100 protein-coding genes and 1 pseudogene (1 of these 101 running past the window's edge) are annotated in these 115343 nt (G+C 63.5%); 60 read left to right on the top strand and 41 right to left on the bottom strand.

Annotated features, from left to right (window positions below; all coding sequences use genetic code 11):
- From ACM42_RS17205 to ACM42_RS17195, 3 genes are all read left to right on the top strand, one after another.
- A protein-coding gene (locus ACM42_RS17205) for a DEAD/DEAH box helicase (RefSeq protein ID WP_271529068.1) crosses the window boundary here: on the top strand, nt 1–4939 show its 3' portion. The gene continues 1169 nt to the left of window position 1, outside the view; the window shows 4939 of its 6108 coding nt (coding positions 1170–6108); its start codon lies beyond the left edge, outside the window; it ends in the stop codon at nt 4937–4939.
- A 75-nt stretch (nt 4940–5014) separates the two neighbouring features.
- Nucleotides 5015–6178 (top strand): DNA cytosine methyltransferase, encoded by a 1164-nt coding sequence (locus ACM42_RS17200; protein ID WP_271529270.1) that lies wholly within the window; start codon nt 5015–5017, stop codon nt 6176–6178.
- Nucleotides 6175–6594 (top strand): very short patch repair endonuclease, encoded by a 420-nt coding sequence (locus ACM42_RS17195; protein ID WP_271529067.1) that lies wholly within the window; start codon nt 6175–6177, stop codon nt 6592–6594. The genes ACM42_RS17200 and ACM42_RS17195 overlap by 4 nt, the downstream gene beginning before the upstream one ends.
- Here ACM42_RS17195 and ACM42_RS17190 read toward each other — a convergent pair.
- From ACM42_RS17190 to ACM42_RS38705, 10 genes and pseudogenes are all read right to left on the bottom strand, one after another.
- On the bottom strand, nt 6553–7428 hold the full coding sequence (locus tag ACM42_RS17190) for a hypothetical protein (protein WP_271529065.1): 876 nt from the start codon (nt 7426–7428) through the stop codon (nt 6553–6555). The genes ACM42_RS17195 and ACM42_RS17190 overlap by 42 nt on opposite strands.
- A 445-nt stretch (nt 7429–7873) precedes the next feature.
- A complete protein-coding gene (locus ACM42_RS17185) occupies nt 7874–8878 on the bottom strand; it encodes a hypothetical protein (RefSeq protein WP_271529063.1) in 1005 nt (334 codons plus the stop codon).
- A 340-nt stretch (nt 8879–9218) separates the two neighbouring features.
- Nucleotides 9219–10517: a hypothetical protein gene (locus ACM42_RS17180; protein WP_271529062.1), complete on the bottom strand. Its 1299-nt coding sequence runs from the start codon at nt 10515–10517 to the stop codon at nt 9219–9221.
- Nucleotides 10514–10870, bottom strand: a complete 357-nt coding sequence (locus ACM42_RS17175; RefSeq protein ID WP_271529061.1) for a plasmid mobilization protein — start codon at nt 10868–10870, stop codon at nt 10514–10516. Before ACM42_RS17175 ends, ACM42_RS17180 begins: the two co-directional genes overlap by 4 nt.
- A gap of 104 nt (nt 10871–10974) precedes the next feature.
- Nucleotides 10975–11781: a hypothetical protein gene (locus ACM42_RS17170; protein WP_271529060.1), complete on the bottom strand. Its 807-nt coding sequence runs from the start codon at nt 11779–11781 to the stop codon at nt 10975–10977.
- Between the two features lie 1142 nt (nt 11782–12923).
- Nucleotides 12924–13802: a hypothetical protein gene (locus ACM42_RS17165; RefSeq protein ID WP_271529059.1), complete on the bottom strand. Its 879-nt coding sequence runs from the start codon at nt 13800–13802 to the stop codon at nt 12924–12926.
- Complete coding sequence (locus ACM42_RS17160) at nt 13799–14920, bottom strand: AAA family ATPase (protein ID WP_271529058.1); 1122 nt, start codon at nt 14918–14920, stop codon at nt 13799–13801. The genes ACM42_RS17165 and ACM42_RS17160 overlap by 4 nt, the downstream gene beginning before the upstream one ends.
- Complete coding sequence (locus ACM42_RS17155; RefSeq protein ID WP_271529057.1) at nt 14913–16088, bottom strand: DUF262 domain-containing protein; 1176 nt, start codon at nt 16086–16088, stop codon at nt 14913–14915. Before ACM42_RS17155 ends, ACM42_RS17160 begins: the two co-directional genes overlap by 8 nt.
- A 313-nt stretch (nt 16089–16401) precedes the next feature.
- Entirely contained in the window at nt 16402–18036 is a 1635-nt protein-coding gene (locus tag ACM42_RS17150) for a hypothetical protein (protein WP_271529056.1), read from the bottom strand.
- A gap of 12 nt (nt 18037–18048) precedes the next feature.
- A pseudogene (locus tag ACM42_RS38705) lies at nt 18049–18204 on the bottom strand (DUF6538 domain-containing protein); the annotation flags it as partial.
- Nucleotides 18205–18495: 291 nt separating this feature from the next.
- On the opposite strand from ACM42_RS38705, the gene ACM42_RS17145 reads away from it, so the two are divergent.
- On the top strand, nt 18496–18858 hold the full coding sequence (locus tag ACM42_RS17145) for a DUF1428 domain-containing protein (RefSeq protein ID WP_271529055.1): 363 nt from the start codon (nt 18496–18498) through the stop codon (nt 18856–18858).
- A 17-nt stretch (nt 18859–18875) separates the two neighbouring features.
- Here the strand turns inward: ACM42_RS17145 and ACM42_RS17140 are convergent, their stop codons facing one another.
- A complete protein-coding gene (locus ACM42_RS17140; RefSeq protein WP_271529054.1) occupies nt 18876–19547 on the bottom strand; it encodes a TetR/AcrR family transcriptional regulator in 672 nt (223 codons plus the stop codon).
- A 109-nt stretch (nt 19548–19656) separates the two neighbouring features.
- Between ACM42_RS17140 and ACM42_RS17135 the strand changes: the two genes are divergently transcribed.
- Entirely contained in the window at nt 19657–21945 is a 2289-nt protein-coding gene (locus ACM42_RS17135; RefSeq protein WP_271529053.1) for an arylsulfatase, read from the top strand.
- Between the two features lie 13 nt (nt 21946–21958).
- On the opposite strand, the gene ACM42_RS17130 is transcribed toward ACM42_RS17135, so the two are convergent.
- From ACM42_RS17130 to ACM42_RS17120, 3 genes are all read right to left on the bottom strand, one after another.
- Complete coding sequence (locus ACM42_RS17130) at nt 21959–22528, bottom strand: invasion associated locus B family protein (RefSeq protein ID WP_271529052.1); 570 nt, start codon at nt 22526–22528, stop codon at nt 21959–21961.
- A 63-nt stretch (nt 22529–22591) separates the two neighbouring features.
- The gene (locus tag ACM42_RS17125) at nt 22592–25744 is read right to left on the bottom strand and encodes a multidrug efflux RND transporter permease subunit (protein WP_271529051.1); all 3153 of its coding nucleotides are present in this window, start codon (nt 25742–25744) and stop codon (nt 22592–22594) included.
- A complete protein-coding gene (locus ACM42_RS17120) occupies nt 25741–26907 on the bottom strand; it encodes an efflux RND transporter periplasmic adaptor subunit (RefSeq protein ID WP_271529050.1) in 1167 nt (388 codons plus the stop codon). The genes ACM42_RS17125 and ACM42_RS17120 overlap by 4 nt, the downstream gene beginning before the upstream one ends.
- A 378-nt stretch (nt 26908–27285) precedes the next feature.
- Here ACM42_RS17120 and ACM42_RS17115 point away from each other — a divergent pair, with 378 nt between their 5' ends.
- The 6 genes from ACM42_RS17115 to ACM42_RS17090 all read left to right on the top strand — a co-directional run bounded on the left by ACM42_RS17115 (nt 27286) and on the right by ACM42_RS17090 (nt 33079).
- Entirely contained in the window at nt 27286–27525 is a 240-nt protein-coding gene (locus ACM42_RS17115) for a hypothetical protein (protein WP_025035676.1), read from the top strand.
- A 204-nt stretch (nt 27526–27729) separates the two neighbouring features.
- Nucleotides 27730–30132, top strand: coding sequence for a TonB-dependent receptor (locus ACM42_RS17110; protein ID WP_271529269.1), 2403 nt, complete (start codon nt 27730–27732; stop codon nt 30130–30132).
- Nucleotides 30133–30134: 2 nt separating this feature from the next.
- Nucleotides 30135–30824 (top strand): Fe2+-dependent dioxygenase, encoded by a 690-nt coding sequence (locus ACM42_RS17105; RefSeq protein WP_271529049.1) that lies wholly within the window; start codon nt 30135–30137, stop codon nt 30822–30824.
- Nucleotides 30821–31795, top strand: coding sequence for a tonB-system energizer ExbB (gene exbB, locus ACM42_RS17100; protein ID WP_271529048.1), 975 nt, complete (start codon nt 30821–30823; stop codon nt 31793–31795). The genes ACM42_RS17105 and exbB overlap by 4 nt, the downstream gene beginning before the upstream one ends.
- 3 nt (nt 31796–31798) lie before the next feature.
- Nucleotides 31799–32257 carry a TonB system transport protein ExbD gene (gene exbD / locus ACM42_RS17095; protein ID WP_271529047.1) on the top strand — a complete coding sequence of 153 codons (459 nt, stop codon included), beginning with the start codon at nt 31799–31801 and terminating at the stop codon, nt 32255–32257.
- A gap of 9 nt (nt 32258–32266) precedes the next feature.
- Nucleotides 32267–33079, top strand: a complete 813-nt coding sequence (locus ACM42_RS17090; RefSeq protein ID WP_271529046.1) for an energy transducer TonB family protein — start codon at nt 32267–32269, stop codon at nt 33077–33079.
- Here the strand turns inward: ACM42_RS17090 and ACM42_RS17085 are convergent.
- The 3 genes from ACM42_RS17085 to ACM42_RS17075 all read right to left on the bottom strand — a co-directional run bounded on the left by ACM42_RS17085 (nt 33067) and on the right by ACM42_RS17075 (nt 35170).
- The gene (locus tag ACM42_RS17085; RefSeq protein ID WP_271529268.1) at nt 33067–33489 is read right to left on the bottom strand and encodes a hypothetical protein; all 423 of its coding nucleotides are present in this window, start codon (nt 33487–33489) and stop codon (nt 33067–33069) included. The genes ACM42_RS17090 and ACM42_RS17085 overlap by 13 nt on opposite strands.
- Before the next feature lie 58 nt (nt 33490–33547).
- Nucleotides 33548–34228 (bottom strand): site-2 protease family protein, encoded by a 681-nt coding sequence (locus ACM42_RS17080; protein WP_271529045.1) that lies wholly within the window; start codon nt 34226–34228, stop codon nt 33548–33550.
- 75 nt (nt 34229–34303) lie between these two features.
- Nucleotides 34304–35170: a LysR family transcriptional regulator gene (locus ACM42_RS17075; protein WP_271529044.1), complete on the bottom strand. Its 867-nt coding sequence runs from the start codon at nt 35168–35170 to the stop codon at nt 34304–34306.
- 86 nt (nt 35171–35256) lie between these two features.
- Between ACM42_RS17075 and ACM42_RS17070 the strand changes: the two genes are divergently transcribed.
- Nucleotides 35257–36138 carry a DMT family transporter gene (locus ACM42_RS17070; RefSeq protein WP_271529043.1) on the top strand — a complete coding sequence of 294 codons (882 nt, stop codon included), beginning with the start codon at nt 35257–35259 and terminating at the stop codon, nt 36136–36138.
- A gap of 16 nt (nt 36139–36154) precedes the next feature.
- On the opposite strand, the gene ACM42_RS17065 is transcribed toward ACM42_RS17070, so the two are convergent.
- From ACM42_RS17065 to ACM42_RS17045, 5 genes are all read right to left on the bottom strand, one after another.
- Nucleotides 36155–36547, bottom strand: a complete 393-nt coding sequence (locus ACM42_RS17065; RefSeq protein ID WP_271529042.1) for a GFA family protein — start codon at nt 36545–36547, stop codon at nt 36155–36157.
- A complete protein-coding gene (locus tag ACM42_RS17060; RefSeq protein WP_271529041.1) occupies nt 36528–37274 on the bottom strand; it encodes an SDR family NAD(P)-dependent oxidoreductase in 747 nt (248 codons plus the stop codon). The genes ACM42_RS17065 and ACM42_RS17060 overlap by 20 nt, the downstream gene beginning before the upstream one ends.
- Nucleotides 37275–37292: 18 nt before the next feature.
- Complete coding sequence (locus tag ACM42_RS17055; RefSeq protein WP_271529040.1) at nt 37293–38024, bottom strand: SDR family oxidoreductase; 732 nt, start codon at nt 38022–38024, stop codon at nt 37293–37295.
- 132 nt (nt 38025–38156) lie between these two features.
- Nucleotides 38157–39986 carry an IlvD/Edd family dehydratase gene (locus tag ACM42_RS17050; RefSeq protein ID WP_271529039.1) on the bottom strand — a complete coding sequence of 610 codons (1830 nt, stop codon included), beginning with the start codon at nt 39984–39986 and terminating at the stop codon, nt 38157–38159.
- A gap of 124 nt (nt 39987–40110) precedes the next feature.
- Entirely contained in the window at nt 40111–41211 is a 1101-nt protein-coding gene (locus tag ACM42_RS17045) for a LacI family DNA-binding transcriptional regulator (protein WP_271529038.1), read from the bottom strand.
- Between the two features lie 202 nt (nt 41212–41413).
- Between ACM42_RS17045 and ACM42_RS17040 the strand changes: the two genes are divergently transcribed.
- From ACM42_RS17040 to ACM42_RS16975, 14 genes are all read left to right on the top strand, one after another.
- Nucleotides 41414–42481, top strand: a complete 1068-nt coding sequence (locus tag ACM42_RS17040) for an ABC transporter ATP-binding protein (RefSeq protein WP_028179109.1) — start codon at nt 41414–41416, stop codon at nt 42479–42481.
- Between the two features lie 54 nt (nt 42482–42535).
- Nucleotides 42536–43855 (top strand): ABC transporter substrate-binding protein, encoded by a 1320-nt coding sequence (locus ACM42_RS17035; RefSeq protein ID WP_028179110.1) that lies wholly within the window; start codon nt 42536–42538, stop codon nt 43853–43855.
- A 100-nt stretch (nt 43856–43955) separates the two neighbouring features.
- Complete coding sequence (locus ACM42_RS17030; RefSeq protein ID WP_370123550.1) at nt 43956–44873, top strand: carbohydrate ABC transporter permease; 918 nt, start codon at nt 43956–43958, stop codon at nt 44871–44873.
- Entirely contained in the window at nt 44866–45789 is a 924-nt protein-coding gene (locus ACM42_RS17025; protein WP_239623120.1) for a carbohydrate ABC transporter permease, read from the top strand. The genes ACM42_RS17030 and ACM42_RS17025 overlap by 8 nt, the downstream gene beginning before the upstream one ends.
- A gap of 64 nt (nt 45790–45853) precedes the next feature.
- The gene (gene denD, locus ACM42_RS17020) at nt 45854–46840 is read left to right on the top strand and encodes a D-erythronate dehydrogenase (protein WP_271529036.1); all 987 of its coding nucleotides are present in this window, start codon (nt 45854–45856) and stop codon (nt 46838–46840) included.
- A gap of 23 nt (nt 46841–46863) precedes the next feature.
- A complete protein-coding gene (locus ACM42_RS17015) occupies nt 46864–47832 on the top strand; it encodes a sugar kinase (RefSeq protein ID WP_271529035.1) in 969 nt (322 codons plus the stop codon).
- A 10-nt stretch (nt 47833–47842) separates the two neighbouring features.
- Nucleotides 47843–48493 (top strand): bifunctional 4-hydroxy-2-oxoglutarate aldolase/2-dehydro-3-deoxy-phosphogluconate aldolase, encoded by a 651-nt coding sequence (gene eda / locus ACM42_RS17010; RefSeq protein WP_271529034.1) that lies wholly within the window; start codon nt 47843–47845, stop codon nt 48491–48493.
- Between the two features lie 60 nt (nt 48494–48553).
- Nucleotides 48554–49723 carry an acetyl-CoA acetyltransferase gene (locus ACM42_RS17005; protein ID WP_271529033.1) on the top strand — a complete coding sequence of 390 codons (1170 nt, stop codon included), beginning with the start codon at nt 48554–48556 and terminating at the stop codon, nt 49721–49723.
- Nucleotides 49724–49860: 137 nt separating this feature from the next.
- On the top strand, nt 49861–50067 hold the full coding sequence (locus ACM42_RS17000; RefSeq protein ID WP_124158772.1) for a hypothetical protein: 207 nt from the start codon (nt 49861–49863) through the stop codon (nt 50065–50067).
- Nucleotides 50068–50196: 129 nt separating this feature from the next.
- Entirely contained in the window at nt 50197–51396 is a 1200-nt protein-coding gene (locus ACM42_RS16995) for a CaiB/BaiF CoA transferase family protein (RefSeq protein WP_271529032.1), read from the top strand.
- 146 nt (nt 51397–51542) lie between these two features.
- Nucleotides 51543–52679, top strand: coding sequence for a thiolase family protein (locus ACM42_RS16990; protein WP_271529031.1), 1137 nt, complete (start codon nt 51543–51545; stop codon nt 52677–52679).
- The gene (locus tag ACM42_RS16985; protein ID WP_271529030.1) at nt 52676–53035 is read left to right on the top strand and encodes a Zn-ribbon domain-containing OB-fold protein; all 360 of its coding nucleotides are present in this window, start codon (nt 52676–52678) and stop codon (nt 53033–53035) included. The genes ACM42_RS16990 and ACM42_RS16985 overlap by 4 nt, the downstream gene beginning before the upstream one ends.
- A gap of 547 nt (nt 53036–53582) precedes the next feature.
- Complete coding sequence (locus ACM42_RS16980) at nt 53583–54110, top strand: carboxymuconolactone decarboxylase family protein (protein WP_131871432.1); 528 nt, start codon at nt 53583–53585, stop codon at nt 54108–54110.
- A gap of 26 nt (nt 54111–54136) precedes the next feature.
- A complete protein-coding gene (locus ACM42_RS16975) occupies nt 54137–54439 on the top strand; it encodes a nucleoside triphosphate pyrophosphohydrolase family protein (protein ID WP_271529029.1) in 303 nt (100 codons plus the stop codon).
- 63 nt (nt 54440–54502) lie between these two features.
- On the opposite strand, the gene glsA is transcribed toward ACM42_RS16975, so the two are convergent.
- The 4 genes from glsA to ACM42_RS16955 all read right to left on the bottom strand — a co-directional run bounded on the left by glsA (nt 54503) and on the right by ACM42_RS16955 (nt 60230).
- Nucleotides 54503–56350 (bottom strand): glutaminase A, encoded by a 1848-nt coding sequence (gene glsA / locus ACM42_RS16970; protein ID WP_271529028.1) that lies wholly within the window; start codon nt 56348–56350, stop codon nt 54503–54505.
- 21 nt (nt 56351–56371) lie between these two features.
- A complete protein-coding gene (locus ACM42_RS16965; RefSeq protein ID WP_271529027.1) occupies nt 56372–58444 on the bottom strand; it encodes a TRAP transporter permease in 2073 nt (690 codons plus the stop codon).
- Between the two features lie 231 nt (nt 58445–58675).
- Nucleotides 58676–59842, bottom strand: a complete 1167-nt coding sequence (locus ACM42_RS16960; RefSeq protein ID WP_271529026.1) for a TAXI family TRAP transporter solute-binding subunit — start codon at nt 59840–59842, stop codon at nt 58676–58678.
- Nucleotides 59843–60008: 166 nt separating this feature from the next.
- Nucleotides 60009–60230 (bottom strand): acetyl-CoA carboxylase biotin carboxyl carrier protein subunit, encoded by a 222-nt coding sequence (locus tag ACM42_RS16955; protein ID WP_028181345.1) that lies wholly within the window; start codon nt 60228–60230, stop codon nt 60009–60011.
- A gap of 94 nt (nt 60231–60324) precedes the next feature.
- Between ACM42_RS16955 and ACM42_RS16950 the strand changes: the two genes are divergently transcribed.
- The 7 genes from ACM42_RS16950 to ACM42_RS16920 all read left to right on the top strand — a co-directional run bounded on the left by ACM42_RS16950 (nt 60325) and on the right by ACM42_RS16920 (nt 68681).
- A complete protein-coding gene (locus ACM42_RS16950) occupies nt 60325–61299 on the top strand; it encodes an IclR family transcriptional regulator (RefSeq protein WP_271529025.1) in 975 nt (324 codons plus the stop codon).
- Nucleotides 61229–62788, top strand: a complete 1560-nt coding sequence (locus ACM42_RS16945; protein ID WP_271529024.1) for an acyl-CoA carboxylase subunit beta — start codon at nt 61229–61231, stop codon at nt 62786–62788. The genes ACM42_RS16950 and ACM42_RS16945 overlap by 71 nt, the downstream gene beginning before the upstream one ends.
- Nucleotides 62789–62878: 90 nt before the next feature.
- A complete protein-coding gene (locus tag ACM42_RS16940; protein WP_271529023.1) occupies nt 62879–64576 on the top strand; it encodes a GMC family oxidoreductase in 1698 nt (565 codons plus the stop codon).
- 251 nt (nt 64577–64827) lie between these two features.
- Nucleotides 64828–65421 (top strand): hypothetical protein, encoded by a 594-nt coding sequence (locus ACM42_RS16935; protein WP_271529022.1) that lies wholly within the window; start codon nt 64828–64830, stop codon nt 65419–65421.
- A 626-nt stretch (nt 65422–66047) separates the two neighbouring features.
- On the top strand, nt 66048–67457 hold the full coding sequence (locus ACM42_RS16930; RefSeq protein WP_271529021.1) for a TadE/TadG family type IV pilus assembly protein: 1410 nt from the start codon (nt 66048–66050) through the stop codon (nt 67455–67457).
- 10 nt (nt 67458–67467) lie between these two features.
- Nucleotides 67468–68028: a TadE/TadG family type IV pilus assembly protein gene (locus tag ACM42_RS16925; RefSeq protein ID WP_370113768.1), complete on the top strand. Its 561-nt coding sequence runs from the start codon at nt 67468–67470 to the stop codon at nt 68026–68028.
- Nucleotides 68028–68681, top strand: a complete 654-nt coding sequence (locus tag ACM42_RS16920; RefSeq protein WP_271529019.1) for a TadE/TadG family type IV pilus assembly protein — start codon at nt 68028–68030, stop codon at nt 68679–68681. The genes ACM42_RS16925 and ACM42_RS16920 overlap by 1 nt, the downstream gene beginning before the upstream one ends.
- Before the next feature lie 7 nt (nt 68682–68688).
- On the opposite strand, the gene ACM42_RS16915 is transcribed toward ACM42_RS16920, so the two are convergent.
- Entirely contained in the window at nt 68689–70158 is a 1470-nt protein-coding gene (locus tag ACM42_RS16915; protein ID WP_271529018.1) for an FAD-binding oxidoreductase, read from the bottom strand.
- Nucleotides 70159–70340: 182 nt separating this feature from the next.
- Here ACM42_RS16915 and ACM42_RS16910 point away from each other — a divergent pair, with 182 nt between their 5' ends.
- Nucleotides 70341–70808 (top strand): hypothetical protein, encoded by a 468-nt coding sequence (locus tag ACM42_RS16910; protein ID WP_271529017.1) that lies wholly within the window; start codon nt 70341–70343, stop codon nt 70806–70808.
- 137 nt (nt 70809–70945) lie between these two features.
- Here ACM42_RS16910 and ACM42_RS16905 read toward each other — a convergent pair whose 3' ends face one another.
- The 3 genes from ACM42_RS16905 to ACM42_RS16895 all read right to left on the bottom strand — a co-directional run bounded on the left by ACM42_RS16905 (nt 70946) and on the right by ACM42_RS16895 (nt 74531).
- A complete protein-coding gene (locus ACM42_RS16905) occupies nt 70946–72235 on the bottom strand; it encodes an MFS transporter (protein WP_271529016.1) in 1290 nt (429 codons plus the stop codon).
- A 115-nt stretch (nt 72236–72350) separates the two neighbouring features.
- On the bottom strand, nt 72351–73547 hold the full coding sequence (locus ACM42_RS16900) for an acetyl-CoA C-acyltransferase (protein ID WP_271529015.1): 1197 nt from the start codon (nt 73545–73547) through the stop codon (nt 72351–72353).
- A gap of 213 nt (nt 73548–73760) precedes the next feature.
- Nucleotides 73761–74531, bottom strand: a complete 771-nt coding sequence (locus ACM42_RS16895; RefSeq protein WP_271529014.1) for an enoyl-CoA hydratase — start codon at nt 74529–74531, stop codon at nt 73761–73763.
- Nucleotides 74532–74688: 157 nt separating this feature from the next.
- On the opposite strand from ACM42_RS16895, the gene ACM42_RS16890 reads away from it, so the two are divergent.
- Both ACM42_RS16890 and ACM42_RS16885 read left to right on the top strand, forming a co-directional pair.
- The gene (locus ACM42_RS16890; RefSeq protein ID WP_271529013.1) at nt 74689–75216 is read left to right on the top strand and encodes a PaaI family thioesterase; all 528 of its coding nucleotides are present in this window, start codon (nt 74689–74691) and stop codon (nt 75214–75216) included.
- A gap of 69 nt (nt 75217–75285) precedes the next feature.
- Complete coding sequence (locus tag ACM42_RS16885; RefSeq protein WP_271529012.1) at nt 75286–75906, top strand: TetR/AcrR family transcriptional regulator; 621 nt, start codon at nt 75286–75288, stop codon at nt 75904–75906.
- Between the two features lie 19 nt (nt 75907–75925).
- Here the strand turns inward: ACM42_RS16885 and ACM42_RS16880 are convergent, their stop codons facing one another.
- Complete coding sequence (locus ACM42_RS16880) at nt 75926–76834, bottom strand: LysR family transcriptional regulator (protein ID WP_028178430.1); 909 nt, start codon at nt 76832–76834, stop codon at nt 75926–75928.
- A gap of 102 nt (nt 76835–76936) precedes the next feature.
- Here ACM42_RS16880 and ACM42_RS16875 point away from each other — a divergent pair, with 102 nt between their 5' ends.
- The 8 genes from ACM42_RS16875 (at nt 76937) to ACM42_RS16840 (ending at nt 86239) form a co-directional block, all read left to right on the top strand.
- Entirely contained in the window at nt 76937–78433 is a 1497-nt protein-coding gene (locus ACM42_RS16875; protein ID WP_271529011.1) for a CoA-acylating methylmalonate-semialdehyde dehydrogenase, read from the top strand.
- Between the two features lie 22 nt (nt 78434–78455).
- Complete coding sequence (locus ACM42_RS16870) at nt 78456–79601, top strand: isobutyryl-CoA dehydrogenase (RefSeq protein ID WP_271529010.1); 1146 nt, start codon at nt 78456–78458, stop codon at nt 79599–79601.
- Nucleotides 79598–80665 carry an enoyl-CoA hydratase/isomerase family protein gene (locus tag ACM42_RS16865; protein WP_271529009.1) on the top strand — a complete coding sequence of 356 codons (1068 nt, stop codon included), beginning with the start codon at nt 79598–79600 and terminating at the stop codon, nt 80663–80665. Before ACM42_RS16870 ends, ACM42_RS16865 begins: the two co-directional genes overlap by 4 nt.
- On the top strand, nt 80665–81582 hold the full coding sequence (gene mmsB, locus ACM42_RS16860; RefSeq protein WP_271529267.1) for a 3-hydroxyisobutyrate dehydrogenase: 918 nt from the start codon (nt 80665–80667) through the stop codon (nt 81580–81582). Before ACM42_RS16865 ends, mmsB begins: the two co-directional genes overlap by 1 nt.
- Entirely contained in the window at nt 81582–83300 is a 1719-nt protein-coding gene (locus ACM42_RS16855) for an AMP-binding protein (RefSeq protein ID WP_271529008.1), read from the top strand. The genes mmsB and ACM42_RS16855 overlap by 1 nt, the downstream gene beginning before the upstream one ends.
- Nucleotides 83301–83780 carry a MaoC family dehydratase gene (locus ACM42_RS16850; RefSeq protein ID WP_271529007.1) on the top strand — a complete coding sequence of 160 codons (480 nt, stop codon included), beginning with the start codon at nt 83301–83303 and terminating at the stop codon, nt 83778–83780.
- Nucleotides 83781–83899: 119 nt separating this feature from the next.
- Complete coding sequence (locus tag ACM42_RS16845; protein WP_271529006.1) at nt 83900–84817, top strand: SDR family NAD(P)-dependent oxidoreductase; 918 nt, start codon at nt 83900–83902, stop codon at nt 84815–84817.
- 180 nt (nt 84818–84997) lie between these two features.
- Nucleotides 84998–86239 carry an NAD(P)/FAD-dependent oxidoreductase gene (locus ACM42_RS16840; protein ID WP_271529005.1) on the top strand — a complete coding sequence of 414 codons (1242 nt, stop codon included), beginning with the start codon at nt 84998–85000 and terminating at the stop codon, nt 86237–86239.
- Between the two features lie 101 nt (nt 86240–86340).
- On the opposite strand, the gene ACM42_RS16835 is transcribed toward ACM42_RS16840, so the two are convergent.
- The 3 genes from ACM42_RS16835 to ACM42_RS16825 form a co-directional block, all read right to left on the bottom strand.
- Nucleotides 86341–87420: a D-TA family PLP-dependent enzyme gene (locus ACM42_RS16835; protein ID WP_271529004.1), complete on the bottom strand. Its 1080-nt coding sequence runs from the start codon at nt 87418–87420 to the stop codon at nt 86341–86343.
- Between the two features lie 64 nt (nt 87421–87484).
- Nucleotides 87485–89296, bottom strand: a complete 1812-nt coding sequence (locus ACM42_RS16830; protein ID WP_271529003.1) for an ABC-F family ATP-binding cassette domain-containing protein — start codon at nt 89294–89296, stop codon at nt 87485–87487.
- A gap of 2 nt (nt 89297–89298) precedes the next feature.
- Nucleotides 89299–89790, bottom strand: a complete 492-nt coding sequence (locus ACM42_RS16825) for a YaiI/YqxD family protein (protein ID WP_271529002.1) — start codon at nt 89788–89790, stop codon at nt 89299–89301.
- A 105-nt stretch (nt 89791–89895) separates the two neighbouring features.
- Between ACM42_RS16825 and ACM42_RS16820 the strand changes: the two genes are divergently transcribed.
- Nucleotides 89896–90696, top strand: coding sequence for a hypothetical protein (locus ACM42_RS16820; RefSeq protein WP_271529001.1), 801 nt, complete (start codon nt 89896–89898; stop codon nt 90694–90696).
- A gap of 135 nt (nt 90697–90831) precedes the next feature.
- On the opposite strand, the gene ACM42_RS16815 is transcribed toward ACM42_RS16820, so the two are convergent.
- The gene (locus tag ACM42_RS16815; RefSeq protein ID WP_271529000.1) at nt 90832–93204 is read right to left on the bottom strand and encodes a xanthine dehydrogenase family protein molybdopterin-binding subunit; all 2373 of its coding nucleotides are present in this window, start codon (nt 93202–93204) and stop codon (nt 90832–90834) included.
- A gap of 209 nt (nt 93205–93413) precedes the next feature.
- Here ACM42_RS16815 and ACM42_RS16810 point away from each other — a divergent pair, with 209 nt between their 5' ends.
- Both ACM42_RS16810 and ACM42_RS16805 read left to right on the top strand, forming a co-directional pair.
- The gene (locus tag ACM42_RS16810) at nt 93414–94487 is read left to right on the top strand and encodes a Ppx/GppA phosphatase family protein (protein ID WP_028178444.1); all 1074 of its coding nucleotides are present in this window, start codon (nt 93414–93416) and stop codon (nt 94485–94487) included.
- 1 nt (nt 94488) lies between these two features.
- A complete protein-coding gene (locus ACM42_RS16805; protein ID WP_271528999.1) occupies nt 94489–95169 on the top strand; it encodes an RlmE family RNA methyltransferase in 681 nt (226 codons plus the stop codon).
- Between the two features lie 207 nt (nt 95170–95376).
- Here ACM42_RS16805 and ACM42_RS16800 read toward each other — a convergent pair whose 3' ends face one another.
- Nucleotides 95377–96867: an MFS transporter gene (locus tag ACM42_RS16800; RefSeq protein WP_035675453.1), complete on the bottom strand. Its 1491-nt coding sequence runs from the start codon at nt 96865–96867 to the stop codon at nt 95377–95379.
- A 387-nt stretch (nt 96868–97254) separates the two neighbouring features.
- Between ACM42_RS16800 and guaB the strand changes: the two genes are divergently transcribed.
- The 3 genes from guaB to ACM42_RS16785 all read left to right on the top strand — a co-directional run bounded on the left by guaB (nt 97255) and on the right by ACM42_RS16785 (nt 100392).
- Nucleotides 97255–98748 (top strand): IMP dehydrogenase, encoded by a 1494-nt coding sequence (gene guaB, locus ACM42_RS16795; protein ID WP_028178447.1) that lies wholly within the window; start codon nt 97255–97257, stop codon nt 98746–98748.
- 170 nt (nt 98749–98918) lie between these two features.
- Entirely contained in the window at nt 98919–99941 is a 1023-nt protein-coding gene (locus ACM42_RS16790; protein ID WP_271528998.1) for an NADP-dependent oxidoreductase, read from the top strand.
- A 151-nt stretch (nt 99942–100092) separates the two neighbouring features.
- Nucleotides 100093–100392: a hypothetical protein gene (locus ACM42_RS16785; RefSeq protein WP_271528997.1), complete on the top strand. Its 300-nt coding sequence runs from the start codon at nt 100093–100095 to the stop codon at nt 100390–100392.
- Between the two features lie 14 nt (nt 100393–100406).
- Here the strand turns inward: ACM42_RS16785 and ACM42_RS16780 are convergent, their stop codons facing one another.
- Nucleotides 100407–101249 carry a metallophosphoesterase family protein gene (locus ACM42_RS16780; RefSeq protein WP_271528996.1) on the bottom strand — a complete coding sequence of 281 codons (843 nt, stop codon included), beginning with the start codon at nt 101247–101249 and terminating at the stop codon, nt 100407–100409.
- Between the two features lie 289 nt (nt 101250–101538).
- Here ACM42_RS16780 and ACM42_RS16775 point away from each other — a divergent pair, with 289 nt between their 5' ends.
- Nucleotides 101539–101961: an MAPEG family protein gene (locus tag ACM42_RS16775; RefSeq protein WP_271528995.1), complete on the top strand. Its 423-nt coding sequence runs from the start codon at nt 101539–101541 to the stop codon at nt 101959–101961.
- 67 nt (nt 101962–102028) lie between these two features.
- Nucleotides 102029–103330 carry an RsmB/NOP family class I SAM-dependent RNA methyltransferase gene (locus tag ACM42_RS16770; protein WP_271528994.1) on the top strand — a complete coding sequence of 434 codons (1302 nt, stop codon included), beginning with the start codon at nt 102029–102031 and terminating at the stop codon, nt 103328–103330.
- Between the two features lie 207 nt (nt 103331–103537).
- Here the strand turns inward: ACM42_RS16770 and ACM42_RS16765 are convergent, their stop codons facing one another.
- The 3 genes from ACM42_RS16765 to ACM42_RS16755 all read right to left on the bottom strand — a co-directional run bounded on the left by ACM42_RS16765 (nt 103538) and on the right by ACM42_RS16755 (nt 105670).
- On the bottom strand, nt 103538–103747 hold the full coding sequence (locus ACM42_RS16765; RefSeq protein ID WP_015686739.1) for a cold-shock protein: 210 nt from the start codon (nt 103745–103747) through the stop codon (nt 103538–103540).
- A gap of 259 nt (nt 103748–104006) precedes the next feature.
- Nucleotides 104007–104339: a DHCW motif cupin fold protein gene (locus ACM42_RS16760; protein ID WP_194387789.1), complete on the bottom strand. Its 333-nt coding sequence runs from the start codon at nt 104337–104339 to the stop codon at nt 104007–104009.
- A gap of 68 nt (nt 104340–104407) precedes the next feature.
- Complete coding sequence (locus tag ACM42_RS16755) at nt 104408–105670, bottom strand: MFS transporter (protein ID WP_442868932.1); 1263 nt, start codon at nt 105668–105670, stop codon at nt 104408–104410.
- A 97-nt stretch (nt 105671–105767) separates the two neighbouring features.
- Between ACM42_RS16755 and ACM42_RS16750 the strand changes: the two genes are divergently transcribed.
- The gene (locus ACM42_RS16750; RefSeq protein ID WP_271528993.1) at nt 105768–106220 is read left to right on the top strand and encodes a winged helix-turn-helix transcriptional regulator; all 453 of its coding nucleotides are present in this window, start codon (nt 105768–105770) and stop codon (nt 106218–106220) included.
- An 18-nt stretch (nt 106221–106238) separates the two neighbouring features.
- Here ACM42_RS16750 and ACM42_RS16745 read toward each other — a convergent pair whose 3' ends face one another.
- Complete coding sequence (locus ACM42_RS16745) at nt 106239–106610, bottom strand: nuclear transport factor 2 family protein (protein WP_271528992.1); 372 nt, start codon at nt 106608–106610, stop codon at nt 106239–106241.
- 147 nt (nt 106611–106757) lie between these two features.
- Between ACM42_RS16745 and guaA the strand changes: the two genes are divergently transcribed.
- The 7 genes from guaA (at nt 106758) to ACM42_RS16710 (ending at nt 115185) form a co-directional block, all read left to right on the top strand.
- Nucleotides 106758–108356, top strand: a complete 1599-nt coding sequence (gene guaA, locus ACM42_RS16740) for a glutamine-hydrolyzing GMP synthase (protein WP_271528991.1) — start codon at nt 106758–106760, stop codon at nt 108354–108356.
- Between the two features lie 346 nt (nt 108357–108702).
- Nucleotides 108703–109617 (top strand): LysR family transcriptional regulator, encoded by a 915-nt coding sequence (locus tag ACM42_RS16735; RefSeq protein ID WP_271528990.1) that lies wholly within the window; start codon nt 108703–108705, stop codon nt 109615–109617.
- A 165-nt stretch (nt 109618–109782) separates the two neighbouring features.
- Nucleotides 109783–111195, top strand: coding sequence for an MFS transporter (locus ACM42_RS16730; RefSeq protein ID WP_271528989.1), 1413 nt, complete (start codon nt 109783–109785; stop codon nt 111193–111195).
- Nucleotides 111196–111413: 218 nt separating this feature from the next.
- Nucleotides 111414–112118, top strand: coding sequence for a haloacid dehalogenase type II (locus tag ACM42_RS16725; protein WP_271528988.1), 705 nt, complete (start codon nt 111414–111416; stop codon nt 112116–112118).
- The gene (locus ACM42_RS16720; RefSeq protein ID WP_271528987.1) at nt 112105–113337 is read left to right on the top strand and encodes a CaiB/BaiF CoA transferase family protein; all 1233 of its coding nucleotides are present in this window, start codon (nt 112105–112107) and stop codon (nt 113335–113337) included. Before ACM42_RS16725 ends, ACM42_RS16720 begins: the two co-directional genes overlap by 14 nt.
- 13 nt (nt 113338–113350) lie before the next feature.
- On the top strand, nt 113351–113767 hold the full coding sequence (locus ACM42_RS16715) for a PaaI family thioesterase (protein ID WP_271528986.1): 417 nt from the start codon (nt 113351–113353) through the stop codon (nt 113765–113767).
- Nucleotides 113764–115185, top strand: a complete 1422-nt coding sequence (locus ACM42_RS16710; protein WP_271528985.1) for an FAD-binding oxidoreductase — start codon at nt 113764–113766, stop codon at nt 115183–115185. The genes ACM42_RS16715 and ACM42_RS16710 overlap by 4 nt, the downstream gene beginning before the upstream one ends.
- Nucleotides 115186–115343: the final 158 nt, after the last annotated feature.

The following is a 115343-nucleotide window of genomic DNA, read 5'->3' as shown; positions in this document are numbered from 1 at the left end:
GTTTCTTGTGGAAGCGGCCAGGGCGAGGGATCCCCAGGCCGACCCGGCGATGGCCGCCATCGGAGGAGATTCCATTCTACCAAACCGAGTTCACCTATTTCATCGGACGGTGAATGGGCTCTGGACGTGCATAAATCCCAACTGCTCAAAGAGTCCTGCACAGGGAGCGGACGGCTCTGATTGGAACTACGGAGCGATTTTCTCGGAGGCTCGCGAACATTGTCCGTATTGCGGGTCAATTGTGTTGGAGTGGGTCTGTTGCCAGCTGTGTGGCGACGGAGCGTTGAGAGCCGAGGAGCTTGATGGTGGCTCCAGAATTGCTGCATGGAGCGAAGGTGACGATGAGGATGAGTTCGAGCAGACGCTCGAGCGAGAGGACCCAAGCGAAGATTCAGAGGACGGTGATGGGGCAACGATAGATGCCCCCGCGCTTGTTTCACGCCGATATCTAACCTATCCCCCGAAACCTGGGTCACGTCGACTGGATCTGGATTTGAAAACGGGAAGATTGGACGGGAATGCAAATGTAACGTTCGCTGCAAGTCGGGACATCCTGGAATGCGCGTGTTGCACGCGCGCGCCAAATCGGTTCGATCCGAGTCGCGGTGCAATGCGCCCGGTGGTAGCAGGTGCGCCATTCCTGATGGCTCAAATCACCCCAGGCTTTCTCGCAGACTTGTCCCCGGAGCTCGATGCTTCCGAGCCACTTCCGTTCGATGGGCGTCGTCTCATCACGTTTACTGATGCCCGCCAGGGTACGGCGAGGCATGCGGCCAACGTCCAGGTCGCGTCTGAGCGGATGTTTGTACGATCATTCATTTATCAGTTCGTGCAAGAGGCCCCTCCGGTCAATCAACAAGAGCTCGAAGCGCTGAACGCAAGAATCGCGCGGCTCAGGGAGTTTCCGAACGATCCCGAGTTCGCCCGATTGGCAGATGACTTCGAGCGCCAGCGATCGGCGATGCTTGATGGCGGTGCGAAGCGGTGGCGTGAACTGGTGCAAAGGCTAGCTGCGCACACCACGGTCAATACTTTCCTGAGAGACCTTTGGACCACAACTAATCGAGACGATCGCTTTCAAGACCCAGAGGTACTCGCAGAATTTCTGCTGTACCGAGAAGCGATGAGACGGCCAGTCCGTGCGAACTCCGCGGAGACGCTCGGATTATTCCGATTTGAACTACCTGGGATTGACCGCGCGGAGCCGCGAGTGCCTCCGGCGGCGCAGCGCATTGGCATGACCGATGAGGATTGGCGCGATCTACTTCGCCTCTTGGTCACGCACTTCTTGCGGACGAACGTCGCGCTCGACTTTCCACGATGGTGGTTGAGTTGGATAGACCGACGCCAGAGCCATATCGAGGTCAAACCGTGGAGCCCTGGGGAAAAATCAAGCCGATATGTGCGTCTTTGGCCAAACGCGCAGGGCCCGCGACTAACGCGCGTAGTACGGCTTCTGTTTCAGGCCCTGCAACTCGATCCTGACAGTCGCACTGACAAGGACAGCGTGGACGAAGTACTCACGGCTGCTTGGCGAGCACTCTTTCGTTTTTTGACTACCTCGGACAACGGATTCCGTTTGCGGCTGGGAGATCTCGCTGTTGCTCGAGTCGACAGGGCATTCTGGTGTCCAACAACGAGAAGGGTGCTGGACACGACCATTCGAGGACGAAGCCCCTATGACATCGACGGGGTTCACCCCGTCGCGACACCCATTACAATGCCACGCCTGCCATACTCTTGGCGTCGGGATTCGGTCGGGCAGATCGTGACCGAAGACCGGATCGACAACTGGCTGGCAATTGATCCGACCGTTGTGTCGCTTCGAAGTCTTGGAAGATGGGGCGATCAACAGGACCGTGCGGCGAAATTCTCGCCTTGGATACGCGCGGCGGAACACTCCGCACAACAGCCGAGTACAGCACTCCGCCGGTATGAGAGAGAGTTCAAGGCCGGTAGGATCAATGTTCTTGGCTGTTCTACGACCATGGAAATGGGTGTCGATATCGGCAGCATCGAGGCGGTGCTGAATACGAATGCACCGCCAGAGATCGCGAATTATCGCCAGCGCGTTGGTCGGGCAGGGCGGCAGCGTCAGCCGATCGCAGTAGGACTTACGCTCTGCAAGAATCGTCCACTGGACCAAATGACGATTTCGAATCCAATGGAGTATCTCCAACGTCAGGTGCGAACGCCTCGGGTGAGTCTTGACAGCCCGACCATCGCAACGCGTCATGCCGCTGCACTTCTCTTGTCGGAGTATCTTTCAAGCCTTGGATCGGAATTGCATAAGCTGACCAATCAGGCATTTTTTGGTCTCGCGGCGGAGGCGAACGCACCGACTGATCCACCACCGGCCTCGGCCTTCATGGCTTGGCTCGATACCGTCCCTTCGACTCCGGCGCTGTTGGACGAGTTGACATCGTTGCTGGCCGGTACTCCCGTCCGGCCGGGTTGGGATCTCGTTGAAGTGCTGAGAGCTCGTGTGGATCGGATCCACTCCGAGATTCAGGCTGAATGGCAAGCGCTGGCGCCTGTCACCCCGGGTGGCTTGTCTGGAGATGCCGAACTCGCGGCAATCAACAGGGCGCGAGAAGTTCAGAGACTTCGTTTGGAGAGAGGGTATCTACTAGGTGAGTTGGCCGGCAGAGGCTTTCTTCCATCCTATGGCTTCCCAACCGACGTCGTTCAATTCGTAACCGAGACAGCCAGCGAGAGAGCGGCACGAGCGCGCCGAGTTGAGGAGGGGGAGGCGCCGCAAGAGCAGAGCTTCGGTCGGGGTTATCCGTCGCGGTCACGCGAAGTGGGTATCTATGAATACGCGCCAGGCCGTGGGATCGTTGTAGATGGTGTTGTTCGCGAGTCTGGAGGCGTCACTCTCAACTGGCAAAGGCCCATATCACAAGATGGCCTTCGCGAGATACAAAGCTTGAGAACGATGTGGTCCTGTAGAACCTGCGGCGCCCTGAGCTCGAAACCGTCCGCCGTTGGTCAAACGCCCTGCATCGAGTGCGGATCGAGTAGCTTCACGCCGATCCGGTATCTAAGTCCTGGAGGGTTTTCGGTCGATGTTCGGTTCAAAGTGCACGATGATCCATCTGATCTCGGCGGATCGAGGGTTATAGACCCGTGGGTTTCGGCGCGAGAGGCGCCGTGGCGCTCACTGCCAGACCCTGACATTGGCCGCGTGCGTGCAAGCGCGGACGGAACGGTTTTTTGGTTCAATCCCGGGGATCATGGACACGGGTATGCAGTCTGTCTTCATTGCGGCCGTTCTGAGGCCGAGACAGTGGCGTCTGGCGGGCCTGGCCTAACAGGCCACAGGCCGCTGAGAGGTGCGCCAATGGCGGCCGATGGTCAAACCTGTACTGGCGCTCCGGAATACTCGCCCTATGCGGTCGTAAGAAATCTCAATTTGGGGCACGAAATACGTACGGACGTCTGCGAAATCCAGCTCTATGACTGTCGTTCGAGGGACGTTGCGTTGACGATCGCTCTCGCGCTACGTGAAGCCGTAGCCAAGAAGCTGGGCATTGACGCCGACGAAATGGGCTTTGCGGCGCCAGCTGCGCCAAATAACCGCGGCGCGGATTCTTATAGCGCGGTGATATTCGACAGGGCCAGCGGAGGAGCGGGTTTCTCGACCGTGATTGCGCGTGACCCTGTGGCTTATTTGAGGGAGGCGCTTGCTTTCCTCGACTGCTCGGCAATAGGTCGATGTGGAGACCGAGATGCGGTGCGGGTTTGTCCGCGTTGCGTTCTCGCACCGGATGCGCAGCACACAGTAGAAGGCACGGATCGCTTGAGTGCCCATGCGTTGCTGGCGCAGTTACTCTCGCGCATTTCACTTCCTGAGCAGCATCGCCTGTTTGGGGTGGAGACGGTGTACGAGTCGGCTGCCCTTGCGGACGCGCTGAACGATTTGATCTCAACAAACCCAGCGGCCGACCTAACGCTGATATTGCATGGTGACCCAAGTGCGTGGGACTTTGAACGATGGCCGGCCGCCTCCGTCGTAGAGCGGTGGGGCGCCCGTGGGCGCAGTGCGTCGGTCGAAGTGAACGGGGCGATCTTGCAGCAAGCGGATGCAGTTACTCGCCGGAGAGTTGTTCTTTGGCTCGAAAGGGCGAGAGCTTCACTCCGGAATATGTCTCCGGGCAACGAGGACTTTCTTGCGGTGGTCACCGAGGCCGGACGAGAAATCACCGCGTGGCGATCGCTTGATCGGTCGGCTTATTCCATCGACCTGAATTGGGCGAGCACCACAGAGGCTCCCGTCGTCCGAGGCAACCTGGAAGCGGCGCCCGAAAGCACGGGGAATATCGATCCTCACACGTTGCTTGTCGAAAGAATACGTGAAGCTATCTTCGAAGTCGGCGCTGAACTTGATGGGCCTGTGGATGGCTTTGGAAAGCGGCTCAAGGCTATCATCGCGGGGCGGAACGATACTCTCGCGGCCGTGCTCTCAGAGCCCTGCATCGAACTGCGGTACTCAGATCGGTATCTTTTCAGTCCTCTCGTAGTAAGGCTTGTTTCCGAGCTGTTGAGAGGCTTTTCCGATCAGAACACTGAGATCGTCGTAGACACTCTGCTGCAACGCCGTGACCAACGTCGCCCAAAGATGGGAACGACGGTCAAAGATGATTGGGCAGACATGGATTCTCGTACAGTTGTTTTTGAACATCTGCTCAAGGGGGTGTCCGCTAGAGCAAGGCTGGGACTACACCAGGATCTCGCTCACCGTCGTCGGCTCAGTTTCCGTACCGCTCGAGGAGAAGGGACGATTTTCTTCGATCAGGGCGTCGGATCGTGGAGTCCCGTGGGGTCAGTTGCCTTCAATCCAATGGCCGCAATTGCGGACCAACTTCAGGCAGTTCAGGCACCATTTCTTGTTAAGAACGGAGGAAATGGCACATTTTTGGCGTGCAGGTTGGATTGACGGATTGGGAACGAAATGAGAACAGTGTTAACCTGACAAACGGGTGGTGCTCGATTCGCTGAGTTGGGGTTGGAAGTGAAGGTCGCGGGATTATTCGCCGGCGTTGGGGGATTGGAGCGGGGCCTTGCTGCGGCGGGGCATGAGCCAAGCCTGCTTTGCGAAATTTGGGAACCCGCTCGTGCCGTCCTCGCGGCGAGGATGCCTGACGTTCCTTGTAAGCGGGACGTTCGAGACCTCAAGACCCTGCCGAGGGAAGTCGACCTGATAGCAGGCGGATTTCCCTGCCAGGATCTTAGCCAGGCAGGCCAAACTCTGGGTATTGGAGGCTCTCGGTCTGGGCTAGTGGGTGAGATCTTCCGTCTGCTCGACCGACGGCGCGTGCCATGGGTCGTGCTTGAGAATGTTTCATTCATGTTGCAACTCGACAAAGGAAGCGGCATGCGCACCCTGGTCGAAGCATTTGAGGAGCGCGGCTATCGCTGGGCTTATCGCGTCGTGAATAGTCTCTCGTTCTTGCCACAACGGCGGGAGCGTGTGCTTTTCGTCGCGACTACGACTGACGTCGATCCTGCTTCGGTCATTCTGACGGACGAAGCTGAGCCAAATGTGCTCCCAACCAATCTCGATGCGTATGCTCACGGCTTCTATTGGACCGAAGGAATACGTGGTCTCGGGTGGGCCCCCGATTCGATTCCTACATTGAAGAATGGCTCGACCGTTGGGATCGCTTCTCCCCCCGCGATCTTGCTGCCATCAGGGGATGTCATTACACCTGACATTCGGGATGCAGAGCGCCTTCAAGGGTTTCCGGAGAATTGGACCCGTCCGGCAGAGCAGGTTTCTCGTGCTTCACTTCGCTGGTCGCTCATCGGGAACGCCGTCACAGTTCCGGTTGCAGCGTGGTTGGGCAAACGCCTAGCTCGACCCGGCAAGTATGACGCCGATCGAGATGGCGCACTACCTGCGAGTGGCAGGTGGCCAACAGCGGCACGCTATGACGGCAACGGCCGATATGCAGTTCGAATCAATTCCTATCCGAAATGGGAAGCGCGACCCGCCTTAACGCAGTTTCTCCGTCACGATGGAAAACCCCTTTCGGCGCGGGCTACGCGAGGATTTCTTTCGAGGACCGAGCGAGCAAAGCTGCGCTTTGCGGACGGCTTTCAAGATCGACTTCGCGAGCATCTCTTTCGGATGGACGCCCTTGAGAACCCGAAATTCGCTGTTGCTGCCGAATGAAGGCAGCGCGCCCCGATGCCGAAACATCCGCACGAATGGCGCGGATCAGGCAGAAGGGTACGAAGATTGAGACGATCGTCGCGACCGTGCTGCGCGATCTAGGGGTCCACTATCGCAAAAACGTAAAGAAGCTTCCCGGCAGTCCCGATTTTGCGAACCGCTCAAAACGCTGGGCTGTCTTCGTAAATGGGTGCTTCTGGCACCATCACAAGGGTTGCCTCAGAGCGACAATACCCAAGTCAAACCGGAATTTCTGGCTTGCCAAATTTCGTGACAATAGACGCAGAGACGCACGAAGCATAACACTTCTTAGGCGGGAAGGTTATCGCGTCATCATCATATGGGAGTGTGAAGAGAATCAAATCCGAGCCAAGCTAACTAAGATCCTTAAATCGCGTCGCGTAGATGCCGGATAGCCGAGCAATCATGTTTTCATAGTTGTATATATCACCTTTGGGCGGCGCCGGCGGTCCACTCACGAGCTTAACAGCGCTCCCGTCGTTGGCCATATCTATGACGACGATCGAGATCGCATCATAGCCAACGTCGCCTACCTTTGAGCGACGCGGGAGTTGCTTGATTTTGTCAATCGCTAGCTGGGCATCGCGCGGCTGTTTGTGCTTACTCCACTCTGGATCTGACGACTTGTTCTTCTTGTTCAAATCTGGACTAAGGTAATTCTCTGCGACATTCACCATGGTATACGCGACTGCGACTGCCTGATCACTCGCTCCGTGAACCGTGAGATGCGACGAGTTTAGTTCGTCGTACAGGCGAGGAAGTGCACGCTGATGCGCGGTCATGCAGGCTTTGGCCTCAAGCGCCATGATTACCGACCCGACAGGGGCACGAACGAGTTGCGGAAGCGTGTCAAAGGCGATCCGCTCTTCGTCGGTCAGTTCGATTTGATAGCTTCTCCCCATGCTTGCCAAGGTGTCCGCCGTGGTCGCGCCGCCAGGCGTACAGAGTACGAGATCAAGGTTCTTTTTCCGGTCGTGAACGAAGTCTCGCATTTCATGATTGATGCCGAAGCAAACCGCGCCAGCTTCTACGTGACGCCTCAGAAGCGGAGTCGAGACCATCAAATCGAAGATCACGCCCCAGCAGGCGATTTTCGAGTGATGGTCACTGCGCGAGTGATACTGCCAGTCATTATGATAACGATCTCGAATGTTGGCCGACGACAATGTTCGCGCCAGTATTGCAGGCCCATTCATCCGCACCTCGGTTTTTTCGGTCCAATTTCTCACGTTTATCTGATTCCCGTGGGCCGCGGCCTTCCCAATGGACTTCCAGCCAATGGGTCTCGCGATTTGCCTTTGGCTAGGTAGCGAGTCAGCATCAACTGACGGCCTCGGATTACGCCTATCGGTCCCATAGGCTTCAATGGCGTCGAGGGCCCCACCACAGGCGCTTGGTGACGGCGAGGGCGAGAAGCGTAAGCACGCCGATCGCCAGGGGGCCGTCAGCCGCGCCCCGTAGGATTCCTAGAACCTCAATCGATAAATGACCTGTCATAGGGCCTCCGCTGTACGAGGCCGTCCAATGTCATCACATTGGGATTGGCCGCAACGCAACCTCCGTGCGTTGAAGCCGCGCCCAATCGGCGGGGAGGCCAGCAACGCACCCGATGCGAATAGGATAGGGGTCGAAGCCCTGTTCGTCGGCCGAGAAGGGGCAGGAACGGTCGAAAACCTAGTTTTCGGCTTCGGATTCGCGCTTGATGGCGTCCATCAGTTTGCGGGCGCGGATTTTGATCGTGCTCTCGGCCGCGTCGTAGCCGTGCGCAACGATCCAATCCTGCATTGCTCGGATGATGTCAGCTTGAGTCTTCGGCTGGAGGTCGCCGCGAAAGTGCTGGAAGCAAAGATCAATGAGGCACTCCTCCCACCAGTCGGCTGGCGGCCGGCCGCCGGGCTGAGCTGCGGCCTGGTTCGACGCCGGAGGAGCGGGCGGGGGAGAGGGGGCGGGCGGGATCATCTTTTCAACATCCGAGCGCAGAAATGAGACGCCAAATGCCTCGAAGTGAATCTCACGTGTGGAGCGAAGCTCGCGGGGCAAGTTGTCGCCTTTCACCCAGGTGTCAAAGTCACCCGTCCGCCAATTTTGGTGTAGGGCCTCGTATCCCTCAGCCCACCAAAAGAAGGCGGGCAATTCCGCGTTGTCGCGCGGCCTGCCCGCGATAACGAGACGCTGCGCATGTGAGCGCACCAGTCCGGCGTGCGCACGCTTGCAAATGCTCCTTTGCGCCGTCATCTCACCGCCAAGGCTCGGCTTTAGAAGCCGAATGGCCTCGCCGGCGCTGATCCACTCTTCTTTGCTTTCCACCTTCTCGGCGCGCGCGAAGGCCGCTCTCTGCTGATGTCCAATCTCGCAATTGCGTAGCATGATATCGGTGCGCTGTTTGAACACGGTGCTATACTGGTTCGCCAGCTGCTTATGCTCTTGCGGAAAGCCATTAGGTGGCACCACGCCAAGAAGAGAGCTGTTCATATTGTCGAGGTGAGGGCGCGCCCAGGCGACAACCTCAGCCGGCGCGCGCTCCATTCGCTCGATGTAGTCGAGCACTATCGTGAGCGCCCTGTCGGACGCTGCCTTGTGTATGTCGTCTGCCTCTTTTATCGCCGCGACGATGACGCCACTGCTCTGAAGCGCTCCCGCCCTGATGGCATCGCTCTTGATCTGGTTGATTCGTTCCATCAGCTTATGCCGGCTATCGTGCATCAGCATCGATAGAGCTATGTCTAGGTCGTTTTTGGTCGGGCGCTCGAACATCCATCACCGGTTGATGTTGAAAGTGTATGCCTCTCACAAGGCTCACGCATTTTTCAGGTCGTTAGACTAGCGCGGTTGTCCGTAGCTGCGCGGTATGAGGCGTCGATTTCGATGGAATGCAAGATACCGCGTTCTTAGGCTTGTCAAGGGCGGCCGGTGGCCGCCGCTTCGCGGTGAAACCCTGGACAAGCCTAAGAACGCGGAAAGGGGGCATCCATGCGAAATGACGCCGGCCTGGACGCCCGGCTCGCGTCAGACTGACTGCCTAGGGGTGGTATTTCGGCGGCGGTATTGGAACGCCCCAGATATCCCAACGCTCTTCACGGATCTGAGGTGGCGGATCCTTTTTCATGAATTCAGCTATCGTTGTTGAGCGGGCAAGGCCGCGCCCGAGGCCTCTAAGCAGGATCATCGATCGCCAATACTCGAATTTGCGAGAAGGAATTCCAATTTCGAATCGATCTCCTGGAGCAAGTCGGTCTGGCGCTGCGAGTGATCCGCCAAGGCTTCGAGGAATTTCAATGTCCGAGAGATCGGGTCTTGATCCGCATTCGAAGCTTCGGGCTCCAACAGGCCCAAGAGTGGGCTCAATCGGTCTAGCTGATCGGCGATTGCTTTCGACTGATCGAACAGCTTCCTGCCGTGCGCGACCGTCAGCGGGCGCTGGTCCTGGTTGCGTTCGTTTTGCGGCTGGTTCATTCGGATTCTCCATGAGGTGACGGAATTCATGGCGCTTTATCCCTAACAGGCGGTCCGCAGCGCCGATCAGATGGCCTTCTCCATCGCGGACCACCCAAACGTTTCTCCGGTTGCCAGGCACCAGCTCAAACCCGTTACCCTGGAGCGCAGTCTGGAAGCTGGCCGCGTTCCCGGTCACCGACCAGAGGGCAGCGACGGTTGCCTTGGCGACCGGCAGGTTCACGCCCTGACGCTTGGCCCGCTGACGGGTTTGGGGCGACATGGCCGATCGCGGGCGCTCGGGGCCTTCGCCGAGCGCGTCCACTAACCACCTCCGAATGTGCGTGAGCCCGCGCTCGTCCAAGATTTTCAAGACCGATTTATGATGCCGGCCCAGCGTTGGCGGAAATTCGCCGAGCTCGTATTCGCAAATGCGAGCGATCGCCTCGGTGCGGATCTTGGATCGCCCGTCCTTTAGTGCTCGGCCCACGGCGGCGGAGTCGGTTGGTGCCAGGACGTTGGCGAGGACGAGATGGGCATGGGATGGTGCAGCATCTGGTGTTGCGCGTTTCTTGACGTGACGAATAATGACGTAGGCTCGTTCGCCTTCGGGGTCCAGCTCCAGCCTGGTTCGATTGGCACAAGCGCGAAGCTCATCCTTCGTGCAGTCGCGCCGCGGGCTGATGGACAGGTGATGGAATCCGGCGGTGGCCTTAGAACTATCCCTGAGGAGCTCCATGTCGCGAATGACGCCCTCGATGTCGGTAGCGGCGCAATTGCCGATCTCGAGCACCTCGATCGCTTCGTTCTCGGGCTTGAGAAGATGCTGGACCAATTGCGCGCCGTCCCGGCGCGTTCGCCCATGTTTGGAGATCGTTATGATCATCGGCTTTCGGGTCTGTGAAAATTCAGGACAGCTTCCCGCAGCTCGCGAAGCTCCTTCCGCACCTCCTCGACGTCGAGCCCCCAAACGTCAAATCCGACGTTGTGATCACGTGCAAGCTGATTGAGGGAATTTCCGATCTTGCCCAACTGGCCGGTCCATCTTGCGAGCGCGATCGCGTGTTCGTCGGGCCTGCGAGGGGCCGGCGCGGGCGTGCGACCGACCGCCTTCACCACGACCATGCGAGTGTAGCTGCAGATGCCGAGCCCGGCCGACGTCGCCGCGGCGAGGATCGCTGCGTGCTCTTCGTCCGTTAGCCGGACCCTCACGACGGAACTGCGCTTGGCTTTCTTCATAGGGGTTCCACAGGGGCCGCGGCCCCTTGGCCAGGAGGCGTGGTCATTTGGACCACACGCCCCCGCTGGCTATCCCAATCTGCCTTCACCATCTCTCCCTGCCTTCAGATCTTCGGCCTGGGTAAATTGAGCTGAAGATCTTCGCTGGGGGCTCCGGATTCATCCGGATTGCCCCGCTTCATCACGCGCTGTCCTCTCGTCAGCCATCCGTCGATCAGCCGCCAAGCGGAGAGCTTCAAGGTGTCCTGATGGAGGTACCCGCTACCCAAATCTAGAATCTCCACGCGACCGCCTTTGCCATGTTCAATCGCCCGACAGATCAAGGGTCGGTCGAAAGAATCCACGACATGGCACTCGCGCGCGCTGGCGGCGCTGTCCGACTTGTCCGGCTCCGGGATGCCGCGCGGAAAGAGCCTCTTTACGTAGCGGTTCAAGAGATCTGCCGTCTCTCGGCTCGCACAGAGCGGGATTTCCCGCCAGATGGCTTCGATGAATACCCTCGGGCTAGCCTTAGCCCTCTTGCGCAGTTTCTCATATTCGGCACCCTCGTCCTGATGCTCAAGAATCTCGGGCACCTTCCTACCCAGCCCGATCAGGGCCTTGACGAAGTCGCCTAGGGGGTGACCCAACTGTGCCCAGGCGACCACTAGATCATGGGCGGTCGGCTGCACAGGAAGAGCGGTGCCGGCGAACTGGCCCACCATCTTGGATAGCAGCCTCAGCGCCAGCCGTGGCCCGGAGACCGGCGAAAGTCGTACTCGGCGCCGCTGCTGCGTCCGCGGCTTGCGACGGGATTCTGGTCCTTTCTTCGCTGTCCGGATGGCCGGAGCACGAGCCGTTGTAGGCAAACCGAGAAGACGCCCAAGCGCGCTCCAGATGGCGGAAACGGGATTTACGATCAAGGCTTTCATTTGAGATGTCCTGTATGCGGGAGTCAGCGATTGACGACGTTCGCGAACAAATCCAACGGCACCGCCTGCCGATCTGCCGCGCATTGATGCTGACGACGCGGGTCGCGGCAGTCCTGCCGAAGGAGTTCGGGCAGGGGGTAAGCGAGCTCGCTCGGAATCGGGCGGGTCCGCGGGACCCCGCATCCGTCAATGATCGCCACGGAGTTCACGAGAGCCTCCCGTAGCCGTCGGATTCACGCGTCCCCTGGCGTGCAGTTCCTTCCATGCGTCTTTGGCAATACCGGTGCTGATGTTGCCGACGAGGTATTGCTTTCGGGCAGCCGAAGTCTTCTCCCAGCCGGGAAGCTGGCTCTTTGCTTAGAGAATTGATGAATTGCTCAACGTCGGAGCCTCGCAGCCGCATTTTCAGAAGCCTTACGTATCTGTTCCAGAATTTCCGGAACCCTTCCGGAAGCCTCTGACTTCCGCGGCACAAAGAACGGTGAGAATTACTTGGAAGAGAGACGGGCCCGGTGCCGACGGATTCGTCCCCGCGCCGTGGCGCTATCCAACTGGACACGAGCAGGGACTGCGCCGTCCAAGTGTGAGATTGGGGGGTACGGTGTCGTCGTTTCGACACCCCATCCGCGCGCTATCGGGACCGGGGATCCCCGCGCAGGCCAGGCTCCGTCAGCGTGCAAGCACCTGGTACACGCTGATGTCCCAAGCCTCGCGCCCGGGGGAGCTCGCCTTCAAGATCGGTCGCATCAGAGCGAAAGTCAAGGAAGTGCCACCCATCCACATCTCATTCGGTGGGCGCTTTGGCTAATTTCCAAAGTCAAAAAGGGACCGCCGATCCCTGTGCCATTGACGGCCGATATCGCGCTCGACCTTTCAAAGCCCGGCTGGGCCGGGCCGGCTCCACGCCAGCCGCTTTGCGGCTACGCGGCCCCGCCCTGCTGGTTCGGCCCTAGGGTAACGATCCCTTCTGTAATCCGATCTCCGACGTCAACCCCCATTCAAGGTGAGCTATTTCACTGAACGCTACCGAAAGTTCGGCTTTCCGCACCTATGTCGCCCGGCTTGAGGTCTACGTCCAAGCTCAGCGTGAAGCCATTCGCGAGCACTAACAAACGTTCCACGCGATCGTGTTAGTGTAGGATCTACGTCGAAAGATGCTCACAGAAAATTCCAACCAGTATTGGCCTCTGTGAAACTTTGTGCTGTCCGAAAAAGAAGTGAATTCTGTCTCTGTGCGGTTCAAGCTTGAGATGCCACTCACAACGTACTTTAATTTTGTCAAACAACACGTCGCGTTCGGCCATTGCGGCTCTATTTCGGTGTGTATTAGGTGACTCGGGGCTGATCTCGAACCCTGAAAGAGCCTGGAACGCGCGAGCCAACTCGTGGGAAGAGCGACCCTCTGCCAACAAACTTGGAAGATGGTCATTCAGCGAGCTTAACGCTGATGTGAGGACGCTGCGGAGGTCAGGGCCGAATGCTCTGCTGAAGCGAGATAGTTGGGGCTCAAGTTTGGGATGGAGATACAACTCTGGGAACGCTTTGATTGCATTTGATAAGAACTGCGCCTCAGAGAAATTTCCCAGGTTGGCGGCGTCGCGATAGAACGCAATCGCCTGTGCGGAGCTCCCCACCAAATAGACGCGGTGGCCATCCACATCCATGACGCCGTCAAATTGCGGCAATACTGCGCAACCTGTGGCCCTCTGTCGCGCGACTTCCTCGCAGACAAACTCAAAAGACGTCCGGAGCTCACCTTCAAGGAGATCCCAATCTGGCAAGGCATCGATTTCTCTGAGCAGCTGGCCGGCAATATCCCGGTCGAGACGTCCATTCTCAAACAGAATGTTGAATAAAGCCTGCTCGCCATTTACGTTGGCCACCCAAATGCTAGATCGCTTCTTGACGGCGACGCCTTCCTTTCGCCATTTCTCTAATAAGCCAGCGATCGTCAGGAATTCGCTCTCAAGACTTTCCTCAGAGGCGCGGAGGCGTTCTTCGTCGAGCACCAAAGTGATCATTTGAGTGATGGAAAGCGTGCTTTTACGATGGCAGCGATGTCTATCTCGGCTTGATCGAAGAATGCGGCTGGTCGGCTAGAGAGACTACCATGGTCGGTGATCTCAATTTCCTCTTTCGTTACGTTGCCGCCTTCTAACGTTAGGTGGTTCATGACCACATGCGTTGGCATGAGTGGATGATCTGGATCCACAACCGATCGTCTGATGCCGTTGAGAACGTGATCACTGTGGGTCTCGATAAACACCTGAATTCCAGAAGCTGCGATCCGAGCCAGAAATGCCCCCATGGACGATTGAGCAGACGCGTGAAGATGCGCTTCCGGGCTTTCCACCATAAGCAGGGATCCCGGCTTGGCAATCAGCCCTGCGACGACAATCGGGAGGCAATAGGATACGCCGAATCCTGTATTGCCTGGCCTCTCCCATTCAGACGATACGCCCCCACGTTTAAATCGAATTGTCGCGAGATCAACATCGAAGGCAGGATCGACCCTGATTTCTACTCCAGGAACGAAGGTCGACAGCCAAGCTTCGGCTTGTTTCAGCAGGCGCTGACCTTTGGCCGCTGGATGCTCTAGGTTGGGAAGAACCTCATCGCGCTCGCAACGATTAAGGACGTCTGCGACGTGTTCACCTCTGTAGCCAATTGCTAGTAGATCTTTTGGAACAGATTGGACTTCTGAAGAGATGCGTGGGCCAAAGCGGTCAGAGCATAGATATGTGAACTGGCCCAGTCCGCGTTTGCGTAGTGATGCCGGTGCGCTAGTGCTGAATTTGAAATCCACGTATCGAGCTGTTTCAACGTCCGCTGAAAGCAGAAGGCTATGCGTCGATTGCCCTTCGACAATTGAAATAGTGATCGTTGAGCTGGAACCTACGTCGACATCGTGTCTGAGAATGTCCGTAAACTCACCGAGGTTCAATCCATACGGTCCATTGAGGGGGATAGATGGAGAGGACTCGTTGGCGTGGAGGCTGGCCAATCGCAAAAGCAAGACAGATTGTAAGACGGACGATTTTCCAACGCTGTTTGTGCCAGTGAAAAGTGTTAACGCGCCACACCTGAATTCAAGGCCTGTCAGACACTTGAAATTGTCTACGGAAATGAGCTCAATCATTTTCGCATTCTCGCACTAGATCTAGGACGCGATCAAAGCGAGTAATGATTTTTTGCGGAGAGCTGGTCCCAGTTGAGATGGCAGAGATGAAATCTCCATCATTTGTCATTAGGCTTCTAGCGCCGTCGACCAAAGGACCTTTCATGCGCTCCAAACGATCGGGTGAAATGTCCGACAGCGCTACCGACCAAACGTCAAAAAGTGCGCGATTAATCGGGTAAAGGTATCCATAACCCTCTGGCCACTTCCGAAATGCGTGCTGGCCAAAAAGAAGGCGAGCATTCTCCATCGCGCGCACGAAGCCATCAGCAAGTGTGCGCAGCTGTCTCGCCGTTACTTCGTGCGAATTGTCAAGCAGTTGATTGATTTCCGTCAGGAATTCATCCATCGAGCCATAGCGCTTGAAGTTGGCGATATCCCCGATCAATTTGAACGCGGTGAAACGTAGCGCAAGCTCACGATCGACCATACGCACGTGATCGATTATTGAACTACCCATGGTTTCGCGAAATGCCGCAGTATCGCACAAGTCTCGGAGAAATTGCCGAGAACGATCCTTGCTCATGCAATGGCGGATTTCTTGAGAATTCAAGGGACTCCCGCCAGTGTTGATCCTTCTAAAGATGTCGAACTTCACAGCCACTGGCGTTTGAGGGTCAATGACATTGGCCGAGATCTGAGTGTTGAGGATTCGCCGGGACCAAATCGTTCCTTCGATGTCGTTGTATGTCTTTCCCTGAAGTTCGTCGCCGAGATATTCGAGATGATCGAGTGGTAAGTTTCTGTCGCGAACGAATTCATAGATCGTAGACAAACGTTGGACGCCATCGACTACCTGTAACCGGCCCTCCGCATCCGCGGAAAAGTAGAACGCGGGGAGAGGTATTCGGAGGAGGATGGACTCAATGAGCAATGATTTTTGTCTGACGCGCCAAACCCGTCGCCTTTGGAAGTCTGGAGCAAGATCGAGTTCTTGATCGTCGATCATGTCGATCACTTGCCGAACCGAATATACTTTCGGATCGACGCGAATAAGCCGGGGGTCATACGGGCTAACTACCGTCGCGGAGTCGTCTTCCGGATCAAGTTCGACGCCGGTGGGCTCGTTCTCGTCATACTCTTCGAGAACGTCAGAAGGTCTTGCAGGTTCGACAGGTCGGCGGGCCAAACTTGTATCTCCACGAAGACTTTGTCTGTGCGCAGGTAGGCTGGCTGTAAGCGATACCGTTGAGCGCAAAAAGCTTTATCGCTCAAAGGTGTAAACGTCGAGTGTCGCCTTCGGGTCACGTCGACCGATCGCTAGGAACAGTGCGGCTGGTCGATTGTCGCTTACCACTGCTCTAAGGCAACAGCGCAGCGTCCGCATTAAAAAGGTAGTACTTTCAACAAGCTAATATCAAGGCGACCTAGAGAGCTCTAAGCAGCACAATCCTTTAGGGTCTCCGGCAGGAGGAGAGCTCTAGTCAGCTTTCAGCAGCCATTCAACGTCGCTTCTTCTCCATCTCCCGCTCGGCAAGGGCGGTAAAAAGCCCAAGCTCCTGGTCACGCTCGGGCGCCGGAACGCCGCGTACGCCGTGGTATCGAAGCAAGCTCAGATCAGCGGCAATCGAAATCGAATTCACCAAGCGCTTCAAAATCGGCAAACGGATTTTCTTGGTGTAACGATCGCCTTCAGAACGACGAATAATGCTCTCATGGCCAATCAATTCGTCGATCCACGCGGTGTTTATGCCTGCCGTATTCTTCAAATCGGTTTCGACACATCCACGAAATGAATGAAAATCCACCCTGGGTCGATACACCTTGATCGCCCGACGATAATAGGCAAAGCGGTCGGAAAACGCGGCCGAGCGTCTTTTTCCCGGCCCTTGGGGGATCAATTCCGGAAACAACGGCGCGTCAGGATCGCGACCGATCACCCGCTGCTCCATAAAGCCCATGTCGAGAACGAGGTCTGCGAAAGGCACGTCGCGCGTGGAGCCGCTGTCCTTGCCGTCCAGAATTTCGAGGTAGGGGATCGATCCCTCATCTGTTTCTTCGATTTTCACGCTCCCGACCAACGCATCGCAGATCTCGTTTTCGCGGGTGCCCATCGTGCGGGCCAGAAGCGGCATCCAGAACAGCGCGTCGCGGTGGATTTCCTGCCCCTTTTTGGCGCGCCGGTGGATCGAGGCACAGCCGGTGTAAAGCGGAGACTCGAACAGTTGGCGCTCCAGCGATTGCGGCCAGTTGTGGCGTTCGTCCCTTGCCTTCTTCCCCTTGGCCTTCGGAATATGAAGACCGGCGAAGGGATTCTGCAATTCCGCCGACAGCTTCTTTTGGCTGACGAGATAGTCCCAGTACTCTTTGAGATTGGCCACATGCTTGTTGACCGTGCCCTTCTGCATGCGGTCCGCTGGCCGGAGACTGCCGCCTAGGGCGATCAAATGATCGATGGTCTTGGATGCGCGCTTCCCTCGCGAGTAGTTCCCAGGCAGCTGCATCATGGTCGCCTTGAAATTCGTGGCGATGGGCTCGCTCAGGAGGCGTGCGACCGCGAGGCCTGGATTGATCTTGTTGAAGAGATTGAGGCTGCCACGCGCGTTGGCCGCCGTATCCGTTTTCCACTCCTGGACGGCCAGTTTGTGCCTCTCGAAATCGTCCCAAAACGCCGTGAAGACAAACGACCCTTCTTTCACGGGCTTTTTGGCGATCGGGGGCGCTGGCTCGCGCGGGATCGGGACCGCTGTCTCGCGCAACTCGTCGCACAAGGTGGCGTAGCCCCGCAGGATGGTGCGCTCGAACAGACGCCCCGCAACGGTGGCGGGATCCGCGGACACGCCAATCTCGCGCGCCGCGCTTTCGACAATGGGACGATACCGGTCCATTGCAGGGTCGCCCCTCAGGGCCTGGCCTATCGCCGCCTTCTCACGCTCAGCAAACTGGTCCGACAAGCGCCGAAATAGGCAGTCGAGTTCGCGCGCGTCTTCCTCCGCCATCCGTTCAATTTCAGGGTGATCGAAATATTCGATACCGGTCGTTGCCAGCCGAACTTCGTGGCGCCAGACGCAATCGTCAATCCAGCCCCTAACCATGCCTTCCAGCTCGGCCCGGGTCGGTAACTTCTCAGAGGTCATGGTCTCAATACGCAGAACTAGGTTGAGCGCCCGCCGACGCGCGACCCTGAAATCGGTCGTTCGGAGGCTGCGGATAAGCTCCCCGGAGAAACCCGCTCGTGCAAGGCGCGCCGGCCATCTGTACCGAAAAAAGTATGTATAACCGCGGCGGCGGAGATAATGGGGCATGGGCGCTTGCGCTTCCGGTGGACCATGGTTGTGGACCACCATCTGCCGGCGTCAAAGGCGCCCGACCCAAGCCATTGATTAGATTCACCCATTTCCGAGTCTGGTTGGGACTCCAGGTTCCCCAGCCAGCTCCCGGTACTTCCCAAGGTGTGGTTCCAATCCCGAGCAGGATGGCACGTTGATCGGCTGTGTCGCCGCTCGCGACGCTTTGCCTCACTCGCATTCGCATGTCCGGGTCGGATCGCCGCGCGCAGTATCGTCCTTGGGCCGTACAACCCAAGGAGATCCCTGATGCCCTATGTCGATGGTTTCATTCTTGCCGTGCCGAAGGACAAGATCGAGGCCTACAAGGTGCTGGCGAAGACCGCCTGCGCGCTCTGGATGGAGCACGGCGCGCTCGATTATGTCGAATGCATCGGCGACGACGTTCCCTACGGAGAGCTCACCTCGTTTCCGCGTGCGGTGATGGCGAAAGAGGACGAGGTCGTGGTGTTCGCCTGGATCGTCTACCGCGACCGGGAGACCCGCGATGCCATCAACAAGAAGGTGATGGAGGACCCGCGGATGAAGTTCGAGGGCATGCCGTTCGACGGCAAGCGCATGATCTACGGCGGCTTCACGACGCTGCTCCGGGCGAACGACATCGTTGGCTGACAGCAGGGGCGGAAAGCCTATCTCGCGGCAGGTTGACCGACCTCCGCCTGGAGCAACAGCGACAGGCAGCCGGCAAGCCGCGTCTCCATCTCTTTCGATGCAAGCGACAGCGGGCCGGGATCGTTGAGGATCGCGTTCACCAGCGTGCCCAGCACGACCTGGAAGCCGAATGCGATGGCGCGGGTTTTCGCCGCTTTGCGGCCCTTGCCCATGGCCGGCAGCAGGAGAGGGGTGGCGCGCGTCGTGCTCGCCTGGGCGAGCGCCTTGAACGGCGTCCATTTGTCCGGGCGGGTATCGTCATGTTGGAGCGTGGCGCGCAGCACGCCCTCGTGGCTGCGCATCCAGGCCACTATGCCGCTGACGATGATCTGGCAGAGCTGGTCGAGGCTCGTATCCGGTGACGGGCGCCTGATGTCGCCCAGCCGCTGCTCGCCGTCGCGCGCGGCCAGCGCCATCAGGGCGTTGAAATAGGCCTCCTTGCTCTCGAAACGGCTGTAGAAGGCGCCGACGGTGGCGCCGACCTCGGCGCAGAGCGCCTCGATCGAGAGCTCGGCAAGGCTGCGCGTCCGCAGCATGTCGGCGCCGGCGCGCAGCAGCGCCAGCGTCGTCTCGCGGCTGCGCTTCTGCCGCGACGGGGCGACTCCGGGCAGGTCGAAATCGCGAAGCTCGGGCTCCGGACGTGGCCTCATCCGTGCTTGCATCCCGCCTAATTTCGTAATCATAATTCTGATTATAATTTTAAGCCCGGGCAGGCTGCGGGTCAACCGCGACCGCCAGGCATCGCACAGGGAGGAGCAGATGAGCGCAGGCAGCACCGCGCCGTTCCGCGGCACCGTCGGCAAGACCATAGCGGATTCACGGCCCTGGTGGCCGGAGGCCGTGAAGCCGCCCGAGGGCGCGCCGAACATCCTGGTGGTGTTGTTCGACGATGTCGGCTTCTCCGATTTCGGCTGCTACGGCTCGGCGATCAGGACGCCGACCATCGACAAGCTCGCCGCGGAAGGCCTGCGTTACAGCGGCTTCCACACCACGGCCATGTGCTCGACCACGCGCGCGGCGCTGCTCACCGGGCGCAACCATCATTCGGTCGGCGTCGGCTGTCTTGCCAATTTCGATTCCGGTTATCCCGGTTATCGCGGCAAGATCGCGCGCGAGGCGGGGACGCTCGCCGAGATGCTGCGCGTGCACGGCTACCGCAACTACATGGTCGGCAAATGGCATGTCACGCCGCTGACCGAGAGCGGCGCCACCGGTCCGTTCGACGGCTGGCCGCTCGGCCGCGGCTTCGACCGATTCTACGGCTTCCTCGATGCCGAGACCGACCAGTATGCGCCGGAACTCGTCTCCGACAACACCCATATCGATCCTCCCGGCAGCTATGCCGATGGTTATCATCTGACCGAGGATCTGATCGACCAGACCATCCGCTTCATCGGCGATCACCATGCCGACCGTCCGGATGTCCCCTGGCTCACGTGGGTCGCGCTCGGCGCCTGCCACGCGCCGCATCAGGCGCCGGCCGAGATCATCATGAGCTACGACGCGGCCTTCGCGCACGGCTGGGACGTCGAGCGCGAGCAGCGGCTGGCGCGCCAGAAAGCCATGGGGCTGGTGCCGGAGGCAACGCGGATGCCGGCGCGCAATGACGGCGTCAAGGCCTGGGAGGAGCATTCGGCTGACGAGCGCCGCGTCTTCACGCGGCTGCAGGCGGCCTTCGCCGGCATGCTCGACCATTCCGATCGGCATCTTGCCCGTCTCGTCTCGTTCCTGGAGACGGCCGGTATCCGCGACAACACCGTGATCATCGTGATGTCCGACAATGGCGCGAGCCAGGAGGGTGGGCCGCTCGGCTTCGTCAACGCAATGGGACCGTTCAACTTCAAGCCGGAGCCGGTCGCTGAGAAGCTCAGCCGCATCGACGACATCGGCGGGCCCGACACGCACAGCAATTTCCCGCATGGCTGGGCGATGGCCTCGAACACGCCGCTGCGCCGCTACAAGCAGAACACCCATGGCGGCGGCATCCGCGATCCCTTCGTGATCAACTGGCCGAAGAAGATCGCAGGCCGAGGCGAGTTGCGGCATCAGTTCGTCCACGCCTGCGATCTCACGCCGACGCTGCTGGAACTGGTCGGCATCGAGGCGCCCGCGACCATCGCGGGCTGCCAACAAATGCCGCTGGAAGGCGAGAGCTTTGCGCGCTCGATCACGGAGGCGTTGGCACCCTCGAAGAGCTCGCCGCAATATTTCGAGATGTTCGGCCATCGCGGGCTCTGGCACGGCGGATGGAAGGCCGTCGCCTTTCATCCCTCGGGCACGTCGTTCGAGAACGACAAATGGGAGCTGTTCCATCTCGACGCGGATTTCTCCGAGACCAACGACCTCGCGGCCAGGGAGCCGGAGCGCCTCGCCAGGATGGTCGCCGCATGGTGGGAGGAAGCCGAGAAGCACAAGGTCCTGCCGCTCGACGACCGCTTCGGACCGCGCTTTGCGGAGAATGCCGCGCGCTTCCACGGCGCGCGCCGCCACTTCGTCTTCCACGCCGGGATGGGGCATGTGCCGACGGACGTGGCGCCCGATGTGCGCAGCCGCAGCTACACGATCGAGGCGCATGTCGAGATCGGCGAGACAGGCGCAGACGGCGTGCTGATCTCACACGGCGATGCGACGTCGGGCTACAGCCTCTACGTCAAGGGCGGGCATCTCGTGCACGATCTCAACATCGGCGGCAGCCACCAGATCGTGCGTTCGGACCGCAAGGTGCCGCCGGGCGCGCGGCGTCTCGGCGTTCACGTCGAACGGCTCGTGCGCAAGGAGCCGCCCGCGAAGGGCGCGCGCACGGGTGTCTCGGAATACACGCTGCTGATCGACGGCGGGCCGGCAGGTTCGGTCCAGACCCAGCTCGGCTTCCACACCTTGATCTCGTGGTCCGGGCTCGACATCGGGCGCGACCGTGGCAGCCCCGTGTCGGATTACGAGGCGCCGTTCGAGTACGAGGGACGTCTGCTGCGCGTCGCGGTCACCATGCACGACGACCAGAAGCTCGATGGCGATGCTGTCGGCAACGCGCAGATGGCGCGGCAATAACGGAAAAAGCCCGTTACTTGATCTTGTCGTAGGCCGCCGCAAAATCGCCAAGCGGCATCGGGATCGCGATCGTCTCCTTGGCCATGTTCTGGAAGGAGACCTTCAGTTGCTTGCCCGACCGCAAAGTGGCGAGCAGGTCCGGCGCGACCGGGGTCGAGGCGTAGCAGCCGCGGTTCTCGCAGGTCTGGATCTGGAGATCGACCGTCTTGCCCTCGTCGACCTGGAGCTTGGCGCCGATGGGAAGGTTGAGGCCAAGCGGCAATTGCAGCAGCGCCACCGGCGTGCGGGTGTCGGGCGCGATGCGGATGTTGATCAGGAGCACGGTCTGGCCGGTCTTGGTCAGCACCGCGTTCTGCTCCATCGCGCATTCGAGCGGCGCATCGCGGCCGGCGCTGCTGCAGCGGACGATCCAGCCGGACTGCCCAGGAGTGCCGTCCGCCTGTGATTGCGTCGGGGCGGGCGCGGGCTGTGTGGCCGGGGCAGGGGGCGCGGTGTTCCTCTTGGCGCCCTGCTGGGCATGCGCGGCGCCAATTGACGACAAGACAGCTGCGGCAAGGGCGACAAGTCTGGATTGCAAGAGCATGGCGAAACCGCGTTGGCGTGAAACGGGGCCTCGCTGTAGCGTCGCGGAAGCCGCAGCGCAAGCTTACTCGGCGGCTTCCTTGACGCTGCCGTGCTCGGGGGCCTCGTCGCCTTCGCCTTCGCCGTCGCCCGAACGGCCCCAGGTGGCGAACCAGTTGTTGAGCTTGTCGAGATAGAGATAAACCACCGGCGTAGTGAACAGCGTCAGCGCCTGGCTGACGATCAGGCCGCCGACCATGGCGTAACCGAGCGGCTGACGGATCTCGGCGCCGGTGCCGTGACCGAGCATCAAGGGCACGCCACCCAGAAGCGCGGCCATCGTCGTCATCATGATCGGGCGGAAACGCAACAACGCGGCCTGGCGGATCGATTCCTCCGGCGTCTTGTGCTCGTCGCGCTCGGCGGCGATCGCGAAATCGACCATCATGATGCCGTTCTTCTTCACGATGCCGATCAGCAGGATGATGCCGATCAGCGCGATCAGGCTGAAGTCGAAACCCGCCGCCATCAGGATTGCGAGCGCGCCGACGCCGGCCGAGGGCAGCGTCGACAGGATCGTGATCGGGTGGATGTAGCTCTCGTAGAGAATGCCGAGGATCAGGTAGACCACGACGAGGGCGGCGAGGATCAAGAGCGGCACGGTGCCGAGCGACTGCTGGAACGCCTGCGCGGTGCCCTGGAAGCTGGAGTTCAGCGTCGGCGGTGCGCCGAGATCGGCCATTGCCCGCTGCACCGCCTCCGTGGCCTGGCCGAGCGCCACGCCTTGCGCCAGGTTGAAGCTGATCGTGATCGATGGGAACTGGCCTTGATGGCTGATCGAGAGCGGGCGGACCGGGTCGGTGGTCCAGGTTGCAAAGGTCGACAGCGGCACCTGGTCGCCGGTCAACGGCGATTTCAGATAGAGCTTGTTCAAGCTGTCGAGATTGCCCTGCATCTCCGGGAGGATTTCGAGAATGACCTTGTAGGTGTTGAGCTGGGTGAAATACTGCGTGACTTGCCGCTGTCCGAAGGCGTCATAGAGCGTGTCGTCGATCAGCTGCGGCTGGATGCCGTAGCGGGCGGCGGTGTCGCGGTTGATCTTGAGCTGCACCGTTGTGCCCTGCGTCTGCTGGTCGGTCGCGACGTCGCGCAGCTCCGGCAGGGTCTGCATTTTGGCGAGGATCTTGGGCGCCCATTCGTTGAGCTCGTCAAGATTGGCGTCCTGCAGCGTGAATTCGAACTGCGTGCGCGTCGGCCGGCCGCCGAGCCGCACGTCCTGGGCCGCCTGCATGTAAAGCCGGGCGCCCTCGACCTTGTCGAACTGCGGACGCAGCCGCGCGATGATCTGCTGAGCTGAGGCCTCGCGCTGATCGCGAGGTTTCAGCGTGATGAACAGGTTGCCGTTGTTGCCGGCGCGGCCGCTGCCGCCGATCGACATGGCAACGCTGGCAACGTCGGGATCGGCCATGATGATCTTGCCGAGCTCCTCCTGGCGCCGGGTCATCTCCTTGAACGAAATGTCCTGCGAGGCTTCCGAAGTGGCGGTGATCAGGCCGACGTCCTGCTGCGGGAAGAAGCCCTTCGGGATCAGGACGAACAGGTAGATCGACAGTCCGAGCGTGACGAAGAAAATCGCAAGCGTGGTGCGCCGCCAGGCGAGGGCGTGATCGAGCACATATTCGTAGCCGCGCAGCATCGCGTCGAAGGCGCGCTCGCTCCATTGATAGAAGCGGCCGTGCTGCACCTCGCCATGGGCGCGCAGGAAGCGCGAGGCCATCATCGGCGTCAGGGTCAGCGACACGAACATCGAAACGAAGATGGTCATCGCCAGCACCACGGCGAATTCGCGGAACAGGCGCCCGATGATGCCGCCCATCAGGAGCAGCGGGATCAGCACCGCGACCAGCGAGATGCTGATCGAGACGATGGTGAAGCCGATTTCCTTGGAGCCCTTGAAGGCGGCCTCCATCGGCGAGTCGCCTTCCTCGATGTAGCGGGTGATGTTCTCGAGCATCACGATGGCGTCGTCGACCACGAAACCGACCGCAATGGTGAGTGCCATCAGTGACAGATTGTCGAGCGAATAGCCGGCCGGCCACATCAGGGCGCACGCGCCCAGCAGCGCCAGCGGAACCGTGACGGTAGGAATGACCGTCGCCCAGAAGCTGCGCAGAAAAATGAAGATCACCATGACCACGAGCGCGATGGTCAGCAGCAGCGTGAATTGGACGTCCTCGACCGCGGCGCGGATGGTGGTGGTTCTGTCGCTGATGAGCTCGATCTTGATCGCGGGCGGGATCGCTGCAACGAGGCGCGGCAGGGTCGCCTTGATCCGGTCCACGGTCTCGATGACGTTGGCGCCCGGCTGCTTGAAGATCACCAGGAAGACGCCACGCTTGCCATTGGCCCAGGCCGCCTGCTTGGCGTCTTCAGCGGCGCTGACCGCTCGGCCGATGTCGCGAATTCGCAACGGACCGCCGTTGCGATAGGCGATGATGACGTCGTTCCAGTCCTTCGACTGGGTGAGCTGGTCGTTGGCGTAGATCGTGTAGGCGCGTTTTTCGCCGTCGATGTTGCCCTTGGGGCTGTCGACCGTGGTGATCGCAATCTGGCTGCGCACGTCCTCCAGCGACAGGCCCTTGGCGACGAGCTTAGCCGGGTCGACCTGGATGCGGATCGAGGGTTTCTGCTGGCCGCCGATGAAGACCTGGGCGACGCCCGACAGCTGGCTGATCTGCTGAGCAAGCTGGGCGTCGACTGCGTCGCTGACGCTGGTCAGCGGCAGCGTCTCTGATGTCGCCGACAATAACAGGATCGGCGCGTCGGCCGGGTTGACCTTGCGGTAGGTCGGTGGCGAAGGCAGGTTTTTGGGCAACTGGCCGCTGGCAGCGTTAATGGCGCCCTGCACGTCATTCGCGGCGCCGTCGATGTTGCGGTTGAGGTCGAACTGGATGGTGATCGACGCCGTGCCCAGATAGCTCGTCGAGGTCATCTGAGCGATGCCGGGGATCTGGGCGAACTGCCTCTCCAGCGGCTGCGCCACCGAGGAGGCCATCGTCTCGGGGCTGCCGCCAGGCAGGTTGGCGGTGATCTGGATGGTCGGAAAGTCCACCTGCGGCAGGGGCGCAACCGGAAGCAGCGGATAGGCGACGAGACCGACGAAGAGAATGCCGGCCATCAGCAGCGAGGTGCCGATGGGATAACGGATGAAAGGTGCCGAAATCCCGCCTTCGGTCATTCCTGTCGTACCTTGCTCTGGGCCGGATCGGAGCTTGCCACCGCCGTCGACACGAGGCTTCCGGGCTGGACCTTGAACTGACCGCCGACGATCACCTGCTGGCCCGGGCTCAAGCCTTCCTCGATGACCGAACGTCCGTCGATGCCATAGCTGACCTTGACCTTGTGAACCTCGGCCTTGTTGTCCTGATTGACCGTATAGGCGTAGAGGCCGTTGGTGGAGTGCTGGACCGCATCATCAGGAACAACGGTCGCATCCTTCAGCGTCCGCACCAGGAGCCGCGTCGAAACCGACTGGCCCGGCCACAGCGCGTGGTCCTTGTTGTCGAACACCGCCTTGAGACGGATCGTTCCGCTGGTCGTGTCGACCTGGTTGTTGATGACCGCGAGCTTGCCCTCGGCCAGCGTCTTCTTGCCGTCGGTCGTGAAGGCGATCACCTTCAGCGCGCCGTCCTTCTGGCCTTCGCTGATATAGGGGAGCTGGTCTTCCGGTGCGGTGAAGATCACGGCGATCGGTTCGACCTGCGAGATCGTGACGATGCCCGTCTGGGTCGAGGCGTTGACGATATTGCCGACGTCGACCTGACGGAGCCCCGCGACCCCGGTGATCGGCGCCTTGATCTGCGTGTAGTCGAGCTGGGTCTGGGCGTTGGCGATCGCGGCTTCGTCGGCGGCGATCTGCGCGGTGAGCTGGGCGACCGTGGAGCGCTGGGTATCCACCCGCTGTGTTGTTGCGAATTCGCCGAGCTTCACGGCGCGCTGGAGCTCTAGATTAGCGTTGGCGAGGTTTGCCTCGTCCTGCGCCTTCTTGGCCTTGGCTTGGTCAAGCGCGGCTTGATAGGGCCGGGGATCGATCGAGACCAGAAGGTCGCCCTGCTGGACGATCTGGCCTTCGCGGAAGGCGAGCTTGTTTATCTGACCATCCACCCGGCTGCGGACCTGGACGGTGTTGAAGCCCTGAACCGTGCCGAGACCGGTCAGGTAGACCGGGAAATCGGTCTTCTGGACCGGCGCGACGCTGACGGGAATAGCGGACGGGCGGGGCGACGCTTTCTGGGCTGTCTGGGTCTGTCCGGCCGAGCCGAACCTCTGCCATCCATAGTAACCTGCGGAGGCCACGGCCGCGACGATCAAAATCCAGAGGATCGGCCGGGACTTTTTCATATCGTCTCGTGTCGGCTCTTGTGCCCTACGCTTACGAATTATGGGGCAATCATACGGTTCCAGCGGGTTTGTATAATACACGCCAAGTTCCAGTGTAAACAGCACTATCGGTTCGGAAACCTAAACAATTGGAAAGCTTTGCACCCCCTGGGCAGTGCTCTGGCGCCGCGCTGTGCAGGGCTGCATTTTTCCGGGCGCGACCGATCGGCGTGCCCCCTCTTGCGCAGCTCCGATAGCGGTGTGCTCAGGCCGGATGGCGCCGCGCTGAGTCCTGGTTCGGATCAGTCACGAGAACGGTTCTAAATCGCGGGGAGGCCGTTTCGGTTGTCAGGGATTTCGGCATCGTTCATATCGGCGCCGCCATGAATGGAGCGCAGGATGGACGAGTTGAACGGCAAGCTGATCGCGTGTCAGATTCTGATCACGGGATTGATCGCGCGTGTCGCCAACGAGCAGCGCGATCCCTTGCGCTTCCTCACCGACTTTCGCGACGAGATCAAAGCTGTCGTGAACGGCGTCAACATCGCCGGCATGGACAACACCGATCGCGTGCGCGCCGTCGCGCAGAAGACGGTCGACGAATTGTTCTCGCTGATGAAGCCGCCGAGCAGCGACTGAGAACGAACGTCCATCTGCGCTGTCTTTAGAACGAGTCCAATCTCGTCTTGGAACGATTTCAAACCGCAGTTTAGAATCGTTTTGATCTGGATTGATTCAAGGGTTCTCGCGAGCGCCTCGCATTGACCCGCTATTTTGTGGCCGATACCAACAGCCATCGTTCGTCGAAGTGAATGAGCGAACAGGAAGATGGGGCGTTTGGTAATGGGGCAGGTGGTCGCACCGAAGTCGTTGCGTTCGGTCGCAGCATTCGATCCGGTGGATGAGAGGTTCGCGGGCGTTTCTGGCAAGAAGGTTTCGGCGGTTGCAAGCTTGATCGCGGTGGCGTCGGTGTCGGGCGGCGCGCAAGCGCAGCAGTCGAATCTGCCGCCGGTGACGGTCGATGCTCCGGTCGAGCGTCCGCGTCCGACTGCCTCGAAGCCCTCGCCTGAGCAGGTCCGTGCCCGCAACGCGCTTCGCCGCGCCGCGCAGCGGCAGCAGGCGCAGCAGACGGCCCCCGTTACACCGTCAGGCCCCGCCGACGCCAATCCCTATGCCGATCCGGAGGCGCCCTACAAAGTCGATCACGTGCAGGCCTCGGGCAAGTTTCCCGAGAAGATGCTGAATACGCCCAAGACCATCACGGTGCTCAGCAAGGAAGTTCTCGAGGACAAGAACGCCACGACGCTGAAGGAGATCGGACGCTCGACCGCGGGCGTGACGCTCGGCTCGGGCGAGGGCGGCAACGCGTTCGGCGACCGCTTCTTCATCCGCGGCTTCGACGCGCGCAACGACGTCTTCATCGACGGCATCCGCGATCCCGCCGTTTCCATCCGCGAGAACTTCTTCACCGAGCAGATCGAGATTCTGCGCGGCCCGGCGTCCTCCTATGCCGGCCGAGGCACCGCCGGCGGTGCCATCAACATCGTCACCAAGCAGGCGGGCGACGTCAACTTCAAGCGCATGGGCACCGAGTTCGGTACCGACATGACCAAGCGCGTCACGCTCGACGTGAACCAGGTCATCGATCCGACCTTCTCGGTGCGCACGGGTGGCCTGTTCCAGGACGCCAACGTCGCCGGGCGCAACTACGTCACCGACAATCGCTGGGGCAGCTTCATCTCGACCAAGTACACCCCGACCAACGACATCAAGATCACGACGAACTACGTCCATACCGATCTCAGCGGCTATCCCGATTTCGGCGTGCCCTATTACAAGCAGGGCAACGTGCCGGTGACCTCGGCGGGCATTCCGCGTGAAAACTGGTACGGCTTCCTCAACCGCGACTTCCAGACCGCGCGGCAGGATTTCGGCACCGGCACGATCGAGTACAAGGTCAACGAGGCCATCACTCTGACCAGCAAGGTCCGCGGTGAGCACTCGCTGCTCAACTACATCGGCACGCTGCCGCAGAACCCGAACACGACCAGTTCCAATCCGCTGCTCTGGACCACGACGGCGAGCGCGCAGAGCCGCTACCAGAACGTGGACGTGTGGGCCAACCAGAACGAGGCCACGTTCAAGCTCGACACCGGCGGGGTCAAGCACACCGCCGTGTTCGGCGTCGAATATTCGAACGAGAACATCTCGATCGACCGCTACACCGGCCTCTCGTCGGAACTGTTCGGCGGCGGTTCGACGAGCAACGGGGCCGTCACGGGAGTCAATCTGTACTCTCCGCAGTACACCAACATTCCCTTCAGCAACACGCCCTCGCTGGTTGGAAACCCGACGCGTTACGGCGTCAACACCAGCAGCGTCTACGTCATGGACACCGCGAACTGGCAGGACACGGTGATCGTCAATGGCGGCGTCCGCTACGACGGCTATAGCCAGAGCTCGTCCACCAATACGGCCTACCTCAAGCAAAGCGCCGATCTCGTCAACTACAACGTCGGCGTGGTCTACAAGCCGGTGTCGATCGGCAGCGTTTATGCGGCTTATGCTACCTCGGCCAATCCATTCGGTTCGGAGCTGGACGCGACGGGCACCGACTACGGCGGCGTTCCCGCCAACTCGACCATTCTGCTCGGGCCTGAGCGCAACAAGGCGGCGGAACTCGGCACCAAATGGGAGCTGGCGGATCGGCACCTGCTCGTCAGCGCCGCGCTGTTCCAGACGACGAAGGACAACGCGCGCGAGACCGTCAACGGCCTGCTCACCTCGGGCGCTGCCTACAGGATCCAGGGCATTGATATTGAGGCCGAAGGCAAGATCACCGACCGCTGGAGCATTTTTGGCGGTCTGGTGCTCATGCAGTCGAAGGTCACGCAGAGTGGCGTTGCCTCGAATCTCGGGCTGCAGCTCGCCAATATTGCCCACCAGTCGTTCAGCATGCTGACCAAGTACAAGTTCGACGGCGGCTGGGAGCTTGGCGGGCAGGCGGTGTACCGCTCGAAGGTCTATGGCGGCACCTTCGCGGCCAACACCGGCAACGAGCTGCCGAGCTACTGGCGCTTCGACGCGTTCGTCGAGAAGAAGATCGACCAGAACTGGACCATGAAGCTCTACGCCCAGAACCTCACCAACAAGCTGTACTACGATACGCTCTATCGCAGCGCAGTGCCTTTCGTGACGGTTGCGCCGGGACGGGCGTTCTACGTCGTGACGACAGCGAAGTTCTGATCATGTTGACATGCCTGCCTGGCGTTCTCAGCAAGGATGATGTGGCTGATTTCCGCCGCATCATGGACGTCAGCCACTGGGAGGACGGTCGCTCCACCGCCGGCGCGCAGTCGGCGATGGTCAAGCGCAACGAGCAATTGCCGCCGGACAGCGAGGTCGCGCGCAAGCTCGGCAACCGCATCATCTCGGCGCTGACCTCGAACCCGCGCTTCATCGCGGCGGCGATCCCGCTGCAGATCTTTCCGCCGCTGTTCAACCGCTATGCGGCGAGCAGCGGCCATCATTTCGGCCTGCACGTCGACAATGCGATCCGCGGCGATCGCCTGACCGGCCTTCGCATCCGCACCGACCTGTCGGTCACGCTGTTCCTCGCCGAACCGGAGGAATACGATGGTGGCGAACTTGTGATCGAGGACACCTATGGTTCACACGAGGTCAAGTTGCCAGCCGGGGACTGCGTGCTCTATCCCTCGACCAGCCTCCATCTGGTCACCCCCGTGACCAGGGGAACGCGGGTTGCGTCTTTCTTCTGGCTTCAGAGCATGATACGGGACGATCAAGCTCGGAGCATGATCTTTGACCTCGACACCGCGATACAGGCGCTGGTGGAACGGCTCGGGCGTGACGATCCCGAAACGGTCAAATTGACGGGTATCTATCACAACCTCATTCGCTACTGGGCCGAAGTATGAAGACCATGTCCTTCCAAGCAAGCCTTGCCGCAGCTTTGATGCTGGCGGCCGCCTGGCTCGCATCCCCCGTTTCTGCCCAGACACAAAGCTCCCCGGTACCGGCGCAATCGGTGGCTCAGCCGGCCCCGGCCGGCCCGACCTCGGTGGCACCAGGAGCCACCGCGCCTGCAGATCCGGCGCCTTCGGCTTCGACGGCAACCGCTCCCGCTGCTCCGGCGGCGCCTCCCGCGGCCGCCGCTTCGGTGACCGCAAAGTCCGATGCGGCCGCCGTCGCGCCGGCCATGAAGGAATTGTCGCCCTGGGTGATGTTCATGTCGGCGGACGTCATCGTGAAGGCGGTGATGATCGGGCTCGCCTTCGCCTCACTGGTGACCTGGACCGTCTTCATTGCCAAATCGATCGAACTGTCGGTCGCATCCACGAAACTTCGTTCGGCACTGAAGAAGATTGCGGAGGCGCGCTCGCTCGCCGAAGCGCAGATGGCCCTCGGCACCAAGCAGGGCATCCTGCCGTCCTTCCTGGCGGCGGCGCTGCGTGAGGCGCGGATGTCGGCCGGCTTGTCCAGCGATGCCGGCATCAAGGAGCGTGCGGCCTCCAGCTTTTCGGAGATCGTGCGCGCGGAACAGCGGCGCATCCGGATCGGCATGGGCGTGCTTGCGACCATCGGCTCGACCTCGCCCTTCGTCGGCCTGTTCGGCACGGTCTGGGGCATCATGAACAGCTTCATCGGAATCTCGAAGTCGCAGACCACGAACCTCGCCGTGGTCGCGCCCGGCATCGCCGAAGCGCTGCTCGCCACCGCGATCGGCCTCGTCGCCGCCATTCCCGCCGTCATCATCTACAATCATTTTTCGCGCGTGACGAAGGGCTATCTCGAGCTCGTCAGCCGCGCCTCAGGCGCGGCGGGACGGCTGCTCTCGCGCGATCTCGACCGCAGCCACGGCAGCGTGCATTCACGCGCAGCGGAGTGAACCATGGGCGTTTCGCTCGCAGACAACGACGGCGAAGACGACGATTTCTCGGAAACGCATGACATCAACGTCACGCCGTTCATCGACGTCATCCTGGTGCTGCTGATCATCTTCATGGTCGCAGCGCCGCTCTCCACGGTCGACCTGCCGATCGATCTGCCGACGTCGAGCGCGACGCCGCAGAAGAAGCCGGACAAGCCGACCTATCTGAGCATCAAGCCTGATCTGACGCTCGCGATCGGAGAGAACCCGGTTCACCGGGCCGAGTTGATCGGGACCCTCGACGGCCTGTCCGACATGAGCAAGGATAAGTATGTGTTCCTGCGCGCCGATCGTTCGGTGCCGTATGGCGAATTGATGGGAGTTATGGAGCTCTTGCGCTCAGGCGGCTATACGCGGGTGAAACTGGTCGCGCTGGAAGGCGCGCCGGGGGTGCCTGCGCCAGGCGCCGCTCAGCCTTAGAGGCCCGTCATGTCGGACGAACTCAGACCATCCCGGAGGCTCTGGATCTTGGCGGCAGTGGCGGCGCTCGCGCTCCATCTGGGTGGTGCTGCGCTCGCGCTGGCCCATTTGCGCACCGACGACGACGGCGACGGCCTTGGTGCCAATGGTGCAGAGTTCGCCGTGGAGATGGCATCGCCCAAGGCGCCCGAAACCGATCTGCCGCCCGGGCCTGACAGCGAAGCGATGCAGGAGCAGCAGGCGCTCCCCGAGCAGAAGGCCGAGACCAAGGAGACGGAGCTTCCAAAGGATCAGTCGCAGGAGGTCGAGGATCCCGACCGCGTCGTGACCGAGAACAACGCGAAGAAACCGACGGAGGACGATCCGAAGATTCAGGCGGTCGAGACTCCGGCCGCCGAAGCCTCGCCGAAATCGGTTGCGACCGCGCGGCAGACGCTCGAGGAGGATGTGCGCGAGGCCGAGAAGGCACTGGCGCCCGTCATCGGTATCGGCAAGGACATCCTGAAGCTGACGGCTGATTGGAACCGCAAGATCAGCGCGCATCTGGCGCTGCACAAGGTCAATCCGGACGGTAAAGTGCCCAATAACCAGAAGGTCAAGGTGAGCTTCGCCATCAACCGGAAGGGCAACGTGCTGTCGGTGGATGTCGTGGAGTCGTCGGGGGATGCGGCCTACGATGCGGCGGCGGTGTCGATCGTCCGCAAGTCCGATCCCATCCCGCAGCCGCCTGCCGGACTGACGGAGGACCGGTTCGAACGTACGGTCGACATCATCTTCACTCCGCCGGACGCGAAGAAGAAAAAGACGGCTCAGCGCCAGTAGAGCCTGATCCCGACATAGACCACGACCAGGCACGCGAAGATCAGCGCTACCGGGAGCGGCCGGCTCTGGCTTCCAGCGAATGCCGCCGCTCCGAAGGAGGCGGCCTTCTTCGGTTTCGGCGCCGGTCGGCGGAAGGCGGTAACATTGTCCGCCGCTGCTTCAGGCGGACGGACGCGGACGTCGGGCGGCGTTCCAGCACCGCCCATCTCGACATAATAGGCCTTGTAGATCGCGCCGATGGTGGCTTCGCTGGCCTCGTCCTCGCTCATCTGCGTCAGCAGGTTCTTGTAGCTGGCGAGGAACTCCTGGGCCTCCGGTGGTAGTGCGGACGACCCGTTGAGCTTGGCCATCATGTTCCAGGTGGCAAAATCGGCGCGGGCACGGGTGTCGGCGCGTCGCGCGATCAGCATATCGGCAGCTTTGACCAAGTCGGCCTCTGGCCCTTCGGCGTGGGAGTGTTCTGTTCAACTAAACGTTGCCGGTCAGGAACAGAACAGCCTGAATCACATAACCGGTCAACGTTCGCAGTATTGCTGAAATAACATCAAGATTTAGACCGAACTGCGAACCCGCAAGCGGCAGCAGGATCAACAGGCCGATCAGGATCAGCATACCGAACGGCTCGAGCCGCGCCAGCGGCGTGGCGAGGGGGCGGGGCAACAGCCCGACCGCAACGCGCCCGCCATCGAGCGGCGGGATCGGCATCATGTTGAACACGGCCAGGATCGCGTTGATCACGAGGGCGTTCTTGAGGTTGTCCGCAACCCATTTCGCCGAGCTCGCGGGTACCAGGGGCAGGGCATGGAAGGCGAGGGCCGCGGCCAGCGCCAGCAGGATGTTGGTGACGGGCCCGGCCAGCGCCACCCAGACCATGTCGAGCCTGGGGTTGTTCAGCTTGCGGAAGTTCACCGGCACCGGCTTGGCGTAGCCGAACAGGAATGGCGAATGCGCGAATAGCAGCATCGCGGGCAGAATCAGGGTGCCGAACGGGTCGATATGCCGAAGCGGGTTGAAGCTGACGCGGCCGAGCTGCGAGGCCGTATTGTCCCCGAGCCGGTCCGCGACGAAGGCGTGCGCGGCCTCATGAAAGGTGATTGCGAGCACCAGCGGCAGGACCCAGACGGAAAGATCATAGAAGGAGATGTTCACGGCTCGTCCGTCCCGGTTCGCACGCGCGCTTTGCAAAGCAAGCCGTATAGGGCCACAACCCTTTACGATCTACCGCTATATGGCGCCCAATTCCGAAATTGCCCGCTGCAAATGATCTGCCAGCAGTGCCGCCGGACGCGACAGGTTGCGCGCGCGGTGGAGGCGGATGTCCGCCGCTGGCAGCGGCGGCAGGCCGTCGCGCTCGCACAGAACGTGCAGGCGAGGGGGCAGAATGCCCGCCTTCACGACCGTGATCGCGAGGCCCTCTGCCGCGATCGCTTCCACCGCTGCAAGTGTCCGGCTGACGAAGGCGAGCCGCCACGGGCGGCCGGCGGCATCGAGGGCCTCTGTGGCCCACTGCCGGAACAGGCAGCCCGGCGGATAGAGTGCGACGGGCAGCGTGGGGCGCTGCGCCCCGGCTGAATATGACGCGGCTGCGGCCCAGACGGCCTGCTCGCGTCGCAGCAGCTCGCCATTGCCGTTTCCTTCCGGATGCATGGCGATGACGAGGTCATAGTCTTCGCCGAGCCGGGCCGGCATCGTCGCCGTCAACCCCGTCTCGATCTCGACGCGGATCTCCGGACGGCTTTCGGCAAAGTGCGCCAGCAATGGCGGAATGACGATCGTGCCGTAGTCGTCCATCACGCCGAGGCGGACCACGGCATCGCGCTTGCGCGGGCGGAGTGCATCGACCGCTTCTGCATTGAGGTCGAGAAGCCGCCTTGCATAGACGAGCAGCTCGTGACCGGCCGCGCTCAGTGCCACGCCCGACCTCGTGCGGTGAAACAGCCTGACGCTCAGCCGCTCTTCGAGGCGCCTGATCTGGACGCTCACCGCCGATTGGGTGCGGTTGAGGATCGCGGCCGCGCGCGTGAACGACCGATGATCGGCAACGGCGAGGAAGGCCCTCAGAAGGTCGGGGTCAAGATCGGACGCGGTCATGACGAAAACTTATCCTGGCATGACGGAAATTCCATTCCCCGTTTCGGCGCGTCTCCTATGCTGCCCGAAAGCCATCGGGAGGAATCGTGGGCGAGGTTCTTGGCGTTTTTGCCGCCGTGTTGTCGAGCGCGCTGGGCGGGACGTCCATTGGTGCCACGCGCTATCTCGTCGGGAGCATCGATCCGCTCGCGATCGGCTCGTTCCGCTTCGGCATCGGCTTTCTCCTGTTGCTGCCGCTGGCGCTGCTGCGCGGCGATCGCTGGCCGAAGCGAGGGGACTGGGCTGCCGCCGTCGCGCTCGGCATCCTGTTCTTCGCGCTGTTTCCGATCCTGTTCAACGCGTCGCTGATCTTCACGACCGCAGCGCGCGGCGCGCTGGCTCTGTCGACGCTTTCTTTGCTGTCGCTCGTGATCGGGGCTGCGCTCGGCGCCGAAGCCCTGACCTGGCGCAAATCGGTCGGTGTCGTGATCGCGACCCTTGGGGTTGCGGTGGCGCTTCTGTCCGACCTGACCTCAGCCCCGTCGGGCGCCTGGCGCGGCGATCTCCTGATGATGGCGGCTGCACTGTGCATGGCGCTGTACGGCATCTGGTCGAAGCCGCTGATCCGGCGCTCCAGTCCGATCGCCTTTACGACCATGAGCATGGCGGCCGGCGCGGCCTGCCTCATCCTGCTCTCGTCTATCCGCGGCAGTTTTGCGCCCGTCGCGGGCTTCGGGATGCCGCAGTGGCTGGGAGCCCTCTATTTGGGTGCCTTCGGCGCAGCGCTGACCTTCTATCTCTGGGCCTTCGCGCTGGAGCGGACGACGCCGACGCGCGTCGCGATCTCGGTGACGGTCAATCCGGTCACGGCATCGCTGGTCGGGGCCTGGCTGCTGAACGAGCCGCTGCGCTGGAATCTGGCGGCGGGCATCGTCGCGGTGTTTGCCGGGATCTGGATCGCGACGACCGCGGGCAAAGGCAGGCGATGAACAAGCTCGATGGTCATCATGAAGCTGATCGCTGAGGCTCCTCGATTGACCGCAGCGTGACCGACTTGATGCCATAGTGCATGTGACTGTAGCGCTTGACGTACTCCCAAGCGCTTTGCCTCGCTCCTATGAGACCCGTGAAGCGGAAATTGAGAGGACGACCATCGATCTTCACGAGCCAATACCAGTCCTCCTGCTCGACGGTGATAGGAGCCTGCTCTAGTGCCTCGACGGCGGGACGCAGGAACCACTTGTCGTCCTTGGCTTCCCAATAGAACTCCATCAAGCTCTCCTCATCGCAGTGGCAGGTGCGGACGTTGAGCGGCTCGCCCTCCGCCTTGAACCGCACCGCGCCGCACCGACAGCCGCCTTTCGGATCATGGCGCTCCTCAATAGGTTGCGCGTCCACCGGAGATGTCGAACACCGCGCCGGTCGAGAACGCGCAATCCTCGGATGCGAGCCAGGCCACCATCGCGGCGAGCTCCTCCACCAGCACGAAGCGCCCCTTCGGGATCTTCGACAGCATGAAGTCGATGTGCTGCTGCGTCATCTGGTCGAAGATCGCGGTCTTCGCCGCCGCCGGCGTCACCGCGTTGACGAGAATGTCGTGCGCGGCGAGCTCCTTGCCGAGCGATTTCGTCAGCGCGATCAGTCCGGCCTTGGACGCCGAATAGTGCGCCGCGTTCGGATTGCCTTCCTTTCCCGCAATGGAGGCGATGTTCACGATGCGCCCGTATTTCCGCTCGAGCATCGCGGGCACGATCGCCTTGCAGCAGATGAAGGGACCGTCGAGGTTGATGCGCAGCACCTTGCGCCATTCCTCGAGATCAGTCTCCCAGACCGGCTTGTTGACCCCGGCGATGCCGGCATTGTTGACGAGAATGTCGATCCTGCCGAAGGCGGCCAGCGTCGCATCGCGCGCCTGCTCGACGGCCGCGGTGTCGGTGACGTCGACCTTGAAGACTTTTGTTTCGCCGCCAATCTCCTTTGCCGTCTTCTCGGCGAGTGCCGCGTCGAAATCCCAGATCGCGACCTTGGCGCCGGAGGCGACGAAGCGCTCGGTAATGGCGCGGCCAAAGCCCTGCGCGCCGCCCGTGACGATGGCGACGCGGCCGTTGAGATCGATCTTGTTCATGAGATTTGCTCCCGAGCGTCAGAGCATGTAGCCGCCGTCGACCACGAGGTCGACGCCGGTGGTGAAGGCGCTCTCGTCGCTGCCGAGATAGACCGCCATGGACGCGATCTCCTCGGCGGTGCCGAGCCGGCCCATCTTCTGGCGGGAGATGAACATCTCCTTGCCCTGCGGTCCTTGCGCGGCGGCGCGGTCGAGCATCGAGGGCGTCTCGACGGTGCCGGGGCAGATCGAGTTGCAGCGGATGCCCTTGGTGATGAAGTCGAGTGCGACCGCACGCGTCAGCAGCGACACCGCCGCTTTCGACGCGCTGTAGACGTAGCGGTTGGCCGGCGGACGCAGCGCCGCGCAGGACGAGATGTTGACGATGCTGCCGCCGCCGCCCGCCAGCATGTCCGGCAGGAAGGCCTTGATGGTCCGGTGCATCGATTTGACGTTGAGGTCGAACGAAAAGTCGAAATCCTCTTCCGAGCACTCCAGGATGGTACCGTGGTGCACGAAGCCCGCCGCGTTGAGCAGGATGTCGATCCTGCCGACGCGCTTGGCAAAGGCGTTGACGTCGGCGGTGTTGCGGACGTCGAGCTTGGCGACCTCGGCGATGCCTTCCTTGGTCAGGCTCGCGATTCCGGCCTCGTTGATGTCGGTGGCGATCACAGTTGCGCCTTCACGCGCGAATGCGATGGCGCATGCGCGCCCGATGCCTGCCGCAGCAGCCGTGACGACGGCGCGCTTGCCCTTGAGGCGGTCTGCCATGTTGTTCTCCTTTGAATTGTCTCTCGTCATTCCGGGGCGCGACGCAGTCGCGAGCCCGGAATCCATAACCACGATCGGGAATATGGATTCCGGGCCTGCGCCTTGCGGCGCATCCCGGAACGACAATCTTTCCTAGTGGTTGTCCCGCGCCACGCCAAACGTGCCGGCGACGTTCTGATACCTCGTGGCAAGCTCCATGCAGGCGCCCGTCGACTGCTGGCCGACGGTGTTGCGGTAGATCTCCTGCCACGGCGTCTGGTTCGGCGGATGCTTGAAGCCGCCATTGGCCTTGAGCTCGGCATGGCGCTTCTTCAGCTCCTCGTCCGAGATCATGATGTTGGCGCTGCCCTTGTTGAGGTCGATACGCACCTTGTCGCCGGTCTTCAGGATCGCAAGACCGCCATTGGCGGCGGCTTCCGGCGAAGCATTGAGGATCGAGGGCGAGCCAGAGGTGCCGGACTGGCGGCCGTCGCCGATGCAGGGCAGGGACAGGATGCCGCGTTTGATCAGTGCTGCCGGCGGCTGCATGTTCACGACCTCGGCGCCGCCGGGGTAGCCGATCGGACCGGTGCCGCGGATGAACAGCACGCAGTGCTCGTCGATGTCGAGCGAGGAATCGTCGATCCGTTCGTGATAGTCCTCAGGTCCTTCGAACACGATGGCGCGGCCCTCGAAGGCGTTGGGGTCCTTCGGGTTGCTGAGATAGCGGTCGCGGAATTCCTTGGAGATCACGCTGGTCTTCATGATCGCGGAATCGAACAGGTTGCCCTTCAGCACCAGGAAGCCGGCATCCTTCACCAGCGGCTTGTCGTAAGCCCAGATCACGTCGTTGTCGGGCGCCGGTGCATTCCTGCAGTTCTCGCCGATGCCGCGGCCGTTGACCGTGACCGCATCCTCGTGGATGCGCTTGTGCTTCATCAGCTCGCGCACCACGGCCGGCACGCCGCCGGCGCGGTGGAATTCCTCGCCGAGATAGAAGCCGGCCGGCTGCATGTTGACGAGCAGCGGCACGTCGTGGCCGACCTTCTGCCAGTCCTCGATCGAGAGCTCGACGCCGATATGGCGGGCCAGCGCGTTGATATGGATCGGAGCATTGGTCGAGCCGCCGATGGCCGAATTGATCACGATGCAGTTCTCGAACGCCTTGCGGGTCAGGATGTCCGAGGGCTTCAGGTCCTCCCAAACCATCTCGACGATGCGTTTTCCCGTCTCGTAGGCGATCTGGCCGCGCTCGCGATAGGGGGCGGGGATCGCTGCGCAGCCCGGCAGCGAGAAGCCGAGCGCTTCGGCAAGCCCGTTCATGGTCGAGGCGGTGCCCATCGTGTTGCAATGGCCGACCGAGGGCGCCGAGGAGGCCACGATCTCCATGAACTCTTCATAGTCGATCTCGCCGGCCGCGAGCCGCTCGCGCGATTTCCATACAATGGTGCCGGAGCCGGTGCGCTCGCCATTGTGCCAGCCGTTCAGCATCGGTCCGCCCGACAGCACGATCGCGGGCAGGTTCACGGTGGCCGCCGCCATCATGCAGGCCGGCGTGGTCTTGTCGCAGCCGGTGGTGAGCACGACGCCGTCGAGCGGATAGCCGTAGAGGACCTCGACCAGGCCGAGATAGGCGAGGTTGCGGTCGAGCGCCGCGGTCGGGCGCTTGCCGGTCTCCTGGATCGGGTGGGTCGGGAATTCCATCGCGATGCCGCCGGCTTCGCGGATGCCCTCGCGGACGCGATGGGCGAGCTCGATGTGGTGACGGTTGCAGGGAGAGAGGTCGTTGCCGGTCTGGGCGATGCCGATGATCGGCTTGCCGGACTGTAACTCGGCACGGGTGAGGCCGTAATTCAGGTACCGCTCCATGTAGAGCGCGGTCATGCCCGGATTGTGCGGGTTGTTGAACCATTCCTGCGAGCGAAGGTGGCGGCGAGAACCGTTGCTGCCGGCGGCATGCCCATTGGTTGGTTTCTTTGTCATTGGTTTCTCCTGCAATGCAAACGCACTGGCGTCCGTCTCATGGTGTCGGCATGTGCGATGCCCAACGGCGCGAGCGATGATCTGCCTTCCCGGCTGGCGGGTCGTTTCCTCACGAGTCCGAATACTAGTCGTGGCTACTTGGTAACGCTATCATTTTGTTCACCGCACCCGCGCCGGAAACGGCTGGCCTGCTGTCCGAACGTCGTGCCAACGAGCTTTGACGCTCGATCACCTTGAAGCCGAGATCGAGCACCGGCTGCTCCGGGCGCCGCCCTTCGATCGCGTTGATCAGCATGGTGGCGGCCGTCTTTCCCATCTCGTAGCGGTTGGTGCGGATGCTGGTGAGGGTCGGGACGGCGGAGGCCATGAATTCGAGGTCGTTGAAGCCGACGATCGCGATCTGCCCGGGGACTGCGATCTCCCGGCGCCGGCATTCGAACAGCACGCCGAGCGCGAGGTCGTCATTGGCGCAGAACACCGCATCGATGTCGGGCTCCCGCGCCAGGAGATCAGTGAACAGGGCTCCGCCGAGCGTCACCGAAGTCGGCGTGGCCGTCGTGACGACGAGGCGCTGCTCGAACAGTCCGGCGTCCTTCATGGCCGAGACATATCCGTCCAGCCGCCGCTGCACCCGCGGGTCCATGCGCGCACCGACGAAGCCGATCTTGCGGTGACCTTGCTCGAACAGGTGCGCAACCGCCGCGCGGGCTGCATCATAGTGCGAAAAGCCGATCATCATGTCGACCGGATCCGGCCCGATCTCCATGATCTGCACGATCGGGCAGTCCGCGGCCTCCAGCATCGCGCGGGACTCGGCGGTCTGGTCGATGCCGGTGACGATCAGCCCGGCCGGCTTCTGCGCCAGAAACAGGCGCAGCAACTTCTCTTCCTGGAGAATGCTGTAGCGCGTGTTGGACAACTGGATCGAGTAACGGCTGCCCTCTGACGCGTCATAGATGCCGCGCAACACGTCCGAGAACACGTTATTGGTGAGGGAGGGGATCAATACACCGATGACTTCGGTGCGTTGCGAGGCCAGTGCGCGTGCGGCAAGGTTGGGCACATAGCCGAGCTCCTTGGCGGCGCTCTCGACCCGCGTCCGCTTGGCGACCGACAGGGCATCCGGATTGCGAAAGAAGCGGGACGCGGTAATCGGGCTGACGCCGGCGAGCTCGGCGACTTCGGCCAGCCGGATTTTGCCTGACTTGGTGCGTTTTCGACCCATTTGCTGCTCTTAACACAGTCAGTCCTGCAAACAAAGGAACGTTGACAGCGCTACCAGCAACGACTAACCAAAGACAAATTGCCAAAACCGCACAAACTACCGACAATGTCGCCCGCTAAGATCGGGCTTCGTTCGGTGAAGTCTGAAAAAACAAGACGGTCGCGGCGCGAGAGGCGTCGTGGACTTTCGAGGAGGGAGCTAGATGTCGTCTGTGCAAATCCGCGACGTGCGGAAATCGTTCGGCAATTTTGAAGTCCTGCACGGCGTGACGATTCCGATCGAGGATGGCCAGTTCGTCGTCCTGGTTGGCCCCTCCGGCTGCGGCAAGTCTACGCTTCTGCGCATGCTCGCCGGGCTCGAGAACATCACCTCCGGCACGATCTCGATCGGCGACCGCGTCGTGAACAATGTCCAGCCCAAGGAGCGGGACATTGCGATGGTGTTCCAGAACTACGCGCTCTATCCGCACATGACGGTGGCCGAGAACATGGGATTCTCGCTGAAGCTGCGCAATGCCAGCTCGGACGAGATCAACAAGCGCGTCAAGCGCGCCGCCGAGATCCTCGCGCTGTCGCCGCTGCTCGACCGCTATCCGCGCCAGCTTTCCGGCGGCCAGCGCCAGCGCGTCGCCATGGGCCGCGCCATTGTGCGCGATCCGCAGGTCTTCCTGTTCGACGAGCCGCTGTCGAACCTCGATGCCAAGCTGCGCGTCGCCATGCGCACCGAGATCAAGGAGCTGCACCAGCGGCTGAAGACCACGACCGTCTACGTCACCCACGACCAGATCGAGGCCATGACCATGGCCGACAAGATCGTCGTCATGCATGACGGCATCGTCGAGCAGATGGGCACGCCGCTCGAGCTCTACGACAAGCCCGACAACCAGTTCGTCGCCGGCTTCATCGGCTCGCCCGCGATGAACTTCCTCAAGGGTCATGTTCGCGTCAACGGCGTTGCCACCTTCGAGGGGCCGAACGGGGTCAAGCTGCCGCTCAAGACCGCACCGGCGGGCTCGGACGGCCGGCCCGCAGTCTACGGCGTGCGGCCGGAGCACTTCACCATCGCCGATGACGGCGCCGAGGCAGAGATCATCGTGGTCGAGCCGACCGGCTCGGAGACGCAGGTGTTCGCGAAGGTGGGCGGCGAACAGGTCGTCGCGGTCTTCCGCGAGCGTCACCAGTTCAACCCGGGCGACAAGGTGCGGCTGAAGCCCGACCCGTCACTGGTTCATCTGTTCGACGATGCGACAGGCAAGCGCATGAACGCGTAGCGCATCAGACGACAAAGTATAAGACGACAAAAAAAGCATCACAGGGAGGACAACATGCAAGACTTTACCCGCCGGACTCTGCTTCAAGGCGGAACGGCACTGGCTGCGACCGGCATGCTGACCGGGCCGGCACTGTTCGACTTCGCCAAGGCCTGGGCGCAGAGCGCGCCCTGGAAGGCCGAGCCCGGCGCCAAGCTGACCGTGATGCGCTGGAAGCGCTTCGTGCCGCAGGAGGACGAGGCGTTCAACGCGATGGTGGCGGCGTTCAAGACTGCCACCGGCACCGAGATGAACGTGTTCAGCGAATCCTTCGAGGACGTGCAGCCGAAGGCCTCGGTCGCGGCCAATACCGGCTCCGGGCTCGATCTCGCCTGGGGCCTGCACACGCTGCCGCAGCTGTTCCCCACCAAAGTGCTGAAGATGAACGACGTCGCCGATTATCTCGGCCAGAAATACGGCGGCTGGACCGATGCGGCCGCCAAGACCTGCAAGCAGGGCAACGACTGGCTCGGCATTCCCGTCGCGACCAACGGCGGCTACATGAACTACCGCAAGTCGGCGCTCGAGAAGGCTGGCTTCAAGGAATTCCCGAAGGATTTCCCCGGCTTCCTCGAAATGTGCAAGGCCCTGAAGGCCAACAACACGCCGGCCGGCTTCGCGCTCGGGCACGCATCGGGCGACGGCAATTCCTGGCTGCACTGGGTGCTGTGGGGGCACGGCGCCTACACGGTCGACCAGAACGACAAGATCATCATCAATTCGCCGGAGACGGCGAAGGCGCTGGAGTACTGCAAGGCGCTGTACGAGAGCTTCATCCCTGGCACGGCGTCCTGGAACGACTCCTCCAACAACAAGGCATTCCTCGCCGGAGAGCTCTATTGCACGGCGAACGGCATATCGATCTACGTCGCCGCCAAAACCGACGCGAGCAAGAAAGAGCTTGCCGCGGACACCTATCACGCGCTCTGGCCGGTCGGTCCGATCGGCAAGCCGACCGAGCTGCAGCTCGCGCTTCCGATCCTCGCCTTCAACTTCACCAAATATCCGAACGCGGCGAAGGCCTTCATTGCCTTCATGCTGGAGAAGGAGAATTACGAGAAGTGGCTGGATGGCGCGCAGGGATACCTGACTCAGACCTTGAACGCCTATGAGACGGCGCCGATCTGGACGGCGGATCCCAAGAACGCCGTGTTCTCGCAGGCCTCCAAGCGCACGCTGCCGGCGTCCGGTATCGGTACGGTCGGCGAGAAGGCGGCGACCGCAATCGCCGATTTCATCGTCGTCGACATGTTCGCCAACTACTGCACCGGCGCCAAGGATACGAAGGGCGCGATGGCGGATGCCGAGCGCCAGCTGAAGCGCATCTATCGCTGACGGTCACGGAGCGGGCGGCCTTCCGGCCGCCCGCTCGTCAACATTTCGATCAGGGATATCGGGCATGGCTGATGTCGCAATTCCCCGGGCCAAGCCTCAGATGAGCGAGGCGAGCGCCTGGACCCAGCTCAAATACAATCGCAACTGGCTCGGCTTCTGGTTCATGGTGCCGGCCATGGCGTTCCTGATCTTCTTCCTGGCCTATCCGCTCGGGCTCGGCATCTGGCTGTCGTTCACGGACACGCGCATCGGCAGGGTCGGGCAGTTCATCGCCACCGAGAACTACGAGTGGCTCTGGGACGACTCCATCTTCTGGCTGTCCGTATTCAACACGCTGCTCTACACCTTCGTCGCCAGTGTCTTCAAATTCGCGATCGGACTCTATCTCGCGCTGCTGCTCAACGAGCACATGCCCTTCAAGGCGATGCTGCGCGCGATGGTGCTCATCCCCTTCATCGTTCCGACCGTGCTCTCGGCACTCGCCTTCTGGTGGATCTTCGACTCGCAATTCTCGATCATCTCCTGGTCGCTGAAGCACCTCGGCCTGATCAGCCAGAACATCAACTTCCTGGGCGACACCACCTGGGCGCGGATCTGCGTGATCTTCGCCAATGTCTGGCGCGGCGTTCCGTTCGTGGCGATCACGCTGCTCGCGGGCCTGCAGACCGTCTCGCCCTCGCTCTATGAGGCGGCAACGCTCGACGGCGCCACGCGGTGGCAGAATTTCCGCTACATCACCTATCCGCTGCTGACGCCGATCATCGCCGTCGTGATGACCTTCTCGGTGCTCTTCACCTTCACCGACTTCCAGCTGATCTGGGCGATGACGCGTGGCGGCCCGGTCAATGCCACCCATTTGATGGCAACCCTGTCCTATCAGCGAGCGATCATCGCCGGGCAGCTCGGCGAGGGCGCGGCGATCTCCAGCGCCATGATTCCGTTCCTGCTCGCTGCGATCATGGTGTCCTGGTTCGGCCTGCAGCGCCGCAAGTGGCAGCAGGGAGAGAGCAATGACTGATCTTCCTGCCTCGAAAGTCGATCTCAAGGCCGTCATATCGGCGCCGTCGCGCGTCGACAACAGCGAGGGCATGAGCTACCTGCAGTCGGTGCCACGCAGGCTCGTGACGCTCTATCTGCCGCTCACGATCATCGTCGTCGTCCTGCTGTTCCCGTTCTACTGGATGGCGCTGACGTCGGTGAAGCCCGACGAGCAGCTGCTCGATCTCGACAAGTACAATCCGTTCTGGACCTGGAATCCGACGTTCAAGCACTTCCACAAGCTGCTGTTCGAGAGCTACTATCCGCATTGGCTCTGGAACACGATGTACGTGGCGATCTGCGCCACGGTGCTCTCGATCGTCGCATCGGTGTTCGCGGCCTACGCCATCGTGCGGTTGCGCTACAAGGGCGCCAATCTCGTCGGGGGGCTGATCTTCCTCGCCTATCTCGTGCCGCCGTCGATCCTGTTCATTCCGCTCGCCACCGTGGTGTATCAGTACGGTCTGTTCGACTCGCCGCTGGCGCTGATCCTGACCTATCCGACGATCCTGATCCCGTTCTCGACCTGGCTGTTGATGGGCTATTTCAAGACCATCCCCTTCGAGCTCGAGGAATGCGCGCTGATCGACGGGGCGAGCCGCTGGCAGATCCTGATCAAGATCGTGGTGCCGCTCGCGATTCCCGGCCTGATCTCGGCCTTCATCTTCTGCTTCACGCTATGCTGGAACGAGTTCATCTATGCGTTGACCTTCCTGCAGTCGACCAGCAACAAGACGGTGCCGGTCGCGATCGTCAACGAGTTCGTGGACGGTGACATCTACCGCTGGGGGTCGCTGATGGCCGGAGCCCTGGCCGGCTCGCTGCCGCTCGTGATCCTTTACGCCTTCTTCGTGGAGCATTATGTGTCGGCGATGACCGGCGCCGTGAAGGAATGATCGCGGGGCTTGCCGAGGGCGCATCAGGAGCGGTGCGCTCCTGCCAATAAGAAGGAGTAGGCTCTTGCACATTCTGGTTCTGGGCGCCGCCGGCATGGTCGGCCGCAAACTCTGTGAACGGCTGTTGCGCGACGGCCGGCTCGGCAAGAGCGACATCACGAGATTGACCATGCATGACGTGGTCGAGCCGAAGAAGCCGGAAAAGGCCGGTTTCCCGGTCGAGACCGTGTCGGGCGATTTCGCCGTGCCGGGCGCGGCCGAGAAGCTGATCGCCGGCCGCCCCGACGTGATCTTCCATCTCGCCGCGATCGTCTCGGGCGAGGCCGAGCTGGATTTCGACAAGGGCTACCGGATCAATCTCGACGGCACGCGGATGCTGCTCGATGCGATCAGGCTCGTCGGCAGTGGCTACAAGCCGCGCGTGGTCTTTACGTCCTCGATCGCGGTGTTCGGTGCCCCGTTTCCGGATGCGATCGGCGACGAGTTCTTCCACACGCCGCTGCTCAGCTACGGCACCCAGAAGGCGATCGGCGAACTCCTGCTCGCCGACTATTCGCGCCGCGGTTTTCTCGACGGCATCGGCATCCGCCTGCCGACCATCTGCATCCGGCCGGGCCTGCCCAACAGGGCGGCATCGGGCTTCTTCTCCAACATCCTGCGCGAGCCGCTCGCCGGCAAGGAAGCGATCCTGCCGGTGTCCGAGGACGTCCGCCACTGGCACGCCACGCCGCGCTCGGCCGTCGGCTTCCTGCTTCACGCCGGCACCATGGATCTTGCCACCGTCGGCCCGCGCCGCAACCTGACCATGCCGGGCCTGTCGGCGACGGTCGGCGAGCAGATCGCGGCCTTGAAGCGCGTCGCCGGCGAGAAGGTTGCCGCCCGCATCAAGCGCGAGCCGGATCCTTTCATCGTCGGCATCGTCGGCGGCTGGCCGCGCAATTTCGACCCGAAGCGTGCGCGCGAGCTCGGCTTCACCACGGCCGAGAAGACTTTCGACGACATTATCCGTATTCACATCGAAGACGAGCTCGGCGGCAATTTCGTCGCCTGATCTCTGACTAAGCGGGTCAAGTGATGGCGAGCGTTGCTTGCATCGGCGAATGCATGGTCGAGCTCAGGCAGGCGCAAGGAGGCGCGTCCGCCGGGCAGGGAGGCGGCCTGTACTCACGCGGCTTCGGCGGTGATACCCTCAATACCGCCGTCTATCTGGCGCGGCTCGACGTCAAGGTCGACTATCTCACCGCGCTCGGCGATGACGGTCTCAGCGATGAGATGATCGCGGCCTGGAATGCGGAGGGCGTCGGCACGCGGCGTGTCGTGCGGCTGGCGGGCAAGCTGCCCGGCCTCTACATGATCCAGCTGGATGCGAGGGGTGAGCGGCAGTTCTTCCACTGGCGTGACAGTGCGGCGGCGCGGCAGTTGATGAGCCTGCCGGAGACGGACGAGATCCTCAACTCGCTGATGAGCTACGACATCGTCTATCTCTCCGCGATCACGCTCTCGATCTACGATGCTCCCGGACGCGAGCGCCTGTTCGCGGCGATCAAGCGCGCGCGCCTGCTCGGTACCCGCTTCGTGTTCGATACCAATTTTCGCGCGCGGGGCTGGCCGGATCGCGACGTCGCCCGCGAGGTCTTTGCCGCAGCCTTCGCGGCCGCCGACATCGTGCTGACCTCGACCGAGGACCTGCTCGCGCTCTATCCCAGCGAAGGCCACGACCAGCTGATGGCGCGTATCCCGAGCCCGGAGCTGGTGTTCCGGCTCGCCGAGCCCGTCAGTCTGCTGCGCTTTCCCGGCGGGACCAGCGAGGTTCGCGCCGAACCGATGACGAAACCGGTCGTCGATACCACCGCCGCCGGCGACAGCTTCGCCGCGGCCTATATCGCGGCGCGGCTCGCCGGTTCCGGTCCGGTCGAGGCCGCCCAGGCCGGACATCGCCTCGCCAGCCTCGTGATCTGCTATCCCGGCGCCATCATTCCGGGCTATGCCATGCCGCCGAAGAAGCGGCACCGGCCAGCGGCCTCTCGCCAGGCGACCAAATGAATCGAGACCTATGACCACGACCGCCCAACAAAATCACCTCGTCGCGCTGTTCAAGGCGGCGACCGTCATTCCCGTCCTCACCATTGAGCGCATCCAGGATGCGGTGCCGCTGGCCCGTGCGCTGGTTGCCGGCGGCGTCCGCACGCTGGAGGTGACCCTGCGCACCCCCGTCGCGATCGAAGCCGCGAGGGCGATGATGGCCGAGGTGCCCGAGGCGATCGTCGGCATCGGCACGATTCTCAATCCGGCCGACTTCACTCGTGTCGAGAAGCTCGGCGTTGCGTTCGGCATCAGCCCGGGCCTGACACCCGATCTGCTCAAGGCCGCGACCCACAGCTCCTTGCCGTTCGCGCCGGGCATTGCCACGGCCTCCGAGCTGATGATGGCGCTGTCCTACGGCTTTGACGTCGCAAAATTCTTCCCGGCCGAGCAGGCCGGCGGCATCAAGGGCCTGCGCGCTCTCGGCGGGCCGTTCCCGAACGTGCGGTTCTGCCCCACCGGTGGCGTCGGCGAGGCCAATGCGGCGAGCTGGCTGGCGGAGCCCAACGTGGTTGCGGTCGGCGGCTCCTGGCTGTGCCCGACGGCGGAGATCCGGGCTGGGAACTGGGCGGGCATAACTGCCATCTGCCAGCGCACCGTCCAGGCCCTGAAAGCCGCGTGAAGTCTTGCCATCTCTGGGCTAAGACTTAGCTCAGGAACAGATCCCCAGGGAGAGAACATCATGACCGGCAGCATCGTCGGATGGGCGCATACGCCATTCGGCAAGTTCGACACCGAAACCGTGGAAAGCCTCGTCGTGCGGGTCGCCAACGAGGCGCTGGCGGATGCCGGCATTTCGGCTGGCGACGTCGACGAGATCGTGCTTGGCCATTTCAACGCCGGCTTCTCGCCGCAGGACTTTACCGCCTCGCTGGTGCTCCAGGCCGACCCGAAGCTGCGCTTCAAGCCGGCGACCCGGGTCGAGAACGCCTGCGCCACCGGCTCCGCCGCCGTGCACCAGGGCCTGCGCGCGATTGCCGCAGGGGCCGCCAAGATCGTCCTGGTCGTCGGCGTCGAGCAGATGACGCGTACCCCTGGCGCCGAGATCGGCAAGAACCTGCTCAAGGCGTCCTACCTGCCCGAGGACGGCGACACCGTCGGCGGCTTTGCCGGCGTGTTCGGCAAGATCGCCAGTTCCTATTTCCAGAAATACGGCGACCAGTCCGACGCGCTGGCGCTGATCGCGGCCAAGAACCACAAGAACGGCGTCGCCAATCCCTTCGCCCAGATGCGCAAGGACTTTGGCTTCGACTTCTGCCGCGCCGAGAGCGAGAAGAACCCTTACGTCGCGGGCCCCTTGAAGCGCACCGATTGCTCGCTGGTCTCCGATGGCGCTGCGGCGCTGGTGCTGGCCGATGCCGAGACCGCGAAGGGCATGAGCAAGTCGATCGGCTTCCGCGCCACCGCGCACGCCCAGGACTTCCTGCCAATGAGCAAGCGCGACATCCTCCAGTTCGAGGGCTGCACGGTCGCCTGGCAGCGTGCCCTGGAAAAGGCCGGTGTGACGCTGTCCGATCTCTCCTTCGTCGAGACCCATGACTGCTTCACGGTCGCCGAGCTGATCGAGTACGAAGCGATGGGCCTGACGCCGAAGGGGCAGGGCGCCCGCGCCATCAAGGAAGGCTGGACTCTCAAGGACGGCAAGCTGCCGGTCAATCCCTCCGGCGGCCTCAAAGCCAAGGGCCATCCGATCGGCGCCACCGGCGTCTCGATGCATGTGATGACCGCGATGCAGCTCGCAGGGCAGGCCCCCGAGGGCATGCAGCTCAAGAATGCCAAGCTCGGCGGCATCTTCAACATGGGCGGTGCGGCCGTCGCCAACTACGTTTCCGTGTTGGAGCCGCTGAAATAGGTCTTGTAGGATGGGTTGGCCGGCGGATGCGCGAAGCGCAGTCTGCCGGCGTAACCACCACTACGGCCTTTGCGCTAGATCATGGTGGGCTGATCTGGACACTTTAATGCTCCTGATTGATTGGCAGGGAATGCATCATGAGCAATGACTACGAAGACTCGCTGTCGATGGACGCGCTGAACGACCGCATCGCGATCCTCGAGGACAATATCCGCCAGCTCATCGAGCAGGCGGCTGCCGCCTCGGGCGAGCAGAACGAGTCGCGCATCGCCGACCGGATCAGCCAGCAGAACGAAGAGCTCGACCGGCTCCTGAAGATCCGGGAATCCCGTCAGAAGAAATAGCGGCCGATATCGCCGCCGCGCTGCGCATGCCGCCATACGCCGCCCGCCCTTGCGCGAGCGGCGGCACTGCCGTTAGCTGGGCCGAAATCGCGGGCCGCGCCTTGAGCCTCGCGCAATCGGGAGCGAACGATGGGGCCGCTGAAGGGCATCAAGGTCATCGACATGACCACCGTGCTGATGGGTCCTTATGCGACCCAGATGCTCGGCGACTACGGCGCCGATGTCATCAAGGTGGAGTCGCTGGACGGCGACGTCACCCGGCTGATCGGCCCGATGCGACACGCCGGAATGGGCCCGGTGTTTCTCAACACCAACCGCAGCAAGCGCTCGATCTGCCTCGACCTGAAAAAGCCCGCTGGCCGCGAGGCCGTGCTGCGGCTGCTGAAGGACGCCGATGTCCTCGTCTACAACGTCCGCCCGCAGGCCATGGCGCGGCTTCAGCTCGGTTACGATGTCGTTTCCGCCATCAACCCGCGCCTGGTCTATGCCGGCGTGTTCGGTTTCGGCCAGGACGGGCCCTATGCCGCGAAACCTGCCTATGACGATCTGATCCAGGGCGCCACCGCGCTGCCGGCGCTGATGGCACAGACCGGCGACGGCGTGCCGCGCTACGTGCCGAATGCGCTGGTCGATCGCATCGTCGGCCTCACCGCCGTCGGGGCGATCTGCGCCAGCCTCGTGCACCGCGACCGTACCGGCCGCGGCCAGCGCGTCGACATCCCGATGTTCGAGACCATGGCCGGCTTCGTCATGGGCGACCACATGGGCGGGCTCACCTTCGAGCCGCCGCTCGACAAGGGCGGCTATGCCCGCCACCTCTCGCGCGACCGCAGGCCCTACAAGACCTCGGACGGCTATCTCAGCGTCATCGTCTATAACGACAAGCAGTGGGAGAATTTCTTCAAGGCCACGGGGCGCGACGATCTGCGCGCCGATCCCAAATTCGCGACTTTCGCCGGCCGCGCCGCCAACATCGATGTTGTCTACGCCGAGCTTGCGCGCATCTTCGAGACGCGCACCACGGCCGAGTGGATCGACCTGCTCACCAAGGCCGACGTGCCGGTCATGCCGATGCACGACCTTGCGTCGATCCTGCACGACGAGCATCTGGAGGCGACGAATTTCTTTCCCGTGGTGAACCATCCGACCGAAGGGCCGATCCGCAGCATGAAGGTGACGGCGACCTGGTCGGAGACGGAAGCTGAGCCCGTGCGGCTTGCGCCAGAGCTCAACGAGCACGGCGCGGAGATTTTGCGCGAGATCGGCTATTCCACCGACGAGATCGCCGCCATGGTCCGCGACGGCGTCACGCGCGCGGCGCCGGAGTAAAGAGAGAAAATGGCCACGACTCTCTCATCCGTCATTCCGGGGCGCGACGAAGTCGCGAGCCCGGAATCCATAACCACCATCGTGAGTATGGATTCCGGGCTCGCGCCCCAAGTGGGCGCGCCCCGGAATGACGAGGAGGAGACACCATGAGCTTCATCACCGGCGTCGGCCTCACGCCGTTCGGCAAGCACGAAGGCTTGTCCTCGCTCGACCTGATGAGCAAGGCTGCCCAAGCCGCGCTCGACGATGCCGGGTTGAAGCGCTCGGACATCGACGGCATCCTCTGCGGCTACTCCACCGTCTCCCCGCACATCATGCTCGCCACCGTCTTCGCCGAGCATTTCGGCATCCGCCCGTCTTACGCCCACGCCGTGCAGGTCGGCGGCGCCACGGGACTCGCGATGGCAATGCTCGCGCATCAGCTCGTCGACGCAGGCGTCGTGCGCCACGTGCTCGTCGTCGCCGGCGAGAACCGCCTCACCGGACAGAGCCGCGATGCCTCAATCCAGGCGCTGGCGCAGGTCGGCCATCCCGACTACGAGGTCCCGCTCGGCCCGACCATTCCCGCCTATTACGGCCTCGTCGCGAACCGCCACATGCACGAATATTGCGTGACCGAAGAGGACCTCGCCGAGTTCGCGGTGTTGATGCGTGCCCACGCCTGCTCCCATCCCGGCGCGCAATTTCACGATCCCATCACGGTCGCCGACGTCATGGCCTCCAAGCCGGTGGCGATGCCGCTCAAGCTGCTCGACTGCTGCCCGGTCTCCGACGGCGGCGCGGCGTTCGTCATCAGCCGCGAGCGGACAGGGAAAGCGGGGGTGCGCATCCGCGGCTGCGCCCAGGCGCATACCCATCAGCATGTCACGGCCGCGCCTGGCCTTAGCGAGCTCGGTGCCGAGATCTCCATCGCGCGCGCCAGGCAGGCGACAGGCCTTGCGATCTCCGACGTGCGTTACGCCGCGATTTACGACAGCTTCACCATCACGCTCGCGATGCTGCTGGAAGATCTCGGCCTTGCCGGCCGAGGCGAGGCGGCCGCGCGCGTCCGCGCGGGCCATTTCGGCCGCGACGGTGCCATGCCGCTCAACACCCATGGCGGTCTGCTCAGCTACGGCCATTGCGGCGTCGGCGGCGCCATGGCGCATCTGGTCGAGGCGCATTTGCAGATGACGGGTCGGGCGGCTGGCCGCCAGGTGCGGGATGCGTCCATTGCGCTGCTGCACGGCGACGGCGGCGTGTTGTCGTCCCACGTGAGCATGTTCCTGGAGCGGGTGCGATGAGCGAGCGTCTAGCGGACTGGACCAAGGGCGAAGAGGCGATCACGTTCCAGACCTGTGACGCGTGCGGCCATGTGCAGTATTTCCACCGCGCCTTCTGCGCGGCCTGCGGCGCACCCGATCCGCGCGAGCAGCGCGCCAGCGGCAAGGGCAGGGTCTACGCGGCCTCGCTGGTCTGCCGCGCTGCCACACCCGAAACGCGCGCCCACGTGCCCTACAACATCCTGCTGGTCGACTGCGCCGAGGGTTTTCGTATGATGGCGCACGGCGCGAACGATCTCGCTATCGGCGATTCGGTCGTCGCGAGCTTCGCGCCTTTTGCGGGAAAGCTCGTGCCGTTCTTCACGAAGGGGGCTTAGTGGGATTCGTCATTCGGGGGCGGTCCTGGGACCGAGCCTGGAACGGGTATTCTGGGCCTGGCCTGTGCGAGGGCCACCCCGGAATGACGAAACTCTGAACGCATGATCCGGAAAAGCGTGAAGCGGTTTTCCGAAGAGATCGTGCGAACAAAAACTAAAGCGCTGTCGCGCTTTAGCGCCCGTAGAACAAGATGCTGGCGATGACGAGCATCGCCGTCACCGCCAGCATATGCGCAAGCGCTCCCGAGGCCGCCCCCTTGGTGGCTTCCTTCATGCCGTTCTCTCCCTAGACTTGGGCGTGACTCATCGTTGCGCGGCTAGCGCACCCGACGGCCAATTGTTTTACTCGGAACACCCCACTTCTCGAGTATCCACCGCGATCTGTCCCCACGCGGCGAATATCGACTGTCTCAGGGTCGATCAGCAATGCGGCGGCAATTTGACTCGATGATGTTGCTCCTGCGTCCGCCCGCGAATAGAGTCTGTGGGAACTTATCCCCACAACGACAAAAAGCATCAAAAGCCCAGGGAAAACTTCAGGAAAATCATGGCCCGTATTCAGTACAGCGACCCGTCCAAGGCATCCGATCGCACCCGCGAAATCCTCGACAAGAACCGTCATGCCAACATCTTCCGCATGATGGCGCACTCGCCGAGCTACTTCGAGCAGTACTGCCGCTTGGGGGGCGCTATCAGGCACAAGGGCGAGCTCGATCCGATCGTACGCGAGCTCGCGATCACCCGCACCGGAATCTTGTGCGAGGCCCCGTATGAGATCGTCGCGCACAAGCGGATCGGCAAGAATGTCGGCGTCACCGACGAGCAGAACGAGGCGCTCGAGAACTGGCAGGCGGCGTCCTGCTTCAATGAGGTGCAGCGCGCCGCGCTCGCCTTTACCGACGAGGTCGTGAAGCTGAAGAAGCCGACGGACGCGACGTTCAAGGCGATCGCGTCGAAGCTCACGCCGGCCGCTCTGGTCGAATTGCAGCTCTCGGTCGGCTTCTACATCATGACCTCGAAATTCCTGGAGACCTTCGAGATCGATCTCCAGCCGGTCACTGAAGTGGTGGGCTGATCAGACAGAAGCGGCGAGGGAAGCCGATGACGATCGATGAATATGCGGCTTGGGCCGCTGGCGTTGCCAAAGTCGACGAGCATCCGTCCAACGAGCGGTTGTCCTACCTCGGTCTTGGCCTTGCCGGTGAGGCGGGCGAAGTCGCCGAGCACATCAAGAAGCTCTTGCGCGACGATTGGCTCGACAAGGCGGGTCTCGTCGAAGAGCTCGGCGATGTCGTCTACTACTGGGCCTGCCTGTGCGCCGCCACCGGCCAGCAGCCATCCGCGCTGCTCGATGCCAGTGCTGCCAAGATCAAGCGACGTATCAGCGAAGCGGCGAGCCGCTGAGCGGGGTATGCGCCGCGAGCGCTGTTTACCTCTCCGTACGCGAGAGGTGAAGCGGGCCGTCGCTCACGTCGACGTCAGAATATCCACCTTCGCGTTGGCGACGATCAGGCGGTCGGCCAGCAGCTGGGCGAGGTTGCGCATGATGCATTCGCTGGCACGTGGATGCTGCTTGCGGAAGCGTTCGAAATCCTTCAGCGACACCTCGCATGCGGTTGCCGCCATGTCGGCGAACACGTCGGCAGAACGCGTTGCCTCCAGCAGTGCCATCTCGCCGAACGCCATGCCGGCGGTGAGCGTCGCCAGCCGTATGCCGTCTGGCAAGGTGACGTGCACCGCGCCGCTGCGCAGGAAATACAGGGCATCTGCAGGATCGCCGGTCGTGAGAATCTTCGCGCCGGACTGATAGGTCCTGATGGCGCAGAGCGAGGCCAGATCGGTGAGCTCTTCCTCGCTCAGCCCCGCCAGCAGTGGCTGCTCGGCGAGCTCTGTGGTCTCGTGAAAATCGATTGAGCCGCCGTAGCGATACACGATCTGGTCTTCGGCCCATTCGATCGCGGTGTCGAGCAGGTAGAAATCGCGGACGTTCTTCAGCTCGGCGGTCCATTCGCGCAACGTATTCCATTCCTTGGAGGCACGCCGGACGCCTGACAGCACGACGGTCACGTTCAGCGCCGCAAGCTCCTCGAACGCTTCGGCGACCAGCCGCGCGCCGGCGCGCGTGGTCGAGGTCACGCGGTGCAGATCGAAGATCACGAATTGCGGCCGCGGTCGCCCGGCAAGGCGCCGCGAGACGTAATCAACAGCGGACAGTGACAGCGTGCCGACCAGCTCGATGATCCGCACCTCCTGTTCGTGTGCTGCCAAAATCTCGCGCTCCTGCGGGCGGCGCACGCGGCGCGACGGGCTCTTGCCGATGTCGTAGTCCGCGATGACGGCGTTGCGCGCATCGTCGCTGCGGTTGAGCATGTGCAGGTCGTAGTGCGAGGACAGCGCCTCGCAGACCTTGATGCCGCGCACGCTGTTGCCGTGCCTGTCGAGGCGCGGCGAATAGCTGCCGAGTCCGAGGCGGGCGGGGAGGGCCGCCAAGATGCCGCCGCCGACCCCGCTCTTGGCGGGAATGCCGATCCGGTAGATCCACTCGCCGGCATAGTCGTACATGCCCGACGACGTCATCACCGAGAGCGTGCGCGAGATCGCGTAGGGCGTCAGCACCTGCTCGCCCGTCACGGGATTAACGCCGCGATTGGCGAGCGTCGCTGCCATGACCGCGATGTCCCGCGCGGTGACCAGCACGGCGCATTGCCGGAAATAGACGTCGAGGACGCCGGCGACATTGTCCGAGATGACCGCATTGGTTTTCAGCAGATAGCCGATGGCGCGGTTGCGGTCGCCGGTCTGGCTTTCGGAGGCATAGACGGCCTCGTCGAGCGCGAGGTCGCGTCCGGCAAAGCGGCTGAGCGCAGTGCGAATCTGCTCGAAGGCCTCCACGCCCTTGCTGTCGTAGATCAGCCCGGTGCAGGCGATCGCGCCGGCATTGACCATCGGGTTGAACGGATGGTTGTCCGAATTGAGCCGGATCGAGTTGAAGGGATCGCCTGAGGGCTCGACCCCGATCGCGCTCTCGACCGTGCCGGCCCCGAGCAGGTCCAGCGCCAGTGCGAACACGAAGGGCTTCGACATCGACTGGATGGTGAAGGGCACCCGGCTGTCGCCGACCTCATAGACATGGCCGTCCAGGGTCGCCAGGCTGATGCCAAAATAGGCAGGGTCGGCCTTGCCGAGCTCGGGAATGTAGTCGGCGACCTTGCCTGAGGTCTCGGCGGCGAACTCGCTCAGGCAATTGTTTAGAAACCGCAGCAAAGGCGGTTTCGAGCGGGTCCAGGCGGTTTCGAGAGGCGAATGTGGCGTCATCGCCTCTCTTGTGCAACGCAATCAGGGCACGCGCAACCCGTCCGGAACGATGGTCTGCCGCCGCAGCAGCAGGGCAAGCAGAAGCGTCGGCAGCAGAATCGCCAGCCCCAGCATCGTGACCTGCATCTGCGAAAGCGGCATGATCCCGCCTCCGGGGGTCGCCACCACGAAGCCGCCGATCACGAGCAGCACGCGAATGGGCCATTCCAGCGCGCCGGCACCGCGGAGATCGCCGACGAAGGGCTGGTAGCCTTGGATGCCGCCGCAGATGAACAGCGTGCCGAAAGCGGCGAGCCCCATCAGGCCGAGGCCGGCGAGATAGGGGCTCGGCCCTTGCAGCACCAGCGCCGGATTGAGCACGAAGAAGAACGGCAGGAAATAGATGATGCTGCCGACCCACATCGATTCCCAGCCCGTCTTCATCGCCGGCGAACCTGCGATGCCCGCGGCCGCGAAGGAGGCGATCGCAACCGGCGGCGTGATCGACGACAACATGCCCCAGTAGAAGATGAACATGTGCACCGCCATGCGGTTGAGCCCGAGCTTCTCCAGCGCCGGCGCGACCAGGATGGCGAGGAAGATGTAGCAGGCTGTCGTCGTCAGCCCGAGGCCGAGAATGAGGCTGGTGAGGGCGCACATGCCGAGCAGCAGGAAGGGATTGTCGCCGGCGATATGCAAGAGGTCGTTGGCGAGGCTCGAGACGACGCCGGTCATCGAGAAGGCGCCGATCAGCAGGCCGCAGCCGGCGAGGATGCCGACGAGCTCCACGAAGGTGCGTCCGTTCACCTCAAGGAATTTGCCAATCGTCGCCAACGTCCAGCGCGTGTCCTTGGAGAAGAGCTGGTTGAGAACCAGGAGCAGTGCGGTCGCATAGAACGGCGCATGGCTCTCGCGCTTGAAGTAGAGCAGCATCATGATCAGGAGCGCGATGACGAAGACGTAGTACCAGCCGTCCTTGATCGTATCCATGATCCGCGGGAGCTCGGCGCGCGGGATGCCCTGCAGCTTGTGGCGGGCCGCATAGGCGTCGACCTGCATGAACAGGCCGGCATAGTAGAGCACGGCGGGGATGATGGCGGCGATGGCGACGTCCGCATAGCTGACATTGAGGAACTGCGCGATCACGAAGGCGGTGGCGCCCATCACCGGCGGGGCCAGCACCGCGCCGGTGGAGGCGCAGGCCTCGATCGCGGCAGCATAGGAGGCGCGGAAGCCGCTCTTCTTCATGACCGGGATGGTCATGGTGCCGGCCGTCAGCACGTTGGAAATGATCGAGCCCGACATCATGCCGAGCAGGCCGCTGGCGAAGATGCAGACTTTTGCCGCGCCGCCACGGAAGGTGCCGCACAGTGCGAAGGCGAGGTTGATGAAGAACTTTCCGGCCCCGGTCATCATCAGCGCGGTGCCGAATACGAGGAAGCCGATGACGGTGTCGGCAAAGGCCTGGATGGGAATGCCGAGCAGGCTTTCGCCCGACAGCACGTGATAGGCGGTCGCCTGCTCCAGGGTCGATTGAGTGCCGCGGAACGGACCGAGCCAGCCGGCTTCGGCAAACAGCGGATAGACCGTGAAGGGCAAGACGCTCAGCAGCAGGCTCCAGCCGCCGGTGCGGCGCAGCGCCTCCATCAGCATCGCCCACATCACGAGGCCGGCGGCGATGACGCCCGTCGGCGCGCCGCCGAATTCCCAGCCGGCCTCCGCCGCCTTGCGCACGTTCGACATCAGCATGAGCGCCGCCGCGAAGGTCGCGACGAACAAGACGAGGTCGTACCAGGGAATGCGGTCGAGCGGCGCGCGCGTTGTGCCCGGAAAGATCAGGAAGGTGAAGGGCAGCATCAACGCGATCAGGAGGTAGAAATACTCCGTGTTGAGCTGGGTGTAGCCGATGAAGAAGCGCAGCGAGAATTGCTGATTGATGCAGAGCAGGATCGTCGCCGCGGTCGCTGCGACCAGCGCCCAGCGCCAGGCGCCGCGAAGTGCGCGCACGCGCGTCACCTCCGCCTCCTGCATGTTGCCGGCGGCGCCATGCGGATCGTCGAACACGATCCGCTTGGATCCGTCTTGCGGGGCGGTGGAGGTGGAAGAAGACATCATCGATCCCGCGCGTGGGCAGTTGAACGCAGATTATGCGAATGACAGTTGTTTGAATCGCTTGCGCCGCGGGCTCAACCTCTCCCGCTTGCGGGAGAGGTCGGCGCGCAGCGCCGGGTGAGGGCTCTTTCCTCTGGGGGAATCCCACCGTGGAGACACCCTCTCCCCAACCCTCTCCCGCAAGCGGGAGAGGGAGCGCACCTTCTTCTCGGCATCAAGCTCGGTCTCAGCACGCTATTCCTCGAACCCGTTCGGCATGTCGGCTTTCGCGAGCGCCGTCGCGCGCGCCTTCATCCAGCCCTCGAGGAAAGCCTTGTCGTCGGACGGCGCATTGGACTTGCCGTAATCGGCCCACGCGGCCGCCAGCACCTCCTGGCGCTTGATCAGCTTGTTGTTGTGCGCTTCCTGCGCATCGCTCCATTGCCCGGCTTCCTTCAGCGCCTTCACCGCACCGGGATGCACCGGCACCACCCAGTTCTTGGTCTGGCGGTTGGCCGCGAGTCCGCCGGCGCCGGGCGCGGAGTCCTTATAAGCGTCGTAGTTCACGATCATCGCCTTGGTCATCGCATAGACCTGATCGGCCGGTTGCGAAGCGTAGGCGACGAAGATCGGATAGGGATAGTTGCCGAGCTCGACCGGTTTCTCCGGCGAGATGCCGGCGCCACAGGTCGCAAGCTGCGGGAAGAAGAAGGAGCCGACCTTCTGCATCCGCGCCCAGCCTTCCTTGTCCTTGGCGGGCAGCGGCGGCCAGATCAGTCCGCGCGGCGAGGTCTCGGCCTCCTTGGCGGGACCGGTGATGGTGGTGCCAAAGGCGGCATCGACATCGTTGTTGATCAGCCCTTTCCACATTGCGCCGTAGCTGGCGAACTCGACGACCTTGACGTCCTTCTGCGTCAGCCCGGCGAAGGCGAGCACCGCGAGCGAATTCTGATTCAGCGCGGGCGAGCCGACGACGAAGCCGACACGCTTGCCCTTCAGATCTTTCAACTCCTTCACGCCGGTGTCGGCGGCGACGCCGAGCGAGCCGCAATTGCAGTCGACCGTCGAGAGCAGGATCTGGAGCGCCTGCGGTCCCCATTCCTTCGAGCCGAACTCGAACACACCTTCCTGCGCGAAGTAGGTGCCCGATCCCATCGCCGCCGAGGCCGCGCGCTTGGCGCGCAACGGTGCGAGGCGGGCGACGTCGTTGCCTGCGGGGAGCACGCGCACGTCGGTGCCGTACTTGTCCTTCATCATCTTGCCGACGCCGACCGCGATGTTGAAGCCGGCGGTTCCGGTGTCATAGGCCGTGAAGGTCAATGTCGCCGGCAGCTTGATGTCTTCGGCGAACGAGTAGCGTGTAGACGCAAAAGAAATGCCCGCCACCAAGGCAGGCGCGAGCACGAGCAGCCCACGAAGCATGTTTCCCTCCAATGATCCTCGCTTGCTTGCGAGGATTTTCTTTCTTTGTTTGAAACAACGTTTTGTTTGCAACAGATCATGTCACCGCAATCAAGCGATGGCAACGCCGTACCGTGCATTCGGGAATGAGCCTGACAGATTGTCGCGGAAACCGCGGAGAATACAGTCAGTTCGCGACGATCGCGATCGCCTGTCCCTCGGCAACGACGTCGTCGAGCTTCACCAGAAGCGATGTGATTGTGCCGCTCGCGGGCGAGGGCACCGGAATTTCCATCTTCATTGCTTCGACAACTACAACGTCATCGCCATCCGCGACGGTTCCTCCAACTTGCACGGGAGTTGCGCAGACGCGTCCCGCGATCTCCGTGACGATCTTAATTTCTGGCATGCCATCGCCTTTTTGTTGTCGTCGCAAAATGCCTGAGGTAGCGTCGTCTGCAAGTGGAATTTAATTCCGCACAGCGGAACAAGTGGTAGGGAACATGGGACGACGATCGGAGCGGTTGAGTAGGCAAGGCGCGCTCGCTGGCGATGCCGGTGAGGGAGATGTCATCCAGGTGGTCTCGCGCGCGTTCGACGTGTTGCGATGCTTCGAGGGCCACGATAGCAGGCTCGGCAATCTCGAGATTTCAAACCGCTGCGGTCTGCCGCGCTCGACGGTGTCGCGGCTCACGCACACGCTGACCCGTATGGGCCAGCTCGTCTATCTGCCGCGCGATCAGAAATATCGCATCGGCCCGAGCGCGGTGGCGATGAGCGCCTCGATGATGAAGGGCGCACAGCTGCGCAGCATGATCCGGCAGCGGCTGCAGGAAGTGGCCGAGCAACTGCCGGGCACCGTCGGCTTCGTCGTCCCCGATCGCTTCCATCTCGTCTATCTCCTGTTCGCGCGGTCGGCGAGCGCACTCGGCCTGCACGAGGGCACCGGCAGCCGCATCTCGATGGCGTCGACCGCCGCGGGCGCGGCCTACACCGCGGCGCTGGCGCCGGAAGTCGGAGATGCCTTCGTCGCCGACATGGCGCGCGAAGCTCCCGAGGCTGCGAAGGTTCTCAAGCCCCGCATCGAGGCCAACCGGCAGATGCTGCGCGAGCGCGGCTATGTCGTCGCCTGCGGCCTGTGGAGCCCGCACATCAACGGCCTCGCGGTGCCGATCTGGTCGCCGCAGTACCAGACCTTCGTGGTCATCACGATCGGTCTTCTGTCGGCGATGTATGACGAGCAGCGTCTGCACGACGAAGTCGCGCCGCTGATGCTCCAGCTTGGCCGCTCGCTCGGCAGCCTGATGGAAGGCGCGGAAGGCGACGCCTTCAACAACCGTATCTCGCGTAAGCCGGTCGCCATGGCCGTGCACAACAATAACAAGCCGATCCATTCGGAGGGAGTGAATGAACTGGAAGCCGGAACTCGACGAGCTCGCCCGGCGCGAAGCCTTCGCGCGGGAGATGGGCGGCGTTGACAAGGTCAAGCGACAGCATGACCAGGGCCGGCTGACTGTTCGGGAGCGTATCGACAAGCTGATCGACAAAGGCAGCTTTCACGAGATCGGTGCCGTCTCCGGCATCGGTGAATACGATTCCAGCGGCGAGCTGCAGAAACTGACGCCGGCCAACTGCGTGTTCGGCCGCGCGCGCGTCGACGGCCGCACCGTCGTCGTGGTCGGCGACGATTTCACGGTGCGCGGCGGCTCGGCCGATGCGTCGATCTCCGCAAAGCCGCTGATGGCGGAAGAGATGGCGCACGATTTCCGTCTGCCCATCGTCCGCATCATCGAGGGCTCCGGCGGCGGTGGCTCGGTCAAGACCATCGAGACCAAGGGGGCGGCGAACCTGCCCGGCGGCATCGGCGGCACGCGCTGGTATCGCTTCACGACGGAAAATCTGTCGCGCGTGCCGGTGGTCGCGCTCGGCCTCGGCTCGGTGGCGGGCCTGGGTGCGGCGCGTCTTGCCGCCAGCCACTATTCCATCATGACCCGGAAATCCGCGATGTTCGTCGCTGGGCCGCCGGTGGTGAAGGCGCTGGGGCAGGACCTCACGAAGGAGGAGCTCGGCGGCGCCGACATTCAGACCCGCGCCGGCGCGGTCGATCACGCCGTCGACACCGAGGAGGAGGCCTTTGCCTGCACGCGGCGTTTCCTCTCTTATCTGCCGTCATCGGTCTACGAGCTGCCGCCGACACTGCCCTGCACCGACGATCCGGAGCGCGGCGACGAAGCGCTGATGAATGCGGTGCCGCGCAACCGCAAGCAGGTCTACAAGATGCGGCCGATCATCGAGTCCGTCGTCGACAAGGGCTCGTTCTTCGAAGTCGCCAAGAATTTCGGCAAGCCGGTCATTGTCGGCCTCGCCCGGCTCGAGGGCAGGGCGGTGCTGCTGCTGGCCAGCGACAGCTTTCACTATGGCGGCTCCTGGACGGCCGATGCCTGCCAGAAGGTGGTGCGCTGGGTCGACTTTGCGGAAACCTTCCACCTGCCGATCGTCTATCTCATGGACTGCCCCGGCTTCATGATCGGCCTCGACGCCGAGAAGGCGGCCACCATCCGGCACGGCGTCCGCGTCATGGCCGCGGTCAACCAGACCACGGTGCCCTGGTGTACCGTGATCCTGCGCAACGCCTTCGGCGTCGCCGGCGTTGTGCATCAGCCCGCCGACCGATTCTCGATCCGCTATGCCTGGCCGTCGGCCTATTGGGGCTCGTTGCCGCTCGAGGGCGGCATCGAAGCCGCCTACCGCGCCGACATCGACGCGGCGGAAGACAAGGCCGCGAAGCAGAAGGAGATCGAAGAGCGGCTCAACAGGCTGCGCTCGCCGTTCCGCTCGGCCGAAAAATTCTGGGTCGAGGAGATCATCGATCCCAGGAAGACGCGGTCGCTGCTGTGCGAGTTCGCCCGGCTGGCGGAGCCCTTGCGGAAGCCGGGGCCGCCGGAGAATTTCTCGATCCGGCCGTAGCAGCCGCCGTCATTGCGAGTGTCGCGAATCAATCCAGAATCTCAATAACGCGCGACACTCACAGGAAGAGAACAAGAGGAAACGCGAGACGTGCACGACTTCATCATCGTGGGCGGCGGCTCGGCCGGATCCGTGCTGGCCCACCGACTCTCGGCAAGAAGCGCCAACAAGGTCCTGCTGTGCGAGGCCGGACAGGACACGCCGCCCGGCAACGAGCCGGCCGAGATCAGGGACAGCTATCCCGGCACGGCCTATTTCGATCCACGCTTCCACTGGACCGAGCTGAAGGTGACGACGCAGGTCGTCAGCCACAACAACCCGAACGAAGCGCGTCCGCCATTGCGCAAATACGAGCAGGCGCGCGTGCTGGGCGGCGGCTCGTCGATCAGCGGCCAGATGGCCAATCGCGGCGCGCCGACCGATTACGACGAATGGGAGGCGCGGGGCGCCGAGGGGTGGCGCTGGAACGACGTGCTGCCCTTCTTCAAGAAGGTCGAGCGCGACCTCGACTTCGATGGACCGTATCACGGCAGGGACGGCCGGATCCCGGTGCGCCGTATCCCGCGCGAGCATTGGACGCGGCATTCGCAGGCCTTCGCCGAGGCCTTCCAGCAGGCCGGGCATCAATTCGTGCCCGACCAGAATGGCGAGTTCGTCGACGGCTATTTTCCGGTGACGCATTCCAACCAGGCCGAGCAGCGCGTCTCGGCCGCCATGGGCTATCTGGATCGCGACACCCGCAAGCGCGCCAACCTCACGATCTCCACCAACACGCAAGTTCGCGAGCTGCTGTTCGAAGGCACGCAATGCGTCGGCGTGAAGGCTAAGGTTGACGGACGCGAGCAGGAATTCCGCGGACGCGAGATCATTCTCTCCAGCGGCGCCATCCATTCGCCGGCGCATCTGCTCCGCGCCGGCATCGGTCCGGTCGGTCACCTCAAGGACATGGGCATTCCCGTGCTGATGGGCTTGCCGGGCGTCGGCCAGCGCCTGATGGACCATCCCTCGATCTCGCTGTCGTCCTTCGTCCGGCGCGGCGCCCGCATGAACGAGCACACCCGGCGCCACATGCAGTTGGGCCTGCGCTATTCGTCTGGGCTGGCGGGCGTGCCGAAGGGCGACATGTTCGTCGTCGTCATCAGCAAGTCGGCCTGGCACGCCGTCGGCGCGCAGATCGGCTCGCTCCTGACCTTCGTCAACAAGACCTATTCCGAGACCGGACAGGTCAAGCTTGCCTCGCGCGATCCCTCGGCAGAGCCGATCGTCGAGTTCAACCTGTTGTCCGACCGGCGCGACCTCGATCGCCTGATGAGCGGCTTCCGCAAGATGGCCGCGGTGCAGATGAGCGACGTCGTCAGGAAGGTGACGGACAAGCCGTTTCCGGCCGCCTATACCGACCGCGTCCGCAAGATCGGCGTGGTCAACACCAGGAACAGAATCCTCACCACGATCGCCGCGGCCTTGATGGACGGGCCGGCGGCGCTGCGTCACTACATGATCGACAATTTCGTGGTCGAGGGCTTCACCTTCGACCAGGTGATGAACGACGACGAGGCGCTGGAAGCCTTCGTGCGCAAGGCGACCATCGGCGTGTGGCACGCCTCCTGCTCGTGCCGCATGGGCCGGGCCGACGATCCCATGGCGGTGGTCGACAGCCAGGGCCGCGTCAAAGGCGTGCAGGGCCTGCGCGTCGTCGACGCCTCGATCTTCCCGGTGGTCCCGTGCGCCAACACCAACTTCCCGGTCCTGATGTCGGCGGAGAAGATCGCGGCCGCGATGATGCAGTGAGCGGCAGCGGGTTCTGCCTTCGCAACGCTCCAAATGCGAATCTGACTTGATTGCATGCCGCAAGCTTGACCCGCTGAGCGGGCATTCGTGCGCTGCGAGTTAATCATCTCGGTCGCTACGTGTAGGCTATGACGATTGCCGGCCGTGTCGCGCAATGCAGTCGGTTTTCAGCCGGCCTTTAGTCCCATTTCAGCCAAACTGTATTTGTTTCTCATGATCCGGGGCAGGGTCTCTCATTTGGAGTCCTTGCAATGTTCAAGCGAGTATTTTCTGCGTGCCTCTTCATTGTTCTCGGTTCTGTCGCTTCGGAAGCCCGTCCTTATCGCATCCATCAAGCCCCTGAATGTAATGTCACCATGCCCTGCGACTTCTCGTATTCGCAGACGCGACGCGAGCAGACTTCGCGATCCTTATCAGCTTCCAGATCTTCACCGGTTTCCAGGTCCTCGCTGCAGGCCTACCGCTCGACGCAACTGACGGTAACTGATGCGGGGGGCACCGCCACGTCGGCGACCGTCTCCGGTGTCTCCAGCGCTCGCATTGTCGGTGGCCGTCCGGCCGGTTGCCCTTCGTCCTTCTGCGGCTGCGGCGCGGCGCTGCGCGTGTTTGGCCGGATCGTGCCGGAATTGAATCTTGCGTCCAACTGGCTGCGCTTTCCGCGGACATCACCCGCACCAGGAATGGTTGCTGCGCGACGAGGACACGTTTTCGTTCTGGAGAAGCACCTCGGGGGCGACGTCTGGATGGCCTATGACGCCAACTCGGGCGGGCGCGCGACGCGAATCCACGCACGTTCATTGCGAGGGTATACGATCGTCAATCCCCGTGGCGGTTCGGTGGCTTGAGGACAGCTAACTCCACGCTCGACAAGACCACGGACGGGTCGCAACATCTTTGCGACCCTCGTCCTCGATCAGGCCCTTCTCGCCGATGATCGCGCGCAGTGAATCGCGCATTTGGGCGGTCAGCGGAGCGGTTGGAATGATGGGTTCCGACGGACCGGCAGCCGGCATTTGCTTAGGGTATTGTCGACGTTTGCGCCGTCGCGTCTAACGGCAATATGGTACTTGGCCCGGAAAGCCCGGCGAGCAGGGCGTTCTTTGCGTCGACAGCCGTTCATGGGGTCGTTTTCGGCGGTCTTGTTTGAGCCGCCGCCCGCATCAGGCGCGTCCGACGCGCTCTTCGCCTGCCGGTGCACGTCGTGCACCCGCCGGGACCTTGCGCATGATCCGTTAACCGTCGATCTCTGCGATCGCGTTTAAGCGGCGTTAATGATTCTTTCTCGATGCGACACATCTCACTTTGCTGCAGTCCAAGTTTGTGGATTGCCCGTAAGTGTTGATTAAGAAGGCCATATCCATATTCCAGCCTGCGACGCGCGGGCGATCGGCAGCAAGAATGTTGCGGCCTCCCCATCACGAGATTTCAGGAAAGTGTTCTTGCCGCAACGGCGGCATTCAGGATGAATGTCATGCTCCGCCGAGTAGTGCTCTGTTTCGCGAGAGATCGGAAGGCCAACGTCGCCATCATCTTCGCCCTCATGATGGTTCCGACCATCTTTCTTTTGGGCATGACGCTCGACTACACGCTGGCCTTGCGCAAGCGCGAGCAGTTGAACGCCGCCGCCGACGCCGCCGCGATCGCAGCCGTGCGGCCGGCGATGCTGGTGCAGAGTGACACGGCCGTGGTCAAGGCGACCGCGGAAGCCGTTTTCGCGGCGAAGGCGAATCTTCCTGGCCTGTCGTCGGTCCCGACGCCGACGGTCACCGTCACTGATACCGGTCTCGCTCGCACGATCACGGTGTCCTACACCGCGCAGTCCATCAACAATTTCCCCGGTGTTCTCGGCAAGCAGACCTGGCAGGTCAACGGATCCGCCACGGCGCGGGCGTCCAGCGCGCCCAACATGAATTTCTATCTGCTGATGGATGACTCGCCGTCGATGGGGATCGGCGCGACCGCGAGCGACATCAGCAATCTCATCAAGTACACCGCCCCCGCGTACCAGTCGGCAACGGCCTCGCAGAATTGCGGCTTCGCTTGTCATCAGACCGATATCGCGCACGACGGCGGGAAATACGATAACCTCGCGATCGCGCGAAACAGAAATATCACTTTGCGGATTGATCTGGTGACAAATGCCGTCAATCAGCTGCTCAATTCATGGTCGAACTGCCCGCAGTCCGGCATCTCGGGGGGCGTCATGCAGTGCATGGCCGCGCTGAACAACACCACCTACAAGGCCGCGCTCTACACGTTCGACTTGAGTTTGAACACACTGGCCGCGCTGACCACCCCGACCCTCGCCGGAACCAAGGTTTCCAGCATCTCGCTGATGCCGGTCGCGTACCAGAACTGCGTTGTTGTGAAGACCAACTGTAAGACCGACAATGGCACGGACATCGCAGGCGCGCTCAAGAGCCTCAACGACATCATGCCCACGCCCGGGCTTGGGAGCAACGCGGCGGGAGATACGCCGCAGCAAGTGGTGTTCCTCGTCACCGACGGCGTCGAAGACAAGATTTCCACGACTTGCCCCAACGCGAGCTTCGCCTCCAACAATCGATGCCAGCAGCCGCTCGACACGACGATGTGCACGACCATCAAGAACCGCGGCATCAAGATCGCAGTCCTCTATACGGAGTATCTACAGCTCATCGCCGATCCCGATACCGGCATCCAGAAAACCGATAAATGGTATATGGACTGGATCCACAAGTATAACCAGCCGGCTTCCTCAACCGGCAAGATCGCGCAAAACCTCCAGGCGTGCGCCTCGCCTGGTTTCTATAAAAGTGTTCAGAGCGGCAAGAACATTTCCGATGCGCTGACCGACCTGTTCATCAAGGTCGCGTCCAGCACAGCCAGCCTCGTGCAGTAGAGAAAGCGCCATGACGGGGCCGGGAGATGCAACAACCATGAGACGCCGCAATCGCTGCACGGCTTTCGCGCAGGACAAGAGGGGTGCCACGGCCGTCGAATTCGCGCTGGTCGCTGCGCCGTTCCTCGCCCTCATCATCGCGCTGATCCAGACGTTCCTCGTTTTCTTTGCCCAGCAGATGCTCGAATCCGTCGTGCGCCAGTCGGCGCGCCTCGTCATGACCGGACAGGTTCAATCCGCGCAGATGACGCAGGCGGTTTTCAAGCAGAAGGTCTGCGAGCAGATCGTGATCCTGTTCAATTGCAGCGGCCTCATGGTCGACATGCAGGTGGCGACCTCGTGGACGTCGGCGAACACGGGGATGCCGACCCTGACCTTCGACAGCTCGGGCAAGGTCACCAATACCTGGCAGTACGACCCCGGCGATGCCGGCGACATCGTCGTGCTCCGCGTCATGTATGAGTGGCCGGTCGTCCTCGGGCCGCTCGGTTTCAATCTCTCGAACCTCAGCAACGGCAACCGACTGATCATGTCGTCCGCCGCGTTCCAGAACGAGCCAGGAGCTACCTGATGATCTCCGCCCTGTCATCTCGCGCCCGGCACCTGTTGGCCGACGACCGCGCCGTTGCAGCGACGGAGTTCGCCGTGGTGTTGCCGTTCATGCTGGTGCTCTATGTCGGCGGCGTCGAGCTCGGCAACGGCCTTGCCATGAACGTCAAGGTCAGCGCGACCGCGCACAGTGTCGCCGACATGGTCACGCAGAACACGGCCGTCACCTCGTCTCAGATGGACGGCATTCTCGCGGCTGCGAGCGCCATCATGGCACCCTATCCGACCAAGAGCGGCAACACCTCCTTGATGACGATCACGGTCTCGGGCGTGTCGACCGACAGCAACGGCAATGCGACGGTGCAATGGAGCACGTCGACCAGCTCGACGGGCGCGAGAAACAAGGGTGACCCGATGACCTTGTCGAAGTTCACGGGGCCGGGCGGTACCACCAACGCCAACATCTCGCTCGTCCTGAGCGAGGTGACCTATGACTATGCGCCCAACCTCGGCTTCACCATCGCCGGAACCGTGAAGCTGTCCGACAGCTACTATCTGTTCCCCCGCTGCTCGACCAACAGCCCGGCCACCTCGAGCTTTCCCTATTACGACGTGAAATATCCGGCGACCAAGACCTGCACCTGCGTCGAGCATTTGCAGAAGAAGACCTGTTGATCGACAGTCACAGCCGCAGCACCTTGCCGGGGTTCATGATGTTTTGCGGATCGAGCGCGCGCTTGATGGTGCGCATGATGTCGAGCTCGGTCTTCGACCGGTAGTGGCTGAGCTCGTCGAGCTTGTCGATGCCGATGCCGTGCTCCGCCGAGATCGATCCGCCCATGGAAGTGACGAGGTCGTTCACGGCCCGCGTCATGGCGCCCTTGTACTGGGTCAGCGTCTGCTGATCCATGCCGATCGGCCCCATGAACGAGAAGTGCAGATTGCCGTCGCCGATGTGTCCCAGGGGGTAGGGGCGGATGGTCGGGAGGATGTCGATCACGGCCTTGAGCCCCTTGTCGATGAACTCCGGGATCCGGGAGATCGCCACCGACACGTCGTAGCTCAGTCCCGGACCCTCGGCCCGGGAGGCCTCGGCCACACCCTCCCGGATCCGCCACATGTTGCGCGACTGGCCGACCGTGTGAGCGATCGCGGCATCGAGCACGCGGCCGGCCTCGAGCTGGTCGGCAAGGAACTGCTCCAGCTTCTCGGACATGCCCTCGGTCCCATCCCGGCGCGGGCGCGCAGACGACCACTCGAGCAGGAGATACCATGGCGTGTCCGCCTTGAGCGGATCCTGGGTGCCGGGAATGTGGCGCAGCACCATGTCGATGGCGGCGCGGCTCATCAGCTCGCAGGAGCCGACATTGTCCTCGGAGGCGCTATGGGCTTCGGACAGGATCTCCAGGGCCGCGCGTGGATCCCGGATCGCCAGCCACGCGGTGCTGACGTCCTTCGGCGCCGGCCACAGCTTAAGCACGGCCTTGGTGATGATGCCCAGCGTGCCTTCGGCGCCCATGAACAGGTGCTTGAGGTCGTAGCCCGTATTGTCCTTCTTGAGCGCTCGCAATCCGTCCCAGACATCGCCATTGGGCAGGACGACCTCGAGCCCCAACACGAGATTGCGGGCATTGCCGTAGCGCAGCACCTGCACGCCGCCGGCGTTGGTCGAGAGGTTGCCGCCGATCATGCACGAGCCCTGGGCGCCGAGGCTGAGCGGCAGGAACCTGTCGTGCTTGCTGGCGGTCTCCTGCAGCGTCTGCAGCACGCAGCCCGCCTCGACCGTCATCGAATAGCCGACGGGATCGACATCCAGCACGCGATTCATGCGGCCGAGCGACAGCACAATGCCGGTGTGCGCCGGCCAGGGCGTGGCCCCACCCATCAGGCCGGTGTTGCCGCCCTGCGGCACGATCGCGACGCCGTGCGCGTGGCAAAGCCTGACCACTTTTGACACTTCCTCGGTGTTGCCGGGACGAACGACGGCGCCGGCACCGCCGACCAGCAAGCCTCGCCAATCCGTCACGAACGGCTGCTTGCCGTGCTCGTCCTCGATAAATCCCTTCTCGCCGACGATCGCGCGCAACGCATCGCGCATCTCGGCGGTCACAGGCGTGGTCGGGATGATGGGTGCGGACGACGGAGCCGGCATTTTGTTTCCCCTGGGGTACATCTTGGCGTGTACTCGATGTGCCGATCCCGGCAACGTTCAGGCAATCTTTGCAACATTTCTAAACAGCTTCGTCAACATCCCGCGGCTGTTGGGGCTTAGGACGCGCCCAGACTTTACGGATCAGGATCGGAAGAATGCTATTGAAGTTGTCGGCGGCGCGCATGGGCATCGGCGCGGCCTGCCTCGTGCTCGTCGGCATCAGCCCGTTATGCGCAGAGCCGGTGTTCGACGGCCTGGCCGGCGCATGGTCGGGCATCGGTACGATGAAGCCCTCGGATGGTCCGCGTGAGAGGGTCCGCTGCAAAGTGGCATACAACGTCACCAGGCCGGGACGGTCGTTGACACTCGATCTGCGCTGCGCAAGCGATGCGTACAAGATGGTCCTGTCCGCGAACATCGAGCAGAGCGGGACGGAGCTTTCCGGCAACTGGTTCGAGAGCGAATATCGACAGGGCGGCAAGGTCTACGGCACGAACAAGGACGGCCTGATCGAGGCGCGAATCGAGGGAAACACGGTGGCCGCGCTGGTGACGATCCAGACCAAGAGCAATCATCAGTCCTTCCTGATGGAGGCGCCGGGGTCCTGGATGTCGGAGGTCGCGATCGAACTGAGCAAGGATTCGAAGTGACGCCGATCCTCGTGCCGTCACAATCTTCCATACACGGCAATCGCTCTCCGCTTCGGTGCGCCGGGTGCTCGAAGGTTTCACCGGCTCGAGCGGATTGGTGACGCCGCCGTGTTCGGCGTCACCAGCACGATCAGATACTACGCCATCGCAGGCTGCGGCTTGGGCTGCCGCGACAGCGCCAGCACGATCAGCGCGGCGAACACGCACAGCGCGCCGGCAATGAAGAACGCAGGCAGGTAGCTCTCATACACCGTGCGAGACAGGCCGGCGCCGAAGGCGGCGGCGCCGGCACCGAGCTGATGGCCGGCAAAGATCCAGCCGAACACCAGATTGGCGCGCTCCGGTCCGAATTTCTGCGCGGTGATCCGCACGGTCGGCGGCACTGTGGCGATCCAGTCGAGCCCGTAGAACATTGCGAAGACGGAGAGGCCGTAGAACGAGAAATCGCTGAAGGGCAGGAAGATCAGAGAGAGCCCGCGCAGGCCGTAATACCAGAACAGGAGCCAGCGATTGTCGTAGCGGTCCGACAGCCAGCCCGACATGATGGTGCCGAAGAAGTCGAAGATGCCCATCGCAGCCAGCAGGCTCGCCGCCTGCACCTGCGGGATGCCGAAATCGAGGCACATCGGGATCAGGTGCACCTGGACGAGGCCGTTGGTCGAAGCGCCGCAGACGAAGAAGGTCGCGAACAGGATCCAGAACGCCGTCGATTTCGAGGCATCGCGCAACGTGCCGAGCGCAACGCCCGTGATCGAGCCGTGGCTCGCCGGCGGGGCGGGCAGGGGCTCGGTGCCCTCGTCGCCGAACGGCCGCAAGCCGACATCGCTGGGGCGGTCACGCATCGCGAGCAGGACCGCCACTGCGGAGACGCCGAGCATGATGCAGACGAAGCCAAGCGCCAGGCGCCAGCCGTAGCGCTCGGTGAGGCTTGCGAGCAGCGGCAGGAACACGAGCTGGCCGGTGGCGACGCTCGCGGTCATGATGCCGACGACGAGGCCACGTCGTGCTGCGAACCAGCGCGTGGCAATGGTTGCGCCGAGCACCAGGGCGGTCATGCCCGTGCCGATCCCGATCACCACGCCCCACAGCGCGATGAGCTGCCAGACTTCGGTCATGCCGAGCGAGAGCACGAGCGCCGAGACGACGATGAGCTGGGCGGCGAGCGTGACGTTGCGCAGGCCGTACCGGTTGAGCAGGGCTGCGGCGAACGGCGCCATCAGCCCGAACAGGATGAAGCGGATCGACAGCGCGGAGGAGATCTCCGCCGTGCTCCAGCCGAACTCCTTCTGAAGCGGCACGATGAACACACCGGGCGCGCCGACCGTGCCGGCGCTGATCAGCGCGGCGAGAAAGGTCACGCCGACCATCACCCAGCCGTAGTGAATGTTGCGGCGGGAAAGCGCTGCCGCGAGCCAGTTCGAGATCATTGGGCCTCAATCTTGGTTTGCGAGCCCCGGGAGACTCGCGTCGTCGTTACACTCTGGCACAGGCGAGGGAAGGCTGAAATGACAGGCTTCCCTCAGTTTCGGCCATTGCGGACGGCTAGTGCGCCGGCCGCTCCACCGCGATGGCCGTGGCTTCGCCGCCGCCGATGCAGAGCGCGGCAATCCCGCGTCTGAGGTTCTGCGCCTCGAGCGCATGCAGCAGCGTCACGATCAGCCGCGCGCCGGTGGCACCGATCGGGTGTCCGAGTGCGCAGGCGCCGCCGTTGATGTTGAGCTTTTCGCGGGGAATGCCGAGATCGCGCTGCGCAGCCATCGCGACCACGGCGAACGCCTCGTTGATCTCGAACAGGTCGACATCGGAGGCAGCCCAGCCGACCTTGTCGAGCAGCTTGCGGATCGCCGGAATCGGCGCCGTGGTGAACCATTGCGGCTCCTGGCTGTGAGTGGCGTGGCCCTTGATCTCGGCGAGAACAGGCAGGCCGCCCCGATCGGCGAGCGAGCGCGTCGTCAGCACCAGCGCAGCGGCGCCGTCGGCATTGGCGGAGGAGGCCGCCGGCGTGATGGTGCCGTTGGCGCGGAACGCCGGCTTCAATCCGGGAATCTTGGCCGGGTCAACCTTCAGCGGATGCTCGTCATTGGCGATGACGCGCGGGCCGCCTTTCTCGGTCAGCGTGATCGGTGCGATCTCGGCCTTGAACGCGCCGCCCTCGACCGCCTTGCGGGCGCGGCTGAGCGTCTCCATGGCATAGGCGTCCTGGTCCTTGCGGGTGAACTGATAGGCTTCAGCCGTGGCCTCGCCGAAATCGCCCATGGAGCGGCCGGTCTCGTAGGCGTCCTCGAGCCCGTCCATCATCATGTGGTCGATGATGCGGTCATGGCCGACGCGATAGCCGCCGCGCGCCTTGGCGAGCAGATAAGGCGCGTTGCTCATGCTCTCCATGCCGCCGGAGACGACGATCTCGGCCGAGCCGGCGCGGATGATGTCGTGCGCCAACATGGTCGCCTTCATGCCGGAGCCGCAGACCTTGTTCACCGTGGTGGCGCCGGTGGCATCGGGCAGACCGGCGCCACGCGCCGCCTGGCGCGCCGGCGCCTGGCCTTGTCCGGCCGGAAGCACGCAGCCCATGAAGACCTCGTCGACCTTTTCGGGCGCGAGTTTGGCGCGCTCCAGCGCCGCGCCGATCACGTGCGATCCGAGCTTCTGGGCGGCAAGCGGCGACAATTCGCCCATGAAGCGACCGAGCGGGGTGCGGGCGGCGGAGACGATGACGACGGGATCGGCGGCTTCGGCCATGACGAGAACTCCCTGCGATGACGGGTGAGATTATGGTCATCATATGATGCGGCGCAAAAAATGCAACCGCGCCAGGGATGAGAAAATGTCGTGGTTCAGATGAGATTTGGTCGTTCGATTGGAGGAGTATGGGGCAACTTGTTGTGTAGCGGCCACCCGACACCTGGCTGTCATTGCCCCGCCTTCGCGGGGCAATGACACGGTTAGCGGAGCCTACCGCTTCCGGTTCACAAATGCCTGCATCAGCCGCGTCGGCTCGTCGGTCAGGAACGACTCGCCGAACACTTTCACACTGAGGTTCACCGACTCCGTCAGCGGCAGTTCCTCCCATTGCCGCAGCAGTGCCTTCTGCGATCGCAGCGCCTCGGGGCCGCATTCGAGCAGCGCCTTCACGGTGTGCTCGATCACGGCATCGAGCTCGCCTTCCGGTGCGACCTTGTCGATCAGTCCCCAGGCCAGCGCGGTCGGGGCGTCGATGTTCTCCGCCGTCATCACCAGCCAGCGCGCACGGGCCCAGCCGATCAGGCGCGGTAGGAGCGCCGCATGGATCACCGAGGGGATGCCGACGCGCACCTCCGGCATGCCGAAATGCGCATCATGCGCGGCAATGCGGAAGTCGCAGGCCGCCGCCACTTCGAGCCCGCCGCCGAGGCACCAGCCGGGCATCCGTGCGATCACCGGGGCAGGGAAGGCACGCACCGCCTCGCAGAGATCGCGCAGGCGGCTGATGAAGGTTTCGGCGGATTTCTGGTCGAGCTTGGCCATCTCCTTGATGTCTGCGCCGCCGATCATGCTCTTCTCGCTCTGGCCGCGCAGCACCACGACCCGAATGCTGCGGTCGGATGCGAGCTGCTGGAGGCCTTCGCGCACGGCCTCGGTGACCGGTGAGCCGAGAATGTTGAGCGGGCCGGCGTTGCAGATCGCGACATGAACGACGCCGCGCGCATCGCGCGTCACGCCGCAGTGGTTGTTGAGCATTTCCATCGTGGCATCTCGAAGGTTTCGTGGACGCGTGCGAGGCGCACTGGTCGGGATCACTTCCGGGCCGAAACGGCCGGCTTGTCAAGCGGGCCCACGCGACCGAGTTGCCAGCGCGAAGTCCGTGGCATAGTATGAGGATTATCATACAAATGGACATGTCATGACCCAACTCGATCAGCTCGATCTGTTTTCGCCCGAACGGCGGCGTGAGCGCGTGGTGGACTGGCAGGTGCCGGCGCCGGTCGCGAAAGTGGCAATGGGCCTGTCGGGCATGGACGCCATGCTCGGCATTCGCGACGGCCGGCTGCCGCCGCCGCCCTTTGCGAAACTGATCGGTTTCACGGTGGGATTGGTCGAGCCGGGCCGGATCGTCATGGAACTGGAGCCGCGCGAAGATCTCGAAAACACCATCGGTCTCCTCCACGGCGCGACCGCAGCGGCGCTTCTCGATACGGCTATGGGATGTGCGATCTCGACCCGGCTCGAGGCCGGGCAAAGCTCGGTGACCCTCGATCTGAAGTTGACCTATTTGCGCCCGCTGTCGGTTCGCTCCGGGCTGATCTCGGCCGAAGGCAAGGTGATCAAGCTGGGACGCCAGACCAGCTACACCGAGGGCTTTGTCCGCGACGGCAAGGGGGCCCTGGCGGTCCACGCAACTGCAACCTTTTCCATGATCGGCGCAACTTAACATGAATTAATGCACCGATTTCGGCATTTGCGTGTTATGAGATGACTCTCGACATCCAATGAGATCCGCATGCGCTACTCCCCGGAACACAAGCTGGAAACCCACGACCGCATCGTGAAGAAGGCCTCCGTGCGGCTGCGCGAGAAGGGTGCCCATGGCATCGGCGTCGCCGATCTCATGAAGGAGGCGGGCCTGACCCATGGCGGCTTCTACGCGCATTTCGATTCCCGCGAGGCGCTGGTGATCGAGGCCTTTGGCTATGCCATGGACCGCTCGATGGAGCACTGGCGCAAGCTTACCGGCGAGGCCGCTCCCGAAAAGCGCCTGGCGCTGATCGCGGAAAGCTATCTGTCCACGCTGCACCGCGACAATCCCGGCCATGGCTGCTCGATCCCCGCTCTGGGCGCCGAGATCGCCCGCGAGAGCCCGAAGACACGCAAGGCCTTTGCCGGCAAGCTCGACCAGATGATCGAGATGATGACCGACTATATCCCGAACATGCCACGCAAGGCCGCGCGCAAGCAGGCGATCGCGACGCTCGCGACGATGGTCGGCACCATGCTGCTGGCGCGCGTCGCCGGATCGAACGAATTGTCGGACGAGGTGCTGAAGGCAGGCCGGGATAGCGCGCTCGATGGCGTGAAGCGCGAGCCAAAGGTGCCTGCTGTGAAGAAGGTGAAGCAGGGTTAGCCGAGCTCGGCAGCGGCGTTCACCGTCCCGCAAACAGCGCCCGCTCGCGCTCGACGATCTCGCTGATGTAGTCCGCCACCGCCCTGATCCGCGCGAGGTCCTTGCTGTCGGCGTGCATCAGCATCCAGAATGTTCGCATGATCGAGATGTCGTCCGGCAACACTGCGACAAGCTGCGGATGATCGCTCGCCATGAAATGCGGCAGCACGGCAATGCCGAAGCCCGAGAGCGTAGCATTGAGCTGAGCGATCAGATTGGCGCTGCGAAAGCGTGCGGAAATCCGCGGCGACACCTGCGGCAGATAGTCGAGCTCCGGCGTGAACAGCAGCTCCTCGATGTAGCCGACGAAGCGGTGCTGCGGTAGGTCTTGCCGTGACGAGATCCTGGGAAAGCGGTCGAGATAGGCTGGCGCGGCATAGAGCCCGAGGCGGTAATCGAGCAGCTTGCGGCCGACGATGCGGCCTTCCTTCGGCATGGTCAGGCTGATGGCGATATCAGCCTCGCGCTTGGAGAGACTGAACAGCCGCGCGGTTGCCACAAGTTGCAAATCGAGATCGGGATAGCGGTCGGCGAAGGGGGCGAGCCGTGGCGCCAGGAAGGCAGTGCCGAACCCGTCGGGCGCGCCGATCCGCACGGTGCCGGTCAGCCGCGCCACCGAGCCGCCGACCTGCTCCTGGTTGGCGACGATGGTCGATTCCATCGCTTCCGCACTGTCGGCGACGCGCTGGCCTGCCTCGGTGAGGAGATAGCCGGTCTTGCGCCGGTCAAACAGCTTGGCCGACAGGTGCTTTTCCAGCCGATCGACGCGGCGGATCACCGTGGCATGGTCGACGCCGAGCTGTTTTGCCGCAGCCGAGACCGAGCCGCCCCGCACGATGGCCAGCACGAAGCGAAAGTCGTCCCAGTCGATAGCGCCTTGATCCAGCATTTTCGCACATCTATGGTGCAATATCTCAGACTTGAATCCTATAAAATGCAGGTCGATAGGATTTGTCAAAGCGACCACGCTCGGCCTGAAGGAGATCATCCCATGCGTTCAATCGGACATTTCATCGGTGGCAAGGAGGTCAAGGGCACCTCGGGCCGCACCGCCGACGTTTTCGAGCCGATGACCGGTGACGTCCAGGCCAAGGTGGCGCTGGCCTCCAAGGCCGAGGTTCGCGCCGCCGTCGAGAACGCGCGCGCAGCACAGCCCGAGTGGGCCGCGACCAACCCGCAGCGCCGCGCCCGCGTCATGATGAAGTTCGTCGAGCTGGTGCAGCGCGATTACGACAAGCTCGCCGAGTTGCTCGCCCGCGAGCACGGCAAGACCGTGCCCGACGCCAAGGGCGACATCCAGCGCGGCCTCGAGGTCGCCGAGTTCGCCTGCGGCATTCCGCATCTGATGAAGGGCGAGTACACCGAAGGCGCCGGCCCCGGCATCGACATCTATTCGATGCGCCAGCCGCTCGGCGTCGTCGCGGGCATCACGCCGTTCAATTTCCCGGCGATGATCCCGATGTGGAAGTTTGCGCCGGCGATCGCCTGCGGCAACGCCTTCATCCTGAAGCCGTCGGAGCGCGACCCCGGCGTGCCGATGCTGCTCGCTGAACTCATGATGGAAGCGGGCCTGCCGGCCGGCATCCTCAACGTCGTCAACGGCGACAAGGAGGCGGTCGACGCCATCCTCGACGATCCCGACGTCAAGGCCATCGGCTTCGTCGGCTCGACTCCGATCGCGCAGTACATCTACGAGCGCGCCGCGCAGACCGGCAAGCGCTGCCAGTGCTTCGGCGGCGCCAAGAACCACGCCATCATCATGCCCGATGCCGACATGGACCAGGCCGTCGACGCGTTGATCGGCGCCGGCTACGGCTCGGCCGGCGAACGCTGCATGGCCGTGTCCGTCGCGGTGCCCGTCGGCAAGTCCACCGCGGACCGGCTGATGGAAAAGCTGATCCCGCGTGTCGAGAGCCTCAAGATCGGCACCTCGATCGATCCGTCGGCCGATTACGGCCCGCTGGTCACACGCGAGGCGGTCGAGAAGGTCAAGGGCTACATCGACATCGGCATCAAGGAAGGCGCGACGCTGGCCGTCGACGGCCGCGGCTTCAAGATGCAGGGCTACGAGAACGGCTTCTATCTCGGCGGGTCGCTGTTCGACAACGTCACCAAGGACATGCGGATCTACAAGGAAGAGATCTTCGGCCCCGTGCTCTCGGTGGTGCGCGCGCACGACTACAAGGAAGCGCTGGCGCTGCCGTCGGACCACGACTACGGCAACGGCGTTGCCATCTTCACCCGCGATGGCGACGCCGCGCGCGACTTCGCGGCCAAGGTGAACGTCGGCATGGTCGGCATCAACGTGCCGATCCCGGTGCCGATCGCCTATTACACCTTCGGCGGCTGGAAGAAGTCCGGCTTCGGCGATCTCAACCAGCACGGCCCGGACTCGATCCGCTTCTACACCAAGACCAAGACGGTGACCTCGCGCTGGCCGTCCGGCGTCAAGGAAGGTGCGGAGTTCTCGATCCCGCTGATGAAGTGATCCTCTCAGGAGCGAGGCCGGGATGCAGTTCGCTCTGAACGAGGATCAGATCGCGGTTCGCGACATGGCGTTGGCGTTTGCGGCGGAAAAGATCGCGCCGCATGCGCTGCGCTGGGACGAGGAGAAGCACTTTCCCGTCGACGTCATGCGCGAGGCTGCCACGCTCGGCATGGGCGGCATCTATATCCGCGACGATGTCGGCGGCTCCGCCATGACGCGGTTCGATGCGGCGCTGATCTTCGAGGCGCTGGCGACGGGCTGCCCGACCACCTCAGCCTTCATCTCCATCCACAACATGGCGAGCTGGATGATCGATGCCTTCGGCAGCGACACCCAGCGCCACACATGGCTGCCAAGGCTCTGCACCATGGAGCTGATCGCCAGCTACTGCCTGACCGAGCCGGGCGCCGGCTCGGATGCGGCAGCGCTGCGCACCCGCGCGGTACGCGACGGCGACCACTATGTCCTCAACGGCCAGAAGCAATTCATCTCCGGCGCAGGCGGCACCGATCTCCTGGTCGCGATGGTCAGGACCGGCGGCGACGGCCCCGGCGGCATCTCAACCCTCGTCATCGACGGCAAGACGCCGGGCGTCTCCTTCGGTGCCAATGAGCGCAAGATGGGCTGGAACGCGCAGCCGACCCGCGCGGTGATGTTCGAGAACGCCCGTGTGCCGGTTGCCAATCGGCTCGGCGAGGAGGGCGTGGGTTTCAAGATCGCGATGGCCGGTCTCGACGGCGGCCGCCTCAACATCACGGCATGCTCGCTCGGTGGCGCGCAGACCGCGCTCGACAAGGCGCGCGCCTACATGAAGGAGCGCAAGGCGTTTGGAAAGCGCCTCGACGAATTCCAGGCGCTGCAATTCCGCCTCGCCGACATGGCGATCGAGCTCGAGGCCGCGCGCACCTTCCTGTGGCGTGCCGCGGCAGCGCTGGACCGCAAGGACCCCGACGCCACGATGCTGTGTGCGATGGCCAAGCGCTTCGGCACCGATGTCGGCTTCGAGGTCGCCAACCACGCGCTCCAGCTTCACGGCGGCTACGGCTACCTCAGCGAGTACGGCATCGAGAAGATCGTGCGCGACCTGCGCGTGCACCAGATCCTCGAAGGCACCAACGAAATCATGCGGCTCATCGTGGCGCGCAAGCTGATCGAGGGCGCGCGATGAGCTCGGCGGAGGAGGGCGATCTCATCGTTCGCCGCGAGGGCGCCGCGGGCGTGATCCGGCTCAACCGTCCGAAGGCGATCAACGCCATGACGTTGGAGATGTCCATCGGCATCGATGCGGCGCTGGACCGGTTCGAAACCGATCCGGACGTTGCCGTCATCGTGCTCGAAGGTGCCGGCGAGCGCGGCCTCTGCGCGGGTGGCGACATCCGCGGCCTCTGGGAGAGCTCGCGCGAAGGCGGCGATCTCGGCGCGCGGTTCTGGCGCCAGGAATACGTCATGAATGCGCGGATCGCGAAATATCCGAAGCCCTATGTTGCGTTCATGGACGGCCTCGTCATGGGCGGCGGCGTCGGCCTCTCCGGCCATGCCAGCCACCGCGTCGTCACCGACCGCACCAAGCTCGCGATGCCCGAAGTCGGGCTCGGCTTTTTCCCCGATGTCGGCGGCACCTGGCTGCTGTCGCGCTCGCCCGGCGAGATCGGCACTTATTTCGGCCTGACCGGGCAGACGATGAACGGGCCGGACGCCATCCACGCCAAGTTCGCGGATGCCGTGGTGCCGGCAGCCAAATGGCCGGAGCTGCGGGAGGCGCTGACCAAGGTTCGCCGGGGTGCGACCGCCGCCGAGGTGAGCAAGCTCATCAATGGCTTTAGCACCGGCGAAGCTAAAGGACCGGTTGCGGCCAAGCAGGCGGCCATCGACGCTCTGTTCGGCTTCGACCGCATGGAGGACATCGTCGCGGCGCTGAGGCGTGACGGCTCCGAATTCGCACAGGCCACGCTGAAGACGCTCAACGAGAAATCGCCGCGCGGCATGGTGGTGACGCTGAAACTGCTGCGGCTCGCGCGCACGGCGTCGAACCTGGAGGAGTGCCTGGTGCGCGAATACCGCGCCGCGCTGGAAGTCTTCCGCAGCGACGATTTCCGCGAGGGCGTGCGTGCCGCGGTGATCGACAAGGACCGCAATCCGGCCTGGTCGCCGCCGCGGATCGAGGATGTGACGCCAGAGATGCTTACGCCGTATCTCGCCGAGATCGGCGCCGACGAACTGAAGTTCAACTAATCAACGCTGCAGCGGAGGAAACCACAATGGCCACGATCGCATTCATCGGTCTCGGCAACATGGGCGGCCCGATGGCCGCCAATCTGGTCAAGGCCGGCCACAAGGTGGTGGCGTTCGACCTCGTCGAGGCCTCCCGCAATCAAGCCAAGGCTGACGGCGCCGGCATCGCCGACAGCGCCGCGGGCGCGGTGAAGGGCGCCGATGTCGTCGTCACCATGCTCCCCGCAGGCAAGCACGTGCTTGGCGTCTGGAACGAGGTCGTTCCAGCCATGACCAGGGGCGCGCTGATCATCGATAGCTCCACCATCGACGTCGAAAGCGCGCGGCAAGCGCACGCGCTGGCCGCCAAGCACGGCGTGCTCTCGGTCGACGCGCCGGTCTCCGGCGGGACCGGCGGCGCCAAGGGCGCAACGCTCACCTTCATGTGCGGTGGCGAGGAGAAGGCGTTTGCAGCCGCCAAGCCGGTGCTCGAAAGCATGGGCAAGAAGATCGTCCATTGCGGCGGCGCCGGCGCAGGGCAGGCTGCAAAAATCTGCAACAACATGATCCTCGGCATTTCCATGATCGCGGTGAGCGAGGCCTTCGCGCTTGGTGAAAAGCTCGGGCTCTCGCACCAGGCGCTGTTCGACGTTGCTTCGACCTCGTCCGGCCAGTGCTGGTCGCTGACGACCTATTGCCCGGTGCCGGGCCCGGTGCCGACCTCGCCGGCGAACAACGACTACAAGCCGGGCTTCGCCTCGGCCCTGATGGTGAAGGATCTGACGCTGGCGCAGGACGCGGCGAAGGCTGCGGGCGCCGCCACGCCGCTCGGCAAGCATGCGCAGGAGATCTATCAGTCTTTCGACGCAGCCGGGCAGGGCGGGGTGGATTTTTCCGGAATTATCAAGCACGTTAGGAGTCTGGCCGGGAAAGCTTGATGACGACATTCCAGGAAGCGCGCGCGTTTCTGCTAAAGCACCGCACGGAATACGAGGCGGCGGTCAAAGGATTCCGCTGGCCCGATCCGGTTGCATTCAACTGGGCGCTCGACTGGTTCGACGCCGAGCTGGCGGCGAATGCGGACAGCAAGGATCGTCCCGCGCTCTGGATTGTCGATGCCGCACAGGACAAGCAGACAAAATTATCATTCGCGGCGCTCTCGAAGCGCTCCAACCAGGTCGCCAACTTCCTCCGCGCGCAGGGCCTCAAGCGCGGCGACCACCTTTTGCTGCTGCTCGGCAACGTGGTTCCGTTGTGGGAGACGATGCTGGCGGCGATGAAGCTCGGCGTCGTCGTGATTCCAGCGACGACACTGCTCACCGCCGACGAGCTGCGCGACCGGCTCGATCGCGGCAAGGCGAAGGCGGTCGTGGCCGCCGAGGATCAGGTCGCCAAATTCGCGAGCCTGGGCGCCGAGAACGTCGTTCGCATCGTGGTCGGCGCGGCTTCCAACGGCTGGCTCGCCTATGACGAGGCGGCCAAAATGCCGGAGGGCTTCACGCCGGATGGCCTGACCAACGCCGACGACCCGATGCTGCTCTATTTCACCTCGGGCACGACGGCAAAACCAAAGCTGGTGCGGCACAGCCAGCGCAGCTATCCGGTCGGCCATCTCTCGACCATGTACTGGATCGGACTGAAGCCCGGCGACATCCACCTCAACATCTCGTCGCCCGGCTGGGCCAAGCACGCCTGGAGCTGTTTCTTCGCGCCATGGAACGCGGGCGCGACCGTGTTCGTGGTCAACCAGCCGCGCTTCGATGCCAAGGCGCTGCTCGCCACCATCGGCCGCTGCGGCGTCACCACGCTGTGTGCGCCGCCGACCGTTTGGCGGCTGTTCATTCAGGAGAACCTTGCATCGTTCAAGGTGGCCTTGCGCGAGGTCTGCGGCGCAGGCGAACCACTGAACCCTGAAGTGATCGATCAGGTGCGGGCCGCCTGGGGCCTCACCATCCGTGACGGATACGGCCAGACCGAAACCACGGCGCTCGCCGGCAACTCGCCGGGCCAGAAGATCAAGGTCGGCTCGATGGGCCGGCCGCTGCCGGGCTATCGCGTCCAGATCAGCGACGCCGATGGGAACCCGGCGAAGGAAGGCGAGGTCGCGCTGGTGCTCGGGACCGAGCGCCCGGCCGGCCTGATGCAGGGCTATCAAAGTGATGACGGCAAACTGTCCGGCGCAGAGGGCGAGCTCTATCGCAGCGGCGATGTCGTGTTCGAAGACGACGAGGGCTATCTCACCTTCGTCGGCCGCTCCGACGACGTGTTCAAGTCGTCGGATTACCGCATCAGTCCGTTCGAGCTCGAGAGCGTACTGCTGGAGCATGAGCTGGTCGCGGAAGCCGCGGTGGTGCCGAGCCCGGATCCGATCCGGCTCGCCATTCCCAAGGCCTTCGTGCTGCTGACGTCGGGCGCGCAGCGTTCACCCGAGACAGCGTTCTCCATCTTCAAACATCTCCACACGCGCCTCGCGCCATTCAAGCGCATCCGTCGTCTCGAAATCGTCACCGAGCTGCCGAAGACGATCTCTGGAAAAATCCGTCGCGTCCAGCTACGACGGCTGGAACGCGACAATGATCGCGACGATCCGCTGCGCGGCCGGGAATTCCGCGAGGAGGATTTTCCGGAGCTGGCAAAGACACGGAGCGAGACCTAAGTGAACGAAGTCTGGAAGAAGCCGCCGATTACGCTTCAGGCCTATCAGGCCATGGTCGGCAAGGAGATCGGCGTGTCCTCGTGGCACCTGATCGACCAGCCCCGCATCGACACCTATGCTGACGTGATCGAGGATCACCAGTTCATCCACGTCGACCCTGAAAGAGCCAGGAAGGAAACCGCTTTCGGCGGCACCATCGCGCACGGCTTCCTGACGATGTCGCTGCTGTCGATCATGTCGTACGAGGTGATGCCCGTCATCGCAGGCACCACGATGGGGGTGAATTACGGCTTCGACAAATTGCGCTTCATCTCACCGGTCCGCTCGGGCAAGCGCGTCCGCGGCCGTTTCGTGCTGGCCGAGGCCAAGCTGCGCAAGCCCAACGAGTTGCAGTCCCGCACCAACGTCACGGTCGAGATCGAAGGCGAGGACAAGCCCGCGCTGGTCGCGGATTGGCTCGGCCTGATCTATTTCGCCTGATACCGCGTGTCGTTGCCGGGCTTGACCCGGCAACCCATCGCTGCTCAAAAGCTCTTCGATTTTGATGGATAGCCGGGTCAAGCCCGGCCGTCACGAACTAGCATCCAGGAAACGCAAACATGGCAATCAGGTTCGACGGACGCGTCGCCATCGTCACCGGCGCGGGCAATGGTCTCGGCAAGGCGCATGCGCTGGGATTGGCCAGCCGCGGCGCCAAGGTCGTGGTCAACGATTTCGGCGGCGCGCGTGACGGCAGCGGCGGCTCGCTATCACCGGCCGAAGCTGTGGTCGAGGAGATCCGCAAAGCCGGCGGCACCGCGATGGCCGACGGCGCGGACGTGTCGAATTTCGAACAGGTCACCGCCATGGTCGAGCGCGCCACCAAGGAGTGGGGCAGCGTCGATCTCCTGTGCGCCAATGCCGGCATTTTGCGCGACAAGTCGTTCGGCAAGATGGAGGTAGCCGATTTCCAGAAGGTGCTCGACGTGCACCTCGTCGGCACCTTCTATTGCTGCAAGGCGGCCTGGGCCGGCATGCGCGACCGCAATTACGGCCGCATCGTGCTGACGACGTCGTCGTCCGGCCTCTACGGTAATTTCGGCCAGGCCAATTACGGCGCGGCCAAGTCCGGCATGGTCGGCCTGATGAATGTGCTTGCGGAAGAGGGCCGCAAGAACAACATCCGCGTCAACATCATCTCGCCGACGGCGGCGACCCGCATGACCGAAGAGCTGCTGCCGCCACAGGCGCTGCAACTGATGAAGCCGAACGCGATCACGCCGGCGGTCGAGTATATGCTCAGCGAGGATGCGCCAACCCGCACCATCATGGGCGCCGGCGCCGGCTCCTTCGCCGTGATCAAGATTCTGGAGAGCGAAGGCATCAACCTGCCGGAGAGCGAGTGGACGCCCGATGCGGTCGCCGCGCATTTCGAAGAGATCAGCGACATGTCGAAGGCGAAAGCGCTGCAAGGCGCCTTCGAGCAGACGCAGAAATACGTCGCGCAGGCCGCGGCACGGGCGGGGATCAAGCTCTAGCCACGCCGTCATTCCCGGGCGATGCGAACGGCTGGCCCCGGAACGTACCTTCCGTCATGGCCGGGCTTGTCCCGGCCATCCACGTTCCTGGCACCACGCGCGTGGCTTTCGTGGATGGCCGGGACAAGCCCGGCCATGACGACCCGTTCCTTGGTGTCCAGCTTGGCCTAAACTCCCGCCATGACCTCATCTGAACCCCACGTCGCCATTGTCGGCGCCGGCCCCGCCGGGCTGATGGCGGCGGAGGTACTGGCGCAGGGCGGCGCCCGCGTCACCGTCTACGACGCCATGCCATCGGCAGGCCGCAAATTCCTGATGGCCGGCCGCGGCGGGCTCAATCTCACCCACAGCGAGCCGCTGCCGCAGTTCATGACGCGCTATCGCGAGGCGGCACCGAAGCTGCAAGCGGCGATCGAGGCGTTCCCGCCGGACGCGCTGCGCGCCTGGAGCGAGGCGCTGGGTGAGGCGACCTTCGTCGGCACCAGCGGGCGGGTGTTTCCGAAAGCGTTCAAGGCCTCGCCCTTGCTGCGCGCGTGGCTGCGGCGGCTCGATGCCGCCGGCGTGCGCTTTGCGTTTCGTCATCGCTGGATTGGCTGGGACGAGCACGGCCGATTGCTGTTTCGCACCAGCGGCGGCCAACGGTCGATCGAGGCCAGGGCAGTGGTGCTCGCGCTTGGCGGCGCAAGCTGGCCGCGGCTCGGATCGGACGGCGGCTGGACCGGTCTTCTCGCCGCAAGGGGCATTGCCGTCTCGAAGCTGCGGCCGGCCAATTCCGGCTTCACGGTCGCATGGTCCGATGTGTTCCGCGACCGTTTCGAGGGCCAGCCGCTCAAGGGCGTGGCGCTGACGATCGGCGCACACACGGTGCGCGGCGAAGCGATGATTACGCGTGGCGGCATCGAAGGCGGCGCGATCTACGCGCTGTCGGCCGAGCTGCGCGAGGCGGTGCTGGGTCTCGGGCAGGCGACGCTGATGATCGCGCTGCGGCCGGACCTTGCCGTCGCCGACCTGACAACGCGCCTGTCGGGCACGCGCGGCAAGCAATCGCTGGCGAACTTCCTGCGCAAGGCGACGCAATTGTCGCCGGTCGGTATCGGCCTGATGCAGGAGGCGGCCATCGCATCCGGCCGGCCTCTGGCGTCGTTCTCACCGGCCGAGCTCGCGCGCCTGATCAATGCCATTCCGGTTCGGCTCACCGGCGTCGCCCCGATCGATCGGGCGATCTCGACGGCAGGCGGAATCATTTTCGACGAGCTCGACGAACACTTCATGTTGCGCAAGCTGCCCGGCGTGTTCGCGGCCGGCGAGATGCTGGATTGGGAGGCGCCAACGGGCGGCTATCTGCTGCAGGCGTCCTTCGCGACCGGGGCTTCGGCGGGCAGGGGCGTGCTGGGCTGGCTCGCCCAACTGCAGAAATCGTAGGGTGGGCAAAGGCGCGAAGCGCCGTGCCCACCATCTTTCGCAGGCACGGCGAGAAAGTCGTGGGCACGCTTCGCTTTGCCCACCCTACGGCAGTGCGCTCCCTACCTCAACTTCCCCCGCGCGGCCACCGGCAGCGTGCCGATGATCTCCTCGCCGCGCACCATCACCACTTCGTCCATCATGTTGACGACGACGCAAACGTGGTTCGGCACGATGCGGACGACGTCGCCGACATTCGGCCGCGTGTTGCTGCGGGAGAGGTCGAGGAAGCCGTGCTCCTCGGCGAATTTCGCGATCTTGGCCTCGGGATGCTCCAGGATCAGGCCGTGGCCGTCGAGGCCGCCGGTATCTGACGTCAGCGTCTTAGAGCCGGCATCGAGGATGCCGCGCTCGGGCGCGGCGCGGCTCACGACGGTCGAATAGATGTGCAGGGCGCAATCGTCCCAGCTGGCGACACCGGCGGCGACTTGCATGCGATCGTTGTAGATATAGGTGCCGAAGCGATGCTCGGTGCCGCCCTTGAGCTTGCCGAGATTGACGAGATTCGGCGTGCCGCCGGTCGAAACGATCTTGGCATCGAGCCCGTGCGCCCGCACGCCGGCCAGCGCCTCGTCATAGAACTTCTGTGCCTCCGCCCAGCCGGTCTCGGTCGGATACAGCATGAAGCCGGCGAACTCGAGCCCCGTGGAGGCTGCGATCTCACGCGCCAGCGCGATCGCCTCGGCCGGCGTCTCGACACCCGCACGCTTGCGGCCGGTGTCGCATTCGACGACGACCGAAAGCGGGCGGCCGGATGCTGCGGCTGCCTTGGGCAACCCGGCGACGACGGTCGAGTTATCGGCGGCCACCGTCATGTTTGCCTTCGCCTGCAGCGCGCCGAGCCGCGCCATCTTCTCCTCGCCGAGCAGATTGTAGCTGATCAGGATGTCGTCGATGCCCGCATTGGCCATGATCTCGGCTTCGCCCAGCTTCTGGCAGGTAATGCCCTTGGCGCCGGCCGCGACCTGCATCCTGGCGATGGTCGGGTTCTTGTGCGTCTTGATGTGCGGGCGGTTGGCGACGCCCGCGTCATCGCAGGCCTTCTGGATGCGCGCGATGTTGCGCTCGACCCTGTCCATGTCGATGACGGCGCAGGGCGTGCCGTATTCGCGGGCGATCTTGGCGGCGAGGGGCGTGGTCATGGAGGTCCTTCAGTTGGCGCGTATTCTGATCGCAAAACCGGTACCCACTTTTGCGGAATACGCGCTATGCCTGTTCAATCTCTTCGCGGAGCATTTCGAGTTCGAGCCAGCGCTCTTCGGCAGCAGACAATTCTTCATGCGCCTTGGCGATCGCGGCGGAGGTTTCGTCGAATTTCCTGCGATCCCTGGTGTAGAGATCGGGATCGTCGAGCACGCGCTGCAATCTTGCAATATCTGCCTGCAACGTCTCCATCTTCTTCGGCAGCGTTTCCAGCGCGTGTTTCTCGTTGAAGCTCAGCTTCCGCTTGGGCGCCGATGAGGCAGCAGTAGGCCGCTCCTCTTTCTTCTCCGCCAGGGCTTGCGCCTTCGCCGCCTCACGCTTGAGGTCGGCGCCGCGCTGCGCCAGCATGTCGCTGTAGCCGCCGGCATATTCGACCCACTTGCCGTTGCCCTCAGGCGCGATCACGGAGGTGACGACGCGGTCGAGAAAATCGCGGTCGTGGCTGATCAGGATCACCGTGCCTTCGTAGTCGCCGAGCATCTCCTCGAGCACGTCGAGCGTCTCGAGATCGAGATCGTTGGTCGGCTCGTCCAGCACCAGGAGGTTCGACGGCTTTGCCAGCGCGCGCGCCAGCATCAGCCGGCCGCGTTCGCCGCCCGAGAGTACTTCGAGCGGCGTGCCGCGCTGCTCCTGCGCGAACAGAAAGTCCTTCATGTAGCCGACGACATGCTTCGGCTTGCCGCCCACCATGATTTGGTCGCCGCGGCCACCGGTCAGCGCTTCCGCCAGCGTCGACTTGGGATCGAGGCTTTCGCGGTGCTGGTCGAGCGTCGCCATCTCCAGATTGGCACCCAACCGCACCGTACCGGAATCAGGTTGCATGCCGCCGGTGAGCAGGTTGACCAGCGTGGTCTTGCCGGCGCCGTTCGGGCCGATGATGCCGAGCCGGTCGCCACGCTGGATGCGGGTGGAAAAGTTCTCGACGATCTTGCGCTCGCCATAGGCCTTGGTGATGGATTTCGCCTCGATCACCAGCTTGCCGGATTGCTCGGCTTCAGCCGCCGCCAGATTGGCGCTGCCGGCGGTGCCGCGATAGTTGCGGCGCTGGTCGCGTAGCGCATGCAGATTGGCGAGCCGCTTGACGTTGCGCTTGCGCCGGCCGGAGACGCCGTGGCGCAGCCAGTGCTCCTCGTCGACGATCTTGCGGTCGAGCTTGTGCTGGTCGCGCTCTTCTTCCGCCAGCACTTCGTCGCGCCAGCTCTCGAACGAGGCAAAGCCGCGGTCGATCTGCTTGATCCTGCCGCGGTCGAGCCAGGCGGTGGAGCGCGAGAGATTGCTGAGAAAGCGGCGGTCGTGGCTGATGATCACCAGCGCGCTGCGGCGGCTGTCGAGCTCCTTTTCCAGCCATTCGATGGTGGAGAGATCGAGATGGTTGGTCGGCTCGTCCAGCAGCAGGATGTCGGGCGAGGGCGCAAGCACATACGCCAGCGCCGCGCGGCGGGCCTCGCCGCCGGAGAGATTGTGCGGGTTCTCGTTGCCGGTCAGCCCGAGCTGCTCCAGCAGATAGCGCGCCTGGTAAGGATCGTCGCCGGGGGCGAGGCCGGCCTCGACATAGGCAAGGATGGTCTTGTGCTCGCCAAAGTCGGGCTCCTGCGGCAGGTAGCGAACCGTGGCGCCCGGCTGCACGAAGCGCGTGCCGGAGTCGGGCTCGACGAGGCCGGCCGCGATCTTGAGCAGCGTCGACTTGCCTGAGCCGTTGCGGCCGATCAGGCAGACGCGCTCGGATGGCGCGACGTTGAGCTCCACGCCTGACAACAGCGGCGTGCCGCCGAAGGTCAGCCTGATGTCTTTCAACTGGATCAGCGGCGGCGCCATGGTCAGCCCTGACTCGTGGCGGCCGCATCCGTGCGGCGGCGCTGGATCCGGCGCAGCGTCTGGTCGAGCGCCGAGAGGAAGGCGGAGCGGTCACGCGGCGCGAACGATCGCGGTCCGCCGGTGACTTCGCCGGCCGAGCGCAGATCGGTCATCAGGTTGCGCACCGCCAGCGTCATCCCGATCGATTCTTCCGTGAAGGGCTTTCCATTCGGCGCGATCACGTCGGCGCCCGCCTTCACGCACCGGCTGGCCAGCGGAATGTCGGATGTCACGACGACGTCGCCGGGCCTGGCGCGCTCCGCGATCCAGTCGTCCGCGGCGTCCATGCCGGCACCTGCGGCGATCCGCTCGATCAACGGGTCCTGCGGCACGCGAATGAAATTGCCGGCGACGACGCTCACGGGAACGCCGTGCCGGAGCGCGACACGGTAGATCTCGTCCTTCACCGGACAGGCGTCGGCGTCGACATAGATGCGGGTGGGGGTGTCAGTCATTCGCCGCGTGGTACCCCATTCGGGCCCTAAAGGCGAGGGGATTGACCCCGGTTCCTCAGGCCCTACGATCGCTCCTGAACAACAAGAAAACAGGGAAGATGCCCCATGCCGAACCGGCTCGAAACCTACCGCGTCACGGCCTACAACACCGCCAAGCAGTCCGAGAACAAGATGCATGACGACACGGTGGCACGCCGCTTCGGCTTTTCCGGCGGACTGGTCCCCGGCGTCGATGTGTTCGCCTACATGATGCACGTGCCGATCGCGCGCTGGGGGCGCGATTTTCTGTCGCGCGGGCTGGTCGAGGCCCGCTTCATCAAGCCGGTCTATGACGGCGAGACCGCCGATGTCGATGCCACCGAGCACAACGGCCTGCTCACGGTCGAGGTGTTCAGCCGCACCGAGCTTTGCGCCACGGGGACGGCCTCGCTGCCGGCGAAGGCGCCTGTCGTGTCATTGAGCGACTATGTCGAGGTCCCCGCGGTTGCCGAGCGAAAGCCGGTCAGCCCGGCGACCTTCGAGACCGGAAAATGGCTGGGCACAGCGCCGCGTCGCTGGGCCGGACAGGACGCAACGGATTATCTCGCCGACATCAGGGAGGCCGATCCGATCTTCGCGCGCGAGGGGCTTGGCCATCCCGGCCTGATCCAGCGCGTCATGAACCGTGTCCTCGTCGACAACACCATTCTGGGGCCCTGGATTCATGTCGGCAGCCGCATGCAGCTGCTGTCCGCCGCACGCGCCGGCGACGAGATCACGGCACGGGCGAAGGTCACCGCCAACTACGAGAAGAAAGGCCATCGCTTCGTCGAGCTCGACGCCCTCGTCGTCGCCAATGGCACGACGCCACTGGCGCACTGCCAGCACATAGCGATCTACCAGCCGCGAGAGCAGGCGGCGGCGTAGGAAAGGCGCACATCGTCACCACGTCGTCATGCCCGGGCTTGTCCCGGGCATCCACGTTCTTGGTACGCAGTGGCATGGATGGCCGGGTCAAGCCCGGCCATGACGGCGGAGAGTGTGTGTGGGCTCTTGCGCCCTTTACGCCGCCTTGGCTTTAGCCTCCTGGATCGCCTGCCACACGCGCTCCGGGGTCAGCGGCATGTCGATGTGCTTGATGCCGTACTCGGAGAGAGCATCGATCACCGCGTTCACCACGGTCGACAGGCTGCCGGCGCAGCCGGCTTCGCCGCAGCCCTTGCTGCCGAGCGGATTGGTCGTGGCCGGCACCGGGTGGTCGCCGACCGCCATGTTCGGCACGTCCTCGGCGCGGGGCAGGGCGTAGTCCATCAGCGAGCCCGTGATCGGCTGGCCGCTCTCGTCGTAGCGGACGTGCTCCATCAGCGCCTGGCCGATGCCCTGGACCACGCCGCCGTGGAGCTGGCCCGCGACCAGCATCGGGTTGATCACCGTGCCGAAATCGTTCACCGCGCTATAGCGCACGATCTGCACCACGCCGGTCTCGGGATCGATCTCGACCTCGGCGACATGGCAGCCGTTCGGGAAGGCTGACGGCACCGGCTCGCTGGTGTGGTCGACGCCGAGCGAGTCAGGCACACCCTCCGGCACCTTGCCGTCGTGCAGCTTCTTGGCCAGCTCCATGATGTCGATGCTGCGGTCGGTGCCGGCGATGGTGAAGCTGCCATCGGCGAACTCGATGTCTGCTTCGGAGGCCTCCAGCATATGCGCGGCGGCGCGCTTGCCTTTCTCGATCACGAGCTTGGCGGCGCCCACGATCGCCATGCCGCTCGCGGTGATGGAGCGCGAGCCGCCAGTGCCGTTGCCGGTGTGGACGATGTCGCTGTCGCCCTGCACGAGCTTGACGCTCTCGAAGGGGACGCCCAGCTGCTGGCACAGCACTTGCGCGAACGGCGTCGCATGACCCTGCCCGTAGTCGAGCGTGCCGGTGATGAGCTGCACGGTGCCGTCTGGATCGAACACGATCTTGCCGAGCTCGGGGCTCGGCGGCGCGGTGACCTCGAGATAGGAGCCGACCGCGATGCCGCGCAGCTTGCCGGCCTTCTTGCTCTCCTTCTTGCGCTTGGCGAAATTCTCGTGGTCGGAAATCTCGAGCGCCTTGTTGAACACGGCCTGGAAGTCGCCGCTGTCATAGGTGACGCCGGAGGAGGCCGGGAACGGAATCTGGTTCGGCTTGATGAAGTTGCGCCTGCGCAAGGTCAGCCGGTCGATGCTCATCTCGTCGGCGGCGCGGTCGATCAGCCGCTCCATGTAGTAGTTCGCCTCGGGCCGGCCGGCGCCGCGATAGGCGCCCATCAACGTGGTGTTGGTCAGCACCGTCTTGATGTCGACCGCCATCAGCGGCGTGCGATAGACGCTGGAGAAATTCTTGCCGGTGTTGAGCGAGAGCGGCCCCGGCGCGACGCCGGTGATGTAGGCGCCGAGATTGCCGTAACCGGACAGCTTCGCCGCGAGGAAATGCCCCTCGGCATCGAGCGCGAGCTCGGCATGGATCCTTTGCGCGCGGCCGTGGCTGTCGGAGAGGAAGCTGGTGGAGCGCTCATCAAGCCACTTCACCGGACGTCCCAGCGCCTTGGCCGCATACAGGATGCACATGTATTCGGGATAGTTGATGTTTTTCATGCCGAAGGAACCGCCGACATTGGCGGTGAGGATGCGCACCTTGTCGTTCGGCACGTTGAGGTTCTTGGCGAGATTGGCGCGGTTGCCGGCCACGCCTTGCGTCGGCACCTGAAGCGTGTAGCGCTCAGTCTTCTTGTCGTAGGAGGCAAGGCCAACACGCGGCTCCATCGAGACCACGGCGACGCGGGTGTTCTCGATGTCGAGCTTTGTGACATGGGCCGCGCTGGCAAAGGCCGCGTTGACGTTGTCCATGTCGCCATAATGGTAGTCGAGCGCGACGTTATCAGGGATGTGGTCGTAAAGCTGCGGCGCGCCGGGCTTGGCGGCTTCCTCGGGATCGGTCACCGCGGGCAGCGGCTCGATGTCGAGCTCGACCGCCTCGGCGGCGTCGCGCGCCTGCGCCAGTGTCTCCGCGACCACGAAGGCGACGGGATCGCCGACGAAGCGGACCTTGTCGGTCGCGAGCGGCTGGCGGTTGGTCTGGAGCAGGGGCGAGCCGTCACGGCTCTTCAGCGGCAGGCCGCAGGTGAAGGGGCCATAGCCGGCGGCATCGAGATCCTTGCCGGTCCACACCCCCAGCACACCCGGCATCGCCTTGGCGGCCTCGCTGTTGATGCCGCGGATGATGCCATGGGCATGGGTGGAGCGGACGATCACGGCGTAGGCCTGGCCGGGCAGGTTGAAATCGTCGGTGTAGCGGCCCTTGCCGCGTACCAGCGTGTCGTCCTCCTTGCGGCGGACCGGTTGCCCGACGCCATATTTTTGCAGTGCAATAGCGTTCTCGAGCGTGGACGATTTGGTGTGTTCTTGCATGGAATTGACCTGAAAAGCCGGCATTTGCGCATTTTCGCGGCAGCGGGGGACCGGACTTTCCTCAGATAACCCACCACCCCGTTCACGACAACGCACGAATGGGCATGGTCCCATGTGATGCGTTGTTGCGCAGGCCTGCCGCGCTGCTAATGTTTCAGGCGAAAAATCAATTCCAGACCGGCCCGACCGGCCGCGGAAAGACAATTTGTATGAATGACCACACGCGGCTCCGCGCCGGCCATGGGCCGCACGGCGAGCTGGAGGGGTCGATGGCGGCGGTGGCGTTGGCCGCCGATCCGGCCATTGGCGCGCAAGCGCCGGGAACCGGCGTCTATGCGGCGCTGGACCTCGGCACCAACAATTGCAGGCTGCTGATCGCCTGTCCGACCCACGACGGCTTTCGTGTGGTCGATTCCTTCTCACGCATCATCCGGCTCGGCGAGGGCGTCTCCGCGACCGGGTGCATCAGCGAGGCCGCGATCGAGCGCGCCATCGCGGCGCTCAGCATTTGCCGCGACAAGATCAATCTGCGGAAGGCGCGGCGGCTGCGGCTGATCGCGACCGAAGCCTGCCGCGCCGCCTCGAACGCGGAAGGCTTTCGGAGCCGCGTCGCGGCCGAGACCGGCATCGAGCTCGAGGTGATCGACCGCGAGACCGAGGCCTCGCTCGCCGTGCTCGGCTGCTCGCCGCTGGTCGACCCCAGAGGACGCGGCGCGATCCTGTTCGACATCGGCGGCGGCTCGACCGAGCTGGTGCGGATCGAGCGCGATCCCGCAAATCCGCAGCCGCGCATCAAGGCCTGGATGTCGATCCCGTACGGTGTGGTCACGCTCGCCGAGCAGTTCGGCGGCCGCGACGTGACGCCCGGGATCTATGCCGCGATGGAGCGCGAGGTCGCAAACCATGTCGCCCCGTTCGCGGAGGAGCACGGCCGCGATCTCACCGATATGCACCTGCTCGGCACGTCCGGCACGGTGACGACGCTCGCCGGCATCCATCTCAACCTGCCGCGCTACGACCGCCGCCGTATCGACAGCATCTGGATGAACGATCCGGACATCACCGCGACCATCAGCAGGCTGCTCGGCATGAGCTACGAGGAGCGCGCGAACAACAGCTGCATCAGCGTCGAGCGCGCCGACCTCGTGCTGGCCGGCTGCGCCATCCTCGATGCCATCCGCCGCGCCTTTCCGCTGCCGCGCCTGCGCGTCGCCGACCGCGGCCTGCGCGAGGGCATGCTGGTCGAGATGATGCGCGAGGACGGCGCGCTCAGGAGCTGGTGAGATGGCGAAAGACACCACCGGCCGCTTGCACGTCCAGGTCAAGACCGGCGGCAAGCGCAAATTGTCGTCCAAGCTCTGGCTGGAGCGGCAGCTCAACGATCCCTATGTCGCGAAAGCCAAGGCGGCAGGTTATCGCTCGCGCGCGGCGTTCAAGCTTTTGGAGATCGACGACAAGTATCGGCTGTTGAAACCCGGCATGGCCGTGGTCGACCTCGGCGCCGCGCCCGGCGGCTGGAGCCAGATCGCCGCCAAGCGCGTCGGCTCCGCGGAAGGCAAGGGCAGGGTCGTCGCGATCGACCTGCTGGAGATGCCCGAGATCCCCGGCGTCGATTTCGCGCAGCTCGACTTCATGGACAATGACGCGCCGGAAAAGCTCACCGCGATGCTCGGCGGCAAGGCGGACGTCGTGATGTCCGACATGGCCGCCAACACCACCGGCCACCGCAAGACCGACCAGCTCCGCATCGTCGGCCTGGTCGAGACAGCCGCTGCGTTTGCCTGCGACGTGCTCAAGCCCGGCGGCACGTTCCTCGCCAAGACGTTCCAGAGCGGCGCCGACGCCGAGCTGCTGGCCCAGCTCAAGCGCGACTTTGCGACGGTGCGCCATGTGAAACCGGCTGCGAGCCGGCAGGATTCCTCGGAGCGCTACGTGCTGGCGACGGGATTTCGGGCCGGGACCTGAGCCAATCTCGATGTCGTCCCGGACAAGCGTAACTCCATGCAACGCGAAGCGTTGCCTGGAGCGGAGCGCCGATCCGGGACCCATACCCACAGGGAGGAGTTTGGCGAAAACTCGGAGTGGGAGCCTCGCACTTCGACTCCTTCCTGTGGTTATGGGTCCCTGCGTTCGCAGGGACGACACTGAATGCGTGGGGTCATTCGTCGCCAATCACCCCAGCCGCTGGTCCCGAACGTCCTGCGTATCCTCGCTCGCCGCCTTGACGGCGGCTTTCGCCGCGCCTTTACCGGCGCCCTTGCGGCTCGCGATCTCCACGGCCTTGCGGCCGGAGATCTCGTTGCCGGCGTCGGCGGGCATCTGCCAGAAGAACCAGCTCGATGCCGCGGAGGTCAGCGCCACCACGACGAAGGCCGGCGCGAATACGGTGGCGTTGAGCTCGCTGACATGGCTGAACCACATCGTGGTCTCGACACAGGCCGCGCCGACGGCGACGCCGGCCGAGACCGCGAGCTGCTGGTTGACGCTGACGAGGGTGGTGGCACGGCTCATCTGCGCGGTCTCGACCTCGGCATAGGCGACCGTGTTGATCGCGGTGAACTCCAGCGAGCGGAAGAAGCCGCCGACCACCAGGATGACCATGATGATCAGCAGCGGCGTCGACACCGTGAACAGCGCGCAGACGCCGAGGAAGAACGCGCTGACGATCGCGTTCACCGTCATCAGATTGCGGAAGCCGAAGGTGCGGATGATGCGCGCGGCCAGCGTCTTCATGCCCATCGCGCCGAGCGAGGAGGCGAAGGTGACGAGGCCGGAATGGAACGGCGTCAGCCCGAAGCCGATCTGCATCAGGAGCGGCAGCAGGAACGGCAGCGCGCCGATGCCGAGGCGGAACAGGAAGCCGCCGAACACGGCCGCGCGCAGCGTCGGCAGCTTCAGAAGCGAGAAATCCAGCACCGGCGATCCCGTGCGCCGGGCATGGATGACGTAGAGCGTCATCGAGATCGCACCGCCCGCGATCAAGGCGGCAACGGTGCTCCACGGCAGCAGATTGAGGCCGGCAACCGACAGGCCGAAGGCGATGCCTGCGAGTCCCAGCCCAGCGAGCACCATGCCGTAGAGATCGAACGGCTCGCGTTCCTCGCTCTTGATCGGATCGATGAAGCGCAAGGCCATGAAGATGCCGAGCAGCCCGATCGGGATGTTGATCAGGAAGATCCAGTGCCAGGACGCGTAGGTGGTGATGAAGCCGCCGAGCGGCGGGCCGATCACGGGGCCTATGAGGGCAGGGACCGTCACCCAGGCCATGGCATTGACCAGCGCACTCTTGTCGACCGAGCGCAACAGCACGAGGCGTCCGACCGGCGTCATCATCGCGCCGCCCATGCCTTGCAGGATGCGCGCGAAGACGAAGTCGGTGACCGAGGTCGAGAGCGCGCAGCCGACCGAGCCGACCATGAACACCCCGACCGCGATCGCGAACACCATGCGCGCGCCGAACCGGTCGGCGGTCCAGCCGCTCGCCGGAATGAACACCGCCAGCGACAGCAGATAGGAGGTGATCGCGAGCTTCAGCGTCAGCGGGCTGGTGCCGATGTCGGCCGCGATCGCCGGCAGCGAGGTGGCGATCACCGTCGAGTCCATGTTCTCCATGAAGAGAGCAGTGGCCACGATCAGCGGAATGACGCGTTGCTTGTCGACCATGACGGATTGGTAATGAAATCGGGAGAAAGGACGGAGTTGCGGCTTATCATCGCCGTCCGCCCAGGACCATTCGGATCGGCGCATGGCACCCAGATCGGCCGTAACAACGGTGTGACCCGCGGCCTCCCGTCCGTCGTCATTCCCGGGCGCGCCTCCTGGCGCGAGACGGCGGATGCCCGCCGCCGGGCGATCCCCCCGAATTGACCTAAAAATCCCTGTGCATGGCTGGCCAGCGGCCCGAATTGCTTTGATTCGTCACGCGGCCGTGCTATCGACCCGCGTCAACCCCACCGATGGGCTCCGATTCTCCGGCGATGCCGCAAGGTACGCCGAGGGCGGCGCTCATCCATAAGCATTTGCGGCAGGGCCGCAGGAAGGAGTTGGCAGATGGCCACGGTGCAACTTCAAGGCATCCGCGAAGCCCTTACGTTCGACGACGTGCTGTTGAAGCCGGGCCTGTCCGACGTCATGCCGGGCGAGGTCGATATCCGTTCCCGCGTCACCCGCGCCATTCCGCTCAACATTCCGATCATGGCCTCCGCCATGGACACGGTCACCGAGGCGCGCATGGCGATCGCCATGGCGCAGGCCGGCGGCCTCGGCGTCATCCACCGCAATTTCGATCCCGAAGGGCAGGCTGCCCAGGTGCGGCAGGTCAAGCGCTACGAGTCCGGCATGGTGGTGAACCCGCTCACCATCAGCCCCGAGGCCACGCTCGACGACGCGCTGAAGCTGATGAGCGATCACGGCATCTCCGGCATTCCCGTCGTCACCGGCGCGGGCAAGTCCACGCCCGGCAAGCTGGTCGGCATTCTCACCAACCGCGACGTGCGGTTTGCGACCAATCGCCAGCAAAAAATCTCCGAGCTGATGACGCACGAAAACCTCGTCACGGTCCGTGAGAATGTCAGCCAGGACGAGGCGCGGCGCATGCTGCACCAGCACCGCATCGAGAAGCTGCTCGTCGTCGACGAGCAATATCGCTGCGTCGGTCTCATCACCGTGAAGGACATGGAGAAGGCGGTCGCCCATCCGCTCGCCTGCAAGGACGCGCAAGGGCGCCTGCGCGTCGCTGCGGCCACCACCGTCGGCGATACCGGCTTCGAGCGCACCGAGCGCCTGATCGATGCCGGCGTCGACCTCGTCGTCGTCGACACCGCGCATGGCCATTCCCGTCACGTGCTGCACGCAGTGAACCGCATCAAGCGCCTGTCCAACTCGGTGCAGGTCGTCGCCGGCAACGTCGCCACCACCGAAGGCGCGCAGGCGCTGATCGACGCAGGCGCGGATTGCATCAAGGTCGGCATCGGCCCGGGCTCGATCTGCACCACCCGCATCGTCGCCGGCGTCGGCGTGCCCCAGCTCACCGCGATCATGGATGCGGTGGAAGCGGCGAAGAAGTCCGACATCCCGGTCATCGCCGACGGCGGCATCAAATACTCCGGCGACCTTGCCAAAGCGCTTGCCGCCGGTGCCGACATCGCCATGGTGGGCTCGCTGCTCGCCGGCACCGACGAGACGCCCGGGGAAGTGTTCTTGTGGCAGGGCCGTTCCTACAAGGCCTATCGCGGCATGGGCTCGGTCGGTGCGATGGCGCGCGGATCGGCCGACCGCTATTTCCAGCAGGACATCAAGGACACGCTCAAGCTCGTGCCTGAAGGCATCGAGGGCCAGGTGCCCTACAAGGGTGCGGTCGGCCACGTCATGCACCAGCTCGCCGGCGGCCTGCGCGCCGCGATGGGCTATGTCGGCGCACGCGACATGAAGGAGCTGCACGAGAAGGCCCAGTTCGTCCGCATCACCGGCGCCGGCCTGCGCGAAAGCCACGTCCACGACGTGACGATTACGCGCGAGAGCCCGAACTATCCGGGCGGGGGTTAGTTCTCGGTCTCGTGCCCCGGACGCAGCGCAGCACCTCTTCGGTGATGCGCCGCAGAGCCGGGACACGAGAGTCGCGTGGCTCGGCGACCGTCCATGCCATCGCTTTTGTATTGACGCGCTTCGCTCCCTCCGCTTCCGTTCGCGCCGAAGCAAATTTGGAGGAAGCCATCGTGTCCCAAGGCAAACGCATCGTTCTCGCCGCGCGTCCGGTCGGCGAACCCAGGCCGTCTGATTTTCGCCTGGAGGAATTCGCAGTTCCGACGCCCGGGCAGGGTGAAGTCCTGCTGCGCACGATCTGGCTGTCGCTCGATCCCTATATGCGCGGGCGCATGAGCGAGGGGCCGTCCTACGCGGCACCAGTGCCGATTGGCGGGGTGATGGAGGGCGAGGCGGTCAGCGAGGTCGCGGCCTCCAACAATCCCGATTTCGCGGTCGGCGACATCGTGCGCATCCGCTCCGGCTGGCAGACGCATGCGATCTCGAACGGCAAGGGCCTGATCAAGGTCGATCCCAAGCTCGGGCCGATCTCGACCTCGATCGGCGTGCTCGGCATGCCGGGCATGACGGCCTACACCGGCCTGCTCGACATCGGCAAGCCGCAACCCGGCGAGACCGTCGTCGTTGCCGGTGCCTCTGGCGCGGTCGGCTCGGCCGTCGGCCAGATCGCCAGGATCAAGGGCGCACGCGCGGTCGGCATCGCCGGCGGCAAGGACAAGTGCGACTACGTGGTCAAGGAGCTCGGCTTCGATGCCTGTATCGATCACCGCGATCCCGATCTCGCCGCCAGGCTCAAGGAGGCCTGCCCGAAGGGGATCGACGTCTATTTCGAGAATGTCGGCGGCGCCGTGTTCGAAGCTGTGTTCCCGCTGCTCAATCCATTCGCGCGCGTGCCCGTCTGCGGCCTGATCGCCCATTACAACGACACCGAGGCCAAGCCGCCGAAATGGGCCGGCGCGATGATGCGCAACATCCTCACCAAGCGGCTGACCTTCCGCGGCTTCATCGTTTCCGACTTCGCCGCACGCCATGGCGACTTCCTGCGGGACATGTCCGCCTGGGTTCGCGACGGCAAGGTCAAGTACAAGGAATTCGTCACCGAGGGCCTGGAGAGTGCGCCCGGCGCCTTCATGGGCCTCCTGAAGGGCGCCAATTTCGGCAAGCAGCTGGTGCGGGTGGGACCGGACAAGGCCTGAGCCGCCGCTTCCGGCCCCCGTAGGGGGCGGGAATGGTTAAGAAAGAGTCACCGATCGGCCACACCTGCTGGCAAAAGCCGCAGGTGTGTGCGCCGGTTGATTGACGGGCCGACGAAGGCATTGAATCATCGCGGATATTTTAGGTGCTGCGATGTTAGAGATTGGTATTTTGTGCGTCATTGTGCTGGCCGCCGGCTATTGGGCGACCATGTTCGTCATGGGCCGCCGCGATGACGTCATCCATGGCAAGTTCGTCCACGTCGACGAAGAGGGGGATTTTGCGCAGGCCGTGATGCCGGCGCCGCCACCGCCGTTCCCGAGGCGTCCGGTCAAGGTTGCGCAAACTACCGGGCAACCGCCTGCCAATGGTCCGGCGGCCAAGCCAGTGAACAGCGAGGCGCTGCAATCCTTGCTCGCCGCGATCCAGCAGGATCTCAAGAGCGTCGCCTGAGAACCAGTCGCGAGCTAATGCTCGCCGCCCATCTGGAGGAGCAACTCCTCGATGTCGACGTCCACCTGGCCCGCCGCGCGGACGTGACGAACCTCGAGACTGTCGGGCTGGAAGCGGTATTCGACGAGCCCGACTTCCTTGATCGCGATCCGGTCCTGGCGCTGATCGTTGATGACGAAACCGGCCGACGGCGCCCAGACGTGGCGGGTGCGGCGCCAGGTGAAGTCGCGGCGCTGGTGCACGTGACCGCTGGCGATGAGACGCAGGTCGACATTCCCGAACATCTCGATCAGCCGCGCCCGCGCCGGCTGCGGCACATAGCGGATCGAGGTCTCCGGCGTCTCGGGGTCGTCGGGCAGGTTGAGAAACAGCGGCTTGTGCAGGAATAGCGCGACCGGCCTGCCGTTCGCGTGCGATAGCTCGGAGGCGAGCCAGTCGAACTGCTCGGCCTCGAAGCCAAGCCCTGAATTCATCACCAGCGAGTTGAGGCCGATGAAGCGCCAGCCCGCGGCGTCGAACGACCAATGGTCTTCGCCGATGATGTCGCAAAATTGCCGGCGGTGAGCCGGGCTGACCGGCGGCTTCGGCGCCGGCCCGATCGCGGTCGGATTGTCGCCGATGTCGTGATTGCCGGGCAGGTAGCGGCAGGCGACGGGCAGGGCGTCATGCAGGCCTTTCGCGAATTCGGCGTCGTCGCGGCTGGTCGGCCCGTCGAACGAGACGTCGCCGGTGTTGACGACGAGATCGGGCCTGTCGGCGTCGATGTGCTCGCTGATGCGGTGGAAGTTGGCGATCAGGCCGGGGAAGCGCCGGCCGAGATGGGTGTCGGAAATCTGGGTCAGGCGAAATTCGGGCATGCGATCATCCTACCCGTCGTCGCGCGTCGGCACGATGACGGCGCGGGCATCGATCGCAACGAACAAAGTTTAAAGCACGTGGTAGCGGAATGGTGTAGCCGTCCGCGCGGCGCGACGGGGCCGGCGAGCGGCGAGGCGATGCGGTCGGCGAGATGCCAGGGGCCGAAATCGCTTTAGCTGTCGATGGTTGGCCGCAAAGCCGGGAACGCCGGTTCAAGTCGTTCATTGTCAGCGGCAAAAGTCGCGGCTAATGACGGTACGCGGCATTTCGCCTCTCGGGAAAGTTCCGATGTCCGTTCAAATGGTTTTGCTGCCGGTCTTCGTGCAGGTCGCTCTCACCTTCGCGCTCTTGATCGGGATGGTCGTCGCGCGCCGCAAGACCCTGGTCTCCGGCGAAACCAGGATTCGCGACATTGCGCTGGGCGAGCCGAACTGGCCGAAGGGCGCCACACAAATCGCCAATTGCTACCGCAACCAGTTCGAGCTGCCGGTGCTGTTCTACGTCCTGATCGCGCTGGCATTGCCCTTGCGCCGCGCCGATCTCTTCATCGTGCTGATGTCCTGGGTGTTCGTCGTGGCGCGCTTTGCCCATGCCGGGATCTTCGTGTCCTCGAACGATCTGGGCCGGCGCTCCACCGTCTGGCTTGCCGGCGTGCTGGTGCTGCTGGCGATGTGGATGTACTTCGCGCTGAAGCTCTTGCTGCTGATCTGATCGCGCATGATCGGAAAAGTGGATCCCGGTTTTCCGATGAGATCATGCGCTAAACTGAAAGATTTAAATGACCCCCGCTGCCCGGCTGTCCGCAGCCATCGAACTGATCGACACCATCGAGAGGGACCGCGTGCCCGCGGCCAAGGCACTGAAGGAGTGGGGCACCGCGCACCGCTTCGCCGGCTCGGGCGACCGCGCCGCGATCGCCGGTCTCGTCTGGGACGTGCTGCGCCGCTACGCCTCGAGCGCGTTCCTGATGGATTCCGATACCGCGCGGGCCCGGCTGATCGGCATGCTCCGCCTCGAGCGCAATATGGACACGGCCACCATGGCCGCGCTGTTCGACGGCAGCCGGTTTGCGCCGGCGCCGCTGACCGAGGCCGAGCAGGCCGCGCTCGCCTCGCGCTCCCTCAAGGACGCGCCGGCCGCAGTCGCCGGCGACTATCCCGAATGGCTCGATCCGCATCTGGCAAAAGTGTTCGGTGAGGACCGCGCGGCGGAAGCCGCCGCGATGGCGAGCCGGGCGCCGCTCGATTTGCGCGTCAACACGCTAAAGTCCAATCGCGACAAGGTGCTGCGTGCACTTGCTCATCTTCATGCGAAACCGACGCCGTGGTCGGCAACGGGCCTGCGCATCGAGCTTTCGGCCGATGCGCGCAACCCGGGCATCCAGGCGGAAGAGGATTTCATCAAGGGCGCAATTGAAGTGCAGGATGAAGGATCGCAGCTGGCGGCCCAGCTTACCGCGGCAAAACCCGGCGAGCAGGTGATCGATCTCTGCGCCGGTGCCGGCGGCAAGACACTGGCGCTCGCGGCCATGATGCAGGGCAAGGGACGGCTGATCGCGACCGACAGCGACAAGCGCCAGCTCGCCCCGATCCATGAGCGGCTGTCGCGCGCCGGCGTCCACAATGCCGACGTTCGCACGCCCAAGGGCGAGGCCGATCCGGTGGCAGACATTCGCGCCTCGGCCGACCTCGTCGTGATCGACGCCCCCTGCACGGGAACCGGCACCTGGCGCCGCAATCCCGATGCCAAATGGCGCATGCGCCCGGGCGCGCTGGAGATCCGCCTGCGCGACCAGGCCGAGGTGCTCGCGCGCGCCGTGCCGCTGGTGAAGCCAGGTGGCCGCATCGCCTACATCACCTGCTCGGTGCTGGCGGAGGAGAACGGCGAACAGGTGAGGGCTTTCGTCGCGCGCCATCCCGAGTTCGGCGTGGTGCCGCCCGAGCAGACCGCGAGCGTGCTCTGGGACAGGGCGGAAGCTTTTGGCGAGGCCGCGCTCCGGTCGCCGGAAGGCTGGCTGATGACACCGCGACGGACCGGGACGGACGGGTTTTTCGTCTCGGTGCTGCGGAAGACGGCCTGATCAAGGCCGTCATTCCGGGGCGCGCGCAGCGCGAGCCCGGAATCCATTTGGCCGCAGAGAACGCTGTGTGATGGATTCCGGGCTCTCGCTTCGCGAGCCCCGGAATGACCGGGGCAAACAAAAGCCCCGCGGACCGGATCCCGGTCGCGGGGCTTTCTAACTCTGGCGTTCTGCCGGTACGTCCGTGGTCAGAACGATGCGCGGGCGTTAGCCGACGCGGAGATTGTCAGCCGAGGACTTGCCGCTGCGGCGGTCGGCGACGATGTCGAACGATACCTTCTGGCCCTCGTTGAGGGTCGAAAGGCCGGCGCGCTCGACCGCGCTGATGTGCACGAACACGTCCTTCTGGCCGTCGTCCGGCTGGATGAAACCATAACCCTTTTGGGTGTTGAACCACTTCACGGTGCCCATAGCCATGGGAATTTCCTTTGTTAGAGATGGTACGCACGCGGACCGGTACGCGTCGCTGCGCCCATGATCCTATTCAGTCGATTTTTGGAGAAGTCATCTGAAGCGTGCGCGCCCGTCTGTAACGAAGCGAAGCGGCCCAGTCGTTCGGCCAAGTATCGATGATCACAATATAGCGAGAATTTGGGGCTACTTCAAGGCACCACCCGTGGCTCGGGATGTCGCGCCTCTTTGCTATTTTGCGGTGCAAATGAACCGCCCGGGCGCATCAATCCACGATGAAGAGCGTGGCGCCGGTGGCCGTCGAGGACCGGTGCGCCGCGTCGCCGAAATCCGAGACCTGGTAGCTCATGCCTGCCGTCAGCTTGAATTTGCGCCCGTCGCGCAGCTCGGAGTCGAGCTCGCCCTTCAGCACGTAGAGCACGTGGCCGCGATCGCACCAATGATCGGCGAGATAGCCCGGCGAATATTCCACCATCCGCACCCGGAGATCGCCGATATTGAGCGTGCGCCACTTGGCCTCACCGCTCTCGCCGGGATGCGTGGTCGCCTCGATCCGGCTCCAGTCGGTGACGGTAAAGGGGGAGGTGGGGAGTTTCATGGGGGAAGGATCCTGCCTTGATGCGGTGCATCGCTTGTTAGCGTATGCCGATCTCCGGGTCGTGCACGTTACCTGGGCGGCGAGGGCGTCAGCGCACAGCCGGCCGCCTCTTGCATCCTGCTCGCATTGATGACCCAGACCAGCAGAGCTGCGGCGCTGATTCCGGAACCCAGCATGCAAACGCCGCTCCAGCCCATCATCGCGTACACCATGGTCGCCGCGATTCCGCCAGCCGCGCTTCCGATCGAGTAGAACACCATGTAGCCCCCGACCAGCCTGCTTGCTGCGTCGGGACGCGCGGCGACAATCAGGCTCTGGCTGGTCACATGCACGGCCTGCAGCCCGAGATCCAGCATGATCACGCCTGCGACCACGAACCAGAGCGAGACATGCAGGCAGGCGATCGCGCCCCAGGCGGCGAGCATCAGCATCAGCGACAGTCCGGTGGTGCGTTGGGCCCAGCCGAGATCGGCGAGACGGCCGGCATTGCGCGCGCCGAGTGCTCCGGCGAAGCCGGCGACTCCGAGCAGTCCAATCGTCGTGTGCGACAGCACGAATGGGGGCGCCGAAAGCGGCAGTACGATCGAGGTCCAGAACACGTTGAGATCGGCAAAGATCAGGAACGCAAACAAGGCGCGCTCGCGGAGGATCGGCTCCTCGGCGAACAGCGCCGCCGTCGAGCGCAACAGCGACAGATACGAGGAGCCCGCCATTGCCGCGTGCGGACCGCGGGGCAGGACGCGCAACAACAGGACGGCCATGGCGAGCATGAGGCCGGCCGAAGCCAGGTAGACCGTGCGCCAGCCGCCGATATCGGCCAGCGCGCCCGAGGCGAAACGCGCGAGCAGGATTCCCCCGACGACGCCGCTGGTCACTGTCCCGATGGCGCGGCCCCGGCCGTCCGGCGTCGCGAGCGTTGCGGCAAAGGCGACGAGGATTTGCACGACGACGGCAAGCACGCCGACCAGCGTCAGTCCCGCGAGCAGGACCGCGGCGTGCGATGCGGTGCCGACGACCACGAGTCCGGTCGCTGAGAGGGCAATCTGGCCGGCGATCAGACGTCGGCGATCCCAGAGGTCGCCGAGCGGCACGATCAGGATCAGGCCGAACGCGTAGCCGATCTGCGTGAAGGTCACGACCATGCCGATCGCTGCGGGAGCGATGCCGAGGTCCTGGGCCATCGCGTCGAGCAGTGGCTGGGCGAAGTAGATGTTGGCGACGCTGAGGCCGCAAGCCAGCGCGAGCAGCAGCGCCATCGCGGAAGAAAGCCCGTGCCCGGCCGGCCCGGCACTAGTCTTCGGGTTGCCCCTGGTGAGGTCATGGCTCGTCATCCGTCATCTCCGGCACGGTCTATTTAGTCTCATCATAGGACCAGGTTGCGCGCGGTGGTGTCTAGTCTTATTTTAGAACCAGATTGGAGGCGGGAGCATGAAGCGGACAGGTTTTTCCGAGGCCGACTGCCCGGTGGCGCGCGCGCTCGACGCAATCGGAGACTGGTGGTCGCTCCTGATCGTGCGCGATGCTTTCGACGGGCTGCGCCGGTTCGGCGATTTCCAGAAGAACCTCGGCATTGCCAAGGGCATGCTCAGCACGCGCCTGCGCAAGCTGGTCGAGCTCGACGTGCTCGAACTGGTCCCGGCTGCCGACGGCAGCGCGTATCAGGAATACGCGCTGACGAGGCGGGGACGCGACTTGTTTCCTGTCATCGTCGGTTTGCGCCAATGGGGCGAGGCGCATCTCTATGCGCGCGGCGAGGCGCATTCCGACCTGGTGGACCAGGCAGGCCAGCCGGTTGGGCAGCTGGTGCTGCCGTCGCGAACCGGCCGGCCGCTGACGTGGTCCGACACGAAGGTGCGAAAGGTCGGCGCGCGCAAGCGCTGATGGCGCGGCGCAGACGCATCAATGGGGCAGATGATTCGCCGAGCCCTGCACGATCAGCCCGGCCTCGTTCACCCGCAGGTATTCGCAGATCTTCTTCCCCCGCTCGTTCTCGTAGAACACCACGACGCTGTCCGGGCTGACGAACAGATCGATCAGCGAAAAGTGCAGCTCCGGCAGCAGCCCCAGCGCCTTGCCCCAATAGGCGCGCAAGCTATCCTTGCCGCGCACGGTCCCGCTGGCGTCGAACCCCATCGCGGGGATGCGGTCCGAGGTCATCACGGCCGCCTCGTCATAGAGCGCAAGCACGCGCTCGAGATCGCCAGTATTCCAGGCCTCGACCCAGGTCCGGCCGAGCGCGACGAGCGTTGATGGCTGATGGTGCTGTGACATGGCATTCTCCCTGATCGACCCTTTTCAGAGCGGGTCAATAATAGGTCAATATTACTGACCTATATCCGCTTGTCCATGCCCAAAGAAGCATGTGGGCGCGCAGCGTGCGCGGTTGCGGCCCGGGCCGCGCCAGCGTATCTGCTGGCCATGACAGCAGCACAGAACGACCGCTCCGCGTCGACGCCCTCGGTGGCCTCGGCGCACGACAAGATTCTCATCGTCGACTTCGGCAGCCAGGTGACGCAGCTGATCGCGCGTCGCGTGCGCGAGGACGGCGTCTATTGCGAGATCGTGCCGTTCAACAAGGCCGAAGAGGCCTTCAACGAGATGAAGCCGAAGGCGGTGATCCTCTCCGGCGGGCCAGAGTCGGTGCACGAGGCCGGCTCGCCCCGCGCGCCGCAATTGATCTTCGCCTCCGGCGTGCCCGTGATGGGCATCTGCTACGGCCAGATGACCATGGCCGCGCAGCTCGGCGGCGAGGTCGAGGGCGGCCATCACCGCGAATTCGGCCGCGCCGACGTCGAGGTCAAGGCCGACAGCAAGCTGTTCGAGGACGTCTGGTCATCAGGCAGCAAGAACCAGGTCTGGATGAGCCATGGCGACCGCATCACCAGGATGCCGCCGGGCTTCTCCGTCGCCGGCACCTCGCCGAACGCGCCTTTCGCGATCATCCAGGACGAGACGCGCAAATATTACGGACTGATGTTCCACCCCGAAGTGGTGCACACGCCCGACGGCGCGAAACTCATCCGCAACTTCGTGCGCAAGATCGCCGGCCTCAGCGGCGACTGGACCATGCGCGCCTTCCGCGAGGAGGAGATCGCCAAGATCCGCGCGCAGGTCGGCAAGGGCAGGGTGATCTGCGGCCTGTCCGGCGGCGTCGATTCAGCGGTCGCGGCCGTACTGATTCACGAGGCGATCGGCGACCAGCTCACCTGCGTCTTCGTCGATCACGGATTGATGCGCCTCAACGAGGCCGAGCAGGTCGTCGACCTGTTCCGCCACCACTACAACATCCCGCTCGTGCACGTGGACGCCTCCAGGCAATTCCTCGGCGAGCTCGAAGGCGTCACCGACCCCGAACAGAAGCGCAAGACCATCGGCCGCCTCTTCATCGAGGTGTTCGAGGCTGAAGCCAAGAAGATCGGCGGCGCCGACTTCCTCGCGCAGGGCACGCTCTACCCCGACGTGATCGAGAGCGTCTCCTTCACCGGCGGCCCCTCGGTGACGATCAAGTCGCACCACAATGTCGGCGGCCTGCCTGAGCGCATGAACATGAAGCTCGTCGAGCCCTTGCGCGAGCTGTTCAAGGACGAGGTGCGCAAGCTCGGCCGTGAGCTCGGCCTGCCCGAAATCTTCGTCGGCCGCCACCCGTTCCCGGGCCCGGGCCTCGCCATCCGCTGCCCCGGCGAGATCACCAAGGACAAGCTCGACATCCTGCGCAAGGCGGACGCCGTCTACATCGACCAGATCAGGAAGCACGGCCTCTACGACGAGATCTGGCAGGCCTTCGCCGTGCTGCTCCCGGTCAAGACCGTCGGCGTCATGGGCGACGGCCGCACCTACGACTACGTCATCGGCCTGCGCGCCGTAACGTCAACGGACGGCATGACCGCGGACTTCTACCAGTTCGACATGAAGTTCTTAGGGGAGACCGCCACGCGCATCATCAACGAGGTGAAGGGCGTGAACCGGGTGGTGTACGACGTGACCAGCAAGCCGCCTGGGACGATTGAGTGGGAGTAGGGCATTCGGCTGGTTATGCGCGGTTTAGCGTAGCTTTGGCGTTGTGGGTCTCACTCACATGCAAAGAGAGCTGGTGGTCTCGACTTAACTCGAACGAGCTCGGCGCACCAGCACGTTTTGGCTGGCGGAGTATCTCATCGAACCACAGCGTGCAGAAGGGCTGGAGCTGCTAGAGCCGAGGCGTTCATTTGAGGCCGCCCGCCATTGGCATCGCGCTTACGGCCGCCGATTGTCCTGAAACGTGCGCATTAGATCTCATCGAGTGCGGACATTGACGCCGACTGATCGGGATTTGTATTGTGGATTTTCAAGGCTTCATTATTCGTGATATCAATGATGGCGCGTCATGAACCTAAGATCTGTCGATCTCAATCTTCTGGTCGCTCTGAACGCTCTTCTCACGGACCTTCACGTCACCCGTGCTGCCGACAGGATTGGCCTCAGTCAACCCGCAATGAGCAATGCGCTCTCCAGGCTGCGTCATATCTTCAAGGACGAGCTTCTTGTACGGACAGCCAACGGCATGCAAGCCACGCCGCGTGCGATCGAGCTGGCGGAGCCGGTGAAGCGGCTTTTGCGGCAGGTGGAGCGCCTTCTGGATAGCGAATCCGCTTTCGATCCGACCACCACGACACGTAGCTTTTCCGTGAGGTTGTCCGATCTTCTCAGCCGTCTTCTTCTTCCCGCCGTCGGCAAAACGTTGGAGACGACGGCACCCTTCGCGCAGCTCGACGTCGTGCACTATTCGCCGACGCAAACGGTAGAGGCCCTGGAGAAGGACGAAATCGATCTCGCGATCTCGATGGGTCTCGCGCATTCGAATTCGATCAAGTCGGTCGTCCTGATGAAGGATCGGATGGTGTGCGTGATGCGCGAAGATCACCCTCTGGCGCAGCGCCCCCTTACAATGGAAACGTTTCTGCAGGCGGCGCATCTCAAGGTCTCGATGTCGCCGACAGATCTGCGTTTCGTCGACGACGTGCTCGCCGGGCAAGGGCTGTCCCGCCGGGTCGCGGTCAACGTTCCCCATTGGCTGCTGGTCCCGCATGTGCTGCGGAATTCTGATCTGTTGTCGGTCATGCCCCGGCGCTTGGCCTTCGCGATGGTCTCGGAAGATCTTGCGATCAGAGACCTGCCGTTCGCGTCCGATCCCTTCGAATGGTCCATGTATTGGCACCGAAGGCACGATGGCAGTCAGGACCTGAATTGGTTGCGTTCGATCTTCGTTGATGCCACGCGAGCTCTCCCCGACAGCGACTGAGACGGAGCCGCTCCACCGACCATCTTTCGATAATTTGCGGTAAACGCAGGATTATTAGTCTGCCGAATAGTGGAATAGTGGATTCCGATTAGACGTCGCCATCCCGATCGCCATCCTGCTCCCAAACAATTTCGGTCGATCTCTGTCGACCCTTGGGAGGGATGAATGCAGGTGATTTCGGACGTACAGGTGGCATCGGTCAACGCAGGCGCTCGCCTCGACCGGCTGCCGATTTGCGGCTTTCATTGGCGGATCCTAGCGCTGATCGGCGCCGGGATGTTCCTCGACGCCTTCGACATCTACCTCGCCGGCGGCGTTCTTGGAGCTGTCCTGAAGGAGGGCTGGTCGACACTCGAACTCAACGCGGCGTTTGTCACCGCGACCTTCATCGGCATGACTCTGGGTGCCTGGTTCTCGGGCATTCTGGGCGATCGCTACGGTCGCCGTTTCTCTTATCAGATCAATCTGGCCATCTTCGGCCTTGCTTCGCTGGCGGCGGCGCTTGCTCCGTCCATGCAGGCGCTGATCGTCGCGCGCTTCGTCATTGGGATCGGACTTGGCGCCGAAATTGTCGTCGGTTACGCAACGCTGACCGAATTCGTCCCTGCATCGTCCCGCGGCCGATGGATCGGTATTCTGGCCGTTATCACCAACTTTTCACTTTTCGTCTCGTCGATGGTCGGCTTGTGGGTCATTCCGAGCCTCGGGTGGCGCTATATGTTCGGCCTCGTCGGCGTGCTGGCGATGATCGTCTGGTTCCTCCGGAAGTCGATGCCCGAGTCGCCTCGGTGGTTGGCCGCTAACGGCCGCGGCGACGAAGCCGAGGCGATCCTCGCTCGCATCGAAGCGGAAGCTGCCAAGAAGGGGCCGCTGCCGCCGGTTTCGACTGCGCAGCGTGTGGAAGACGAGGGCGGATCCGTCTGGCGCCTGTTCGCACCTCCTTACCTCGGTCGGACCTTGCTCGGCAGTCTCCTGCACATCGTCGTCGGCTTCAGCCTCTACGGCTTCATTGGCTGGTTGCCCACATTCATGGTGAAGGGTGGCCACAGCGTTGTGTCGTCGCTCGGCTACACGACTTTCATGTCTCTGGGCGGCCCGATCGGATCGCTGATCGGCTTGGCGCTGGCCGATGCGATAGGTCGTAGACCGTCGATCATCGGATCGTCGATCGCGGCGGCGGCCTTCGGTCTCGCGTATCCGTTCATGCCGGACGGCGCTCCGCTCGTCGTGATCGGCTTCCTTCTCGTCACCGCGATCTATGTGATGTTGGCTACCGGCTTCGCCATGCACGTTCCGGAGCTCTTCCCGACCCGCTACAGGCTCCGTGGCACGGCAATCTGCGCGACCGCCGGGCGCGTGACGACGGCATTGGTCCAGTTCGTCGTCATCGCGATCTTCGCGTGGAAGGGGCTCGTCGGCGTGCTGGTGACGCTTGCGGGCATTCTTCTCTTCCAAGCTGTGGTCTTCATGATCTTCGGCTTCGAGACCAAAGGTCGCGCACTTGAGGAAGTCTCGGGCGCGCCGACCGGAACAGAACCCTCGGCCTCGAGAGAGAAGGTCGTCGGTATCGGAGCCTAGCGGACACGGACCACAAGTAGCAGTGGGCCCGAAGAATCCCTTCGGGCTCCTTGCCGTCCAGCCGTTTGCAGAAGCTGTGACCGAACCTGTAGAGCCGCGACGATAGTCATGACATTCACGTCGCGAATGTGCGCAGAAGAACAATCCATTTCGAAAATGGCGGTGGATGCGGTCAAATCCGGATCATCCACTCAGTCAACGGGCAAAGGGAAGAAGCAATGACCGACATCCAGAAGATCAAGGACACCGTGAAGGTCTGCATGTTCGACCAGTACGGCACGGTCGTCGACATGCAGGGCGGCCTCGTCAAGATCGCGACGCCGTTCCTCAAGGAGAAGGGCTGGACCGGTAATCCGAACTCCTTTGTCACCTGGTGGCGCCGCACCCACTTCGAGAATTCGATGATCGACGCGCTGCTCCATCGCGAGCACACGCCGTATCGCGAGATCGGCCACCGTGCAGTCTCCGCGGTCATGGCCCGGGCCGGCATCAAGTACACCAAGGACGAGGTGAAGTACCTTGTGGGCGAGATCGAGAAGCTCGAATGCTTCCCGGAGGTGCCGGCGGCTCTCGCCAAGTTGCAAACCAGGTACAAGCTGGTCGTGCTCTCGAACGGCGACCGCGATATGCTCGAAACCGCCAAGAAATATCACAAGGTCCCGTTCGACAACGTCATCTCCGTCGCCGAGGCGAACTCCTTCAAGCCACACGTCGCGACTTATACGAAGGCCGCCGAGATCCTCGGTCTCAAGAAGGATCAGGTCCTCTTCGTCGCGAACCACGCCTTCGACGTGATCGGCGCCAAGTCGGCCGGCATGCGCACGGCGATGATCAACCGACGCAACCGGCCGTTCGAAGAGACGCCGCACAAGCCCGACATCACGGTCGAGACCATGAAGGATCTGGCGGATGCGATCGTCTAGTACGGAAGCTCTCTCCGGCATCAAGGTCCTGGACCTCTGCCGCGTCGTCTCCGGTCCCTTCGCCACGATGCATCTCGGCGACCTCGGGGCGGACGTCGTGAAGATCGAAGATCCCCGTGTCGGCGACGAAAGTCGCCGCTACGGCCCACCGTTCGTGAACGGGGAGAGCTCGTACTTTCTGTCGGTCAACCGCAATAAGCGAAGCTGCGCGATCGACCTGAAGTCGCCGGCGGGGCGGAATGCGGTGATTGCGCTCGCCAAGGCCGCCGACGTCGTGATCGACAACTTCCGGCCCGGGACCCTCGACAAATGGGGCCTGTCCTACGCTGCGATGAGTGCCCACAACCCCAAGCTCATCCAGTGCAGCATCTCCGGCTTCGGTCGGACCGGTCCGGATGCGAGCCGGCCCGGCTACGACCTGATCCTGCAGGGCGAGTCTGGCGTCATGGACATCACCGGAGATCCGGACGGGCCGCCCATGAAGGTCGGCACTTCCATCGCCGACCTGGTCACCGGGCTCTATGCATCGCAGGCGGTGCTCGCAGCGCTCATGAAGCGCGAGAGGAGCGGCGTCGGCGGACGGGTCGACGTCTCCATGCTGGACGCCATGGCCTCGCTGCTGACGTTCAACGCCGGCATGTACTTCGCATCCGGAGAAAGCCCGAAGCGTCGCGGCAACATTCACCCCACCATCAGTCCCTACGAAACCTTCGAGGCGATCGACGGCTGGTTCAACCTCGGCGTGGCCAACGACAAGTTCTGGTTGCTGTTCTGCGCCGTCATCGGTCGCAAGGACCTCGAAGCCGACCCCCGCTTCGACACGGCGCCCAAGCGGGCGGCGAACCGCGCTGCGCTCGCCGGGATTCTGCGCCCGATCTTCAAGTCCGAGCCGCGCGACCGTTGGCTCGAGATCTTCGGCGGAGCCGGCATTCCGTGCGGCGCGATCAGGACGGTCGGCGAGGTCTGCGAAGCGCCGCAGCTCGTTCAGCGCGACATGGTCCAGACCGTGACGCACAGAGTCGCCGGCGAAGTCAAGTTCGTGGCCCGGCCGCTGCGTTTCGACGACAAGCCTCCCGCGCCGTCCACGCCGCCGCCGACCTTGGGCGAGCACACCCTCGAGGTGTTCGAGAACTGGCTGGGATGGACGCGGAAGGAAGTGTTGGACTTCGCCTCCAAAGGCGCCTTCGGCGATGCCGCGCTGAAGCAGTCGGCCGAATAGGGGAGCAGGACGGATGCAGGAAGCGCAGGTTCGGGAGCTGATCGTGGCGGCCATGGGCGACGGCCGCCACGAATTCGGGTCGTTTTTCCTCTCGCGCTTTTTCGGGATGGCGGTCTCCTACGAAACCGACACCTGCGTCGTCTCTCTCGACGTGAAGCCCTACATGTTCAATCCGCAGGGATCGCTCCACGGCGGCGTACTGGCGACCGCCCTCGACATCTCGATGGGGCACCTCCTCAAGCATCAGTTCGGCGCTGGCGCGACGCTGGAGATGAAGGTGCAGTATTTCGCCCCGGTCCGGAGCGGCCTGGTCACCTGCCGTGCTCGCTTTCTGGAGAAGGGACGCAAGACCTTCTTCCTGCAGTCCGCGGCCCAGGACGGTTCCGGAGAGATGATCGCTCACGCGACCTCGACGTGGAAGCAACTGTGAACGACGTCGTCTCCAGGTTACGGGAGCTGCTCGGCTCCGATTGCATCACCGACCCGGCGCTGGCGGACGGATACCTCTCGGATTGGCGCGGCCTGCTTCGCGGTAGCGCAGCGTGCGTGCTACGCCCCAGAACGACGAGCATGCTCTCGCGCAGCGTTCGGATCTGCCAGGAGGCCGGCGTCGACGTCGTTCCTCAAGGCGGCAACACAGGGCTGGTGGGAGGCTCGACGCCGGACGAAACCGGCCTCCAGATTGTCGTCAGTACCGGCGCCATGAAGAAGATCCGGACCGTCGACACAGTCGACATGTCCGTCATCGCGGAAGCGGGCGCGACGATCGCCGAACTTCAGAGCGCGGCAGCGGAGGCGAACGCGCTGTTTCCCTTGTCCTTCGCCTCGGAAGGCACCGCCACGCTCGGTGGTGCGCTGGCGACGAACGCAGGCGGCATTTCTGCCGTACGGTACGGGAGCGCGAGAGATCTTCTGCTCGGAATGGAGGTCGTACTTCCCGACGGACGGATCTGGAACGGCCTGCGCACGCTCCGGAAGGACAACACCGGCTACGCCCTCAAACACCTCTTCGCCGGTTCGGAAGGAACGCTCGGCATCATCACGGCCGCGGCGATGAAGCTCGCGCCCCTGCCGGTTGGTCGCGAAGTCGCCTTCTGCGCGGTCGAGACCGAGGACAAGGTGCTGGATTTCTGGATGAAGCTGCGCGCGGCCGCGGACGGGAATGTGCGTGCCATCGAGTACCTCTCGGGCTCGTGCGTCGAGCTGGCGAAGCGCGAAGGGCTTCGTTCGCCCGTCGAGAAGGCGGATCACTACGTCCTTGTCGAACTGACTTCGAGCCGTCCGGAAGCTGGTCTGAAGGACATACTGGAAGCGTTCCTCGCCGACAGGCTCGAGGACGGCACCATCGTCGATGCTGCGCTCGCCCAGAGCGGAGAACAACAGAAGCAGATCTGGCGCCTTCGTGAAGACCAGACCGAGGTCCAGAAGAAGGCGGGACGCGACTTCAAACACGACGTCGCTGTGCCGGTGGCAAATGTGCCCGAGCTTCTGCGCCGAAGCTGCGCCGACGTCGAAGCCGGCTTCCCTGATGTGACGGTCGTTCCGTTCGGTCATGTCGGAGACGGCAACATCCACCTGAACGTCGTCCTGCCCGCGGCGCTCGGCGCCGAACGAGCCGCGGAGCAGGGCAGGCAGATCAGCCAGGCGATCTACGATATCGTGCTCTCCCTGGGTGGGACGTTTTCGGCGGAACACGGTATCGGTCGGGCCAAAGTAGGCCTGCTTGAAAGCAAAAGAGATCCAGTCGAGCTCGATCTTATGCGCCGGATCAAGGCGGCGCTCGACGAGGACGGCTCGTTCAATCCCGGCAAGATATTCCGACCATCGCAAATCGAACCCGCAGAATGACCGCTGACGGTATCGGCTGGAAGTCGGCGAAAGCCCAAGGGGAGGCCGTGCCGACTTGGTGTACGTCTAGTGCGTCGATTGATTCCGATTGACGTTGCCCCCAAGTTTTATCCAGACCTGAGTTCGTTCGGGCGGTTGGATGTGCCCATCCGGGCGGT

It is taken from the genome of Bradyrhizobium sp. CCBAU 25338, from assembly GCF_028128965.1.
GTDB classification, from domain to species: domain Bacteria; phylum Pseudomonadota; class Alphaproteobacteria; order Rhizobiales; family Xanthobacteraceae; genus Bradyrhizobium; species Bradyrhizobium liaoningense.
This window is presented reverse-complemented; position numbering and strand designations above follow the sequence as displayed.

Excerpts from the sequence above, each read along its gene's own strand:
- ACM42_RS17195 (WP_271529067.1), top strand. The coding sequence starts at position 6,175 with ATGAAGGCAGCGCGCCCCGATGCCGAAACATCCGCACGAATGGCGCGG.
- ACM42_RS17185 (WP_271529063.1), bottom strand. The coding sequence starts at position 8,878 with ATGGAACGAATCAACCAGATCAAGAGCGATGCCATCAGGGCGGGAGCG.
- ACM42_RS17180 (WP_271529062.1), bottom strand. The coding sequence starts at position 10,517 with ATGATCATAACGATCTCCAAACATGGGCGAACGCGCCGGGACGGCGCG.
- ACM42_RS17175 (WP_271529061.1), bottom strand. The coding sequence starts at position 10,870 with ATGAAGAAAGCCAAGCGCAGTTCCGTCGTGAGGGTCCGGCTAACGGAC.
- ACM42_RS17170 (WP_271529060.1), bottom strand. The coding sequence starts at position 11,781 with ATGAAAGCCTTGATCGTAAATCCCGTTTCCGCCATCTGGAGCGCGCTT.
- ACM42_RS17165 (WP_271529059.1), bottom strand. The coding sequence starts at position 13,802 with ATGATCACTTTGGTGCTCGACGAAGAACGCCTCCGCGCCTCTGAGGAA.
- ACM42_RS17160 (WP_271529058.1), bottom strand. The coding sequence starts at position 14,920 with ATGATTGAGCTCATTTCCGTAGACAATTTCAAGTGTCTGACAGGCCTT.
- ACM42_RS17150 (WP_271529056.1), bottom strand. The coding sequence starts at position 18,036 with ATGACCTCTGAGAAGTTACCGACCCGGGCCGAGCTGGAAGGCATGGTT.
- ACM42_RS17145 (WP_271529055.1), top strand. The coding sequence starts at position 18,496 with ATGCCCTATGTCGATGGTTTCATTCTTGCCGTGCCGAAGGACAAGATC.
- ACM42_RS17140 (WP_271529054.1), bottom strand. The coding sequence starts at position 19,547 with ATGAGGCCACGTCCGGAGCCCGAGCTTCGCGATTTCGACCTGCCCGGA.
- ACM42_RS17135 (WP_271529053.1), top strand. The coding sequence starts at position 19,657 with ATGAGCGCAGGCAGCACCGCGCCGTTCCGCGGCACCGTCGGCAAGACC.
- ACM42_RS17130 (WP_271529052.1), bottom strand. The coding sequence starts at position 22,528 with ATGCTCTTGCAATCCAGACTTGTCGCCCTTGCCGCAGCTGTCTTGTCG.
- ACM42_RS17125 (WP_271529051.1), bottom strand. The coding sequence starts at position 25,744 with ATGACCGAAGGCGGGATTTCGGCACCTTTCATCCGTTATCCCATCGGC.
- ACM42_RS17120 (WP_271529050.1), bottom strand. The coding sequence starts at position 26,907 with ATGAAAAAGTCCCGGCCGATCCTCTGGATTTTGATCGTCGCGGCCGTG.
- ACM42_RS17115 (WP_025035676.1), top strand. The coding sequence starts at position 27,286 with ATGGACGAGTTGAACGGCAAGCTGATCGCGTGTCAGATTCTGATCACG.
- ACM42_RS17110 (WP_271529269.1), top strand. The coding sequence starts at position 27,730 with ATGGGGCAGGTGGTCGCACCGAAGTCGTTGCGTTCGGTCGCAGCATTC.
- ACM42_RS17105 (WP_271529049.1), top strand. The coding sequence starts at position 30,135 with ATGTTGACATGCCTGCCTGGCGTTCTCAGCAAGGATGATGTGGCTGAT.
- exbB (WP_271529048.1), top strand. The coding sequence starts at position 30,821 with ATGAAGACCATGTCCTTCCAAGCAAGCCTTGCCGCAGCTTTGATGCTG.
- exbD (WP_271529047.1), top strand. The coding sequence starts at position 31,799 with ATGGGCGTTTCGCTCGCAGACAACGACGGCGAAGACGACGATTTCTCG.
- ACM42_RS17090 (WP_271529046.1), top strand. The coding sequence starts at position 32,267 with ATGTCGGACGAACTCAGACCATCCCGGAGGCTCTGGATCTTGGCGGCA.
- ACM42_RS17085 (WP_271529268.1), bottom strand. The coding sequence starts at position 33,489 with ATGCTGATCGCGCGACGCGCCGACACCCGTGCCCGCGCCGATTTTGCC.
- ACM42_RS17075 (WP_271529044.1), bottom strand. The coding sequence starts at position 35,170 with ATGACCGCGTCCGATCTTGACCCCGACCTTCTGAGGGCCTTCCTCGCC.
- ACM42_RS17060 (WP_271529041.1), bottom strand. The coding sequence starts at position 37,274 with ATGAACAAGATCGATCTCAACGGCCGCGTCGCCATCGTCACGGGCGGC.
- ACM42_RS17055 (WP_271529040.1), bottom strand. The coding sequence starts at position 38,024 with ATGGCAGACCGCCTCAAGGGCAAGCGCGCCGTCGTCACGGCTGCTGCG.
- ACM42_RS17050 (WP_271529039.1), bottom strand. The coding sequence starts at position 39,986 with ATGACAAAGAAACCAACCAATGGGCATGCCGCCGGCAGCAACGGTTCT.
- ACM42_RS17045 (WP_271529038.1), bottom strand. The coding sequence starts at position 41,211 with ATGGGTCGAAAACGCACCAAGTCAGGCAAAATCCGGCTGGCCGAAGTC.
- ACM42_RS17040 (WP_028179109.1), top strand. The coding sequence starts at position 41,414 with ATGTCGTCTGTGCAAATCCGCGACGTGCGGAAATCGTTCGGCAATTTT.
- ACM42_RS17035 (WP_028179110.1), top strand. The coding sequence starts at position 42,536 with ATGCAAGACTTTACCCGCCGGACTCTGCTTCAAGGCGGAACGGCACTG.
- ACM42_RS17030 (WP_370123550.1), top strand. The coding sequence starts at position 43,956 with ATGAGCGAGGCGAGCGCCTGGACCCAGCTCAAATACAATCGCAACTGG.
- ACM42_RS17025 (WP_239623120.1), top strand. The coding sequence starts at position 44,866 with ATGACTGATCTTCCTGCCTCGAAAGTCGATCTCAAGGCCGTCATATCG.
- ACM42_RS17015 (WP_271529035.1), top strand. The coding sequence starts at position 46,864 with ATGGCGAGCGTTGCTTGCATCGGCGAATGCATGGTCGAGCTCAGGCAG.
- eda (WP_271529034.1), top strand. The coding sequence starts at position 47,843 with ATGACCACGACCGCCCAACAAAATCACCTCGTCGCGCTGTTCAAGGCG.
- ACM42_RS17005 (WP_271529033.1), top strand. The coding sequence starts at position 48,554 with ATGACCGGCAGCATCGTCGGATGGGCGCATACGCCATTCGGCAAGTTC.
- ACM42_RS17000 (WP_124158772.1), top strand. The coding sequence starts at position 49,861 with ATGAGCAATGACTACGAAGACTCGCTGTCGATGGACGCGCTGAACGAC.
- ACM42_RS16995 (WP_271529032.1), top strand. The coding sequence starts at position 50,197 with ATGGGGCCGCTGAAGGGCATCAAGGTCATCGACATGACCACCGTGCTG.
- ACM42_RS16990 (WP_271529031.1), top strand. The coding sequence starts at position 51,543 with ATGAGCTTCATCACCGGCGTCGGCCTCACGCCGTTCGGCAAGCACGAA.
- ACM42_RS16985 (WP_271529030.1), top strand. The coding sequence starts at position 52,676 with ATGAGCGAGCGTCTAGCGGACTGGACCAAGGGCGAAGAGGCGATCACG.
- ACM42_RS16980 (WP_131871432.1), top strand. The coding sequence starts at position 53,583 with ATGGCCCGTATTCAGTACAGCGACCCGTCCAAGGCATCCGATCGCACC.
- ACM42_RS16975 (WP_271529029.1), top strand. The coding sequence starts at position 54,137 with ATGACGATCGATGAATATGCGGCTTGGGCCGCTGGCGTTGCCAAAGTC.
- glsA (WP_271529028.1), bottom strand. The coding sequence starts at position 56,350 with ATGACGCCACATTCGCCTCTCGAAACCGCCTGGACCCGCTCGAAACCG.
- ACM42_RS16965 (WP_271529027.1), bottom strand. The coding sequence starts at position 58,444 with ATGATGTCTTCTTCCACCTCCACCGCCCCGCAAGACGGATCCAAGCGG.
- ACM42_RS16960 (WP_271529026.1), bottom strand. The coding sequence starts at position 59,842 with ATGCTTCGTGGGCTGCTCGTGCTCGCGCCTGCCTTGGTGGCGGGCATT.
- ACM42_RS16955 (WP_028181345.1), bottom strand. The coding sequence starts at position 60,230 with ATGCCAGAAATTAAGATCGTCACGGAGATCGCGGGACGCGTCTGCGCA.
- ACM42_RS16950 (WP_271529025.1), top strand. The coding sequence starts at position 60,325 with ATGGGACGACGATCGGAGCGGTTGAGTAGGCAAGGCGCGCTCGCTGGC.
- ACM42_RS16945 (WP_271529024.1), top strand. The coding sequence starts at position 61,229 with ATGAACTGGAAGCCGGAACTCGACGAGCTCGCCCGGCGCGAAGCCTTC.
- ACM42_RS16935 (WP_271529022.1), top strand. The coding sequence starts at position 64,828 with ATGTTCAAGCGAGTATTTTCTGCGTGCCTCTTCATTGTTCTCGGTTCT.
- ACM42_RS16930 (WP_271529021.1), top strand. The coding sequence starts at position 66,048 with ATGCTCCGCCGAGTAGTGCTCTGTTTCGCGAGAGATCGGAAGGCCAAC.
- ACM42_RS16925 (WP_370113768.1), top strand. The coding sequence starts at position 67,468 with ATGACGGGGCCGGGAGATGCAACAACCATGAGACGCCGCAATCGCTGC.
- ACM42_RS16920 (WP_271529019.1), top strand. The coding sequence starts at position 68,028 with ATGATCTCCGCCCTGTCATCTCGCGCCCGGCACCTGTTGGCCGACGAC.
- ACM42_RS16915 (WP_271529018.1), bottom strand. The coding sequence starts at position 70,158 with ATGCCGGCTCCGTCGTCCGCACCCATCATCCCGACCACGCCTGTGACC.
- ACM42_RS16910 (WP_271529017.1), top strand. The coding sequence starts at position 70,341 with ATGGGCATCGGCGCGGCCTGCCTCGTGCTCGTCGGCATCAGCCCGTTA.
- ACM42_RS16905 (WP_271529016.1), bottom strand. The coding sequence starts at position 72,235 with ATGATCTCGAACTGGCTCGCGGCAGCGCTTTCCCGCCGCAACATTCAC.
- ACM42_RS16900 (WP_271529015.1), bottom strand. The coding sequence starts at position 73,547 with ATGGCCGAAGCCGCCGATCCCGTCGTCATCGTCTCCGCCGCCCGCACC.
- ACM42_RS16895 (WP_271529014.1), bottom strand. The coding sequence starts at position 74,531 with ATGGAAATGCTCAACAACCACTGCGGCGTGACGCGCGATGCGCGCGGC.
- ACM42_RS16890 (WP_271529013.1), top strand. The coding sequence starts at position 74,689 with ATGACCCAACTCGATCAGCTCGATCTGTTTTCGCCCGAACGGCGGCGT.
- ACM42_RS16885 (WP_271529012.1), top strand. The coding sequence starts at position 75,286 with ATGCGCTACTCCCCGGAACACAAGCTGGAAACCCACGACCGCATCGTG.
- ACM42_RS16880 (WP_028178430.1), bottom strand. The coding sequence starts at position 76,834 with ATGCTGGATCAAGGCGCTATCGACTGGGACGACTTTCGCTTCGTGCTG.
- ACM42_RS16875 (WP_271529011.1), top strand. The coding sequence starts at position 76,937 with ATGCGTTCAATCGGACATTTCATCGGTGGCAAGGAGGTCAAGGGCACC.
- ACM42_RS16870 (WP_271529010.1), top strand. The coding sequence starts at position 78,456 with ATGCAGTTCGCTCTGAACGAGGATCAGATCGCGGTTCGCGACATGGCG.
- ACM42_RS16865 (WP_271529009.1), top strand. The coding sequence starts at position 79,598 with ATGAGCTCGGCGGAGGAGGGCGATCTCATCGTTCGCCGCGAGGGCGCC.
- ACM42_RS16855 (WP_271529008.1), top strand. The coding sequence starts at position 81,582 with ATGACGACATTCCAGGAAGCGCGCGCGTTTCTGCTAAAGCACCGCACG.
- ACM42_RS16845 (WP_271529006.1), top strand. The coding sequence starts at position 83,900 with ATGGCAATCAGGTTCGACGGACGCGTCGCCATCGTCACCGGCGCGGGC.
- ACM42_RS16840 (WP_271529005.1), top strand. The coding sequence starts at position 84,998 with ATGACCTCATCTGAACCCCACGTCGCCATTGTCGGCGCCGGCCCCGCC.
- ACM42_RS16835 (WP_271529004.1), bottom strand. The coding sequence starts at position 87,420 with ATGACCACGCCCCTCGCCGCCAAGATCGCCCGCGAATACGGCACGCCC.
- ACM42_RS16830 (WP_271529003.1), bottom strand. The coding sequence starts at position 89,296 with ATGGCGCCGCCGCTGATCCAGTTGAAAGACATCAGGCTGACCTTCGGC.
- ACM42_RS16825 (WP_271529002.1), bottom strand. The coding sequence starts at position 89,790 with ATGACTGACACCCCCACCCGCATCTATGTCGACGCCGACGCCTGTCCG.
- ACM42_RS16820 (WP_271529001.1), top strand. The coding sequence starts at position 89,896 with ATGCCGAACCGGCTCGAAACCTACCGCGTCACGGCCTACAACACCGCC.
- ACM42_RS16815 (WP_271529000.1), bottom strand. The coding sequence starts at position 93,204 with ATGCAAGAACACACCAAATCGTCCACGCTCGAGAACGCTATTGCACTG.
- ACM42_RS16810 (WP_028178444.1), top strand. The coding sequence starts at position 93,414 with ATGAATGACCACACGCGGCTCCGCGCCGGCCATGGGCCGCACGGCGAG.
- ACM42_RS16805 (WP_271528999.1), top strand. The coding sequence starts at position 94,489 with ATGGCGAAAGACACCACCGGCCGCTTGCACGTCCAGGTCAAGACCGGC.
- ACM42_RS16800 (WP_035675453.1), bottom strand. The coding sequence starts at position 96,867 with ATGGTCGACAAGCAACGCGTCATTCCGCTGATCGTGGCCACTGCTCTC.
- guaB (WP_028178447.1), top strand. The coding sequence starts at position 97,255 with ATGGCCACGGTGCAACTTCAAGGCATCCGCGAAGCCCTTACGTTCGAC.
- ACM42_RS16785 (WP_271528997.1), top strand. The coding sequence starts at position 100,093 with ATGTTAGAGATTGGTATTTTGTGCGTCATTGTGCTGGCCGCCGGCTAT.
- ACM42_RS16780 (WP_271528996.1), bottom strand. The coding sequence starts at position 101,249 with ATGCCCGAATTTCGCCTGACCCAGATTTCCGACACCCATCTCGGCCGG.
- ACM42_RS16775 (WP_271528995.1), top strand. The coding sequence starts at position 101,539 with ATGTCCGTTCAAATGGTTTTGCTGCCGGTCTTCGTGCAGGTCGCTCTC.
- ACM42_RS16770 (WP_271528994.1), top strand. The coding sequence starts at position 102,029 with ATGACCCCCGCTGCCCGGCTGTCCGCAGCCATCGAACTGATCGACACC.
- ACM42_RS16765 (WP_015686739.1), bottom strand. The coding sequence starts at position 103,747 with ATGGCTATGGGCACCGTGAAGTGGTTCAACACCCAAAAGGGTTATGGT.
- ACM42_RS16760 (WP_194387789.1), bottom strand. The coding sequence starts at position 104,339 with ATGAAACTCCCCACCTCCCCCTTTACCGTCACCGACTGGAGCCGGATC.
- ACM42_RS16755 (WP_442868932.1), bottom strand. The coding sequence starts at position 105,670 with ATGACGAGCCATGACCTCACCAGGGGCAACCCGAAGACTAGTGCCGGG.
- ACM42_RS16750 (WP_271528993.1), top strand. The coding sequence starts at position 105,768 with ATGAAGCGGACAGGTTTTTCCGAGGCCGACTGCCCGGTGGCGCGCGCG.
- ACM42_RS16745 (WP_271528992.1), bottom strand. The coding sequence starts at position 106,610 with ATGTCACAGCACCATCAGCCATCAACGCTCGTCGCGCTCGGCCGGACC.
- guaA (WP_271528991.1), top strand. The coding sequence starts at position 106,758 with ATGACAGCAGCACAGAACGACCGCTCCGCGTCGACGCCCTCGGTGGCC.
- ACM42_RS16735 (WP_271528990.1), top strand. The coding sequence starts at position 108,703 with ATGAACCTAAGATCTGTCGATCTCAATCTTCTGGTCGCTCTGAACGCT.
- ACM42_RS16730 (WP_271528989.1), top strand. The coding sequence starts at position 109,783 with ATGCAGGTGATTTCGGACGTACAGGTGGCATCGGTCAACGCAGGCGCT.
- ACM42_RS16725 (WP_271528988.1), top strand. The coding sequence starts at position 111,414 with ATGACCGACATCCAGAAGATCAAGGACACCGTGAAGGTCTGCATGTTC.
- ACM42_RS16720 (WP_271528987.1), top strand. The coding sequence starts at position 112,105 with ATGCGATCGTCTAGTACGGAAGCTCTCTCCGGCATCAAGGTCCTGGAC.
- ACM42_RS16715 (WP_271528986.1), top strand. The coding sequence starts at position 113,351 with ATGCAGGAAGCGCAGGTTCGGGAGCTGATCGTGGCGGCCATGGGCGAC.